Origin of the sequence: Pseudomonas sp. PDM26 (assembly GCF_019219185.1) — a bacterium.
Taxonomy (GTDB): Bacteria; Pseudomonadota; Gammaproteobacteria; order Pseudomonadales; family Pseudomonadaceae; genus Aquipseudomonas.
The window spans coordinates 115,344-230,686 of record NZ_JAHUWC010000003.1; the positions used below are offsets into that span (position 1 = coordinate 115,344).

The 115,343-nt window shown below is 57.5% G+C and carries 103 protein-coding genes, 9 tRNA genes and 2 pseudogenes (2 of these 114 cut by a window edge); 62 read left to right on the forward strand and 52 right to left on the reverse strand.

Annotated elements, in window-relative coordinates:
- The 8 genes from KW849_RS07550 to KW849_RS07585 all read right to left on the reverse strand — a co-directional run.
- Positions 1-636, reverse strand: the 5' portion of a protein-coding gene (locus tag KW849_RS07550) for a DUF6369 family protein (RefSeq protein WP_218428831.1). The gene continues 597 nt to the left of window position 1, outside the view; only the first 636 of its 1,233 coding nucleotides appear in the window; the start codon lies at positions 634-636; its stop codon lies beyond the left edge, outside the window.
- Positions 633-1,763 (reverse strand): glycosyltransferase, encoded by a 1,131-nt coding sequence (locus tag KW849_RS07555; RefSeq protein ID WP_218428832.1) that lies wholly within the window; start codon positions 1,761-1,763, stop codon positions 633-635. Before KW849_RS07555 ends, KW849_RS07550 begins: the two co-directional genes overlap by 4 nt.
- Entirely contained in the window at positions 1,730-2,887 is a 1,158-nt protein-coding gene (locus tag KW849_RS07560; protein ID WP_218428833.1) for a polysaccharide pyruvyl transferase family protein, read from the reverse strand. The genes KW849_RS07555 and KW849_RS07560 overlap by 34 nt, the downstream gene beginning before the upstream one ends.
- Positions 2,877-4,133 (reverse strand): hypothetical protein, encoded by a 1,257-nt coding sequence (locus tag KW849_RS07565; RefSeq protein WP_218428834.1) that lies wholly within the window; start codon positions 4,131-4,133, stop codon positions 2,877-2,879. Before KW849_RS07565 ends, KW849_RS07560 begins: the two co-directional genes overlap by 11 nt.
- A gap of 37 nt (positions 4,134-4,170) precedes the next feature.
- The gene (gene wecC / locus KW849_RS07570; RefSeq protein ID WP_218428835.1) at positions 4,171-5,406 is read right to left on the reverse strand and encodes a UDP-N-acetyl-D-mannosamine dehydrogenase; all 1,236 of its coding nucleotides are present in this window, start codon (positions 5,404-5,406) and stop codon (positions 4,171-4,173) included.
- Positions 5,407-5,494: 88 nt separating this feature from the next.
- Complete coding sequence (wecB, locus tag KW849_RS07575) at positions 5,495-6,613, reverse strand: non-hydrolyzing UDP-N-acetylglucosamine 2-epimerase (RefSeq protein ID WP_218428836.1); 1,119 nt, start codon at positions 6,611-6,613, stop codon at positions 5,495-5,497.
- Positions 6,614-6,952: 339 nt separating this feature from the next.
- The gene (locus KW849_RS07580; protein ID WP_218428837.1) at positions 6,953-9,181 is read right to left on the reverse strand and encodes a polysaccharide biosynthesis tyrosine autokinase; all 2,229 of its coding nucleotides are present in this window, start codon (positions 9,179-9,181) and stop codon (positions 6,953-6,955) included.
- Between the two features lie 37 nt (positions 9,182-9,218).
- Positions 9,219-9,659, reverse strand: coding sequence for a low molecular weight protein-tyrosine-phosphatase (locus tag KW849_RS07585; RefSeq protein ID WP_218428838.1), 441 nt, complete (start codon positions 9,657-9,659; stop codon positions 9,219-9,221).
- A 648-nt stretch (positions 9,660-10,307) separates the two neighbouring features.
- Here KW849_RS07585 and rfaH point away from each other — a divergent pair.
- Positions 10,308-10,838, forward strand: coding sequence for a transcription/translation regulatory transformer protein RfaH (gene rfaH, locus KW849_RS07590; protein ID WP_218429131.1), 531 nt, complete (start codon positions 10,308-10,310; stop codon positions 10,836-10,838).
- 554 nt (positions 10,839-11,392) lie between these two features.
- Positions 11,393-11,584: a hypothetical protein gene (locus KW849_RS07595; RefSeq protein WP_218428839.1), complete on the forward strand. Its 192-nt coding sequence runs from the start codon at positions 11,393-11,395 to the stop codon at positions 11,582-11,584.
- Positions 11,585-11,784: 200 nt separating this feature from the next.
- On the opposite strand, the gene KW849_RS07600 is transcribed toward KW849_RS07595, so the two are convergent.
- From KW849_RS07600 to KW849_RS07615, 4 genes are all read right to left on the reverse strand, one after another.
- Positions 11,785-13,179, reverse strand: a complete 1,395-nt coding sequence (locus KW849_RS07600) for an undecaprenyl-phosphate glucose phosphotransferase (RefSeq protein WP_218428840.1) — start codon at positions 13,177-13,179, stop codon at positions 11,785-11,787.
- 345 nt (positions 13,180-13,524) lie between these two features.
- On the reverse strand, positions 13,525-14,205 hold the full coding sequence (locus KW849_RS07605) for a helix-turn-helix domain-containing protein (RefSeq protein WP_218428841.1): 681 nt from the start codon (positions 14,203-14,205) through the stop codon (positions 13,525-13,527).
- Between the two features lie 33 nt (positions 14,206-14,238).
- Positions 14,239-14,826: an EAL domain-containing protein gene (locus KW849_RS07610; RefSeq protein WP_218428842.1), complete on the reverse strand. Its 588-nt coding sequence runs from the start codon at positions 14,824-14,826 to the stop codon at positions 14,239-14,241.
- A 185-nt stretch (positions 14,827-15,011) separates the two neighbouring features.
- Positions 15,012-15,752, reverse strand: coding sequence for a winged helix-turn-helix domain-containing protein (locus tag KW849_RS07615; protein ID WP_218428843.1), 741 nt, complete (start codon positions 15,750-15,752; stop codon positions 15,012-15,014).
- 535 nt (positions 15,753-16,287) lie between these two features.
- Here KW849_RS07615 and KW849_RS07620 point away from each other — a divergent pair.
- The gene (locus KW849_RS07620) at positions 16,288-17,121 is read left to right on the forward strand and encodes an undecaprenyl-diphosphate phosphatase (RefSeq protein WP_108219281.1); all 834 of its coding nucleotides are present in this window, start codon (positions 16,288-16,290) and stop codon (positions 17,119-17,121) included.
- A gap of 54 nt (positions 17,122-17,175) precedes the next feature.
- Here the strand turns inward: KW849_RS07620 and dusA are convergent, their stop codons facing one another.
- From dusA to KW849_RS07665, 9 genes are all read right to left on the reverse strand, one after another.
- Positions 17,176-18,180, reverse strand: a complete 1,005-nt coding sequence (dusA, locus tag KW849_RS07625) for a tRNA dihydrouridine(20/20a) synthase DusA (protein ID WP_218429132.1) — start codon at positions 18,178-18,180, stop codon at positions 17,176-17,178.
- 426 nt (positions 18,181-18,606) lie between these two features.
- The gene (locus tag KW849_RS07630; RefSeq protein ID WP_256357122.1) at positions 18,607-20,250 is read right to left on the reverse strand and encodes a hypothetical protein; all 1,644 of its coding nucleotides are present in this window, start codon (positions 20,248-20,250) and stop codon (positions 18,607-18,609) included.
- A 240-nt stretch (positions 20,251-20,490) separates the two neighbouring features.
- Entirely contained in the window at positions 20,491-21,630 is a 1,140-nt protein-coding gene (gene rffA / locus KW849_RS07635) for a dTDP-4-amino-4,6-dideoxygalactose transaminase (protein ID WP_218428844.1), read from the reverse strand.
- Positions 21,631-21,644: 14 nt separating this feature from the next.
- Positions 21,645-22,397 carry a trans-aconitate 2-methyltransferase gene (locus KW849_RS07640; protein ID WP_218428845.1) on the reverse strand — a complete coding sequence of 251 codons (753 nt, stop codon included), beginning with the start codon at positions 22,395-22,397 and terminating at the stop codon, positions 21,645-21,647.
- 16 nt (positions 22,398-22,413) lie between these two features.
- Positions 22,414-23,376, reverse strand: a complete 963-nt coding sequence (locus KW849_RS07645; protein WP_218428846.1) for a lysylphosphatidylglycerol synthase transmembrane domain-containing protein — start codon at positions 23,374-23,376, stop codon at positions 22,414-22,416.
- A 133-nt stretch (positions 23,377-23,509) separates the two neighbouring features.
- Complete coding sequence (locus tag KW849_RS07650) at positions 23,510-23,746, reverse strand: acyl carrier protein (protein ID WP_218428847.1); 237 nt, start codon at positions 23,744-23,746, stop codon at positions 23,510-23,512.
- A gap of 235 nt (positions 23,747-23,981) precedes the next feature.
- The gene (locus KW849_RS07655; protein WP_218428848.1) at positions 23,982-24,608 is read right to left on the reverse strand and encodes a hypothetical protein; all 627 of its coding nucleotides are present in this window, start codon (positions 24,606-24,608) and stop codon (positions 23,982-23,984) included.
- Positions 24,608-25,504, reverse strand: coding sequence for a DapH/DapD/GlmU-related protein (locus KW849_RS07660; RefSeq protein ID WP_218428849.1), 897 nt, complete (start codon positions 25,502-25,504; stop codon positions 24,608-24,610). Before KW849_RS07660 ends, KW849_RS07655 begins: the two co-directional genes overlap by 1 nt.
- Before the next feature lie 2 nt (positions 25,505-25,506).
- On the reverse strand, positions 25,507-26,469 hold the full coding sequence (locus tag KW849_RS07665; RefSeq protein ID WP_218428850.1) for a glycosyltransferase family 2 protein: 963 nt from the start codon (positions 26,467-26,469) through the stop codon (positions 25,507-25,509).
- A gap of 590 nt (positions 26,470-27,059) precedes the next feature.
- Between KW849_RS07665 and KW849_RS07670 the strand changes: the two genes are divergently transcribed.
- Positions 27,060-27,281, forward strand: coding sequence for a hypothetical protein (locus tag KW849_RS07670; protein WP_218428851.1), 222 nt, complete (start codon positions 27,060-27,062; stop codon positions 27,279-27,281).
- A gap of 69 nt (positions 27,282-27,350) precedes the next feature.
- Here the strand turns inward: KW849_RS07670 and KW849_RS07675 are convergent, their stop codons facing one another.
- Positions 27,351-28,112, reverse strand: a complete 762-nt coding sequence (locus tag KW849_RS07675) for a transporter substrate-binding domain-containing protein (protein ID WP_218429134.1) — start codon at positions 28,110-28,112, stop codon at positions 27,351-27,353.
- Positions 28,113-28,505: 393 nt separating this feature from the next.
- Here KW849_RS07675 and KW849_RS07680 point away from each other — a divergent pair, with 393 nt between their 5' ends.
- From KW849_RS07680 to KW849_RS07690, 3 genes are read left to right on the forward strand one after another with little or no spacing between them, the layout of a single operon-like run.
- Positions 28,506-29,003 (forward strand): hypothetical protein, encoded by a 498-nt coding sequence (locus KW849_RS07680; protein WP_218428852.1) that lies wholly within the window; start codon positions 28,506-28,508, stop codon positions 29,001-29,003.
- Positions 29,000-30,415, forward strand: coding sequence for a PAAR domain-containing protein (locus tag KW849_RS07685; RefSeq protein ID WP_218428853.1), 1,416 nt, complete (start codon positions 29,000-29,002; stop codon positions 30,413-30,415). The genes KW849_RS07680 and KW849_RS07685 overlap by 4 nt, the downstream gene beginning before the upstream one ends.
- Positions 30,412-30,789 (forward strand): hypothetical protein, encoded by a 378-nt coding sequence (locus KW849_RS07690; protein WP_218428854.1) that lies wholly within the window; start codon positions 30,412-30,414, stop codon positions 30,787-30,789. Before KW849_RS07685 ends, KW849_RS07690 begins: the two co-directional genes overlap by 4 nt.
- Positions 30,790-30,838: 49 nt before the next feature.
- Here KW849_RS07690 and copD read toward each other — a convergent pair whose 3' ends face one another.
- The 5 genes from copD to KW849_RS07715 form a co-directional block, all read right to left on the reverse strand.
- On the reverse strand, positions 30,839-31,774 hold the full coding sequence (gene copD / locus KW849_RS07695; protein ID WP_218428855.1) for a copper homeostasis membrane protein CopD: 936 nt from the start codon (positions 31,772-31,774) through the stop codon (positions 30,839-30,841).
- A 3-nt stretch (positions 31,775-31,777) separates the two neighbouring features.
- Complete coding sequence (gene copC, locus KW849_RS07700) at positions 31,778-32,161, reverse strand: copper homeostasis periplasmic binding protein CopC (RefSeq protein ID WP_115947669.1); 384 nt, start codon at positions 32,159-32,161, stop codon at positions 31,778-31,780.
- A 52-nt stretch (positions 32,162-32,213) separates the two neighbouring features.
- On the reverse strand, positions 32,214-33,101 hold the full coding sequence (locus tag KW849_RS07705) for a copper resistance protein B (RefSeq protein ID WP_218428856.1): 888 nt from the start codon (positions 33,099-33,101) through the stop codon (positions 32,214-32,216).
- Between the two features lie 10 nt (positions 33,102-33,111).
- On the reverse strand, positions 33,112-34,818 hold the full coding sequence (locus KW849_RS07710) for a copper resistance system multicopper oxidase (protein WP_218428857.1): 1,707 nt from the start codon (positions 34,816-34,818) through the stop codon (positions 33,112-33,114).
- 106 nt (positions 34,819-34,924) lie between these two features.
- Entirely contained in the window at positions 34,925-35,626 is a 702-nt protein-coding gene (locus tag KW849_RS07715; protein WP_218428858.1) for a murein L,D-transpeptidase catalytic domain family protein, read from the reverse strand.
- Positions 35,627-35,711: 85 nt separating this feature from the next.
- Here KW849_RS07715 and KW849_RS07720 point away from each other — a divergent pair, with 85 nt between their 5' ends.
- The gene (locus KW849_RS07720) at positions 35,712-37,466 is read left to right on the forward strand and encodes a murein L,D-transpeptidase (protein ID WP_218428859.1); all 1,755 of its coding nucleotides are present in this window, start codon (positions 35,712-35,714) and stop codon (positions 37,464-37,466) included.
- Positions 37,467-37,722: 256 nt separating this feature from the next.
- Here KW849_RS07720 and KW849_RS07725 read toward each other — a convergent pair whose 3' ends face one another.
- Entirely contained in the window at positions 37,723-38,190 is a 468-nt protein-coding gene (locus KW849_RS07725; protein WP_218428860.1) for a hypothetical protein, read from the reverse strand.
- 205 nt (positions 38,191-38,395) lie between these two features.
- Here KW849_RS07725 and KW849_RS07730 point away from each other — a divergent pair, with 205 nt between their 5' ends.
- Positions 38,396-39,967, forward strand: a complete 1,572-nt coding sequence (locus KW849_RS07730) for a GGDEF domain-containing protein (protein ID WP_218428861.1) — start codon at positions 38,396-38,398, stop codon at positions 39,965-39,967.
- Between the two features lie 250 nt (positions 39,968-40,217).
- Here the strand turns inward: KW849_RS07730 and KW849_RS07735 are convergent, their stop codons facing one another.
- Positions 40,218-40,544, reverse strand: a complete 327-nt coding sequence (locus tag KW849_RS07735; RefSeq protein ID WP_218428862.1) for a hypothetical protein — start codon at positions 40,542-40,544, stop codon at positions 40,218-40,220.
- 206 nt (positions 40,545-40,750) lie between these two features.
- Between KW849_RS07735 and xth the strand changes: the two genes are divergently transcribed.
- Positions 40,751-41,545 (forward strand): exodeoxyribonuclease III, encoded by a 795-nt coding sequence (gene xth, locus KW849_RS07740; RefSeq protein ID WP_218428863.1) that lies wholly within the window; start codon positions 40,751-40,753, stop codon positions 41,543-41,545.
- Between the two features lie 114 nt (positions 41,546-41,659).
- Positions 41,660-42,490 (forward strand): arylamine N-acetyltransferase, encoded by an 831-nt coding sequence (locus KW849_RS07745; protein WP_218428864.1) that lies wholly within the window; start codon positions 41,660-41,662, stop codon positions 42,488-42,490.
- A gap of 55 nt (positions 42,491-42,545) precedes the next feature.
- Here the strand turns inward: KW849_RS07745 and KW849_RS07750 are convergent, their stop codons facing one another.
- Entirely contained in the window at positions 42,546-42,851 is a 306-nt protein-coding gene (locus KW849_RS07750; protein WP_218428865.1) for a BrnA antitoxin family protein, read from the reverse strand.
- A gap of 3 nt (positions 42,852-42,854) precedes the next feature.
- Positions 42,855-43,136, reverse strand: a complete 282-nt coding sequence (locus KW849_RS07755) for a BrnT family toxin (protein WP_218428866.1) — start codon at positions 43,134-43,136, stop codon at positions 42,855-42,857.
- A 256-nt stretch (positions 43,137-43,392) separates the two neighbouring features.
- Here KW849_RS07755 and KW849_RS07760 point away from each other — a divergent pair, with 256 nt between their 5' ends.
- The 3 genes from KW849_RS07760 to KW849_RS07770 all read left to right on the forward strand — a co-directional run bounded on the left by KW849_RS07760 (position 43,393) and on the right by KW849_RS07770 (position 47,146).
- A complete protein-coding gene (locus tag KW849_RS07760; protein WP_218428867.1) occupies positions 43,393-44,910 on the forward strand; it encodes a nucleobase:cation symporter-2 family protein in 1,518 nt (505 codons plus the stop codon).
- 138 nt (positions 44,911-45,048) lie between these two features.
- Positions 45,049-45,675 carry a TetR/AcrR family transcriptional regulator gene (locus KW849_RS07765; protein ID WP_218428868.1) on the forward strand — a complete coding sequence of 209 codons (627 nt, stop codon included), beginning with the start codon at positions 45,049-45,051 and terminating at the stop codon, positions 45,673-45,675.
- Between the two features lie 199 nt (positions 45,676-45,874).
- On the forward strand, positions 45,875-47,146 hold the full coding sequence (locus KW849_RS07770) for an OmpP1/FadL family transporter (protein ID WP_218428869.1): 1,272 nt from the start codon (positions 45,875-45,877) through the stop codon (positions 47,144-47,146).
- 412 nt (positions 47,147-47,558) lie between these two features.
- Here the strand turns inward: KW849_RS07770 and KW849_RS07775 are convergent, their stop codons facing one another.
- Complete coding sequence (locus KW849_RS07775; protein WP_218428870.1) at positions 47,559-49,019, reverse strand: efflux transporter outer membrane subunit; 1,461 nt, start codon at positions 49,017-49,019, stop codon at positions 47,559-47,561.
- Positions 49,020-49,238: 219 nt separating this feature from the next.
- On the opposite strand from KW849_RS07775, the gene KW849_RS07780 reads away from it, so the two are divergent.
- The 7 genes from KW849_RS07780 (at position 49,239) to KW849_RS07810 (ending at position 56,705) form a co-directional block, all read left to right on the forward strand.
- Complete coding sequence (locus KW849_RS07780) at positions 49,239-50,348, forward strand: efflux RND transporter periplasmic adaptor subunit (RefSeq protein ID WP_218428871.1); 1,110 nt, start codon at positions 49,239-49,241, stop codon at positions 50,346-50,348.
- Positions 50,345-53,488: an efflux RND transporter permease subunit gene (locus KW849_RS07785; protein ID WP_218428872.1), complete on the forward strand. Its 3,144-nt coding sequence runs from the start codon at positions 50,345-50,347 to the stop codon at positions 53,486-53,488. The genes KW849_RS07780 and KW849_RS07785 overlap by 4 nt, the downstream gene beginning before the upstream one ends.
- A gap of 106 nt (positions 53,489-53,594) precedes the next feature.
- Complete coding sequence (locus KW849_RS07790; RefSeq protein WP_218428873.1) at positions 53,595-54,170, forward strand: TetR/AcrR family transcriptional regulator; 576 nt, start codon at positions 53,595-53,597, stop codon at positions 54,168-54,170.
- Between the two features lie 355 nt (positions 54,171-54,525).
- Entirely contained in the window at positions 54,526-55,080 is a 555-nt protein-coding gene (locus KW849_RS07795; protein WP_218428874.1) for an OsmC family protein, read from the forward strand.
- Positions 55,081-55,178: 98 nt separating this feature from the next.
- The gene (locus tag KW849_RS07800; RefSeq protein WP_218428875.1) at positions 55,179-55,952 is read left to right on the forward strand and encodes an SDR family NAD(P)-dependent oxidoreductase; all 774 of its coding nucleotides are present in this window, start codon (positions 55,179-55,181) and stop codon (positions 55,950-55,952) included.
- A gap of 209 nt (positions 55,953-56,161) precedes the next feature.
- Positions 56,162-56,362 (forward strand): hypothetical protein, encoded by a 201-nt coding sequence (locus KW849_RS07805; protein ID WP_371319119.1) that lies wholly within the window; start codon positions 56,162-56,164, stop codon positions 56,360-56,362.
- 13 nt (positions 56,363-56,375) lie between these two features.
- The gene (locus KW849_RS07810; RefSeq protein WP_218428876.1) at positions 56,376-56,705 is read left to right on the forward strand and encodes a co-chaperone YbbN; all 330 of its coding nucleotides are present in this window, start codon (positions 56,376-56,378) and stop codon (positions 56,703-56,705) included.
- Positions 56,706-56,818: 113 nt separating this feature from the next.
- Here the strand turns inward: KW849_RS07810 and KW849_RS07815 are convergent, their stop codons facing one another.
- On the reverse strand, positions 56,819-57,355 hold the full coding sequence (locus KW849_RS07815; protein WP_218428877.1) for a helix-turn-helix domain-containing protein: 537 nt from the start codon (positions 57,353-57,355) through the stop codon (positions 56,819-56,821).
- 135 nt (positions 57,356-57,490) lie between these two features.
- On the opposite strand from KW849_RS07815, the gene KW849_RS07820 reads away from it, so the two are divergent.
- The 3 genes from KW849_RS07820 to KW849_RS07830 all read left to right on the forward strand — a co-directional run bounded on the left by KW849_RS07820 (position 57,491) and on the right by KW849_RS07830 (position 60,044).
- Complete coding sequence (locus tag KW849_RS07820) at positions 57,491-58,273, forward strand: aldolase (RefSeq protein WP_218428878.1); 783 nt, start codon at positions 57,491-57,493, stop codon at positions 58,271-58,273.
- A 41-nt stretch (positions 58,274-58,314) separates the two neighbouring features.
- Positions 58,315-59,202, forward strand: a complete 888-nt coding sequence (locus KW849_RS07825; protein ID WP_218428879.1) for a dihydrodipicolinate synthase family protein — start codon at positions 58,315-58,317, stop codon at positions 59,200-59,202.
- Positions 59,203-59,270: 68 nt separating this feature from the next.
- Positions 59,271-60,044, forward strand: a complete 774-nt coding sequence (locus KW849_RS07830) for a type 1 glutamine amidotransferase (protein WP_256357123.1) — start codon at positions 59,271-59,273, stop codon at positions 60,042-60,044.
- Between the two features lie 105 nt (positions 60,045-60,149).
- On the opposite strand, the gene KW849_RS07835 is transcribed toward KW849_RS07830, so the two are convergent.
- The 4 genes and pseudogenes from KW849_RS07835 to KW849_RS07850 all read right to left on the reverse strand — a co-directional run bounded on the left by KW849_RS07835 (position 60,150) and on the right by KW849_RS07850 (position 62,224).
- Positions 60,150-61,256 (reverse strand): alkene reductase, encoded by a 1,107-nt coding sequence (locus tag KW849_RS07835; RefSeq protein ID WP_218428880.1) that lies wholly within the window; start codon positions 61,254-61,256, stop codon positions 60,150-60,152.
- Between the two features lie 44 nt (positions 61,257-61,300).
- The gene (locus KW849_RS07840) at positions 61,301-61,633 is read right to left on the reverse strand and encodes a carboxymuconolactone decarboxylase family protein (RefSeq protein WP_108217806.1); all 333 of its coding nucleotides are present in this window, start codon (positions 61,631-61,633) and stop codon (positions 61,301-61,303) included.
- 101 nt (positions 61,634-61,734) lie between these two features.
- A pseudogene (locus KW849_RS07845) lies at positions 61,735-61,983 on the reverse strand (Arm DNA-binding domain-containing protein); the annotation flags it as partial.
- Positions 61,984-62,148: 165 nt separating this feature from the next.
- A tRNA-Asn gene (locus KW849_RS07850) sits at positions 62,149-62,224 on the reverse strand.
- Between the two features lie 227 nt (positions 62,225-62,451).
- Between KW849_RS07850 and KW849_RS07855 the strand changes: the two genes are divergently transcribed.
- The gene (locus KW849_RS07855) at positions 62,452-62,682 is read left to right on the forward strand and encodes a hypothetical protein (protein WP_116582050.1); all 231 of its coding nucleotides are present in this window, start codon (positions 62,452-62,454) and stop codon (positions 62,680-62,682) included.
- On the opposite strand, the gene KW849_RS07860 is transcribed toward KW849_RS07855, so the two are convergent.
- Complete coding sequence (locus tag KW849_RS07860; RefSeq protein ID WP_057396152.1) at positions 62,679-62,888, reverse strand: hypothetical protein; 210 nt, start codon at positions 62,886-62,888, stop codon at positions 62,679-62,681. The two genes, KW849_RS07855 and KW849_RS07860, sit on opposite strands and share 4 nt — an antisense overlap.
- A gap of 232 nt (positions 62,889-63,120) precedes the next feature.
- Positions 63,121-64,317 (reverse strand): amino acid aminotransferase, encoded by a 1,197-nt coding sequence (locus tag KW849_RS07865; protein ID WP_218428881.1) that lies wholly within the window; start codon positions 64,315-64,317, stop codon positions 63,121-63,123.
- Positions 64,318-64,653: 336 nt separating this feature from the next.
- On the opposite strand from KW849_RS07865, the gene uvrB reads away from it, so the two are divergent.
- Positions 64,654-66,669 carry an excinuclease ABC subunit UvrB gene (uvrB, locus tag KW849_RS07870; RefSeq protein WP_218428882.1) on the forward strand — a complete coding sequence of 672 codons (2,016 nt, stop codon included), beginning with the start codon at positions 64,654-64,656 and terminating at the stop codon, positions 66,667-66,669.
- Positions 66,670-66,806: 137 nt separating this feature from the next.
- Here uvrB and KW849_RS07875 read toward each other — a convergent pair whose 3' ends face one another.
- Together KW849_RS07875 and KW849_RS07880 are read right to left on the reverse strand one after the other, a co-directional pair.
- On the reverse strand, positions 66,807-68,297 hold the full coding sequence (locus tag KW849_RS07875; protein ID WP_218429136.1) for an MDR family MFS transporter: 1,491 nt from the start codon (positions 68,295-68,297) through the stop codon (positions 66,807-66,809).
- Positions 68,298-68,346: 49 nt separating this feature from the next.
- Positions 68,347-69,435 carry an HlyD family secretion protein gene (locus KW849_RS07880; RefSeq protein ID WP_218428883.1) on the reverse strand — a complete coding sequence of 363 codons (1,089 nt, stop codon included), beginning with the start codon at positions 69,433-69,435 and terminating at the stop codon, positions 68,347-68,349.
- Positions 69,436-69,653: 218 nt separating this feature from the next.
- On the opposite strand from KW849_RS07880, the gene gltX reads away from it, so the two are divergent.
- The 10 genes from gltX to KW849_RS07930 all read left to right on the forward strand — a co-directional run bounded on the left by gltX (position 69,654) and on the right by KW849_RS07930 (position 75,692).
- Positions 69,654-71,135, forward strand: coding sequence for a glutamate--tRNA ligase (gene gltX, locus KW849_RS07885; RefSeq protein WP_108217797.1), 1,482 nt, complete (start codon positions 69,654-69,656; stop codon positions 71,133-71,135).
- 258 nt (positions 71,136-71,393) lie between these two features.
- Positions 71,394-71,469 (forward strand) — tRNA-Ala (locus KW849_RS07890).
- Positions 71,470-71,548: 79 nt separating this feature from the next.
- Positions 71,549-71,624, forward strand: a tRNA-Glu gene (locus tag KW849_RS07895).
- 53 nt (positions 71,625-71,677) lie between these two features.
- Positions 71,678-71,753: transfer RNA gene (locus KW849_RS07900), tRNA-Ala, on the forward strand.
- An 80-nt stretch (positions 71,754-71,833) separates the two neighbouring features.
- A tRNA-Glu gene (locus KW849_RS07905) sits at positions 71,834-71,909 on the forward strand.
- A 184-nt stretch (positions 71,910-72,093) separates the two neighbouring features.
- On the forward strand, positions 72,094-72,633 hold the full coding sequence (locus tag KW849_RS07910; RefSeq protein WP_218428884.1) for a TetR/AcrR family transcriptional regulator: 540 nt from the start codon (positions 72,094-72,096) through the stop codon (positions 72,631-72,633).
- Between the two features lie 29 nt (positions 72,634-72,662).
- Entirely contained in the window at positions 72,663-73,496 is an 834-nt protein-coding gene (locus KW849_RS07915; RefSeq protein ID WP_108217795.1) for an alpha/beta fold hydrolase, read from the forward strand.
- Between the two features lie 49 nt (positions 73,497-73,545).
- A complete protein-coding gene (locus tag KW849_RS07920; RefSeq protein WP_218428885.1) occupies positions 73,546-73,983 on the forward strand; it encodes a thioesterase family protein in 438 nt (145 codons plus the stop codon).
- Positions 73,984-74,155: 172 nt separating this feature from the next.
- A complete protein-coding gene (locus KW849_RS07925; protein WP_108217793.1) occupies positions 74,156-75,115 on the forward strand; it encodes a tRNA-dihydrouridine synthase in 960 nt (319 codons plus the stop codon).
- Positions 75,116-75,245: 130 nt separating this feature from the next.
- Complete coding sequence (locus KW849_RS07930) at positions 75,246-75,692, forward strand: Hsp20 family protein (protein WP_108217792.1); 447 nt, start codon at positions 75,246-75,248, stop codon at positions 75,690-75,692.
- Between the two features lie 114 nt (positions 75,693-75,806).
- On the opposite strand, the gene KW849_RS07935 is transcribed toward KW849_RS07930, so the two are convergent.
- The 5 genes from KW849_RS07935 to KW849_RS07955 form a co-directional block, all read right to left on the reverse strand.
- Positions 75,807-76,421, reverse strand: a complete 615-nt coding sequence (locus KW849_RS07935) for a hypothetical protein (protein ID WP_218428886.1) — start codon at positions 76,419-76,421, stop codon at positions 75,807-75,809.
- Positions 76,418-77,029, reverse strand: a complete 612-nt coding sequence (locus KW849_RS07940) for a hypothetical protein (protein ID WP_218428887.1) — start codon at positions 77,027-77,029, stop codon at positions 76,418-76,420. Before KW849_RS07940 ends, KW849_RS07935 begins: the two co-directional genes overlap by 4 nt.
- Positions 77,026-78,489: a PAAR domain-containing protein gene (locus tag KW849_RS07945; protein WP_218428888.1), complete on the reverse strand. Its 1,464-nt coding sequence runs from the start codon at positions 78,487-78,489 to the stop codon at positions 77,026-77,028. The genes KW849_RS07940 and KW849_RS07945 overlap by 4 nt, the downstream gene beginning before the upstream one ends.
- A 295-nt stretch (positions 78,490-78,784) precedes the next feature.
- Positions 78,785-82,063, reverse strand: a complete 3,279-nt coding sequence (locus KW849_RS07950) for a PAS domain S-box protein (RefSeq protein WP_218428889.1) — start codon at positions 82,061-82,063, stop codon at positions 78,785-78,787.
- A 67-nt stretch (positions 82,064-82,130) separates the two neighbouring features.
- Positions 82,131-83,021, reverse strand: a complete 891-nt coding sequence (locus tag KW849_RS07955) for a LysR family transcriptional regulator (protein ID WP_046038174.1) — start codon at positions 83,019-83,021, stop codon at positions 82,131-82,133.
- Positions 83,022-83,169: 148 nt separating this feature from the next.
- Here KW849_RS07955 and leuC point away from each other — a divergent pair, with 148 nt between their 5' ends.
- The 23 genes from leuC (at position 83,170) to KW849_RS08070 (ending at position 108,171) form a co-directional block, all read left to right on the forward strand.
- Positions 83,170-84,588 (forward strand): 3-isopropylmalate dehydratase large subunit, encoded by a 1,419-nt coding sequence (gene leuC / locus KW849_RS07960; protein WP_218428890.1) that lies wholly within the window; start codon positions 83,170-83,172, stop codon positions 84,586-84,588.
- Between the two features lie 11 nt (positions 84,589-84,599).
- The gene (gene leuD / locus KW849_RS07965) at positions 84,600-85,244 is read left to right on the forward strand and encodes a 3-isopropylmalate dehydratase small subunit (RefSeq protein ID WP_157711688.1); all 645 of its coding nucleotides are present in this window, start codon (positions 84,600-84,602) and stop codon (positions 85,242-85,244) included.
- A 136-nt stretch (positions 85,245-85,380) separates the two neighbouring features.
- Positions 85,381-86,148 carry a class I SAM-dependent methyltransferase gene (locus tag KW849_RS07970; RefSeq protein WP_218428891.1) on the forward strand — a complete coding sequence of 256 codons (768 nt, stop codon included), beginning with the start codon at positions 85,381-85,383 and terminating at the stop codon, positions 86,146-86,148.
- 65 nt (positions 86,149-86,213) lie between these two features.
- On the forward strand, positions 86,214-87,296 hold the full coding sequence (leuB, locus tag KW849_RS07975; RefSeq protein WP_108217787.1) for a 3-isopropylmalate dehydrogenase: 1,083 nt from the start codon (positions 86,214-86,216) through the stop codon (positions 87,294-87,296).
- A 66-nt stretch (positions 87,297-87,362) separates the two neighbouring features.
- Positions 87,363-88,475 carry an aspartate-semialdehyde dehydrogenase gene (gene asd / locus KW849_RS07980; RefSeq protein WP_008075929.1) on the forward strand — a complete coding sequence of 371 codons (1,113 nt, stop codon included), beginning with the start codon at positions 87,363-87,365 and terminating at the stop codon, positions 88,473-88,475.
- A 179-nt stretch (positions 88,476-88,654) separates the two neighbouring features.
- Positions 88,655-89,665 (forward strand): aspartate-semialdehyde dehydrogenase, encoded by a 1,011-nt coding sequence (locus KW849_RS07985; protein WP_218428892.1) that lies wholly within the window; start codon positions 88,655-88,657, stop codon positions 89,663-89,665.
- 128 nt (positions 89,666-89,793) lie between these two features.
- Positions 89,794-92,397, forward strand: a complete 2,604-nt coding sequence (locus tag KW849_RS07990; RefSeq protein WP_218428893.1) for a FimV/HubP family polar landmark protein — start codon at positions 89,794-89,796, stop codon at positions 92,395-92,397.
- A 295-nt stretch (positions 92,398-92,692) separates the two neighbouring features.
- Positions 92,693-93,517 (forward strand): tRNA pseudouridine(38-40) synthase TruA, encoded by an 825-nt coding sequence (gene truA / locus KW849_RS07995; protein ID WP_218429137.1) that lies wholly within the window; start codon positions 92,693-92,695, stop codon positions 93,515-93,517.
- Positions 93,518-93,580: 63 nt separating this feature from the next.
- Positions 93,581-94,207, forward strand: a complete 627-nt coding sequence (locus tag KW849_RS08000; protein ID WP_218428894.1) for a phosphoribosylanthranilate isomerase — start codon at positions 93,581-93,583, stop codon at positions 94,205-94,207.
- A gap of 217 nt (positions 94,208-94,424) precedes the next feature.
- Complete coding sequence (gene accD, locus KW849_RS08005; RefSeq protein ID WP_218428895.1) at positions 94,425-95,345, forward strand: acetyl-CoA carboxylase, carboxyltransferase subunit beta; 921 nt, start codon at positions 94,425-94,427, stop codon at positions 95,343-95,345.
- Positions 95,342-96,649, forward strand: a complete 1,308-nt coding sequence (gene folC, locus KW849_RS08010) for a bifunctional tetrahydrofolate synthase/dihydrofolate synthase (protein WP_218428896.1) — start codon at positions 95,342-95,344, stop codon at positions 96,647-96,649. Before accD ends, folC begins: the two co-directional genes overlap by 4 nt.
- Positions 96,633-97,295 carry an SPOR domain-containing protein gene (locus KW849_RS08015; RefSeq protein WP_218428897.1) on the forward strand — a complete coding sequence of 221 codons (663 nt, stop codon included), beginning with the start codon at positions 96,633-96,635 and terminating at the stop codon, positions 97,293-97,295. The genes folC and KW849_RS08015 overlap by 17 nt, the downstream gene beginning before the upstream one ends.
- A gap of 98 nt (positions 97,296-97,393) precedes the next feature.
- Complete coding sequence (locus KW849_RS08020) at positions 97,394-97,954, forward strand: CvpA family protein (protein ID WP_218428898.1); 561 nt, start codon at positions 97,394-97,396, stop codon at positions 97,952-97,954.
- A 41-nt stretch (positions 97,955-97,995) separates the two neighbouring features.
- Complete coding sequence (purF, locus tag KW849_RS08025; protein WP_218428899.1) at positions 97,996-99,501, forward strand: amidophosphoribosyltransferase; 1,506 nt, start codon at positions 97,996-97,998, stop codon at positions 99,499-99,501.
- Between the two features lie 81 nt (positions 99,502-99,582).
- A complete protein-coding gene (locus KW849_RS08030; protein ID WP_218428900.1) occupies positions 99,583-100,794 on the forward strand; it encodes an O-succinylhomoserine sulfhydrylase in 1,212 nt (403 codons plus the stop codon).
- Positions 100,791-101,567 (forward strand): SDR family oxidoreductase, encoded by a 777-nt coding sequence (locus KW849_RS08035; RefSeq protein ID WP_218428901.1) that lies wholly within the window; start codon positions 100,791-100,793, stop codon positions 101,565-101,567. Before KW849_RS08030 ends, KW849_RS08035 begins: the two co-directional genes overlap by 4 nt.
- A gap of 190 nt (positions 101,568-101,757) precedes the next feature.
- Positions 101,758-101,833, forward strand: a tRNA-Val gene (locus tag KW849_RS08040).
- A 54-nt stretch (positions 101,834-101,887) separates the two neighbouring features.
- Positions 101,888-101,964, forward strand: a tRNA-Asp gene (locus KW849_RS08045).
- Between the two features lie 92 nt (positions 101,965-102,056).
- Positions 102,057-102,133 (forward strand) — tRNA-Asp (locus KW849_RS08050).
- Positions 102,134-102,593: 460 nt separating this feature from the next.
- Positions 102,594-105,425: a xanthine dehydrogenase family protein molybdopterin-binding subunit gene (locus KW849_RS08055; protein ID WP_218428902.1), complete on the forward strand. Its 2,832-nt coding sequence runs from the start codon at positions 102,594-102,596 to the stop codon at positions 105,423-105,425.
- Entirely contained in the window at positions 105,418-105,957 is a 540-nt protein-coding gene (locus KW849_RS08060; RefSeq protein WP_007982256.1) for a (2Fe-2S)-binding protein, read from the forward strand. Before KW849_RS08055 ends, KW849_RS08060 begins: the two co-directional genes overlap by 8 nt.
- 2 nt (positions 105,958-105,959) lie before the next feature.
- Positions 105,960-107,198 carry a cytochrome c gene (locus KW849_RS08065; protein ID WP_218428903.1) on the forward strand — a complete coding sequence of 413 codons (1,239 nt, stop codon included), beginning with the start codon at positions 105,960-105,962 and terminating at the stop codon, positions 107,196-107,198.
- 1 nt (position 107,199) lies between these two features.
- The gene (locus tag KW849_RS08070; protein ID WP_218428904.1) at positions 107,200-108,171 is read left to right on the forward strand and encodes an XdhC family protein; all 972 of its coding nucleotides are present in this window, start codon (positions 107,200-107,202) and stop codon (positions 108,169-108,171) included.
- A 231-nt stretch (positions 108,172-108,402) separates the two neighbouring features.
- Here KW849_RS08070 and KW849_RS08075 read toward each other — a convergent pair whose 3' ends face one another.
- Positions 108,403-109,686 carry an FAD-binding oxidoreductase gene (locus KW849_RS08075; RefSeq protein ID WP_218428905.1) on the reverse strand — a complete coding sequence of 428 codons (1,284 nt, stop codon included), beginning with the start codon at positions 109,684-109,686 and terminating at the stop codon, positions 108,403-108,405.
- A 184-nt stretch (positions 109,687-109,870) separates the two neighbouring features.
- Between KW849_RS08075 and KW849_RS08080 the strand changes: the two genes are divergently transcribed.
- Positions 109,871-109,947, forward strand: a tRNA-Val gene (locus KW849_RS08080).
- A gap of 113 nt (positions 109,948-110,060) precedes the next feature.
- On the opposite strand, the gene KW849_RS08085 is transcribed toward KW849_RS08080, so the two are convergent.
- The 3 genes from KW849_RS08085 to KW849_RS08095 all read right to left on the reverse strand — a co-directional run bounded on the left by KW849_RS08085 (position 110,061) and on the right by KW849_RS08095 (position 111,437).
- Positions 110,061-110,648, reverse strand: a complete 588-nt coding sequence (locus KW849_RS08085) for a tyrosine-type recombinase/integrase (RefSeq protein ID WP_256357150.1) — start codon at positions 110,646-110,648, stop codon at positions 110,061-110,063.
- Between the two features lie 24 nt (positions 110,649-110,672).
- Entirely contained in the window at positions 110,673-110,900 is a 228-nt protein-coding gene (locus KW849_RS08090) for a hypothetical protein (protein ID WP_218428906.1), read from the reverse strand.
- Positions 110,901-111,128: 228 nt separating this feature from the next.
- A complete protein-coding gene (locus KW849_RS08095) occupies positions 111,129-111,437 on the reverse strand; it encodes a hypothetical protein (protein ID WP_256357125.1) in 309 nt (102 codons plus the stop codon).
- Positions 111,438-111,878: 441 nt separating this feature from the next.
- Here KW849_RS08095 and KW849_RS08100 point away from each other — a divergent pair, with 441 nt between their 5' ends.
- Together KW849_RS08100 and KW849_RS08105 are read left to right on the forward strand one after the other, a co-directional pair.
- Positions 111,879-113,834, forward strand: coding sequence for a hypothetical protein (locus tag KW849_RS08100; protein ID WP_218428907.1), 1,956 nt, complete (start codon positions 111,879-111,881; stop codon positions 113,832-113,834).
- Positions 113,835-113,844: 10 nt separating this feature from the next.
- Positions 113,845-114,000, forward strand: coding sequence for a hypothetical protein (locus tag KW849_RS08105; protein WP_218428908.1), 156 nt, complete (start codon positions 113,845-113,847; stop codon positions 113,998-114,000).
- A 505-nt stretch (positions 114,001-114,505) separates the two neighbouring features.
- Here KW849_RS08105 and KW849_RS08110 read toward each other — a convergent pair.
- Positions 114,506-115,066 (reverse strand): hypothetical protein, encoded by a 561-nt coding sequence (locus tag KW849_RS08110; protein ID WP_256357126.1) that lies wholly within the window; start codon positions 115,064-115,066, stop codon positions 114,506-114,508.
- Between the two features lie 171 nt (positions 115,067-115,237).
- Positions 115,238-115,343: pseudogene (locus KW849_RS31805) on the reverse strand (site-specific integrase); its annotated part runs 131 nt beyond the window's last position; the annotation flags it as partial.

Genomic DNA, 115,343 nt, shown 5'->3' on the forward strand with positions numbered 1-115,343 from the left:
GATGATTGCGAGGGTCTGCCTCGGATTAAAAGCCAGTTTGCGTTCTGGGTGTCTGTGAGTTTTTGTTTTGGAGAAAAAATATATTATGAATAGTGCGGATATATATGTACTTGCATCAAAGTACTTGAAATTGTTTGTCGTGTAATACTCGTCCTCTGATGACATTACTCCTGCGATGGAAAGTGCAAGCCAAACGAGGTTTGTAGCGCCTGCTAGAGTTGCTACGGTGAGGATGTTGCGATTTGATAATTGTAGTTTTTGTGATTTGAGCAGTAACGATGCCGCGATTAACTCAAGAGCAAAAATTGCGGGCCTATAATCCCGCAAAAAATATACATCTAGGGAGGTCCCAGAAAAGACAGGGATGACTGAATAAATTGCTATTATTAAAAACGAAATGGTTGCCCATTTGGGAATCTTTATAGCGTTGGCTTTAGTGGCAATGCCACTGATGCTTGTCGAAATCAATACTCCGAAGAAAAAATAGTCGTAAGAGTAGAGTCCGTATTGATAAAAATATATGGAAAAAGAGTTTGAAAATGGCAAGCAGGCAATTAACATCAGAAAAGATAATAGGCCTTTTTCCCTCAGAAGGCCTAGGCATAAAAATAGGAGAGACAGAACGATGTAAGTCATTGTAAGGCTGATCCAAGTGCTTTTAATATTTTTCTTTCTTCTGTTTCCCAGGAATACTTGTCTATCAGTTCATTGAAATGTGATTGGTTTTCTCGGTTGTTAAGTAGCTCATGACATTTGTTACTGATTTCTGTAGCGCTGGTTTCTTTAATTAATTTTCCTATGTTGTTTAATTGTATAATTTTTCTTGAAAGCGGAGAGTTAGTGGTTAATAAGAGCGTGCGGCAGAAAATTGCGTCAAAGATTTTGTTTGGGCTATTGAACCTGTTGTTGAGTGAGTCTCGCTTGTAAAAAGCGAATGTTATTTTGGATTCACTCATTATTTTCTTAAGCTGGCTATTGGGCATGGATCCTGTAAAGTCAATGGATGAGCTTATTTCTAAGTCGCGACTCAATTGCATTAGTTCTTGGATGTAAAGGGCATTTCCCCCACCCGCGATTATTAATCTGATATTCGGTGTAGATGCTTTTAGCAGGGCAAATGCTCGAATAATCTTATCAATTTCTCTGCCTGGATATACACCACCACAGTAGCTTAAAATGGTCGGCTGACTTTTGGCCTGCTCTGGTGAAATATTCACTTGGCTATTGGTGTTGTAGGTATAGGTGATTTTTTCTTTTTTTACTTTTAGTAATCGTCGAAGAAATTTTACTCTGAACTCATCTGTCGTGAACGATTTTAGGCTGTTGTTGATGGTCTTCTTTTCTAAGAAGTACCAGATGGGGCGATATTTCTTGCTGTAGGGGAAGTAATCTAGTCCGCAAAAAATCTCAAGTGTTTCGTAGATGTACTCAATGGATTTAAATTTTTTAAATACAGTCGCGATCAAACCTGGTATTGGGTTAACTGCATAAATCAATTGTGGAGAAGTTTTGTTAATCCAGTGACAAAGTTTCAATATCCCGGTCACAGAATTAAATATTTTCAATGGCTTGTGTTTAGCGCTTACGGCTATCACTTTGTGTGGTTCAGTTGATGAGTAGTGCTTGGCTGTAATTCCGGCAATTATTACTTTTTCATATTGTTTTTCAAGTGTGCTCTTTATTAAGGCGATTTTTGGGGTTGTTTCAATTCCAACCCCGAAGTATAGAATTACTGCAGTTCCAGAACGCTTTTTGTTATCCATGAGTTTATGTCTTTTAAGAAGGTGTTGGCAACGGTGGTCTGCTTTTTAACATCGCTAAGCAGTTGTTGAGAAAGCTCACTCTGATTATTGAGCCCGATTAAGGTCTTCTCAATAATGTCATCTGGATTCAGCCCGTCACTGAAAAGGGTGCCTTGAGGTAATAAATTATGGATGTTTTTCAGTTTCGGTTCTATACCAACTACTACGCTTGGTAGTCCAACTTGTGCGGGTAGCAAAACCCCGTGGGCCCGAGTGCTGACTAGTATGTCGAACTCTTGTTGTAATTCTTTTATGAAGGTGCCCGGTGTGCACTTCTGAGGGTCCCAGACTAGCCATTCAAAGTCAGGGACTTTATCTATAATGGATCGGTCATGCTCGTGATATAGTGAAATTAGCTTAATTGTATAACCTCGTGAAGCAAGTTGGCGTGCTGCTTCAATCGTATTTTTTAATACATTCTCGCCGTGCTGATTTAATTTCCAATCGCGTAGTATGACTCCAATAGAATTACCTTTTTCTCTAACTGGTTTTGACGTCTCAGTATTCCAGTGGTCAAGTAGAAAGGTCGGATCGGTATAGATAGCAGATGTGTGGAGCAGTTTTTCGAGTATTTCGAGGCTTACACTGTCCCGTACGGATCTGAAATCACAGTTCACAAGTGGGCTTATGGCTTGTTCTATTTGGGCAGGGGAGGAAGTCTCAAACGGACCCACGCCCAAACAGACGGCTGCGCTTCTTTTGTATAAAGGGCGACTTTTCTTTAGCGCTCGCAATGCGAATATCTTCAAGATTTCAAATTGAGATAGGCCTTGTTTTCTAACTTCTAGATATTTTTGGATAAAAGGCTTTTTGGTCTTGTTTCCATTGAATTCAAAAAACTGTCCTCCGCCACCAAAAAAAAGAAAATCTGTCTTGATGGGGGCTGATATCGGCACATAATTGCATTTGTACTTATTCAGATAGCCGACATTATTAGGATGTTTGACTCCTACGGATATATTTTCTTCTTTAAAGTGTCGGCGCAAAATGTTAATGCACACCTCAAGAAGAACGTCGTCACCCAAGTTTCCCGGCCCATAAGCTCCTCGAATATAAGCTTTTAAAGGTTTTCTGTTAAATGGCATAGGTGTATGTTATCCAGGCTATTGGTATTAAGCTGATGTAAAATTTCTTATCAAAAAAACTTTTTGGTACTAAGTTGTGTTTTGCGAGTGCTGGTGTCCAAAGAGCTAGATGTATAACCTGGGATAATAAGAAGGCTTTAGCGACCCCGGTGGCTCCTGCTTCATTGAAAGCTGTAAAGTAAACTAGAGAGAATATTCCCGCCCATATCATGTTGCTTAGAATACTTAGTTTTGCAAGTTCAGCAGCTACCATTTCTCGAGATATTGAGCTCTTGAATGAGGTAAGGATGCTTGCAAGCATAAATAACATTATTGTTTGCTGAAGGTCTCCGTTTCTTACAATCGCATCCGGATAAATCATTGATAGTTTATCTGTCGATAATGCAAGAAAAATTGCAATGATTACGGCTGGGTAGTAGGTGATCGAAAAATTTATGTTTTTATTGTGTTGAGTGTCTTTCGGGCTGTTGACGAGCAACAGAAGTAAGTACCCCCCAAAAATCGTGGGCAATATACCTATGGTCATTCTCCACTGATTTGCGGTCGCAAGCAGAAAAGACTCCTGATCTCCAAATCTACTCTGTACATACCCGAGGAGTAACCAAATTACGGGCATGAAAAATAAACCGGTAAAGATGGCTGGGAGAAATGTTATTTTAACAATATTTAAAATTGTTGCAGAACATTTTTCTGGTTCAGTTCGGGTCGGGCTTACAAATAGCCATAGCATAGAGGTGAGAAGAAATGGAGCAGTGTATAAGTAAGAATTTCCTGAGTATGCTATAAGCGGTAGCAGTGTTAATAATAGTAATAATCCTTGCAGGGTGCCTATCAAAGAGATCAGTTTGAATTTCTTTGATTGGGTTGCTGCGGCTATCTTGAAGCCGCTAGCGCCGTGTGCAATTAGAAGTATTATTGTTAATGCTGCATTGGTGGGTGAGAGAGAGGACGAGTAATATAGGTACATCGAAACAGGTACAGATATCACTCCAATTAAAGTGATTAAAGTTGCTTTGTATTTTTTGTCGCGGGTTATCGCATCTCCATTGTATCTAATGTGGGTGGTGCTGATGGCCTGTTGGAATAGTGTTCCGAAGGCTGAGATGGTCGTGATTATTATTGTCAGGGTCTTAGCGTCTTCAATGGTTGCGTAGTGGGAGGCAAAAGCCCCCGCTACGACCATTGCGCCTTTTGAGAAAAGAAAGTTAATCAGGTTGCTTAAGGCGCTATAGATAATGTTTTTCATTTGTTGACGCAGCCTTTTTTGTCTGCGCGCTCACTCGTCACCATATCCCTTTTGTATCGATTACAAGGGCTCTTTCGAGTCTGTTTTTCTCAATAGCTTTGAATTCTTTGTGGTCCACCAAAAGTAGAATGATGTCTGCTTCGCGGATGGCTTGCTCCTGACTTATTAGTTGTATTTTTTTGCTAAGGGATTCAGGCAGTTTTTCTATGTTTGGCTCTACTGCAAATACAGCGTCCGGATATAGCTCTGATAGATCTTTTGTAATTTCGACAGCTGGACTTTCTCGGAGATCATCAATGTTGGCTTTAAAGGCTAAACCAAAGCACATGATTTTTGGTTGTTTAAAACGGTCGGCTTCGCGTTTTACCTTTTCAATTACGTACTGTGGTTTTGAGTCGTTAACTTCCCTGGCACTTCTTATTAGCTTTGAAGTCTCAGGAGTTTTGCTGACAATGAACCATGGATCAACAGCGATGCAGTGTCCGCCGACTCCTGGACCGGGTTGTAGGATATCGACCCTTGGGTGGCGGTTGGCCAAGCGGATCAGTTCCCAGACGTTGATATCCAGCTTGTCGCAAATCATCGAGAGTTCGTTGGCGAAGGCGATGTTCACGTCGCGAAAACTGTTCTCGGTGAGTTTGCACATTTCCGCAGTGCGGGCGTTGGTGACGATGCATTCACCCTGGACAAAGACCTTGTAAAGGCTGATGGCCAATTCCGAGCACTTTGGCGTCATACCACCGATAACACGGTCGTTCTGCACCAGCTCGCGCAGTACGTGGCCGGGCAGTACCCGTTCCGGGCAGTGAGCAATGCGGATGTCGGAGCTTTCACCGTGGGTTTGCGGAAAGCTCAGGTCTGGACGGGCTTCGGCGAGCCAGGCGGCCATCTGTTCAGTGGCGCCGACCGGGGAGGTCGACTCCAGAATGACCAGGTCGCCTTTCTTCAACACCGGGGCAATGCTTTTACTGGCCGATTCGATGTAGGTCAGGTCCGGTTCATGGTCGCCCTTGAACGGTGTGGGCACGGCAATCAGAAAAGCATCAGCGGGTTCCGGCCGGGTGGTGGCGCGCAGGTAGCCTTCAGTCACGGCCGCATGCACAACCATGTCCAGGTCTGGCTCAACGATATGAATCTGCCCGCGGTTGATGATATCAACCGCGTTTTGATTAACGTCGACACCGATTACTTGTTTTTTGCGCGAAGCGAAGACAGCCGCAGTGGGCAAGCCGATATACCCGAGACCAACGACGGAGATGGTATTGAAAGGCATGGAACGTCCTTGAGTAGTGATGTGTTGATACGTTGTTCAAGCAAGCTAACAGCCGAGCAAAGCCACGGCTGTTAAGTACGGGAGGGGGTTAGCGAGCGAGCAGCGCCTCGATGATGCGCTGGCAGGCGTTACCGTCGCCGTAAGGGTTATGGGCGCGACTCATTGTTTGGTAGGCGGCCGTATCGGTTAGCAAGCGGTTCAACTCGCGGGCGATATCCGCGGTTTCGGTGCCGACCAGTTTCACCGTGCCTGCGGCAACAGCCTCTGGCCGTTCTGTGGTATCGCGCATCACCAGCACGGGTTTGCCCAGTGACGGCGCTTCCTCCTGGATGCCTCCGGAGTCGGTCAAGATGATATGCGCGCGGCTCATCATGTGGACGAAAGGCAGGTAGTCCAGGGGCTCGATCAGGTAGATGTTGTGAATGCCGGTCAGGAGTCGATTGACCGGCTCGCGCACATTGGGATTGAGGTGCACGGGATAGACGATATCCACCTCTGGATGTTGCTGGGCAACCTCCATCAACGCCTGACAGATGCGTTCGAAGCCATCACCGAAACTTTCCCGGCGATGGCCTGTCACGAGGATCAGTTTTCGAGCCGGGTTCAGGAAGGCCGCCGGTGCCGAGGCCTGGGCAAGCAGTGCCTGGTCCTGATCGAGACGCTTGACGACATCCAGCAGGGCGTCGATCACGGTGTTGCCCGTGACGATGATCGTGGCTGGGTCAACGCCCTCGCGCAGCAGATTGGCTTGTGACGTTTCGGTTGGCGCGAAATGCAGGTTGGCCAACGCCCCCGTGAGTTTACGATTGCCTTCTTCCGGCCACGGCGAGTAGAGGTTGCCCGTGCGCAAACCGGCTTCGACGTGCGCAACCGGAATCTGCTGGTAGTAAGCCGCGAGGCTGGCAGCAAAGGTGGTGGCAGTATCTCCGTGAACCAACACGATATCGGGTTTGAATTCTGCCAGGACTTGCTTCAGCCCTTGCAGGATCGCGCTGGTGACATCGGTCAGGTCCTGGCCGGGTTTCATGATGTTCAGGTCGAAGTCCGGCTCAATGGCAAACAACCCCAACACTTGATCGAGCATTTCACGGTGTTGGCCGGTGACGCAGACTTTTGCCTCAAAGCGTTCATCTGCCGCCAGTGCCAACGCAAGTGGAGCCATTTTAATGGCCTCAGGACGGGTACCAAAAATGCATAGGGTCTTCATAGGGCGATCCATTGCTATGTTCGTAGCTGAAGGTGGAGGGATGTTTGGAATGACTAACAAATGTCGTTTCAGATCGATGCTGTATAAAACAACGGTGAGCCAACCTTTGTTGATCCAGGGAAATACGCCGAATTAACGGATAATCATCGACGTGGGGTGCCACTAGTTTGATTTTTGCCACGCTACCGCCCCAGGATTAATTGCCAGTCCCTGAGAGCGTCATTATTTATTAATGTGTCTGCATCTTTTTTTCAGCTGCAGGTAGCAAGGTGGAGTTGATATGGCTACCGCCATGCACTTCTGCTTGACGGTAGCGGGTTACAGATAACAGTTAGTTAACTAAATGTTCTCCGATTTATATTCGTAGTTGTAATAACCATAATCGGCATAGCCATATTTGGCTGAGGCGCGCTTTTCAACGCCATTAAAAATGGCGCCTTTCAAATCAATGCCGTTTTGTGCAAACCGGCGAATGGTTAATTCAATTTCACGAACCGGGTTAAGTGCAAAGCGCGTCACAATCAAGCTGGTGCCCGACTGGCGACCGACAATCGCCGCATCTGTCACCGCCAGCAATGGCGGGGTATCCAGAATCACCAGGTCGTACTCGGCGCTGACTTGATCCAGAAAGGCACTGAAGTTCGCATGCATTAGCAGTTCTGAGGGGTTGGGTGGTATTTGGCCGCGGCCGATAACGTCAAGGTGCTCGAATTCAGTTTTATTGATCGCGGTTGCCAGGTCGCAGCGCTTGACGAGCAAATCTGAAAGCCCGTTTTCAGCGGGTGTTCCGAATACTTTATGCAAATACCCTTTGCGCATGTCCACGTCGATCAGCAATACACGCTGGCCGGTCTGAGCGATGACTGCCGCGAGGTTGGCGGAAACGAAGGTTTTACCTACCTTGGGGCTCGGGCCGGAGATCATCAAGCGATTATTGCTGGCTTCGAGCATGGCGAAGTGCAGACTGGTGCGCAGGCTGCGCAATCCTTCTATAGCCAGGTCGGTGGGGTGACTGCTGGCCAGTATGGGGGCGGCGTTGTTAGCGCGGCCTCGGCCACTTCGCAGGGTTTTGCTTTCCTCGCCTTTTTGCAGTGCGCTGAAAGGAATGGATGCGTACACCGGCAACCCCAGCTGTTCAATTTGATCCGGATTTTCCACGCCGCGGTTAAGGGCCCTGCGAAAAAGCACCACTGCAATTGCCAGGAAAGCCCCGAACAGGGTGGCGATGAGAACGATCAGGGGTTTCTTCGGTTTAACGGGCTTAAGCAGATCCACATCAGCGGTATCGATCAAGCGCACGTTGCCCACGGTACCGGCACGCATTACATCCAGTTCCTGGGATTTGTTCAGGAGCTGGGTATAAATTTCGGTGCTGACTTTTACATCGCGGGTGAGGCTAAGGAGTTCTTGCTGCGTTGAAGGCAGGCCCTCGACTTTTTTGGCCAAACCATTCTGCTTGGCTGTCAGCTCGCCTAATTGGCTGAGCAAGGCCCGATAGGCTGGATGCTGACGGGTAAACTTGCGATCCATTTCCGCTTGCTGCAATTTCAGTTCGGAGATGCTGGTATCCAGCGCCACGATCTGATCGAGAATGGCCTTGGCTTCCAGGCTGATATCGATGGATTTGCTGCGAATTTGATACTTGTTCAGGGCGTTTTCGGCTTTTTCCAGGTCTTTACGGACCTGAGGCAGTTGATCTTTTAGAAACTCAAGGCTTTGAGCGGCTTCGGCCGATGTCCGCTCGACATTTTGCCTTACATAGAGCTTGGCGATTTCATTGAGGATTTGAATGGCTTCGGCCGGTTCCTCGCTTTCAAGAGCCAGTCCGATCATGCCGGATTCTTTACCGCGCTCCGATACATCAAGTACTTTTTGGTACTTCAAGATACTGGTCAGACGTGGGTCACGCACAATGTTGAACGTAGTACCTGGATTCGCCTGCAACACTTCGACCTGCAGTTTAATGCCGTCTTTGTCATAGGCTTGGCCCACTTGGCTTTGGACCAGAGCATTGTTGTCTTCATCCAGCAATGTAAAGTGATCGTTTTCGCCAGTGACTAACGTGAGCGTCTTACTCAGGAGTTCTTGTGGGAGTTCGAGCTGAAATATTTTCAGAGTTTCGCCACCCCAGGCAAAACTGTTCATGCCAAACCAAGGCGTCGCAACTGTATTAACAGCGTCTGGTTTGAACCGACGAGCAATAAAGTCGCCGATCACCGGAAAACGGTTCGGCTCGACAGTGATATCCAGCGATAGATTGTCGACAACCTTGCCGATGATGGCGCGCGACTTGATTAATTCAATTTCTGTGGCTGAAGGCGACTCTTTACCCAACATGCTGTTGATATCGGAAAAACCGAGCATGTCATTTTTTTTGGCCTCCACCTGTATCAAGGCGGTTGCCTGGTAAACAGGATTGGCCAACAGCGCGTACGCTGTGCCAACGGCCATGGAGGCAGCAGTGATCCCGGCAATCAACCATTTATGATCGACCAGTGTTCCGAGTAGGCCCATCAAGTCGATTTCATCATCATCGTCATGTGAGGTTAATGCTGGAGTTTGCTGCATAAGTGGGTTCTTTTTTAACAGATGTTCGAGGAGTGGTTTAGCGTGCGAGACGCTTTGCCCAGGCGGTTACTGCTTCTTCAATCAGCGCGTATGCATGCACAAAAGCAGGTTTGCCTTGACGGTAGGGGTCGCTGATTTCGCGATTGTTCTGCCATTTGCCCAGCAAGAAGACCTTGCCTCGCGCTTCAGGCGCGATCTTGAGAACACGGTCTATGTGGGACTGCTCCATCACCAGGATCAGATCCGATTCGCTGATGGTGGCGGGGGTCAGTTGATTGGCTTTGTGCTCGTTTGGCAGATGGCCATGCTCTTCCAGTACGGCCCGGGCGGTGGACTCGATTGGGTGGTCTTGTAGCGCGCCAAGACCCGCGGATCTGACTTCGATGTCGGACCGGCCCAGTGCATCTCGCAACAAATGTTCTGCAGTGGGGCTTCGGCAAATGTTGCCAATGCAAACGATTAGAATCTTGTTAAACAAGGCAACCTCCCTGGAAATTCCACACTTGCGGTGATGGTGCAATTGGAAAGACTGAAATTCTGTTCTTCTTCAATGGCACTTTTGTGACGGCTTGCAGCTATTGGGTGTGTGCCTCTTTCCGTGAGGAATTGCCGTACTGGATGAAACTTTTCACTGCGAAGACTCTGGTCTGCTGGAATCTCGACTTGGAGCGTGCTTGACAGTTGCTGCGCTAAAAATCATAACTGGCAACCCACGACAAACTCAACCATTAAATGCCACGTGATTATTGAGTGCGCGCGGAAAAAAAATATCAATATATAAAGTCAGATATTAAATAACATCACTAACTCTTAAAATAACATTACTGGGTTTTGGCGGACAAATTTTAACGTTTTCGGCTTTTTTATGTTGTTCGGTACTGGGCTGTGTTAAATAGCGTGAGGTGCGGTTTGATGATAAGTGTGGGGGATTGCTTTGGATAAAGCGTTCTCCAGCATTCGTTCATTGCCAATGAGTTTCGCGTGTTTTTAAAGGACGCAGTTTCCATGTTCGGCCAACTCGGTTTTCCAGCTACGTTTCCATCCTTGGGAGAAATCCGTCGCAAGGTCGAGGAGAAAACCACGGAGCTGCCTGGCCGCATCGGCGTAGAAGGGGTTGATTGTGTCCATCCATAGTGCTTCGGCAGTTCAAACGAACTTGCCTGGGAGTCTCACCGCTAGTGCCTGGTATTTGGTTCAATGCAAGGCGAACCAGGACGAGCGCGCAGAGATCAATCTGGTTAACCAGGGGTATAGCTGTTTTCGCCCTACGCACCGGCGCGAGCGTGATTTACAGGGGCGCAGGAGGATTGTTCGCGAATCGCTGTTTCCGGGTTATTTGTTTATCCAGCTCGGCTCAGGTGAGAGTTGGGCGCCTTTGCGTTCTACCCGCGGTGTATTGCGAATTGTCAGTTTTGGAGGCAAGCCGCTGCCCGTAGGTGATGACTTGATCGCCCGACTTCATGAGCACGATAGCGGAGCCCCTGTGGAGGCTCGGTTTGCCTGTGGAGAGAGGGTGCGTATCAATGAGGGGCCTTTTGCCGATGTGGAAGCGATCTTCCTGGCGATGGAGGGCGAGCAGCGCGTGTTGCTCCTGATGACGTTGCTGCAGCGTGAGCAAAGAATCAGCATCCCTCTGGTTGATATCAGTAAACACTGACACGGCGCATTGCTCCCGGCCAGCCAGTCAACGAGCAGATACCATTCTGGCAACAAGGTCAGTTGCTTTCGTCTTCGCTTCCCCCCCCCCCGTAAGCATTAAGCTTTTTCCGCAGCGCCGGGAAGGTAGCGGTCTCAGTCAGGGCCGCAACTTTTCGGCGTCGCTGACGTTCCAGCTCGCGAACAGGTTTATGTCTTCACGCGATTGCCCGGTATCCATTTTTTTTGGTACTTCACGCAATCCCGGGGGAACACATATAACGAAATATCTGTAGGAGCTGCCGAAGGTTCGGGCCGCGTTCGGACGATCTTTTGATCTTGATCTTCAGCAATCTCCAGATCGCAAAAGCAAGATCAAAAGATCGCAGCCTTCGGCAGCTCCTACAGGGGAACGCGTGCACCACCGAACAACGAGGTCGAGCGTTAGCTCGTCTCGCGGTGCTGTTGCGGTGCATGCCCCCTCACGCCGAACGTCAGGGGCAAGAGCCCTTGGTTACTTGGGGGCGGGCGGCGTTCCGTTCTTCCAGGTGACCCGCCACAAGGGCGGAGCCATAGGTGGCCGTTACCGCGGCAATGAATATCTACACCAGGAAGAAAATGCTCGGCCGTAAGGTCGCCATCGCTGGCAAGCCAGCTTCTACAGGTATCGGTATTCCCCCGGGATTGCGTGAAGAACCTTTTTTTGCGGTCGACTGCTGCCGTTGCGCCTGCCTGAAGGTAAGTTCGGGCATGCCGATATCGCCCTGAATCGGGTCAACAAGCTGTACGGTATCGAGCGGAGATTTAAAAGAAGTTGGCGATGAACATCGCCGCGAAAGTCGACAGCAGAACAACCTGTCGCTGTTGGTGCAGTTGCAGGCGTGGCTGGTAAAGATCCAGCCACGAGTGACGAGGCTAACGCGCTGCGCAAATGGCTTGCGTCTCCTGGTTAGCCTGCAGGTGCACCATCAATAAATGTCTTTTGACAGCAAGGTGAACGGTGTCTTCGCCAGGATTTTCACATCCAGCCACAACGACCAGTTATTGATGTACTTGAGGTCGATCTCGACGCGCTTCTGCATCTTGTCGATGGTGTCGGTCTCGCCGCGGCAACCGTTGATTTGAGCCAGCCCGGTGATCCCCGGTTTGATTCGGTGGCGCGCCATGTAGGCGAGAATCTTGCCGGAGTAGAAGTTATTGTGTGCAACGGCATGAGGACGTGGCCCGACCAGCGCCATATGGCCCTGCAAGACGTTGAACAACTGCGGCAGCTCGTCGAGGGACGTGCGACGGATAAAGCGCCCGATCGGGGTGATCCGCGAGTCGTTACGGCTGGCTTGCTTGACCTCGTGATCGTCGTGTACGCGCATCGAGCGAAACTTCCAGACCTTGATGACCTTCCCGTTCCACCCGTGGCGGTCCTGTTTGAAAAACACCGGGCCATGGGAGGTGAATTTGACGGCCAGGCCAATGATCAGCAGTAACGGGCTTAGAGCGACAATGGCCATCAGCGCCAGGCTTTTATCGAACAGGCTTTTACTCAGCGCGGCAGTGGGTTGGCTGCTCAGCGGGCATTCAATCAAATGGATTGCCGGCATGCCATCCACATCACTGACCGAGTGATTGAGCAGCGTCAGGCTGTTCAAGTCCGGGACCCAGACCACATCGACGTTGGCATCCAGCAAGTCGACATACATTTCTTCGATTTGTGCCGCTTCGCTCAGGGGGAGCGTGATGTACAGGCGGCGGATGTCATGGGTCTTGATCAGTTCGAGAAGTTCCTCTTGCGGGCCTACGACAGGTGGCATACCCGCCTCCAGCAAGGACGTGGTGTCGGAGCTTACCAGGCCGACCAACGGGAAGTGCTCGAGGGCACGAAGCTTGTTAGCCAGGCCCAGTGCCAACTCGCCAGTACCGACAATCAGCGTTCTGCGCTCGATTTGAAGAGCCCGTTGGTAGTACTTCGAAAAACCATGCAGCGGGACATACAAAACCGCCTGCCCGATGTAGCTGCTGAAAGCCCAAATCAGGATGATTTCACGGGAAAACAGTTCGTTGGCCTTGCAGAGAAAGGCGACAATAGCTAACGCTGCCAGTGTCATTGACCAACCCATCAGCAGTCTTATCAACCCTTCCAGGTAATTGTCCTTTTTTGCATAGACGCCGCACCATGTATAGGCCGGAACCGATGCCAGCACAGTAAGCGTTGCGCATACTCGATAGTAGAATTCTACCGTTCCAGTCTGGTAATAAACCAATAGAAGTAACAGGGCGACAACAAAGCCCTGACCCAATGCCCACTGTCCCCAGAAGGTCAGTCCTTTGAGGGTGGTATTTCGATTGATACGAAGATTGTTAACCATACGATATCCCCAAAATACGTCCATTCGTGTTTCGACAAACAAGAGCCAAAATCAATGCGCTAAGAGTTGTTGTTCATATTAGATGGCGATGCATTGATGACCGAAACGCCACGCGGGCGGCGCTGTCATCAGTTCATAGGTTAAATTATTGGTGCGGGCACTGTCTGACGACTTTTAACGAGCGGGTGGTGTATCTGGTTGATATATCTGGGTGACGGCGGCGTTAGAAATAGTCTGGCTTCAGTTTTTTTAACGCTACTGTATAGAGGGGGCGGGGGAGGATAAGTTGGCGTGCTCTATTATTGTTGTATTGCACTGCCGAGGCGAAAATCTGAATTTCTCAGACTAGATTTTTACGCGTACGATTTTTTGTATCACGCAGTACCCACGATTTCTCACCGCACGAAAAAGGCGCTCGCCACTACTGGCTTTTTTAAATTTTTCCTGTAGTCGACTCAAGCACATTTCGAGACCCCGATATTGTTCAGGTTCTCTACCGATGCTGCGGATAAGGTCGTCCTTGCTGACCACGCGATCTTCATGGTGCAGCATTTTTTTAAGCAGCGCGGCCTCCAGGCCAGTCAAGACAATTTCCACGTCATCCTTGATCAGCGCGCCACTGCTGTCGCTCAGTCTCCAGGTTTCAGTCGCTGGAGTGTGCGGTTTGGCTGGCTGGGAGACACATTCCCTGGTGTCTTCTCTGGAGCTGTCTGCGGTTGATGTGAAGTGCGTAAATTTCGTTACGGTATGGGCAGTTTGCCATTCGGACTTGAACGTCGAAAGGATGCGCTGAGTATCGTGCTTGATCACCGGCGGAAGCATTCTGGCCATTTGCGGGGAAATAATTTCCATAAGCTTGGGGGCGGAAGCCGGCGGGGCAACGCCTTCAAAAAACATTCTTGCCTGTGACGTGCCGTAACTGTTGTATCGCTTGCTGGACAGTAATGCCTCAAGCTCCAGTTGCAGTGCGGGGTTGTGAGTCACTACGACAAAGTATTTTCTGGGGAGGTTTGTGCTGCTATCCATGGCTCTCTCCTTAGTTGCACGTCTTGAATTTTTTTAAAGGTTGTCGGCAGGGGAGTAATGACTCCCCTGGAAGTAATCAAAGGGCAGCGCGCGTGCCAGTATATGGCTAGCAGCATGCTCGACCCTGTCCGCGATAAAGGCGACTTTGGTGTTGTGAGTGAGCATGGTCATACGTTCGTGGAGACGATTGAATAGCTCTGGGTTGCCACTGAGCTTGAGGCTCAAATCCAGAGAGGAGGTGGAAATCTTTATATAGTCGAATAGATTCAGGGTGGTAAAGATTTCGATACTTTCATCGTCGATGTTGTAGTCGTCGAGCGCGATTTCTATGCCGTGATCTTTCAATAGATAGACGTTGTGCAGGATTTTCTTTTTTTCTGCAAAGCTGACAGCCGACAGGGGGAGTTCATTGAGCGCGACAACCAGTGTCTGGCCAAATTCGCGCAGGGCTGCGCCGGACTGTATCAGCTCTTCCGTGAGCGCAGAGTTGGCGAGATCTGATTGCCCTACGCAAACAAATCTACGGCTCAGGTATTTATTTCCGTTGGTGGTGTTGTGATCTTTCAGCGAGAAGGCCATCAGCCTGGTCTGCATCAGCACTTCACTGTAGATCCCACTCATCTGGTGCGCCTCAGGCGCGCAGGATGTGGAGGTGGAGTCGTCAAAATGTATTCTGATCTCGCTGCCAAACGGGCAGTCGTCCCGAGTGAGGATCAATTGTCGAGACAGGTAATGCTCTGCGTGACCGTAGAGTCGCACGCTCCCTGTTGCGTTCATAAAACAGAAACTCCCTTCTACATTAAGAATCAGGTTGTCGAGATCAGACCCCTGATTAATCGATATCCATGCCCACGGATACTTTGAATGGCGTTGCTGCCATACATGCCTTTTATTTTGCCGCGAAGGCGACTGATCGACTTTTCCAAGGCTCTTGGGTCATAAAAATTTATATTCAGCCCCATGATCCTGGCGATTTCATCGTGGCTCAATATTTGGTTTTTCGTTTGAGAAAAAGCCTCAAGGATTTTCATTTCCGCAAACGATACATCCAGTTTTTTATAGTCGCCAATCAGGCACATGCGAGTGGGGTCCAAAAGCAGATTTTGCTTTTTTTGCCATTCTGGACTGCTAAAAAATTCGGACAGCGAGTCAGTATTTTCGTCGGCAGAAGTATCGCAATTGATACAGTAATCGGCCCCGGCAAGATAATATTTCATCTTGTTGTAGGTGCCTCTGCCGGTGATGGCGATGAAAATTATTGACGCCAGATTATCAGCGCGAATGTTTTCGACCAGGGTGAGGCTGTCAACAAACGCCTGAGGGCTGTCGATAACGATAAAAATTGCACGGTATGAATTGGAATTCTTGTTTCTTTTGAATGAGTTGCTATAGCACATTGCATCAACGGCAATATCCTTGCCTACGTGGCTTGCGACTAATTCCCTAAAGCCCTCAGCTAGCGTATGGGTTCGCCCAATGGTGAGAACACCTGTCTCCTCCTTCACGTCGCTGTGGCCTGTAGTCGTTAATTTCCCTGTAAGCATCATGCTTTGACTCGGATAGGTGCTGGCATTCGAATGTTAAAGCACCAATTCTCGCTTGTGACTGACAATTGGTAACATTTCACTGTTTTTTCAGACGGCCGTCTCGTTTTTTTAACATTGCTGGTCATTCTGACGTGATGGTTTGCCCGCCGGTGGTTCGAGGTGCCTGATGATCGATGGCAATCTCGTGGGGTTGATGGGGTGTGGCACAGTGCCATCTTTTGGTTCGGTGCCCCGTATTTTCGCAGCCATATGACCGCGCATGTCGTGAAAGTTGCAGTCACCTGACTTTTTTTGATTGGGCGTCAATTCGGCGTCATGAGGCGGTAGGGTTTTGTTGTCTCAAGTGCGATTTTTTGCTCTTGTCTGGCTCGGCACTCTCCAATTTTAACCGTTATCTAACGTGGGTATTGGTGGTGTCGCCCATGGACATTTCATAACATTGAGTTTTATTAATCGGCCTAATGCGCTTTACTTTCATGTTGGCGTTGAGTTAGTGCGAAGTCGACGCATGGGTATTTGTCGTTGAGGGGGATTGATGGATCTTTGGACAACCATAACGGTGTTGATTTTAGGGATGGTCGAAGGTCTGACGGAGTTCTTGCCGATATCAAGTACAGGGCACCAGATTATTGTCGCGGACTTGCTGGGCTTCGGCGGCGAGCGAGCCATGGCCTTCAACATCATCATTCAATTGGGCGCGATCCTGGCGGTTGTCTGGGAGTTCCGCCGCAAGATTCTCGAGATCGTTACCGGCTTGCCAACCCAGCGCAATGCACAACGTTTCACCTTGAATCTGTTAATCGGTTTTCTTCCGGCAGTGGTCCTGGGGGTGTTGTTCGCCGATAAGATCCATGAGTATCTGTTTAATCCAATCACTGTTGCAGTGGCATTGGTGGTGGGCGGCATCATCATGTTGTGGGCCGAGCAGCGCAAACATGTGGTGTCTGTCGACCATGTTGACGACATGCGCTGGACCGACGCCCTCAAGGTCGGTTTCGTGCAATGCCTGGCGATGATTCCGGGCACCTCGCGCTCTGGGTCGACAATTATCGGTGGGTTACTGTTTGGCCTGTCGCGTAAGGCTGCCACGGAGTTTTCGTTCTTTCTGGCGATGCCGACCATGGTCGGTGCCGCCGTGTATTCAGGCTATAAGTATCGGGATCTGTTCCTGGCCAGTGACTTGCCGGTGTTTGCGCTGGGTTTCGTGACAGCGTTCTTTTTCGCCATGATCGCCGTGCGTGGTTTGCTCAAGTTTATCGCCGCCCACAGTTACGCCGTGTTCGCCTGGTACCGGATCGGATTCGGTTTGCTGATTCTGGCAACGTGGGTATTCGGTTGGGTCGACTGGACCGGGGCTGCAGCGCACTGACACTCGCACCAGGCTGCAGGGCATGCAACCTGGTTGCAGGGGAGCGGCTAACCGTTAACGTCCCTCAAGCAGCTCTGCGGCTTGATCCAGCAAGGCCAAAGGCTCTTTGGCCTTGTGAATATCCACTGACAGTAACTGCCGAAACTTGCGCGCCCCCGGGAACCCGGTGCCTAGCCCGAGCACATGCCGGGTGATGTGGTGCATCGAGCCACCTGCAGCGATGTGCGCCGCTATATAAGGACGCAACTGCGCCAGCGCCTCAGCCCGGCTGATCACCGGCGCCGTGCTGGCGAACAGCTGCTGATCCACCTCGGCCATCACATAAGGGTTGTGATACGCCTCACGGCCCAGCATGACGCCGTCGAATGTCTGCAAATGCTCGTGGCAGGCCTCCAGCGTCTTGATCCCGCCGTTCAGGATAATCTCCAGCTCAGGAAAGTCCGCCTTCAACCGCGCCGCCACGTCATAGCGCAGAGGCGGGATGTCGCGGTTTTCCTTCGGCGACAACCCCTCCAGAATCGCAATCCGCGCGTGCACGGTAAAACTGGTGCAGCCGGCTTCGCGAACCGTACCGACGAAATCACACAGTTCTTCGTAACTGTCGCGACCGTTGATCCCGATACGGTGCTTGACCGTCACCGGAATCGACACCGCATCACGCATCGCCTTCACACAATCGGCCACCAACTGCGGATGCCCCATCAGGCACGCGCCGATCATATTGTTCTGCACCCGATCACTCGGGCAGCCGACATTCAGGTTCACCTCGTCGTAACCATGCTCCTGCGCCATTCGCGCGCACGCGGCCAGGTCCAGCGGCACACTGCCGCCGAGTTGCAATGCCAGCGGGTGCTCGGCTTCGTTGTGGCGCAGGAAGCGGTCGTGGTCGCCGTTGAGAAGCGCGCCAGTGGTGACCATTTCGGTGTAGAGCAGGGCGTTTTTCGACAATAGGCGCAGGAAAAAACGGCAGTGGCGGTCAGTCCAGTCCATCATCGGCGCAACAGAAAACCTCCTGGATACCGAATCTGCTGGATAGGCCAGGTTTTCTGTGGGTTTCATCGGCATTTAGCTACTTCTCATTTGCTACGGTTTACTACGGCTTTTGCTTAATATTGAGAGAGCCTTGCTGCAAGGTAGCAACGCAAACCACTCGTGTAGCAAAATCCATGGGGTCGATCACCGTTCGCAAGCTCAAGGATGGCTCTGCAGCGTACACCGCACAGATCCGCATCATGCAAAAGGGTGTGACAGTTTATCAGGAAAGCCAGGCCATCGATCGCAAGACCGTGGTCGGCACAGCCCGCGCCGCACGAGTCAGTCAGAATGCGTGTAAGCGATTGAGGCGTTGATCAGCAGGGCGCGTCCATGTACGTCGTACGTCGTACGTCGTACGTCGGCACGCTTGGTCGCGCGATTGCCTGATGCGTCGAACTCCCTCGGTCTCCCGTTTCCGGGGGCCGAGGATACTAATGCCGGTAACGCTAGTCAGATCTTGCCGAAATTGACACAGCAGTAGCCCATATCGCCCTTTTCCTGCGCCTGCCGGAATTCATTCGGCACCCATTCGCAACGCGTGATCAGGCCTGGGCTATTCAGTCCTTTGAGAAATGGCAGCAGCCGGCCGTTACTCAAGTCGCCACCGTAGCCAAGCTCAGACACATAGAGCACGTGGATCGGTTGCTTGTCGCGCAAAAAGGCAAAATAGGTCATGTGGTCCACGACGACACTTTCTGTCGACTCCGCAGGAATACCGCATGACGCCCCAAGCTTGCTGATTGCATCCAGGTGAAGCTGAGCCCCCAGCACCGGAATCGAAAGCGGTTGCCCGGGCAAGCTCGATTCAGCGAAGGAGGAATTGTGTGTGATGCCAGGGGTCACGAGGGCTAACAGTGTCACCATCGACGCTATAGGCAGCAGCAACAACAGTGAATAGGCTACTCGTGCGGGTATGTTACTCAGCTTCACTGCGCGTCGGGAATGCATCAACAGGGCTGTGATGATGATCGACACAGGCATGAATTGAGTGCCTGCATAAAAATTCTGGATGTTGTAAAAAAACGCATTGATTAAATCTGCGCCGACCAATAACAGCGCCAGCACGACAGGCGCAGACACTTGGCGGCGAACCACTTGCAACAGAAATATCAGGATGCTTACAACGTGAACTCCGATGATGAACGCGTACAGAGAATAATAAATGGCAAGATTGAGGTACGGCAACGCTTCAAAGCTACCGACCATGGGAGGCAGCCAGCCTGATTGAAAAGTTTCATTAAAGGTCAGATGTATCAACACCCGGTCAGGAAAACTTATCAGGTTGTTGTATGCGGCGCTGACAAACTCAGCGGGTGCAGAGAACAGCATACCCGGTAACAATGTGTTGAACGCCAGCATTTTTTGAATGTTCGGCGCATCCTGACAGCCCGCCAGCGCGCTGAAAACGTGAAAGGTCTGAACGCACAGGACCACGACGAACAGCCACAAGCCATAGCGAATCGCCTTGTGGTACGTTGCCGTAGCCAACCACACGGCCGCTAGCGCGAATGGCGCATAGAACATGCTCTTGGGGTGAGCATAGAAAAATAGTGTCAGCAACAATGCCAGCCCGACAGTCATCGCCACCTGCGCGCGCGCAGACTTCTGATCCTTGAAGAAGAGTGCCAGCAAACAAAGCACCAGGATCGGCAGCATCAGAAATTGTTCAGGACGCGACAAGACCCAAAGGTAGGGCAGGACACCCAGTGAAGCCACCGCGACCAATCCAGCGAAACGCTGAAGAGCCCCTCCCAAATCACGTGCCTGCGTCAAACACCAATAAGCGAGCAAGGCAAACCAGATCAGCGATAAGGAAATACCGCTCACTCTCAAGCCAAGAGGACCCAGGTGGGCATAGATCGCCGACAGTAATATACCCGCCGGGTAAAATACCCATGAAACTGTCCGCCCTGCAGTTGTTGTGCATTGTGGAAAAAGGGTAACCGCATTTCCGTCCTCCAGAAACAGCCGCGCAACCCTGAATTTTGTCATGACTTCATCGGAGTAAACCGGAAGAAATACCCCGCTCAGTAATACAGCAAAGAACAATGCCAGAACAATTATTGGAATTTTATTTGTTAAAACATCTCTCATTCTTCAATATCCAGTCGATTTAAAAATCGATTATTCCATCTTCGTCGGTAAAGGCTTATTAATCGGCGCCAATGATAGCCCAATCCCCGCATTGAACCTGCGTTGTATCCATCGAAGCTGATAGCTCTGTGGAAACTCCGGGCAAGTCCTCGGATGTGCTGAAATGCGCCCTGGCTGCCTGAAGCGAGCCCCGCATGGTCATGGGAGCAGCTACGCAGTGTGCAGAGCTGCTTGTTCCCTTCAGGAAACGGCGCGCTGTAGCGAGTCGACGATACCTGCCTGTTGTTCCACTGTAAGCCCCACCCACAGTGGCAAGCGGATCAAGCGGTCCGACAGGGTGTCTGTATTTGTCATCGCGCCATGTTGTCGGCCGTAGCGCAGTCCTGCCGGTGAGGAGTGCAGCGGTACGTAATGGAACACCGGGTGGATATTGTCGTGTTTAAGCTTCTCCAGTGTGCGTTGGCGATCGATGCCGCAAGCAAGCAAGACATAGTACATGTGTGCATTGTGTGTGCAATCTGCCGGAATGATCGGGCGGCGTACAGCGCCTGTCAGTTCAAGCCCTTCGAGCGCTTGGTGATAGTGGTTCCAGCTATCCAGGCGATTTTGTGTAATCGACTGTGCCTCTTCCAGCTGCGCCCAAAGAAAAGCGGCGGTCAATTCACCTGGCAGGTAGGAAGAGCCGACTTCCTGCCAGGTGTACTTGTCCACTTCACCTCTGAAGAAACGGCTTCGGTCCGTACCTTTCTCCCGAATGACCTCGGCGCGTAATGACAGTGCCGGGTCGTTAACCAATAGCGCGCCCCCTTCGCCGGATATCACGTTCTTGGTTTCATGGAAGCTATATGCGCCCAGATCACCAATACTGCCCAAGGCTCTTCCTTTATAGGAGGCCATGACCCCCTGCGCGGCATCCTCAACCACGCGGAGACCGTGCCGGCGGGCGATCTCCATGATCGTGTCCATTTCGCATGCGACGCCAGCGTAGTGAACCGGAACGATGGCCTTGGTGCGAGGTGTAATCGCAGCCTCAATCAAGCGTTCGTCCAGGTTCAGTGTGTCTTCTCTGATATCGACAAACACCGGTATTCCACCGCGCAATACAAAAGCGTTGGCAGTGGAGACGAAGGTGTAAGAGGGCATGATGATCTCATCCCCGGGTTGAATATCCAGCAATAGGGCTGACATTTCCAGAGCAGCAGTGCATGAGTGCGTCAACAGTACCTTTTCGCTGGCAGTGTACTGTTCAAGCCACTGATGGCAACGTCGAGTGAAGGGGCCGTCACCAGCGAGCTTATTAAGGAACTTTGCTTCTGCAATATAGTAAAGTTCCTTTCCCGTCATGAAAGGGCGATTGAAGGGAATTTTAAATTCGCTCACTGTAGGTCTCCAGATTATTGTTTTTTGGCTAACAGCAAGAGCGAGCCGCCGAGAGGAAAGGTGATACCTGCCTTCAAAAGGCCAAGCTCTATCTTCATGATGAATTCAAGGAGCCGATTGGTCCGGTCGGAAATATCGAACTCGCTGTTCACTTTCGCATTTTTTTGACCGGGGCGCTGTCGTGCCAGCCACATCAAGGGGACGAGCAGGGTGACAAAGGATGTGACGTATTGAACCTCAAGGCCGGCGCGGCCTACCTTGTCGACAAGCTCGCGTCGCGTGTAGCGGCGCACATGGCAGGCACGTTCATCCGCAGCGGACCACAGCCAGCGGTGCTGGGGAACGGTCAGCAATAGATGACCATCCTTATGCAGTGCGCGGGAAAGATTCGCCAGTACCTGTTCATCTTCATTGATATGTTCGATGACATCAAAAGCGCCAATCACATCAAATCGCTCTGCATCGTTCATGGCACGCGCGTCCAGCTTTTCAAAGCTTGCGCCGGGCACGCGTCGACGTGCATGTATCAGGCCTTCATCGAAAAACTCGGTGCCGGAGAGTGTCGTTTCGGGATACTCCTGGTGAATCCCTTCCAGCACAAAGCCGGTACCGCAACCAATCTCCAGGAAATTCCGGATTTTGCCGATGCGAGATTTCAGCACCCAAATGATCACGCGGTTACGGGCGCGAAACCACCAGTGGCGTGCCTCTGCCAGGGCAAGCGCCTCAAAGGCGGACTTGGGGAACGGGGTGCGATCTGGGGGCATCAATCTGGCTCTCTGTTTAGTTTTTATCTTTCAGGCGATTTTCCTGAATAGTATCCCACAAGTAAATCAAGCCACCGCAAGTGGCCGGGATCAGGACCATTAGAATGTAGTTTGCCAGGGAGGCGCCTACGGCTATATTGGCTGGTACGTCAAGTAGACCATAAAAATAAACAAAAAAACCTTCGCGTACTCCAAGTCCACCCACTGTTATTGGAACCATGGTCAGGATGGCAATGACCGGATAGAGAGCAAAGTGCTGAATGAAGGGGATGTCATAGCCATAGGCACGAAATACCAAATACACTACCGATATCAGCGATATTTGATAGCAGCAGATAAAGAGCAGGGATGAAGTGAGCGCCTGTCGGTAGGGGAAGTTAATCGTGCTGGCATGAAGTTTTTGAATATATCCCAACAATAGGGAGAGTAACGGGTTTTTAACGGTGCGGCAGCTATAGAGTGTATGGATTTTTTTGCTGGTCAATATAATCTGGATCACTACCGCTATGCTGCTGACGGTGCCGATGGCCATGATGAGCAGCGCGTAGTTGTCTGATGAAGGTAAGAAGGGCAGGGCAAAAAGGGTAAAGGTACATAACACCAACAGTCCAATCATGCGCTCAATGATGACCGTACTGCCTGCAGTACCCCGCTTTTTCGGGTGGCGTCGTTCGATGTGAAACATACGAAAGGCATCCGCGCCCTGTGATGAGGGTAAAATCAAACCTTGAAATTGAGAAACCAGGTTTATTTTCCAGAGGTTTGCCAACGCCTCGTCAATCGAATTGAGCCGCAGGAACACTTGCCAGCGGTTGACGGAAAAAAAAGAACTCAAAGTGATTGGGATAACGGCAGCCAGCGCAAGGTAGTGCCATGCTGTAATGTCGCTGATTAATGCTGTTAGTTTAATGTCAAATGTGTGTATGAGAAATGCACAAATAAAAATCGCGATCAATAATTTCAAAAGCGTTAAAGGCATGCAGGGTGCTCAACGTAGGAGGGTGAGGCTAACGCTGTGTAGATAATAGGTTGGCGAACCCTGTCACGGTCGAGAGCGGCATGAGGGAGGGTGAACATATTATCTGCCTCCCTTACATGACAAGGGGTGTCGGTTATTGCAGTTTTGATTTTATGTAGCTGGCCAGGTCATTGATGGTTTTAAGGCCTTCAATATCCTCGTCAGGTATCTCGATGGCGTAGTGATCCTGGATAGACAGAATGATATTGAACATGCCGAGAGAGTCAACACCCTGGTCGCTCAGGTTGATGTTGTCGCGCAGCGTCGAGGCATCTGCTACAACATCAGCCTGGGAAATAATGTTGATAAGTTGTTCTTTTGTCTGGGGCATAGTTAATTTCATCGTGTAGGTGTTGAGGTTGTCCCGGCCGGTACGTTTGTACTGCGGGGGAAGCCTGGTGGCGTTGCAGGTTGTTGACGAGGTCGCCTGCAGGCCGCTGAGCTGAACGGTGGTTATGTTGCCACACTCCATGCAACAGAGGGGGGCTGTTGTGTTTGCCGTCGAGCCATGAGCCTCGCTGAATTGGCGCCTCGCCTTACAGCAAGGCTCGTATGCTGGCGGCAGGCTACTCGGCTTTGAGGGCGCTGAAGTAGAGCATGCCGATATGTTCTGCATTGAGCTCAATGCGACTACGAGTCAATCGAGTGCCCAGCGTCTGCTCAAGTGTCAGCCCTACCCCGCTCAAGTCAAAACACGGCGGCCACTTCGGGCTTTCCCAGCGACAGAAAACCCACTGGCTGCCACTGGGTATGCTCAATTCCTTGAGAAGCAGTGCCTTGTTCATGGATACCAGCACTTCGATCGGAGTGAAGTCACCTGGCATGGTCGTCAGGCTCACTGACCGATGGGCGGGTGTGAAAACACATTGTTTTTCAACCAGCGACTCGTCGTAAGCACGTCGCGTATCGGCGCAACCTTCGACTTGAATCAATTTGCCTTCATGATCGATGCCATCGAGTTGAAAGGTGAAGGTAGCGACAGCCTCACCCGACAATGGTCGAGGGGTTGGTCTCGGCCACCAGTGACAGGTGAGTCGGTGGTTGGTCATCCTGCTGATTCTGAAGTCGAGCTTTTCGATCCGTGCGTGCGGCGCATGGCGAGTGATGGCCTGCATCGTGGCATTGAGCATGTCGGACCCGTGTATGTAGGTTCGTTCGCCTTTGAATCCCAGTGATAGCTCGGTGAAGTGCATCACTTTTGTTTCCTGAGGTGGGCTGTCATGTTAGCCCTGTGATTGATTGCGAAGTTTCCAGAAACGACGCTGTTTGGCGCGATGTCGCTGATGACAACCGAGCCCATTTTTATTTGTACCGCGTCGCCAATCACAAGGCCCTGTGCGATGGAGCAAGAGGCGCCCACCCATGCGCCGGCCCCCAGGCGTGTGCGTCCGGCAATAACGGTGTTGCCAGAAATCACAGAGTTCTTGCCAATCACGGCGCCATGACCAATGTTGGTCATGATGCCGATCTGGCAATTTTCTCCGATGGTTGTCGGCTGCTGGAACAAGGACCTCGCGATTACTGCGCCAGCAAGTATCTGGCAACCCGATTCAATGCGTACACCGCCCTGATGTTTGACCACCATCAGCGTGCCGTTGTCGTTGCGTAGTGTGATCAAGCCCTCGGCGCCTACAACGGCATTTGAACCGATATAGACATTGTCTCCGATCTCGACAGGGCCTTCGATCACCACGTTTGCTGAAATTTCGACATTGTTACCCAATGTGGCCAGTGGCGAGATAACGGCGCTGGGGTGCAGCGTGCAATTTTCGCCAACGCTCGGTGACTGCGCAGTTGCGCACTTTGTCTCTTCACTCAAGCGGTTGTAGAGGCGGAAAAAAGCGGTGCGTGGGTCGGCACAGAATACAATTGATTTATCAGTCGCTATTTCTTCATTTTTTAAACTTTCGGGGCACAGCGCACACGCGACGTTGGGCGTAGCCAAGGCTTTTTGCAAATAGTGCAAGTTCTGACAGTACACCAGTGCGCCTGGTGTTTGCGCATCGATTTCGTCGAGGTGTGCAAAGACCCCATTGTTTAAAATGTGTTCAGCAGGGAAGTAATCCATGACGCGGTAAGCGGATGTCATCATTACTCCACATGCTCTTCAATAATGGGGAATTGGCTAAGGTGGGTTGCATTTTCGACCAGTCTTCCGAGGTACTCGCCTTGCACACCGAGTGCCAGAAGGATGTTACCGGCGAGGAATGACAGCAAGATCGCCAGCGACGCCCAGCCTGGCACTACATGATCGGTCAGGAGGGTGCGCAGCAGAACATACATGGCGAAAAAAATGCTCGACGCGCTGACCAAAAAGCCCCAGATCGACACGTAGCGAAGTGGCAACAGGGAGTAATTGACGATAAGGAACGAAAGCGTTTTGAACATCTTGCCAAGGGTATAAGTACTCGGGCCGCCATCGGCGCGCGGCGCGTGGCGAATGCTCACGTTCGCCATCATGCTGACGGGCACCGAATTAAAAAGCATCGCGGCGATATGTGGGTGTGAACCCTGATATCTGACGAGCTGTCTTGCCACCTGTTGACTCATGGCCCTGTAGCTCGAGAGGCTGAAACCGGTCGGTTTGCCCATGACCTTGCTAACCAGTTTCTGGTTGATGCGCGAAGCCATGTTGCGCCAGGCGCTGTGTTGTTTTTCAGCCATCGGGATCTTTCCGATGACGACATGCTTGCCGGCTTGAAGTTGATCAATAAACAGTGGGAGGTCTTCCGGGAAGCACTGCAGGTCATCGTCGATTGTCACGACGAAGCGTTTGCAGGCATAGCCGATGCCGCACAACGTAGCATGCTGTTGCCCCTTGTTCTTCGCGAAGCGAACGACTTTGACTCTGCGGTCCTGTTCGTGCAGTGCCAGTGCGGCAAGCCACGTCTGGTCCGGGCTCGCGTCATCGACAAGAATAATCTCCCAGTCGTCGCAAATCTGACCAAGAGTCGCGCGCGCGCGCTCGTAAAATTGCGGGAGCGTACTTGCGCTTTTATAAACGGGTACCACCAAGCTTACCGAGACGGTTTTATTTATCACCTTGAGCCTCATCCTGACCATTCGGTTGTGCGATGACGCATGCTGCTAACGCGTCCTGCCTGGATATTACAGGCTTGTAGCGTTGTTGTTTGCTGCCTGGCATCACGTGCAGAGGGGGGGTATGCCATATGCCAACCGATTGGTAATCCTCAGGAAACCGGCCACCGGACACATGAACTACATTACTGCTCATGTAACGTGGGCCATCAGGCTCTACCAGCAGCCAGGCGTCGGACAACTGTGTACAGGGCGCCGAACGAAGCATGTCGATAGGTCGGTTAAAGGCGCGGATTTTAAGCCATGGGGGGGAAGGTGTCACGGTGCTGGACACTTTACCTCTCGTTTTCAATCTGTTCGGGGGGGTAGTGGTCTTCAGTCTGGCGTTGTCGATTCAGCAATTGGCTGTGGTGGGGGAGTTGTTGGTGAATCGAGCCTTGGACAATGTCGATCCGCAAGGCATTGGGGTGAGATATCTCCAGGTGCACACGGTTCCTGAACCAACGCTGTCGCCCCACAAAATTTCATGATCCCCGGCGCAGACGAGGCGTAGGATGATGGCCATATGTCATTTCTCCCGCGCCTCAACTCACAGGAATAAAAAAATGATCGCAAACCTCGTCAAAGTCTCGCTGATCGCCGGTGCTTTGCTGTTGAGCGCCTGTTCCGGTGTGAGCTCCCATAGCGATTATTCGGCCGACTCGGTGCAGCCGGCCGGTTTTGGCCCGGGGCCGACCAACAGCAATGCCGCCAAGATGAATTTCCATGGCAGTGCGCTCGGCAATAGCTTCGGCGAATACAGTTCAGGATTGCTGCACGACGATTGATACGCGGTCCGCAACGAAAAAAGGGCGCTCCCACGGGAGCGCCCTTTTTTGTGCGATAAATACGGTCCATTACTTCGCGCGAGGTACCGCCAGCCACTGCCGCAGAATCTTCTGGTAATTGCCCGTCGCCTTGGCCAGGTGTAGCCATTGATCGACGTACAGCTTCCAGGGGATGTCGTCACGGGGCAGCAGGTAGGCTTTTTCGCCGTATTGCAGGTAGTGCGTGGGGTTGACGGCGCACAGGCCCGGTTTGAGCTTCTGCTGATACAGCGCCTCCGACGCATCGGTGATCATCACGTCTGCCTTTTTATCCAGCAGTTCCTGAAAAATGCTGATGTTGTCGCGCAGCTGCAATTGCGCCTGGGGCAGGTAGGCGTGGACGAACGCTTCGTTGGTGCCGCCGGCGGGTTCGACCAGGCGAACCGAGGGCTGGTTGATCTGTTCGACGGTCTGGTACAGCGCCTGGTCTTCGCAGCGCACCAAGGGGATTTTGCCGTCGACGTCCAGGGTGGTGCTGAAGAAGGCTTTTTTCTGCCGCTCCAGGGTGACCGAGATGCCGCCCATGGCGATGTCGCACTTGCCGGCGAGCATGTCGGGCATCAGGGTTTTCCAGGTGGTGGGCACCCACTCGACCTTGACGCCCAGGCTGTCGGCCAGGGCGCGGGCCATGGCGATGTCGATGCCGGAATACTCGCCGTCCCCGGCTTTGAGGGTGTAGGGCTTGTAGTCGCCGGTGGTGCAGACGCGCAGTTGTCCCTGTTGCATGACGCTGTCCAGATGCGAAGGTTCTGCCTGAGCGCCAAGGGAGAGTGCGAGCAAGCCGCCGAGCATCATTGCTCTGTTGATTTTCTTCATTGTTATCGGGCTTTTGTGCTGGAGTGGTTTTGAAGGGGAGTGTAGTGAAACTTTCACCGGTGTGAAAAATCCCGTCCGGGAAGATGTCGTTTTTTAGCTAACCCATCGGACTACGCTCGCACGTGAAATAACCACACACACAGCGGGCTTCCACTGCGCAAAAAATACTTCTTGTAACTCCTGTTGTAGGAAATGGGTTGTTTGTTATTGCGAAGATTCCTATTCGTTCATTTTGGCTGTGCCATTGGATTGCGTTCAGCACGCGTCCCACCGTCTTATTCGTCGTCGCCCAATATTCTCTCTGCTCAGCGCTTCTGCCGAGATGAGAAGGAAAGGCAACTCAAACCGATGACGATAAGGACGTTGCAAATGAATGCACCATTGCCCCCCTCGTATACCAACGAAGTCTCCGCTGAATTTCTTCGCAGTCTTGACGCCCCCCATTTCACTGAAGAACGACTTGCGCACTTTTGCGACGAAGCTCTGGCAGTTGTTCGCCAGGGGCAGGCATACATGGAAGCTCATCCTGCTCACGCCATTTACCGAATCGCAACCGAGGGCAGTCAAACCCGCGATGGCGGGGTGATCAAGCAGGGAGTTGCTCCCTTGGAGTTCACATTAGAGAGCGGCCAGAAAGTACGTGCGGCACAGAAAGGCGATTACGTCGTGTACGCCGATGGGTGTACGGCGCAGATCGTCACGGGCGCGGGACAAGAAAATAGCGATGTGGCGCTGGTCGGCAGCCGTCTCTGCAATGGCGACGAGGTCATCAACACCTTACAAGGCGGTTGTTTGTTGGTGGGGCGTGAAGGTGTGCCGATGGCCGAGGACTTTCTGCCTTCCATCAAGGAGGAAGAACATCAATGAACGAAGGACATTTCATTGGCCTGCATGACAAGACCACCTGTGGCGGCAAGGTCCTGGATGGCGACACCCGGATCATGATGTACGGCATTGCCCATGCCCGCGAGGGTGATCGAGTCACCTGTGGCAAGGACGGCAAGACTTACAAAATTGTCGGTGGTATTTCGCACATGATCAGTCATGGCAAAGCCATGGCGGGCACGCTGGACAGCCACAGCGATTGTCCCTGCAAGGCCCGGCTGATCCCCTCGGTGGTCACGGCCACCTATCGCAACGCTGACTCTGCACCGCGAACGGGCAGGAGCGTTGTGCAGCCGGCTTCCAGTGCTGCAACCAGTCAACCGGCCGCGCCACGCCAGCCTGGTTTCGCCCCTTCGTACCCTCCAGCGCCTGTCATATTCGCCCGCGCAGACCCTCAAGAACCGGGCTTCTATGTGGTGCCCAAAAGCATGACCCGGGAGGCATTGGAGGCCACGTTGTTCGCCACGCCCGATGCTGCCGTGATGCACAAGTTTCGGGCACTCAATCCTGAGCAAGGCGATATCAAGGCCGGTTCGTTGATCGTACTGAGCGACCCGAACAACACCTCCTGCACCTACCATGAAGCGCAGCTGATGCAGGCCGCGCAGCAGGTCAAATCGGCACTCGATCCCCTGACGCCGGAGGAAGCCGAATTCATGTTCCGCCACGCGGCTGAAATCGCCAGTTTTACCGGCGAGACTTCGACCTGGCTCGGCGTCAGCGCGGTGGTGATGGAAAAACACCTGACCCGACTGCGTGACACCCTGCAAGCCATGGAGCGCCTGCATCAGGACAGCTATCGCCAGTACGGTAACCTGCGATCGCCGCAGTTCTTCGCCGAACGCCAGCGCCTGCTCGCCCAGCTGGATGCCCACTTGCTGAACTCCACTCGCCTGCGTGGCCAGACGACATTGGGTGATCATCCCAAGCTAAAAACGGCGCTCGGCATTTCCAGTCGCAGCCTGGTGCACCACTGGGGCAAGGCTGGTGCGCCGGGGCAGATACCGGGTTACGCCACTCATGTGAATGCAATCAGTCGGGCGGCCAAGTACATGAGCACCGGCGGTTACATCGGCATTGGCATTGGTGGGGTTTCTTCGTTGCTGGCGGTTCAGGAGGTATGTAGCGGTGGTGGTTCTGAGGCCGCTTGCGAGAGGGTCAGGTTTACTGAAGGGGGGAAATTTGTCGGTTCTACTTTGGGCGGTATTGCAGGTGGGTGGGGAGCGTCTTCGGCAGCTGGCCCTATTTGTCTAGCGCTTGGAGTTTCTACTGGCATTTGGGGAGTTGTCTGCGCCGCGACCATCGTAGGAGTTGGTGCCTGGGAGGGAACCACCATTGGTGGCGAAAAGGGAGAGGCCTATGGCGAAACTTTATATAGGGCTATACAGCCGTGATCAGCAATTGGCCGGTCTGGTCGGTAATTATTGTGGATGGAGGGCCAATTCTGCTGGCGATGATCGCCATTGCATACTCTCTATACCTGGGCCGCCACCTGGACGCCATGATGGAAGCTCTGAAGAACAGTCGTTACATCTGTATTTGGGGGCCTGCATTGCGAAATCAGGGTTGGTTTGGGTGCATTGCTCTGGTTTCAAAAATCGCAGGGATGGTGGTTTGGTCTACAGCATATATCCGCATCGGTGACGTGGACCCTGTCGATATTAAAAACTTCCCTCCCCATTTGAGATGGATGCTGACTATCAATCTTTTATTGATATTCGTGAGTCTGATTTGGATGGCAATTGACGTTGCATTGATGAGGATCTAAAGATTTTTGAGGCGAAATTCGAACGGCACCGGAAGGTGCCGTTTCGCCTCTAAACATTGCTCATTTCCACTTCCGGACTCAACGTCCCCAGCCACGCCACCAACCCCACAATCAACACCGCCGCGGCCATTTCCACCACCACACTGCGCCGAAGTGCATGGGCCGCCGCGCGATATTGGCCCTCTCGTAACGACTGCTCCAGCAAGGGGCCAAGATGAAAGCGGTTCAACGCCGCCAACACCAGCATCCCGGCAAACAGCAACACCTTGATCGCTAGCAGAACTCCGTAGTGGCTGCGTAAAACCTCATCGAGCTTCGGCCCGACGATGAACAGGTAGTTCACTACGCCCGTCAGGGTGATGATCACGACGATCAGCGCGCCGGCAAGTTCGAATCGCTTGACCGCGCGAGCGAGTAAGCGAATGTGTGCTTCGGTTTGCAGGGCCCGGGTTTGCGCCATCAGGGCAAACGCCAGCAGCGCACCGAACCAGGCGCCCGCTATTAGCAGGTGCAGGATGTCCGCGGTGAAGTGCCAGTAGCGGCGACTGTCTTCGTCCATGGCGCCGTGCCCGCTCCAGGCCAGGCTGGCGAGGGCGATGCCGCCGGCCGTGGCGGCGATCGCCAGGCTGATGCCGGGGACGCGTGAGTTGAGCACCAACGCCAGCCCCACGACCGCTAACGCAATCATCCGCACGGCCCAGGCCAACCCGACGTCGGTCTCGAACAGCATCATCTCGATGTGAGGGCGCAACTCGGCAACGTCTGATTCGCCGCTCATGGTGCTGGCCATCAGCACCATGCCGGCGCTCGACAACAATGCCCCGAGTCCGGCAAAACCCGCCAACAATCCGCGAAAGGGCAGCACGGTCCCCGAACGTCGTTCCCGTCCTTTAAGGCTATACAGCCCGAACAGCGCCACGCCAAACAACAGCATCAAATCCACATACAACACAAACCGCAGCACGACGTTGGCCGAGTCGTTCATCGATCATTTCACTTTGAACGTGACGTTGCCGGTGATCGGGTGGGTGTCAGACGACACCGCGCGCCATTCGACTTTGTAAGTGCCGGCAGTCAAGGGCGCTACCGGGGTGATGAGCATGGTCTTCGGATCACTGCCGCCGCTGACTTTGGCCTTGATTGGCATCGGGTCATGGGCCATGCCGGCCATTTCGGTCATCAGCAGTTTGGCGCCGGAAAACTGGGTGACGAGATTTTCGGAAAAATGCAGTTCGATCTTGTCGGGCGGCGCACCTGCCGCGCCTTCCGCAGGGCTGGAGGAGAGTAGTTTGGGATGGGCTTGAGCAAGGGTGCTCATGAGCAGGCCGCTGAGCAACGCGATAACGGCGGCGGTGGGTTTTATGAGGCGCATGCAAGGTCCTTTACCGCTTGAAGCGGTTGTTGTTGGTTTGAGGTGAGTCTGTTCAGAACCACAGCCGAACACCGAGCACCAGGCGTGTTTCGCTGCGGTCCTCGCCTTCGCCACTGGCGAAGTCGGTGGTGTTGCCGTAGGTGCGGTTCCAGGTCACGCCGACGTAGGGCGCGAATTCTCGACGGATTTCGTAGCGCAGGCGCAGGCCGGCTTCGGTGTTGGACAGCCCCGCGCCGATGCCCCGTTGCGGGTCGTTTTTGCCGTAGGCGTTGAGTTCGACGGTTGGCTGCAGGATCAGCCGATTGGTCAGCAGGATGTCGTAGTCGCCTTCCAGCCGCACGGCGCTCTGGCCGCCTTCGCCGATGAAGGCCGTGGCTTCGGCCTCGAAGTTGTACAGCGCCATGCCTTGCACGCCGAACGCGGCCCAGGTTTGCGGGGCGCCGGGTTTGAAGTCCTGGCGCACGCCACTGACGACGTCCCACCACGGGGAAATGGCGTGGCCCCACAGGGCCTGGACTTCTGCGTCCTCGGTCACGCCGTTGGTGCGTTCGCCTTCGGAGCGCAGCCACAGACGATCGATGTCACCGCCAATCCAGCCCGATAAATCCCAGGCCAGGGTGCTGCCGTCATCGGCGTCCTGCCATTCCAGTTTGTCGGCGAGGAAGAATGAATTGAGCGTGCTGTCATGTACGTGGTGACCGGCGGGATCGGCATACACGGCAGCGCGATCGGCATCGGTGAGCACCGGGATCGGTGTGCGACTTTCGCTGGGCGCGGCGGGCTGCATCTGGCCCTCATCCATGCTTTGCATCTGACTGTCGTCCATGCCCTGCATCTGACTGTGGTCCATCTGGCTGTGATCCATGCCTTGCATGTCATCGCTGGCGGCCATCGCCGTCGAGGTCACGAGTGCGAAAAAAACCGGGGTGAATCGAATCATGGGGTGCGCCTCATTCTTCCACGCGAACTTCACGGAACATGCCCATTTCCATGTGGTACAGGAGATGGCAGTGATAGGCCCAGCGGCCGAGCGCATCGGCGGTGACCCGATAGCTGCGCCGGGAGCCCGGTGGCATGTCGATGGTGTGTTTGCGCACCATGAACTGGCCGTTCTCGTCTTCGAGGTCACTCCACATGCCATGCAGGTGGATGGGGTGCATCATCATCGTGTCGTTGACCAGCACGATCCGCAACCGCTCGCCGTACTTGAGGTGTATGGGTGCGGCGTCGGAAAACTTCACGCCGTTGAACGACCAGGCAAATTTTTCCATGTGGCCGGTCAGGTGCAGCTCAAGGGTGCGGCCAGGTTCGCGGCCGTCCGGGTCTTCGAAGGTGCTGCGCAGGTCGGAATAGGTGAGCACGCGGCGACCGTTGTTGCGCAGGCCCATGCCGGGGTCGTCGAGTTTCGGTGAGGTGGACATGGCTTGCATGTCCACCAGCGGGTTGTCGGTTTCCGAGGCTGGGTGGGATTGCATGCCAGGCATGCCGCCCATGGCCATGTTGCCGTGATCCATGCCCGCCATGCTGCCGTGGTCCATGTCGCCCATGCCCATGTCATCCATGGTCACCAGCGGGCGCGGGTCCAGTGGTGGCAGCGGCGCAATCAGTCCCGCTTTTACCGCGAGGGTGCCGCGTGCGTATCCGGTGCGATCCATCGCCTGAGCGAACAGGGTGTAGGCCGCTTCGGTCGGTTCGACGATGACGTCGAAGGTTTCCGCCACGGCAATGCGAAACTCGTCGACGCTCACCGGTTTGACGTGCAGGCCATCGGCAGCGACCACGGTCATTTTCAGCCCGGGGATGCGCACGTCGAAGTAGGTCATGGACGAGCCGTTGATGAAGCGCAGCCGCAGCTTTTCCCCCGGGCGGAACACCCCGGTCCAGTTCGAATCCGGCGCCTGGCCGTTCAGCAGGTAGGTGTAAGTGGCGCCGCCGACGTCCGCCAGGTCAGTGGGGTTCATCTTCATCTCGGCCCACATCTTGCGATCGGCGACGGTCGGCCCCCAGCCTTTTTCGCTGACGTCGTGGATGAAGTCGCCCACGGTGCGTTTGTTGAAGTTGTAGTAGTCGGACTGTTTTTTCAGGGTCTTCATCAGGCCGACCGGGTCTTCGTCGGTCCAGTCGCTGAGCATCACCACGTAGTCGCGGTCGTACTGGAACGGCTCCGGGTCTTTGGCGTCGATTACCAGCGGGCCGTAGACGCCGGATTGTTCCTGAAAACCCGAATGGCTGTGATACCAGTAGGTGCCGTTCTGCCGCACGGTGAACTGGTAGACGTACAGGCCGCCCGGTTCGATGCCCTTGAAGCTCAGCCCCGGCACGCCGTCCATGTTGGTCGGCAGCAAGATGCCGTGCCAGTGAATGGAGGTGCTGTCCTTGAGTTTGTTGCGCACCCGCAGCGTTACCGTATCGCCTTCACGCCAGCGCAGCAGCGGGCCGGGAATGCCGCCGTTGATGGTCGTCGCGGTGCGCGGGTGACCGGTGAAGTTGACTGGGGATTCGCCGATGTACAAGTCGAAATCGTGGCCGGCCAACACCTGCGGTTCGCCGGGGCTGCTGATCGCCCAGACCGGCGTGCGCCATAACCCGAGGCCGCCGAAGAGCCCGCCGATGGCCAGGCCTTTGACGAAGGTGCGTCTTGAAGTGTGGGAGTGCATGCCGTTTGTTCCGCCCGTCAACCTGTTGAACTTATCGAAAGGCTAGCAGGCGGTGCCTTTCGGCAGGCTGAGGCGCAGATTACAGTTTTGACAGGTTGGGCGTCGCTTATTGGCGTGAAGTGGACTTTTCCCTTGAGGCCACTGTGTCGCCGCCGCAGTTGATGTAGGAAGACGACTTCAACCAGCGTTGGTCCGGGTAATAGGAAAACAGCAGCTGCCCGTCCTTCATCGAGTCGATCAGCCGATGGGCAATCGCCGGTCTGACGGCCGGGCAACCCAGACTGCGGCCGATCCGGCCATTGGCGCGGGCCAGCACCGGGCTGACATAGGGCGCGCCGTGGATGACGATGGCCCGGTCAAAGGCATTATCGTTGAAGCCGGGCTCCAGGCCTTCCATGCGCAGCGAGTAACCGTTCTGGCCGCGGTAGCTCCCTTGCGTGCGGAACAGGCCGAGGCTGGTGGCGTGGCTTTCGTTGAGGTTGGAGAATAGCGTGGCCATGTTTTCACCGCTGTTGCGGCCATGGGCGACCAGTTCGTGAAACAGCAACTTGCGCCGTTTAAGATCGAAGACCCACAGGCGTTGTTCGGTCGAAGGCAGGGAATAATCGATCACCGCCAGCCTTTGGGCGGGGGCGATACCTTGGGCGAGGCTGCATTGGGTGGCGCGAACCGCCAGGGCAATCACTTTGGCGTTGGCGCCGGGTGCGGCTTTGACCAGCGCGTTTTCAAGCGAATCGGCGTAGGCTGACGTTACTGAAAGGCATGTCAGTAAAATGGCAAATAAAGGGCCAAAGCGGTTTAGCGCCATAGTCGGGTCTCATCATGATAATTTCGAGTCTAGCTAGCGGCGAGCGGAAAGCTAGCCGTTTGAAACGGGGGATTAAGGATTATCCATGGTGCAATTAACAAGGTCATTCGTCATAAGCCGCATGTTTTTTATGGGCTTTCTGATCAGCGGTGCGGCGTGTGGGCAAACTTCGCCGATTGAGCCGGTATCTGCGGCGAGCAGCACAATCGATGCCGCAGCGCCCGACGATGCGGTCGGCCAGGTGATTCAGGCGACGCTGGAACCGCTGCGTTCGGCTTTTCCGCCGTTGCTCACTTCCAGGCGCCATCAGCGCGTGGATGTCGGCCGGGTGGTGCTGGATTTCTATATGCATCGCAACTATCGCGCGGCGTGGACAGACGATCGTGATGTCGCCCAGTTACTCAAGAGTCTTGAAGACACCCGGATCGATGGCCTGAATCCGGCGGATTTTCGCATCAGCGAGCTGGCCATGGCCCATGAGTCGCTGGCAGCGGCCGTGCCTTCCGCGGCGCAACGGGCGATGTTCGACATGGCCGCGACCCGCACGTTCATCACTGCACTGCTGCAATTGCGGCGGGGCAAGGTCGATCCGTCGCGGCTGGACATTCACTGGAATTTCGAGCCTGCCGGCGGCGCTGCCCGCGGGGACATGAACAACCTGTTCGCCGCCCTCGATGCCCATGACGTGGCGCGCGCCTTTGCCCAGGCGCCTCCTCAAGAAGAGATTTACCGCAACTTGCGTGAGGGCCTGGCCCGGTTGCGCCAGGTCCGTGATGCGGGCGGCTGGCCGAAAGTCACCGAAGGGCAATCGCTCAAGCCCGGCATGGACGGGGTGGCTGTCGCACAATTGCGTGCGCGTCTGGTGGCGGGCGGGTACCTGGACTCGCACCTGTCGAAAAAGGCCGGTTACGACGACAAGGTCATTGCCGCGGTGAAGAAGTATCAGACCGAGCAATACCTGGGGGCTGATGGCGTGGCGGGGGCGGCGACGCTGGCGGCACTGAACGTGCCGGTCGAGGCGCGGATCGATCAGGTGCGGGTCAACATGGAGCGCGCCCGGTGGCTGCTGTACAAGCTTCAGGGCACGTTCGTGATCGTCGATATCGCCGGATACAAGGTGGCGATGTACCGCGACGGTCTGCCGATCTGGCGTTCGCGGGTGCAGGTCGGTAAACCGGTGCGCAGCACGCCGGTGTTCCAGGCCGAAATCACCTACATCACGTTCAACCCGACCTGGACTGTGCCGCCGACCATCCTCAAGCAGGACGTGATTCCAAAAGTCCAGAACGATCCGGGCTATCTGGAGGCCAACCGGATTCGCGTGCTTGATCGCGAAGGCAATGTGCTCGATCCGTCGAGCGTTGACTGGAGCAACCCGCGAGGCATCCACCTGCGTCAGGATGCCGGGCCCGACAGTTCGCTGGGGCAGGTGGTGATCCGCTTCCCCAACGACTATTCGATTTACCTGCATGACACGCCGCACCGCGAACTGTTTGCCAAAACGGTTCGGGCCACCAGTTCAGGCTGCATCCGCGTGGAAAACCCGTTGCAACTGGTCGAGTTGTTGTTCAACGACCCGGTGCGCTGGAACAGCGCCGGCATTCAGAAGCAGTTGGCCAATGGCAGGACCGAGAACATCCAGCTACCGGTGAAAGTGCCGGTGCTGTTGGCCTACTGGACCGTGGACCTGAGCAAGGACGGGCGGGTGACGTTCAAGCCCGACATTTATGATTACGACGCCAGGGTGCTGCAGGGCTTGAGCCAGCCAACGAAGTTGCCGGCGCTGGACTTGCGTCGTGCAGAGATGCCGCTGGTGGTGAAGGGGCAGGGCAAACAGTAACCAAAGACCGGAAAAGGGCGCCTCTGGAGCGTAATGCCGATCAGTCAAGGGATCGACCAGCGCTGATTAACCTGTGGCGAGGGAGCTTGTCGGATCGCCGCACCGTCCCGCTGGACTGCGCAGCAGGCCCATTTGTTGGGGCCGCTTCGCTGCCCAGCGGGAGCAAGCTCCCTCGCCACAGGTTCAGTGTCTCGGTTTAACTGATCGGCATTAGCCTATGGAGCGCCCTTTTTTATGTGAGTGCTTCGGCAACCCCCTAAAGCGCCAACCCTTGTTGCACCACTGCCAGCAGATCGCTTTCCGTCAGCGCCACCGCGTCCAGCTGCGCTGTGGCTTGCTCGATCGTTTGTAGCCACCAGTGTGCTTCACCGTGTTCGTCCACGGTGCGTAACAGCGCGAATTCGTTGCCTTGCGAGTGAATCTCGACCCGCCCCTCGCCATCGGCAGTGAAGCGTGCAACCGGGTCAAAGGTGAGGCTGTGTCCGTTGCCGGCAATCACCAACTGGTCGATGGCGTAGTTGTAAGAGTCGCCATTGGGGTGACTCTCGAACACGTGGGTGGGGTTGCGCCGCAGGACCAGGCCCGCTTCGGTCAAGGGCAGCAGCCAGGTCTCTATCCGTTGATACAGTTCGTAGACCTGGCCCGGCCAGGCATCGATCGCCTGATCCGCGCTGGTAAGCCGTGTCTGTTTCAATTTTGCCGCGAGCTCGTCTGCCTTGCTCATGTCGATTCCCTGTGTGGAGTTCAGACTAATCGTAGCTCGTAGATGCGGAGGCGCGCTTGCCTTGGGTCATGTTTGCGGCACCGGGCAGGTGTGGTACCACTGGGCAAATGGCCGCCATTTGTCCTGGATAACCCCGTAAACTACGGCCCACAACGATTGAGGGCTTTGGGGCGTTGCCCATGCCTTGCCCCGACAGGATGACCTTTTGCCCACACGCTTCAACAATCAGGACCGCGCCCCTGGCGTCGCATTGAAACGCATACCGCTGCGCAAGGCCGCGGTGTTGTTCATTGCCACGGTGTGTCTGTGCCTGTGCGGTTTGCTCTACCTGCAACTGGACCAGTCCCGTCGCCATGATCTGAGCCTGGCGCAAGTGGCGTCTTCGAACCTGACGCGGGCCATGGCGCAGCAAGCCGAAGACACCTTCATGAAGGCCGACCTGGTGCTGACCAGTCTGGTGGACTGGATTCAGGTCGACGGTTTCGGCCCGGACCAACGACCACGCTTGCAGCAGACGTTCGCCCGGCGAATGCTGGCGCTGGATCAGTTGCACGGCATCCTGCTGTTCGACCAGAAGGGCCAGTGGGTGGTGACCTCGTTTGAAAACCTGCCCCGGGGTGCCGGGGTCGCGGACCGTGAATACTTCAAGTATCACCAGCAGAATGTATCGACGTTGGCGCACATCGGCCCGGCCATCCGCAGTCGGGAAAACGGCGAGTGGATCATTCCGGTTTCCAAGCGGGTCAACGACAGGAACGGGCATTTCCAGGGCGTGTTGCTGGCCGGCATCAAGATGTCGTACTTCGACCAGTTCTTCAAAAGCTTCAGCCTAGACGACAACGGCTCGATGTTTCTCGGCTTGAGCGATGGCACGTTATTGGCCCGTCGACCTTTTGTAGAGGCGCAGATCGGTGCATCGCTGGCCCAGAGCGAGATTTTCCAGAAGTTCCTGCCGCTGACCACCTCCGGCAATGCGCTGTTCACCTCCATCATCGATGGTGTGACACGCATGTACAGTTACCGACAGCTGGAGGCCTATCCGTTGGTCGTTGCCGTTGCGTCGTCCACGGAATCCATTCTCGCGGACTGGTACGACACGGCGTTTCGCTCCAGTCTCATCGTGGCCCTGGTGTTGCTGGGCGTAGGGTTGTTCGGTTGGGTGTTCCTGCATCAGGTGCGCGTTGGCGAGCGGGTCGAGGCGGATTTGCGCAGGGCCCAGCAAGCGCTGGAGCTGATCGCCACCCACGACAGCCTGACCGGGCTGGCCAACCGCCGATTGTTCGAGCGGGCGCTGGGCATCGAGTTCGGGCGCGGCGCCCGGCAGGCCAGCCCCTTGAGCCTGATCATGCTCGATATCGATTACTTCAAGCGCTACAACGACACCTACGGCCACGTGGTGGGGGATCACTGCCTGGCCGAAGTGGCACGCGCGTTGAAGAGTTGTTGCCACCGCAAGGCCGATCTGGCGGTGCGTTACGGCGGTGAGGAGTTTGCGGTGCTGCTGCCGGACACCGACATCCACGGCGCCATGACGATTGCCGAGCAGATCCGCCGCAGCGTCATCGACAAGCACATCAATCACACCGGTTCGCCCAACGGTTACGTGACGGTCAGTCTGGGTTGCTATTCGTTTGTGCCGTCGGGACGTGACAGCATGGACGTGTTTGTCGAGCGGGCGGATGCGGCGTTGTATCAGGCCAAGCATTCGGGGCGAAACCGCGTGGCAACGTTGTCGATGGCCGGTGGGGTCGAGGCGTTGATGCGTTCCGACCGTTGATGTGCTTTGCCTGCCGGTGGTCAAGCCGATGTAAACCTCAGGTGACAAAAAGCAGCCAATGACTGTAATGCCAGACAGTTAAGACGCAGAACCTGTGGGAGCGAGCTTGCTCCGGGCGGCGCTCCGACGATAGCGGACTGCCAGGCAACGCAGGTGTCGACTATGCGATCGTCATCGCGAGCAAGCTCGCTCTCACAGGGATTGCGGTGTTCGAAGCGTTAACTGATCGGCATTAGCCAATGACTGCACGTCATCGGCTGCTTTTGCCTGTCCAGCTGCCCGTCCCGCCGCCAGCACCGCCGGTTCCACCTCCGGGGGCGCCGGTGCCACCACCCGCGCCGCTACCCGGACCATTGACGCCGGTGCTGCCGATTGACGAGCCGGGGCCATGACTGCGGCTGTAGTCACCCGAGGGTTCACTGGGTCTGTTGTTGCCTGGCAGCATGGTTGAGTTGCGGGTTGCACTGGGTGCCGTGCCGGTCGCGCCAGCGCCATCGCCGGACGCCGCAAAGGTGGCCAGGGACGTTGCCGACAACAATCCCGCCAAGAGCAGCGAAGTCATTTTGATGTTCATCATGGTCGTCTCCCGGGATGAGTCGTTACCAGATGTTGGTGTGAAGAGGCACGCGGTTGGTGCCAACCGGATGACGAATGGCTGTCTCAGCGCCGGCCATCATCATCCAGTTTACGCTCAAGGTACTACCACCCCCGAGATTGCTGACGCAACCTGCGAAACGTGCTGGTGTCACACGTCAGGTACCTCGTCCTCAGGAGTGTCCGTTCATGAAGAAATTGCGGATAGCCACGTTCAATGTCAATGGCCTGCGCGCACGGCTGCCGAATCTGCTGGCCTGGCTTGAGCGGGAAAAACCGGACATCGCCTGCTTGCAGGAATTGAAGGCGGTGGACAGCGCATTCCCGGTTGCCGAGCTTGAAGCGGCCGGCTACGGCGCCATCTGGCAGGGGCAAGCGTCGTGGAACGGCGTGGCGATCCTGGCGCGGGATGCGCAGCCGCTGGAAAGGCGACGCGGATTGCCCGGCGATGACAGCGACAATCACAGTCGTTATCTGGAAGCCGCTGTCCACGGGGTTCTGGTGGGCTGCCTGTATTTGCCCAACGGCAATCCACAACCGGGGCCGAAATTCGAGTACAAGCTGGCGTGGTTCGAACGGCTGATTCGTCACGCGCAGACACTTCAAGGCAGCGAACATCCGGTGGTGCTGGCGGGGGACTTCAACGTGGTGCCCACCGACCTGGACATCTACAACCCACGCTCCTGGCTCAAGGACGCTTTGCTGCAACCGGAAAGTCGCGAGTGCTACCAGCGGTTGCTGGACCAGGGCTGGACCGATGCATTGCGGCACTTGCATCCGCAGGATCGGGTCTACACGTTCTGGGATTATTTCCGTCAGCACTGGCAGAAGAACTCGGGGCTGCGCATCGATCATCTGCTGCTCAACCCGGCCCTGAGTCCGTATCTGCAAGATGCCGGGGTGGATACGTGGGTGCGCAACGAGCCCCATGCCAGCGACCACGCGCCGACCTGGATTGAATTGGGTTCGCACAAGCGGCGTTGAGTTTTTTCATGCCGGGCGATTGGCTAAATCAATTGTCGGCGGCAGTGCTTGATCCCTTATACATAGCGGCCACTGGCGGAGTAATCCGCCGCTTGCGTGGAAAAGGATTGAGCGATGAGCGAGCCATGCCTGACTGACCGTGTTTTGTATCTGCGACGCCTGGGCTTCGACGCACCTCCGGCACCGACCCTGGAAACCTTGCGCCAACTGCAACTGCGCCATACCGGCGTTTTCCCGTTTGAAAACCTCACCACATTATCCGGCGAACCGGTGCTGATCGACTTGCCGTCCATCGAGCAGAAGGTCTTGCATGACGGTCGTGGCGGTTACTGCTACGAACTCAATAACCTGTTCCTGGCCTTGCTTCAGGATTTGGGTTTCGACGCCCGTGCCATCAGCGGCCGGGTGGTGATGGGCCAGCCGGAGGGCGCCTGGACGGCCCGGACCCACCGCCTGAGCCTGGTCATCATCGATGACGTGCGCTATATCACCGACGTCGGCTTCGGCGGCATGGTGCCGACTGCGCCCCTGTTGCTCGATTCCCGCGCCGAACAACTCACCCCTCACGAGCCGTATCGCATCGACCTGCACGTCGACGGCTTTACCCTGCGCGCCAACGTTGCGGGGGAATGGCGAGCGATGTACATCTTCGACCTGCAACGCCAGGAAGATATCGATTTTGCGGTGGGCAACTGGTACGTCTCGACCCACCCCGAGTCGTCTTTCGTCAAGCAGTTGATGGTGGCGCGCACCGGGGAGGGGTGGCGGCGTACGCTCAACAACGGCAACTTCGCGATTCACCGGATTGGTCAGGACAGCGAGCGGCGGGAGGTGACGGATGTGCAGGAACTGATTGGCCTGCTGGGTAGCGAGTTCGGCATTCGCGTACCGGAACAGGCGCAATTGGTGCGGACGCTGGAACGATTGATCGCAGCGCCGCAATAGCGGGCTGATCGTAGACATCACCAAGGGCTGATCCGATTGATCGGCCCTTTGCGTTTCAGAGCCGAACACTCGGCTCCATCACCCGTTGAATTTCGCGCAAGGCCTCTGCCAGTTTTTGCTCCAGGCCCTTGAGTTCGGCAGGGGTGAGGGTTTGTTTCAGGTGTGTGGTCTTGCCTTCGTTGAGCAGGGCCCGGCGCAACGTATTGTTGATCGCCGTCTGGTAGCCGTAACCCTCTTTTTCTGCCAGGGCCCGGGCGGCTTCGATGACAGCGTCATCGAGCATGATGGTAATGCGGGTCTTGCCTTTGGCGGGCACCACGGCCCCGCGCCTGGCGTTGCTGAAATCGTATTCGTCTTTCATCGGTCATGCCTCCAGGTACTGACGGCGCTCGCTTTTGGTGGCGATGCGCGCGGAAATGATTCGAACGAAATTCGGGTCGCGGTGGGTGTACGCGACGACCAGCAACCGGCCTTTGGCATCCAGCCCCAGGGTGATCCAGCGTTGTTCATCATGGTGGTTGTCCTCGATGGTCAGCGCTCGTTCGTCATGGAATACCGGTTCAGTCTCTGCGAGGCTGATGCCTTGGTGCTTGAGTTTGTTGGCTGCGTTCTTTGCCTTGTGGAACTGAATTTCGAATGACTTCATTATGCATACTTTATATGTATATAGAAGGGGCGGGCCTTACCGATGGTCGCCAGGAATTCGAAAGACTAGTCAGCACCCGCGTTTGGACAGGGTGGGATGTATTTCAAGGTTTTTTGGCGGGGCCTGGAGGGTGGGTAGCAGGTGGAAATGGACAGGTATCCATTTTGTGACTGATAAGTTGTATACAACTCTATAGACATTTGTCCTGACTATTGCATACAGTGTGCGAATAACAAAAACCAGGGAACCCCCTACCATGAAAACGCCCCATGTTTCACACCAACGGCCCGAGGACGAAAATCTTGGGATCGGCGCGAATATGGCTTATGGCCTGCAACATGTTCTAACCATGTATGGCGGTATTGTCGCGGTGCCATTGATCATCGGCCAGGCGGCCGGGCTCTCGCCGGCGGACATCGGTTTGTTGATTGCTGCTTCACTGTTTGCAGGGGGGCTGGCAACGTTGCTGCAAACCCTGGGTTTACCGTTTTTTGGTTGTCAATTGCCGCTGGTACAGGGCGTGTCCTTCTCCGGCGTCGCGACCATGGTGGCGATTGTCAGCAGTGGCGGGGAGGGCGGCTTTCAGTCGGTGTTGGGTGCGGTGATAGCGGCGTCCCTGATCGGATTGCTGATAACCCCGGTGTTCTCGCGTATCACCAGGTTCTTCCCGCCGCTGGTGACCGGCATCGTGATTACCACCATCGGCCTGACGCTGATGCCGGTAGCCGCGCGCTGGGCCATGGGCGGCAACAGCCATGCACCGGAATTCGGCAGTATGGCGAACATCGGCCTGGCGGCGGTAACGCTGGTGCTGGTGCTGCTGCTGAGCAAAATCGGCAGTGCGACCATTTCCCGCCTGTCGATTCTGCTGGCGATGGTGATCGGCACGATCATCGCGGTGTTCCTCGGCATGGCGGATTTCTCGTCCGTGACCCAGGGCCCGATGTTCGGCTTCCCTACGCCGTTCCACTTCGGCATGCCGACCTTCCACTTTGCTGCGATCCTGTCGATGTGCATCGTGGTGATGGTGACGCTGGTGGAGACCTCGGCGGACATTCTGGCCGTCGGTGAGATCATCGGCACCAAGGTCGATTCCAAGCGCCTGGGCAACGGTCTGCGCGCCGACATGCTGTCGAGCATGTTCGCGCCGATCTTCGGTTCCTTCACCCAGAGCGCCTTCGCCCAGAACGTCGGTCTGGTGGCGGTCACTGGCATCAAGAGCCGCTACGTGGTGGCCACTGGCGGTCTGTTCCTGGTGATCCTCGGCCTGCTGCCGTTCATGGGCCGGGTTATCGCCGCCGTGCCGACCTCGGTACTGGGTGGCGCCGGCATCGTGCTGTTCGGCACTGTTGCGGCCAGCGGCATTCGGACCTTGTCCAAGGTCGACTATCGCAACAACGTCAACCTGATCATTGTCGCCACCTCCATCGGCTTCGGCATGATCCCGATCGCGGCGCCGAACTTCTACGATCACTTCCCGAGCTGGTTCGCGACCATTTTCCATTCGGGCATCAGTTCTTCGGCGATCATGGCCATCGTGCTGAACCTGACCTTCAATCATCTCACCGCCGGTAACTCTGACCAGCAATCGGTGTTTGCGGCCGGTACCGAGCGGGTGCTGCGTTATCAGGACCTGGCGGCGTTGCGCGAAGGGGACTACTTCAGCGACGGTAAACTGCATGATTGCGACGGGAATGAGGTTGCTGTGGTGGACACAGAGCATGGACATGCAGAGCCGCGGTCGGTGCACGCGAAAAGCAGTGAACATGTCTAAAGGCTGGTAGATCAAAAGATCGCAGCCTGCAGCAGCTCCTACATGGAGCTGCTGCAGGCTGCGATATGGTCGATTTGTGACTATAAAACTAATCGGTCACAAGTTGTCAGTCTTCGATAGGGTGAGTAAGCTGTACTCATGAATCAGCCATCGATATCTCCATCTTCGCCCAGCCCCCGTGGCCCTGCCGATCACGACATTCGAGACCAGATTGTCGCGGCGGCCAATGAGCATTTCAGTCAGTACGGCTACGGCAAAACCACGGTTTCCGACCTGGCCAAGGCCATCGGGTTTTCAAAGGCCTACATCTACAAGTTTTTTGATTCCAAGCAGGCGATCGGTGAAGCCATCTGCGCAAATTGTCTGGCAGAAATCGTCGCGACTGTGGAGCAGGCTATCAATGTGGAAGACCTGTCGCCGACGGAGCGCTTTCGACGCTTGGTCAAGACGGTGATCGCCACAGGTGTGAATCTGTTCTTCAACGACCGAAAACTCTATGACATTGCAGCGTTCGCGGCGTCGGAAAGCTGGCCCAGTACGCAGGCTTATGACGCACAGATCAAACGTTTCGTGTCGCAAATAGTGCGAGAGGGGCGAGAGATTGGTGAATTTGAACGCAAGACTCCACTGGACGAGACAGTAGAAGCGATACATCTCGCGCTACGGCCATTCGTCAATCCTTTGCTGCTGCAATACAACCTCGATTTCGTCGAGGAAGCGCCCACGCTCACCTCCAACCTCATCTTGCGTAGCCTCATGCCTTGATCTTCGGCTAAAGGTTTACGGCATACCCGGGTCAGCACCAGATCATCAAAACGGCTTCTCACTTTGCCCTTCTTCCCATCCGTCGAAGGGCATTTTATTTATCTGCTTTGTGACTATTGACTGAATTGGTCACATGAATAAGTATGGGGGTCCGTCGCTTCTACTGCTTCATCTCAGTGATACCCATAGAGTTCAAACAATGAAAACAATATTGCTCAAGAGCCCATTGGGCCTTGCTGTCGTGCTCGCTTCCTCAAACGTTTTTGCCAGCGGCTTCGCTCTCAATGAACAAAGCATCAGTGGGATGGGATCCGGGTTTGCCGGTCGCTCCTCCTCCGCTGAAGATGCGAGCACGGTCTTCGGTAATCCCGCGGGAATGTCTCGCTTGAAAAGAGAGCAGGTCAGCGTGGGGGCGGCGACTCTGTTCGCCAAGTCCGACATAAGCCAAACCCGCAGTACCTTCGGAGGCCAGGAAGACGGCGACATGGTTCCGACCACCACGGTACCTATGGGGTACTACGTCAAACCTGTCGATGAGCATTGGGCGTTTGGTGTGGGTTTTTATGTACCTTTCGGTCTGATGACTGACTATGGCAGCGGTTATGCCGGGCGTTACTACGCCAATAAAAGCGAGGTCACGACACTTACGTTCCAGCCCACCATCAGCTATGCCTTTAACGACAAAGTTTCGATCGGGTTCGGTCCCACCATCAACCGTATCAGCGGTGAGATATCCGGGATGGTGCCCAACCCACTCAGCCCTGGTCGCAACGACGGAAAACTCAAAAGCACTGGCGACGACACGGCCCTCGGTTTCAACGCCGGTATCCTGGTGCAGGCTACAGACCGAACCCGTTTGGGCATGACCTACCATTCCAAAGTCAGTTATCAACTGGATGCCAAGACCAAGGTCACTGACGGCATCTTCAGCGTGTTGGGGGTCAGCGGCCGGAGTTATGACGCTTCGCTGGACGTGAATACACCAGAGTCAGTGGATTTCTCGGTGACTCATCAGCTTGATAACGACTGGACCCTCTACTTGGGGAGCACCTGGACTCGCTGGAGTCGCTTCAAGGAGTTAACCATCGAAAACACAGGTTTACCCCCTGTGTTGAGCGGCGCGCTGGGCACCATTACCGAAGAACAGAATTGGCACGATACATGGGCACACGCTATTGGTACGACGTACCAACTGAACAACCAATGGGTACTTCGCGCAGGTTTTTCGGTTGATCAGTCGCCCACCAACAACACCAACCGGGGACCACGCATTCCTACAGGCGACCGGAAGGTTATCAGCTTCGGTGCTGGCTGGACTCCGGCGGACAACGTCACGATCGATGTTGCTTATTCCTACCTGTGGGAGGAGAGCGTGCAGGTCAACGAAGCCTCGCCGACCAGAGGTGCATACAGTGCCAAATACAAGAACAGTGCGAGCGGGCTCGGTACATCTGTCAGCTACCGTTTCTAGTTGAGTGCTGTTACGCGATGACTGTCCGGTCGGGAGCACGCGTTGCCTCCCGACTTTTAAGAGGTTCTTCACGGAATTCCGGGGGAACACATATAACGAAATATCTGTAGGGGCTGCCGAAGGTTCGGGCCGCGTTCGGACGATCTTTTTGATCTTGATCAACAATCTCCAGATCGCAAAAGCAAGATCAAAAGATCGCAGCCTGCGGCAGCTCCTACAGGGAGCCGCTGCGACCGTCATTTTGCGCGTGTACGCAAAACCCGTAGGAGCTGCCGCAGGCTGCGATCTTTTGACTTTCAATGCCTGCGCAACCACTCGATAAACAGCGCAAGTGCTCGCGATAGCGCTGGGGATATGGTTGCTTTTGCCCTGGCGCACGCAAAACCTTTTAAGAGCACGTCACCTTATCAGCTCATCGTGTCGCAACAGGCCGGGCTTCAGGCGGTTGCCAGCCACCACCCAGCGACTTGAATGCCACAACCGCCGCTCGTGCCGATTCCGTTCGTGCTTGAGCCCGGGCATCAGAAGCCTGCAGCATCGTCTCGTCAGCGTGCAGGACATCGATCAGGCTGGCCGTGCCTTGCTCATAGGCAATGAACGACGATTGGCGAGCCTGTGTCAGAGACGCCTCTCCAGCGGTGAGAATGGTTGCTTGAGCTTCCCGATTCACCAGTGAGGACAACGCGTTCTCGACATCCTCGGTGGCGCGCAGCACTGACTGACGGTAAGCGGCCAGGGTTTCGGCTTCCTGTCCCTTGGCCTGGTCGATTTGGGCGTTTATGCGACCGAAGTCGAAGAGTCTCCAGCGCAGTCCCAATACGCCCGCCGACTGGCTGGCGCCGCCGGTAAAAAGGTTGCCGGCGGATACGGCCGTGGCACTGCCCAGCAATGCGCTAAGGGAGAATTTCGGGTAGTACTCGGCAATCGCCTCCCCGATGCGTGCGTTTGAGGCCGCAAGACGGCGCTCAGCCACAATGAGATCTGGTCTGCGACGCAGCAAATCGGCCGGCGTTCCCATCCCCCTTATCTGCGGCGCTACAGGAATGCTCCCCGCACTTGCCAGTTGCGTGCGGTGAGTGCCTGGCGGCGTGCCGAGCATTACATCCAGCGCATTCATGGCAGCATCCAGACCGGTCTGCAGGACCGGCACTGTCGCTTGGACCTGCGATAGCTCCCCCTCGGTCTGGCGAACCTGATAATTGGCGGCGAGCCCCTTGCTGTAGAGCAATTGGACTTTCTCTAACAAATCCTGCTGCGTTTTGACTTGCCGATTCGCAATGTCCAGCCGGGTCTGCAGTCCGCGGACAGTGATGTAGATATCAGCGGTCTGCGCGGCGATGGCCAACCGTGTGGCAGCGACGCCCGCCCGGGAAGCCTGGTACTCGGCCAGAGCAGCCTCGCGTGCGCGGCGCAATCCGCCAAAGACATCGGCCTCCCAGCTGGCATCGAGGTTGGCCTCGTAGGAACTTGCGTACCGATCATTGCCTGGCGTTGAGTTCAACACCTGGCCGAGCGGCGTTTCGATTGACTGGTAGGAGCGCGCGGCCTGTGCGCTGATGTTCCCTGAGGGGAGTAAAGCGGCATTTGTAGCACCTAGTCCGGCCCGCGCCTGCGTGACTCGCGCCGACGCCTGCGCCAGGTCCAGGTTCTGCTCAAGCGCCTTGGAGATGAAGTCGGTCAGCACTGGATCACCAAAGCCTTCCCACCAGGCGACAAGGCTGGTCGGCGTCGCTCCACGCCGCTGTTCGACAGAAGGCTGACCCAAGTAACGATCCGAAAGCGGAGCGTCTGGACGATGGTAGTCCGGACCGACCGCGCAACCTGCCAATAAGCCGGTGCAGACCAAAAGAGCGATGGGGCGGAGGGGAGGCATTGAGAGTCCTTCAATAGAGGATGTTTGTGACCATATTACGCAATAGTCACACTCTGTCAATTGAGGTGCTTTGAGCGAATTTTTGGTTTTGCTTAGTAAAAGCGGCGGTTTATGTGTCGAACTTGAGACGCTGGATGTTTCATGGGTTGTGACCATTGACATATATGGTCACTAGACTGAGAATGTGGCGATCGTCCTATTTTCAAGTGAAGGGAACCTATGCGCCGGCTTCGACCTTTCCCCATTGCCGCTTGCTTGTTGCCTCTCGTACTGACGGCATGTGGCGACTCATCCACCGTTGACGATCCACGCACGCATGCCCCTTTGGTGAGGTCCGCTGCTGTTCAGGCTTCGTCCGACGTCTCGCGCTCTTTCACAGGTGTTGTGGTGGCCCGCGTCCAGGGCGACCTTGGCTTTCGGGTATCAGGCAAGGTACTCGAGCGTCTGGTTGACACCGGTCAGACCGTTAAACGTGGTCAGCCACTCATGCGCCTCGACCCAATCGACCTGGGGTTGCAGGCGCGAGCACAGCAAGAGTCGGTCATGGCCGCTCGGGCCCGAGCCAGGCAGACAGCAGATGACGAGGCTCGATATCGCAACCTGGTCGCCGCAGGTGCTATTTCCGCATCGGCCTATGACCAGATCAAAGCCGCAGCGGATACCGCAAAGGCGCAGCTTGGCGCCGCTGAAGCGCAAGCTGATGTAGCCCGCAATGCTTCTGGTTATGCGGTGCTGTTGGCGGATTCCGACGGTGTTGTGGTGGAGACGCTCGCCGAGCCCGGACAAGTCGTCAGCCCGGGACAGCCCGTGGTTCGGTTGGCGCGGGCAGGGCAGCGCGAAGCGATCGTGCACCTGCCCGAGACGTTGCGCCCCGCAGCAGGATCCACCGCGCAGGCGACGCTTTATGGCAATGCCGCGGATGCTGTTACAGCGAAGCTGAGGCTGCTTTCTGACTCGGCCGACCGAATGACACGTACCTTCGAGGCGCGGTATGTGCTTGAGGGCGCGCTGGCCAATGCACCGATAGGTTCGACCGTCACGCTTCGGATCGCTGAAGGCACCACGCAAGGGCAGGGGCTGCAAGTACCGATCGCTGCCGTTTATGACCCAGGCCAAGGCGCTGGCGTGTGGGTCATCGCCGGTACACCGGCGAAGGTGGCCTGGCGACCTGTACAAGTCCTGGGCTTGAGCGACGACACCGTGCGAGTCGCGGGCGACCTCAAGGTCGGCGAGCAGATTGTAGCGTTAGGCGCACATCTGTTGCGCGAAGGTGAAGAGGTGAGATTGCCTCAACAGGATGACGTCAAAGTTGCCGGGGGTCGTCCATGAGCGAGGGGCGCTTCAATCTTTCCGCGATCGCCGTTCGTGAGCGCTCGATCACGGTGTTTCTGATCTTCCTGATTGCCGTTGCGGGCATCTTGTCGTTCTTTCAGCTGGGGCGTGCGGAAGATCCTCCGTTTACGGTCAAGCAGTTGACGGTCATTACCGCGTGGCCGGGCGCCACGGCGCAGGAGATGCAGGATCAGGTAGCAGAGCCACTTGAAAAACGCCTGCAAGAACTGAAATGGTACGACCGCACGGAAACCTATACCCGTCCTGGCCTTGCTTTCACGATGGTGTCACTGCTCGATAGTACGCCGCCCTCGCAAGTGCAGGAGGAGTTCTATCAGGCGCGGAAAAAACTCGACGACGAGGCCAGGAAGCTGCCGGCGGGTGTCATCGGGCCAATGGTCAACGACGAGTTTTCGGACGTGACATTTGCGCTTTTCGCCCTGAAAGCCAAAGGCGAGCCGCAGCGACTGTTGGTGCGTGATGCAGAGTCGTTGCGCCAACAACTGCTGCATGTGCCGGGCGTGAAGAAGGTCAACATCATTGGGGAGCAGCCCGAACGTATCTTTGTTTCCTTTTCGCATGATCGGTTGGCCACCTTGGGTGTATCTCCTCAGGACATCTTTGCCGCGCTGAATAATCAAAACGTGCTCACGCCCGCCGGTTCGATCGAAACCAATGGGCCGCAGGTCTTTCTCCGGCTGGATGGCGCCTTCGATAAGGTGCAGAAGATTCGTGACACGCCCATTGCGGTTCAGGGGCGCACGCTCAAGCTCGCCGACGTGGCGACGATCGAGCGTGGGTATGAAGATCCGGCAACCTTTCTCGTGCGCAATAACGGTGAAGAAGCCTTGTTGCTGGGGATCGTGATGCGTGAGGGTTGGAACGGCCTTGACCTCGGCAAGGCGTTGGACGCGGAGACGGTCAAGATAAATGAAGGCATGCCGTTAGGCATGACGCTCTCCAAGGTCACCGATCAATCTGTGAATATCGGTTCGGCGGTCGGCGAGTTCATGGTCAAATTCTTCGTCGCGCTGCTTGTGGTGATGCTTGTCTGCTTTCTCAGTATGGGCTGGCGGGTAGGCGTTGTCGTCGCTGCGGCTGTGCCGTTGACGTTGGCCGTGGTGTTTGTGGTGATGGCGGCCACTGGAAAGAACTTTGACCGTATTACCCTCGGCTCGTTGATCCTGGCGCTCGGCCTGCTGGTGGACGACGCCATCATCGCTATCGAAATGATGGTGGTGAAAATGGAGGAGGGCTACGACCGCATCAAAGCCTCCGCGTACGCCTGGAGTCATACGGCCGCGCCGATGCTTTCCGGTACGCTGGTGACGGCTATCGGCTTTATGCCCAACGGCTTCGCGCAATCGACAGCCGGCGAGTACACCAGCAACATGTTCTGGATCGTGGGCATCGCCCTGATTGCCTCCTGGGTGGTTGCGGTCGCTTTTACCCCGTACCTGGGGGTGAAGCTGTTGCCGAACATCAAGAAGGTAGAGGGTGGTCACGCGGCCATCTACAACACCCCTGGCTACAACCGCTTCCGCCAGGTTTTGACGCGGGTCATCGCTCGCAAATGGCTGGTGGCCGGCACTGTCATCGCTGCGTTTGTCGTGGCGATCCTCGGCATGAGCCTGGTCAAGAAGCAGTTCTTTCCGACCTCGGACCGTCCCGAGGTATTGATTGAAGTGCAAATGCCTTATGGAGCCTCCATTGCGCAGACCAGCGCGACCACCGCCAAGATAGAGGCCTGGCTGCAAAAGCAGGCTGAGGCAAAGATCGTCACGGCCTATATCGGGCAAGGCGCGCCGCGCTTCTATCTGGCAATGGCGCCGGAACTCCCTGATCCGTCGTTCGCGAAGATTGTGGTGCTGACGGACAGCCAGGAGGCGCGCGAGGCCCTCAAGTTCCGTATCCGCGAAGCGACGGCCGAGGGGCTTGCGCCAGAGGCGCGTGTCAGGGTGACTCAGCTTGTGTTTGGTCCGTACTCGCCATTCCCTGTTGCCTACCGGGTGATGGGACCTGATCCGTCAAAGTTGCGCGAGATCGCGGGCCAGGTACAGGACGTGTTGCAGTCGAGCCCGATGATGAGAACCGTCAACACCGATTGGGGACCGCTGACGCCGACGCTGCATTTCGCTCTGGATCAGGATCGCCTGGAGGCGGTGGGGTTGACGTCGAATTCAGTCGCGCAGCAATTGCAGTTCCTGCTGGCCGGAGTACCGATCACCGCGGTTCGTGAGGACATTCGTTCGGTGCAGGTGGTTGGTCGCGCAGCGGGTGATATCCGGCTCGATCCCGCCAGGATAGAAGGCTTTACGCTGGTAGGTGCGGCGGGTCAGCGGATTCCGTTGTCTCAGGTGGGCGCGGTCGATGTGCGTATGGAAGATCCGATCCTGCGGCGTCGCGACCGCACGCCGACCATCACCGTGCGTGGCGACATTGCCGAAGGTTTGCAGCCTCCGGACGTATCGAGCGTGATCATGAAGGAGCTGCAACCAGTCATCGACAAGCTGCCTGGTGGATACCGGATCGAGCAGGCGGGTGCAATCGAGGAGTCGGGCAAGGCCGGTAAAGCGATGTTGCCGTTATTCCCGATCATGATTGCCCTGACGCTGCTGGTCATCATTGTGCAGGTCCGTTCGATCTCGGCGATGATCATGGTGTTCCTCACCTCGCCACTGGGATTGATTGGCGTGGTGCCGACACTGCTCATCTTCCAGCAGCCGTTTGGTATCAACGCTCTGGTCGGTCTGATCGCGCTGTCGGGCATTTTGATGCGCAATACGCTGATTCTGATTGGGCAAATTCATCACAACGCGCAAGAAGGGCTGGACCCGTTTCACGCAGTAGTCGAAGCCACGGTACAACGTGCTCGCCCGGTACTGCTGACAGCGCTGGCGGCCATCCTGGCATTCATTCCGCTGACACACTCCGTCTTCTGGGGGACGCTGGCCTACACGCTGATCGGAGGCACCTTCGTCGGAACCATCATGACGCTGGTGTTCCTGCCAGCGATGTACGCCATCTGGTTCAAGATCCGTCCTGACAATACGGGTCAAACTGAAGCAGCAAATAAGCAGGCAAGCCTGGTGGACAGGGCGCCACCCCGTCCTCTCGCCGCTCACCAGACTCTGTAGGAGCGAGCTTGTTCCGGGAGGGGGGGTATAGGTGCGCAACCCGAGCGCTGTCTTATGAAGAAGTACTAATTTATGATGCCGCATTGATAAATCTGGAAACGGCATCATGAGTACACGTTCCGACCTCCTGGCCAGCGCTGAGGTTCTGTTGCGTACCAAGGGCTACGCAGCTTTCAGTTATGCCGATCTGGCGGAAGACATCGGTATCAAGAAGGCGAGTATTCACCACCACTTTCCCACTAAGGAAGGTCTGGCGGTTGCCATCGTTGAGAGTTATCTGTTCCGGTTCAAGATTCAGCTGGAATGCATCAATGATGAAAATACCGGCATTATCGATCGGCTCAATGCCTTCGCCTTGATGTTCGCACAAAGCAGTAAAAACGCGATGCTTCCACTCTGCGGCGCTCTGGCGGCGGAGTTGCTGGCTTTGCCTGAAAGCCTGAAGGAATTGACGCGGGACTTTTTCGAAATCCATCTCAATTGGCTTCAGGCCAATATCGCACTGGGCCAAGCGGCAGGGGAACTCAAAGCCGAGCTGGACGGCGTGAAGGTTGCCAGGTTCATCTTGAATACGTTGGAAGGCGGCAGCTTTGTATCTTGGGCGCTGAACGACAATTACGAACAGTCTTCTGGATTTGATTTCATTTTAGATGGACTTCGGGTTACCGAAACGCATCACTGAGGTTCGATCAGCCTTTTTCTGCGTCATAAAACGACCGATTCGGCCCCTGCTGGCTCGGTCCGCTTTCCCGCCCTGTAAGTGGTTTCAGCCACTTGGCTCACACTCTCTGAGTTCTTTTTGCGCGCACTCAATCTGACGAGCGGACGCCTGGTCTCGCATTTGGGTTGCGGATACCTGGCCATGTCTAAACTTGCGGTGTGTGACCCGCAGATATCCCTGTTCAGAAACTATTTCGAAGCTGTTTTTTGGGCGATTGGTTATAAGAAGAATAATCTGTTGATTGGCAACCTACTAGTTGGTAGGCTTGTTTCTCTTTCGGGTCAAACGCCCGGTCCATCCGAAGAGGAACGAACGCATGAGCAACAACCTGAATGGTATCGATGTCGCCGCACTCCAGCAGTTTGCCCAAGGCGTTGCTGAGGATGCGACCAAGCGCCACGCGAGCTTCAACGTCAAGACTCAGTGGAAAGGCCAGACTCGCTCTGTGGCCAAAGTCAATCGCTACAGTCTGGCCGGTGAAACCTATTCGCGGGATTTCGAGATCGTCGCCGATGAGCCTGATGAATTGCTGGGCCAAAACACTGCGCCTAATCCTCAAGAGCTGCTGATGGCCGCTCTCAACGCCTGCATGTCGGTCGGTTATGCCGCCAACGCCGCGATGATGGGTATCAAGATTCATAGCCTGGAAATCGAAACGGACGGCACCCTCGACCTGCGAGGCTTTCTGGGCCTCGACGAGAGCGTCAACCCAGGTTACGACGAAGTGAGTGTGGTGATTCGACTGCACACCGACGCCTCCCGTGAGCGCGTTGAAGAGCTGCACAAAGTGGTGCTCAAAACCTCGGTCAACTACGCCAACTTCTCGAAAGCCATCCGCATGGTGCCAACCCTCGAAGTGCGTGAGGGCTGATTCGCTCGTTTCAAAGAGATTCAAACCTTGCGTGCACCAGCAGGCAGCCAGCCGCCTTGGTGCCGACCCTGATCAGTTCTGGATAACCGGAGTCTGCAATGAACGATTTTTTCAAAGGTAAAAAACTGCTGGTTGTCGGTGGCACCAGTGGCATGGGCCTGGAAACGGCCCGCATGGTGCTCAAGGCAGGCGGCAGCGTAGTGCTCACCGGCAGCAGGCAAGACAAGGCCGATGCGGTGCGTAACGAGCTGAGCCCGCTGGGCCCAGTGTCGGTGATTGTCGCCAACCTGATGACTGAAGAGGGCATGAATTTCGTTCGTAAGGAAATCAATGCCAACCATAGCGATATCAGCCTGATGGTGAACTCCGCCGGGATCTTTATTCCCAAGCCGTTCACCGAGCACGATGAGGTCGAGTACGACATGTACCTGTCTCTCAATCGTGCAACCTTTTTCATCACTCAGGCCGTGGTCAAGAACATGCTGGCCGCGAAGCTTGAAGGGGCAATTGTCAACGTCGGCTCCATCGGTGCACAGGCCGCATTGGCAGGTTCGCCGGCCTCTGCCTACTCCATGGCAAAGGCAGGTTTGCATGCGCTGACACGCAACCTGGCAATTGAGTTGGCTCACTCGGGTATTCGGGTCAACGCTGTCTCGCCAGGGATCGTTCACACCTCGATCTATGAAGGGTTCATGGACAAAGAGGCGATCCCGGAAGCGATGAAGTCGCTGAACGATTTCCACCCGTTGGGACGAGTCGGCGTTCCCGAAGATGTCGCCAACACCATCCTGTTCCTGCTGTCGGACAAGACGTCCTGGGTGACCGGCGCAATCTGGGACGTGGATGCCGGAATTATGGCTGTTCGGGCCTGACCACAGTGGCGAGCGCGGCCTGATGAAAGCTCCCATCGCGGGCAATGCTGTTCACTTAAGGAAATTGTAGGAGCGAGCTCGCTCGCGATGGACTCAAGAGCGCCGCGTTTAGCCAGTAAATACGCGTTATCGTTAACGACCATCGTCGGAACGCCGCCCGGAGCAAGCTCGCTCCTACAGAGAACCACATTCGCGTAACTGAACAACATTTGATCACTGCCCTTGAACGCGAGCTCGGCAATCCGGATTCCGCTGTCGCGATGATGAACACCGTCAGTAAATATGGCCGGGCCGATGGGCTTGATTACCGCTTTGACAGCATGCTGTTTGGCGATACTGCAGATGCCCATGTACTGGTCAGTCGCTGTTTGATCACGGCACTGGGTTGCGCCGCCCTTCATCCACATTGAGAGCGAGATCCAGATGAGCCGTATCGTTGAGTTGAGTGCTCGGCAGTTCGCCCGCTTTGTGGCCAAAGGCGGCAGCGTCGTGCTGTTTTCAGCGTCCTGGTGCAAGCCTTGTCAGGAGATGAAGCCAGTCTTTCATGCTTTGGAAGAAAAGCTTCACTCCCTGGCGGCTTTTGCAAAGATTGATGTGGCGGTGTCTCCGACGATCGCGCAAATGTACGGTATCCGGGCGGTGCCATCCTTGGCGGTGTTCCATGAGGGGCGGTTGCTGCGGGTCATGCCCGGATCCCGTTCAGTTGGAGCCATGAAAAAAGCCATTCTTGCGGAGTTGGAAGAGGCGATTTAACCGGACCTCTTATCTGCGGTGCTGGCAGACCAGGACGCTCTACGATGAAACCACTTATTTGAATGCCTTGCTACGCCGCCGCGTGACACCCGGATCTGATCGAACCCTGGCGCCTAATCCGAGCTATGTACGACTACGAGCAACTCTGCTTGCTCGTCAGACACTGTGCGCAAACGGTGAGATTTCTGCGCATTGAAATGCAGGGCGTCGCCTTCATCCAGGGTCTGCCGTTCGTTACCGAAATCGACTTCGACACGGCCACGAACCACGTAGATGAACTCCTCTCCCAGGTGTTCCTTGAAGGCGGACTGGCCAAACGAGCGTGGCGGGTAGACCAGAAATGGCAACAATGCCCGATGACCGATATGGCGCGCCAGCGGTACGTGAGCCGTTGGTACACCGCCTTCATTGGCCTCGCGCTGCTGGCGTCGAACCAGGCTGTAGCCTTCGGCGGGCACCGCTTCGGTGCTGAACAACTCTTCGGCCTGGGCATTCAATGCCTTGGCCAGTTTGAGCGCCACCGCAATGGAGGGCGAGCTCACACCTCGCTCCACCTTCGACAGGTAGCTCTTGGTCAATCCGGTTTGCCCGGCCAGCTGCTCCAGGGTTATCCCCATCTTCTTGCGCAAAATTCTCAGCTGTACCGCCATCCAACGCTGTTCCTTGAAAAATAATGACACTTGGCTTGATTATGACACAAGGTGTCATTAGGATCACTCTGTGTCCTTGAGAGTCGTTGCAGCGACTCCTTGGCAATTTGAGCTGTTTTCGACCAGGTACTGACCGTGACCACGACCATGCAGACCCCGAAGGATCAACTCGTCACCCTCGCTGAGAAGCAAATGGTGACTGCGCTGATCGATAACGAATATACCCCGAGACAGAAGCTTGCACTCACCTGCCGAATTCTTTTTGACGGCGGCCATGATTCAGGGCTGGCCGGGCAGATCACCGCCCGTGCCGAAACGCCGGGCACCTATTATACCCAGCGCCTGGGCCTGGGCTTTGACGAGATTTGCGGGTCGAACCTGCTGGTGGTCGATGAAGACCTCAAGGTGCTTAAGGGTCAAGGCATGGCGAACCCTGCCAATCGCTTTCACAGCTGGCTCTACCGGGCCCGCCCGGACGTGAATTGCATCATCCATACGCATCCACTGCACAGCGCCACTCTGTCGATGCTGGAAGTTCCGCTCGCGGTTTCTCATATGGACATCTGCCCGCTTTTCGACGACTGCGCCTTTCTCAAGGATTGGCCAGGTGTCCCGGTGGGCAATGAAGAAGGCGAGATTATTTCCAAGGCTATCGGTGACAAGCGCGCCATCTTGCTCTCCCACCATGGCTTGCTGATTGCGGGTGGTTCGATTGAAGAGGCCTGTGTGCTGGCGCTGTTGTTCGAACGTGCGGCCAGGATGCAATTGTTGGCCATGAGCGCAGGGGAAATTCGCCCCATTCCCGAAGCGTTAGGCAAAGAAGCTCACGACTGGATCTCCACCCCGAAACGTCACGGTGCTGCATTCAGCTACTACGCACGGCGCGCACTGCGTGCTCATGGCGACTGCCTGGCCTGACCGTACCTCCACTCATTCATAGAAACGGCAAAGGTGCCTGTATGTCTACTTCTGTAATTCGCGGCGTTATCGGCTACACCATCACTCCATTCGCAGTCGACGGCTCACTGGATCTGGTCGCTTTGGGGCAATCTATCGATAGACTGATCGCTTCCGGCGTGCATGCCATCGCCCCTCTGGGGAGTACCGGAGAGGGAGCTTATCTTTCGGATAGCGAATGGGAGTCGGTTGTCCGCTTCAGCCAGGAACAGATTGCGGGTCGAGTTCCGACTGTAGTCAGCGTTTCAGACCTGACCACTGCCCGTACCGTACAGCGTGCCCAACTGGCTGAATCTTGTGGTGCCACGGCTGTGATGGTGCTTGCGGTCTCTTACTGGAAGCTGACTGATGCGGAAATCGTCGATCATTTCAAGGCTGTAGGTGCAGCCATCAACATCCCGATCATGCTCTACAACAACCCAGGCACCAGCGGCACTGACCTGTCGGTCGATCTGATCCTGCGCATTCTGAGCGAAGTGAAGAATGTCACCATGGTCAAGGAAAGCACTGGCGACATTCAACGCATGCACCGCCTGTTCAAGGCCACAGATGGCAAGGTGGCCTTCTACAACGGCTGCAACCCGTTGGCCCTGGAGGCATTGATTGCCGGCGCTACGGGCTGGTGTACCGCCGCCCCCAACCTCATTCCCGAGCTGAACCTGGCGCTGTGGGATGCCGTGCAGCGTGGAAAGCTGGAAGAAGCCCGTACGCTGTTTTATCGCCAGTACGAAATGCTGGAATACATCACTCGTCGTGGCCTGCCGACCACTATCAAGGCAGGTTTGAAGATGCAGGGGCTTGACGTCGGCGGCCCCCGCCTTCCACTTCAACCGCTCGATACTCAAGGTTGCATCTTCCTGAAAGGGCTGCTGGACGAGTTGGCATCGTAGTCGCTGGTTCGACGCAGCGTATGAGGCGTTCGCTGCCTACAGGGCAGCGAGCGTTGTTATTTTCGTGATTGCGCAAGCGCGATCACCATAGACCTGAATATCTGGAAGCCGAGGGTAAAACGTTGAAAGTCCATTTCGTGATGCACGAGTCCTTCGAAGCACCCGGTGCATTTGAGGACTGGGTAAAAGCTCGCGGTTATCAAGCCACCTATTCCCGCGTCTACCAACATGATGTCCTGCCAGATACCGCAGAATCGTTCGACCTTCTGGTGGTGTTGGGTGGCCCGCAAGATCCGGCGACTACGCTGGAGCAATGCCCACATTTCAATGCCTTGGCCGAGCGGGAACTCATTAGCAAAGCCATCTCGGCCCGGCGGGCTGTGGTTGGAGTTTGCCTGGGGTCGCAATTGATCGGGGAAGCACTGGGTGCCACGTTCAACCACAGCCCCGAAAAGGAAATTGGCAAATTCCCGATTTGTTTAACCCAAGAGGGTTTGGCTAATCCGAAGTTTTCGCACTTCGGGGAAACCCTGGAAGTCGGCCATTGGCACAATGACATGCCAGGGCTCACCCTGGACGCCAGGATCATTGCGTACAGCAAGGGCTGCCCGCGTCAAATCGTTGAATACAACCATCTGGTGTACGGCTTTCAATGCCATATGGAACTCACCAAAGACGTCGTGGAACTGCTGATCCAGGCATCGGAGGCGGAACTGATAACGCTCACTGACCGGCGTTTTGTTCAGCAACCAGCCGCGTTGCGGGCTAACGATTACGATGATATGAACCAGAAGCTATTCGTATTTCTGGACAAGCTCGTTGCCGATTACCAGGCCGAGTAACGACTCAAGACAACGTCGCTGTTTGGGAGGCAGTGGCGTTTGTGTGCCAGCTACGACAGGCCGCTGTATTGAGTCGTTCTCTGCCGGTCATGGCCGTGCAAATAATCAGGCTTTGGCTGCAACGTATTCCGGGTAGTCGGTGTAACCCTTGGCAATGCGATCACTGACACCGTAGTAAGTCGCGCGGTCACCCTCTGCCAGTGGCCAGCCGTTCTGCATGCGCTCCACCAGATCGGGGTTGGCGATGTAGGCCGTACCGAAGGCGATCAAGTCGAGTTCACCTTTAACCAGTTCCGACTCAGCGAGGGCTTGGTTAAACCCACCGGCGGCCATCAAGGTGCCCTTGTAGGCTTCACGGAACGCGGCGCCGAACCCCGGCGGCGTTTCAGCGGCGACGATGGTCGGTTGGTAGTTCAGGTGGACGTAGGCCAGTTCGCGTTCATTCAGCGCTGCCGCCATGCTCATCCAGGTTTCTGCTTCACCTTCGTACACACCAAAGTCATACAGGCGGCCAAACGGCGAGAACCGTACGCCAATCTTCGAGCCGCCGATTTCGGCAGAAATCGCGTCAATGGTTTCCAGCAGAAAGCGCTGGCGATTGGCGATCGAGCCACCGTACTGGTCGGTACGGGTGTTCAAGGCGCTGCTGAGGAACTGATCGAACAGGAACCCGTTGGCGGCCATGATTTCGACACCGTCAAAACCGGCCTCCATCGCCATGCGCGCAGACTTCACAAAGTCAGCGATGACACGTTTCACTTCATCCGTTTCCAGCGCACGGGGCACGCTGGGTTGCACTGGACCGGATTCGCCAGGCTCGATCCAGGCATATACCGTGGTATCGACCGCCGGCTGAGTACCCGAAGAAACCGGAACCATGCCATGCACCGAAATATGGGACATACGGCCAACGTGCCATAACTGCGCGAAGATCTTCCCGCCCTTGGCATGCACCGCGTCGGTGACCTGACGCCAGCCTGGCAAGTGTTCGTCGGCATAAATACCCGGGGTGTACAGGTAGCCACGGGCTTCGTCGGAAATCGGCAGGCCTTCGGTGATCAGCAGACCAGCAGAAGCACGCTGTGCGTAATACAGCGCGGTGAACTCGTCAGGGATGTTGTCCAGGGTCCGGGTGCGGGTCATGGGGGCCATGACGACCCGGTTTTTCAGCGCAGTACCGGAAAGATCGTAAGGGGAGAGCAGCTTATTCATGATGAGTCTCGAAGTCGTTGACAGGTTGAAATTCAGCGTTTGATTTACGACTTATCGAATGCGTCCAGCACATGTGTGCTGTACACCAACGCGGCACCGGCGTTCATGTTGATGGCCACGCCCAGTGCTTCGGCGACTTCTTCACTGGTGACGCCAAGTTTCCTGGCTTCGGCGGCGTGGAAGGCGATGCAACCGTCGCAGCGGGTGGTCACGGCCACGGCGAGGGAGATCAGTTCCCGGGTCTTCGCGTCCAGGTGATTGGTCTTGCCGCCGGCAGCGCCGAGCGCCGCCATGCCTTTCATTGTTTCCGGAGACAGGCCGTTTAGTTCTACCAGGCGAGTATTGATGTCTTTGCGGGTTTGCTTCCAGTCTTGCATGGGATTCTCACAGGGATGGTGTTAATTGCAGTTATCTAAAACTTGCTAATAAACTACCATCCAGTTGGTAGGCAAACAATTCGAGTGGGCTGATGTTCACTATCAATGCAATTTCGCTTGACCTGCAAGCGCTTGCGGCGCGCATCGGCGAGGCCAACGATGGGGTAGTTGCTGAATGAGGTCAGTCCTTCCCGGCCATCAGGTTTGACGTATCCGAGACGCCAGCCTTTGCGGCCATTGGGTTGGACTGGAAGGTAAAGGCCGTCGCCGTCGAAAAGCTTGTAGGCGCGGTCGGTGGCCTTGGCTGAGCGGCAAGTGGCGTTGGAGAATGGGGCAGTAGTGTGCGACATAGGGGGGCTCCCTTTTGTCGAACTGACCTTTATCCCAGGCTCTACCCTTGAAACGGCTGGTACCCACCGGGATTCCACGGAACGCCAAAACGAAAAAACCCGCCTGAGAAGGCGGGTTTTTTCGGTGGTTTCAGAGATTTTGAAAGCCTTCTCTGGAACCTTGTATGGCTCCACGACCTGGACTCGAACCAGGGACCCAGTGATTAACAGTCACTTGCTCTACCAACTGAGCTATCGCGGAATGGCGCGTATCTTACTGATTCAAAAAGGGAAGTCAAGCATCGAATAACAATTGGAGCGAATCAGCGGGACGGGCGGTGGTTTAGCGGCGATTGGCGGTTACCAGGATCGCCCCAGAGGTCTACCATGGCCGCCCGGAAGTGGTGACACGCGCTGCCGGCCATTCGCCGAAAAGGTATGCGCCATGAATCATTTGACCCTCACACCTCGACACCACGGGGTGCACCCATGAGCATCTCTCAGATCAGCCTGCCCAAAGGTGTCGGCCCCCACGCCGAAAAGTTGTTCGACGCCATCACCCAGGCCGGCACCGCTGAAGCATTGAACCGCGCTGGCGGCAAGGCCGAAGGTTTCGTCCTGGGACTGGAAAGCACCAAGGCGATCAAGAGTCAGATCGCCGAATCGCTGTATGTCGCCTATGACGACGCTGCCAGCCAGCGTGCGAGCGAACTGGCTTAACCGCCGAAGGTAATCGTGGCAACCATCAGTTTGGCGTAGAGCGCCGTGGCACCCAATTGCACCAGCCACAGGGCCAGGCCGCCGAGAAACACACCGGCGGCCACTTGCATCACCAGGTTGTTGCCGCGTTTTGTCGGGGCGCGGGGGATGAAGTGATCCAGGTCATCCAGGTCATCGCGGTCAGCGCGAAGGTCATCGTTTTTCATGTGGGTTCTCGAAACATCTGGGTGAAGACAACCTGTAGGAGTTGGCTTGCCTGCGAAGAGGCCATAACGGTCAACATTGATGCTGGTGGATCGACCGCCATCGCCGGCAAGCCGGCTCCTACAGGGTAGATGTGTGCAGTTTAGAGGGGTGGGACAAGGCTTTGAGATTTATCTGCGACAAATAAAAAACGGGAAGCCCCATGGCTTCCCGTTTTTTGTATCACGACGCGATTCAGATCACCTGAACGATGGCATCCGTAACGGCCTTGATGTTGCTCTGGTTCAACGCGGCCACGCAGATGCGGCCGGTGTCCAGGGCGTAGATGCCGAACTCGTTGCGCAAGCGGTGAACCTGCTCAACGCTCAAGCCGGAGTACGAGAACATGCCGCACTGACGACCGACGAAGCTGAAATCGCGCTGAGGCGCTTTTTGTGCCAGCAGGTCGACCATCTGGGTGCGCATGCCGCGAATGCGCAGGCGCATTTCGGCCAGTTCGGCTTCCCACTGGGCGCGCAGTTCCGGGCTGTTCAGTACCGCAGCGACAACGCTGGCACCGTGGGTCGGCGGGTTGGAGTAGTTGGTGCGGATCACGCGTTTGACTTGCGACAGCACGCGCGCGCTTTCTTCTTTCGATTCGCTGACGATCGACAGGGCACCTACGCGCTCGCCGTACAGCGAGAACGACTTGGAGAACGAGCTGGAAGCGAAGAAGGTCAAGCCCGACTCGGCGAACAGACGCACGGCAGCGGCGTCCTCGTCGATGCCATCGCCGAATCCTTGGTACGCCATGTCGAGGAATGGCACGTGGCCTTTGGCTTTAACGACTTCCAGGACGTTTTTCCAGTCGGCCGGGCTCAGGTCCACGCCAGTCGGGTTATGGCAGCAGGCGTGCAGCACGATGATCGAGCCGTTTGGCAGCGCCTTCAGGTCTTCCAGCATGCCGGTGCGATTCACGTCGTGGGTCGCGGCGTCGTAGTAGCGGTAGTTCTGCACCGGGAAACCCGCGGTTTCGAACAACGCGCGGTGGTTTTCCCAGCTCGGATCGCTGATTGCCACAACGGCGTTCGGCAGCAGTTGCTTGAGGAAATCGGCACCGATTTTCAGAGCACCGGTACCGCCAACGGCCTGGGTAGTGATGACGCGGCCAGCGGTGATCAGCGGCGAGTCATTGCCAAACAGCAATTTCTGCACGGCCTGGTCGTAGGCGGCGATACCGTCGATTGGCAGGTAGCCACGGGAAACGTGTTGAGCGGCGCGAATGGTTTCGGCTTCGACAACGGCGCGCAGGAGTGGAATTCGCCCCTCCTCGTTGCAGTAAACACCGACCCCCAGGTTGACCTTGTTGGTACGGGTATCGGCGTTGAATGCTTCGTTGAGGCCCAGGATTGGATCGCGTGGTGCCATTTCGACAGCGGAGAACAGGCTCATTATTGCGGCGGCTCTGAATGGAGAGTGGAGGGACGTGTCGCGCTCCAGCCGAATGCACTAGAGCGGTGCACAAACGGGGAGCTAGTATAGAGGCCATCGGCGATGGCTGGCGACAGGCGATTCGGCTTTTCGGTTAAGTTTTTCCGATTATTTTTCGACCGTTAGTCGATTGGCCGTGTCGCAGACTTTACCGGATGTAGGACGTTTGCCTTGAAAGCGCTGGCAATCGGCTCCACATTGAGCACAATCCAGTTTTTTCCTCGGGCGACATCGGTCGTTTGCGGTCTTTCTCGTTCGTGCCGGTTTTGCCGGCAAGCGTGATTCCAGAGGTATTTCATGTCTGAATTCCAGCTAGTCACCCGTTTCGAGCCCGCCGGCGATCAGCCGGAAGCCATCCGCCTGATGGTCGAGGGCATCGAAGCCGGGCTGGCGCACCAGACGCTGCTCGGTGTGACCGGCTCGGGCAAGACCTTCAGCATCGCCAACGTGATCGCCCAGGTGCAGCGCCCGACCCTGGTGCTGGCGCCGAACAAGACCCTGGCGGCGCAGTTGTACGGTGAGTTCAAGGCGTTCTTCCCGAACAACGCGGTGGAGTATTTCGTTTCCTACTACGACTACTACCAGCCGGAAGCCTACGTGCCGTCCTCGGACACCTTCATCGAGAAAGACGCCTCGATCAACGACCACATCGAACAGATGCGTCTGTCGGCGACCAAGGCATTGCTGGAGCGCAAGGACGCGATCATCGTCACCACGGTGTCTTGCATCTACGGTCTGGGCAGCCCGGAAACCTATTTGAAGATGGTGTTGCACGTGGATCGCGGCGACCGGCTCGATCAGCGTGAATTGCTGCGACGCCTGGCCGACCTGCAATACACCCGCAACGACATGGACTTTGCCCGCGCAACCTTCCGAGTGCGTGGCGATGTGATCGATATCCACCCGGCGGAATCCGATTTCGAAGCGATCCGCATCGAGCTGTTCGACGATGAAGTGGAAAGCCTGTCGGCGTTCGATCCGCTGACCGGAGAAGTCATTCGCAAACTGCCGCGCTTCACCTTCTACCCCAAGAGCCACTACGTGACGCCACGGGAAACCCTGATGGGCGCGGTCGAAGGGATCAAGGTCGAGTTGCAGGAGCGCCTGGAATACTTGCGCTCCAATAACAAACTGGTGGAAGCCCAGCGCCTGGAGCAGCGCACCCGTTTCGACCTGGAGATGATCCTCGAACTGGGTTACTGCAACGGCATCGAAAACTACTCGCGCTATCTGTCCGGTCGCGAAGCCGGCGCGCCGCCGCCGACGCTGTATGACTATCTGCCGCCGGATGCCTTGCTGGTGATCGACGAGTCCCACGTCAGCGTGCCGCAGGTTGGCGCGATGTACAAAGGTGACCGCTCGCGCAAGGAAACCCTGGTCGAATACGGTTTCCGTCTGCCTTCGGCGCTGGACAACCGGCCGATGCGTTTTGACGAATGGGAAAGCATCAGCCCGCAGACGATTTTCGTCTCGGCGACGCCGGGGAACTACGAAGCCGAACACGCCGGGCGCGTCATTGACATGGTGGTGCGCCCGACCGGGTTGGTGGACCCACAAATCGAGATCCGCCCGGCACTGACCCAGGTCGATGACTTGCTGTCGGAAATCACCAAGCGCGTCGCAGTCGAGGAACGGGTGCTGGTCACCACGCTGACCAAGCGCATGGCCGAAGACTTGACCGATTACCTGGCCGACCACGGCGTGCGCGTGCGTTATCTGCACTCGGACATCGACACCGTGGAGCGGGTCGAGATCATCCGCGACCTGCGTCTCGGCACCTTCGATGTGCTGGTGGGCATCAACCTGCTGCGCGAAGGTCTGGACATGCCGGAAGTCTCACTGGTAGCGATCCTCGATGCCGACAAGGAAGGCTTCCTGCGGTCCGAGCGCTCGCTGATCCAGACCATTGGCCGGGCGGCACGTAACCTCAATGGCCGGGCGATTCTCTATGCCGACCGCATTACCGGTTCCATGGAGCGGGCGATCGGTGAAACCGAGCGTCGTCGCGACAAGCAGATCGCCTTCAACCTGGCCAATGGCATCACGCCCAAAGGCGTGTTCAAGGACGTTGCCGACATCATGGAAGGCGCCACCGTACCCGGTTCGCGCAGCAAGAAGCGCAAAGGCATGGCCAAGGCCGCCGAGGAAAACGCCAGGTACGAAGCGGAATTGCGCTCGCCGGGCGAGATCGCCAAGCGCATCAAAGCCCTGGAAGAGAAGATGTATGCGTTGGCGCGTGATCTGGAGTTTGAAGCGGCGGCGCAGATGCGCGACGAGATTACCAAGTTGCGCGAAAGACTTCTGACGGTCTAACACAAACCCTGTAGGAGCGAGCTTGCTCCGGGCGGCGTTCCGACGATGATCGTCAACGATAACGCTAAAAACCTGACACGCTGCGGCGTTCTCGGGTTTTTCGCGAGCGAGCTCGCTCCTACAGGTAGAGCGGTGGCTCAATGCGCTTCGCCAGCCTTCAACCCCTCCGGCAACTTCCTGGTCAGCAACACCGCCAGCATGCTGATCCCCAGCGCAATCCCGACAAAATGAAACGCATCGTTATAGGCCATGATCGACGCCTGTTGATGCGCAATTTCGCTGAGTTTGCCCAGTGCCGCCGTTTCGCTGCCCAGTCGGTCGGTCAACGAGGCGATCCGTTCAGCCACCTGCGGATTGCTCGGCACGATCGACTCACGCAGGTAGTCAAAGTAAACCTTGGTCCGCGCATCCAGCAGGGTGGCGAGCAGGGCGATGCCGATGGCGCCGCCGAGGTTGCGCAGGATGTTGAACAGGCTCGATGCCGATCCTGCATCCTGGGGCAGGATGTAGGCGGTAGCGATCAGCGAGATGGTGACCATGATCAGCGGCTGGCCCAGGGCGCGGATGATCTGGATCTGATTGAACTGCGGCCCGGCAAAGTCCGGGTTCAGCACGCCCGACGAGAAACTCGCCAACCCGAACAGCCCGAAGCCCAGCGTGCACAGCCATTTCGGCGAGACGAACTTCATCAGCTTGGGTACCAGCGGGATCAGAAACAGCTGCGGCACGCCCATCCACATGATCACTTCACCGATCTGCAGGGCGTTGTAGTTCTGGATCTGCGCCAGGTACAGCGGCAGCAGGTAGATCGAACCGTACAACCCGACCCCCATTCCGACGCTGGAAATGCTGGATAACCCGAAGTTGCGGTTGCCGAGGATGCCAAGGTTGATCAGCGGATTGGGTTTGGAAAACTGCACGATCACAAAGGTGATCAGGCTGACCAGCGCGATGCTGCCCAGGGTCACGATCAGGTTCGACTCCAGCCAGTCCTTGCGATGGCCTTCCTCCAGAAACACTTGCAAGCAACCAAGCCCGACGCCGAGGGTGAGAATGCCGGCGTAGTCGGTGCTTTTCAGTAACTCCCAGTGCGCTTCTTTCTTCTCCAGGCCGTACATCAGGCCGGCGATCATGATCAGGCCGGGCGGGATGTTGATGTAGAAGATGTATTCCCAGCCCCAGTTTTCCGTCAGCCAGCCGCCGAGGGTCGGGCCGATGGAGGGGGCGAAGGTGGCGGTCATGGCGAACATGGCCATGCCCTTGGCGCGGTGGTGTTCCGGGAGTTTGATCAGGGTCAGGGTGAACGCCAGCGGAATCAGCGCGCCGCCGGTAAAGCCCTGCAAGGCGCGAAACATGATCATGCTTTCCAGGCTCCAGGCCATGGAGCAGAGCAGGGAGGCCGCTAGAAACCCGAGGGACACCCACACGGCCAGGCGTCGCGCCGACAGCAACTGCACGAGCCAGGCAGTGAGCGGAATCATGATGATTTCCGCCACCAGGTACGAGGTGGAAATCCACGAGCCTTCTTCCAGGGTCGCCGACAGTGCGCCCTGGATGTCCTTGAGCGAGGAGTTGGTGATCTGGATGTCGAGCACCGCCATAAAGGCGCCGAGCATCACGCTCATCACCGCGATCCAGTCGCGCCGGGTCGGTTCGCCGACCGGGCGAATCAGTTGATCACCGGCCATTGGCAGCGGCGTCTTTGCTGCTCACTTTGGTGGTGGCGTCTTCAGGGGCGTCCTTGATGTTCACCTTGGCGGTCACTGACATGCCGGGACGGATCTTGCCGCGCAGCGGGTTGTCCGCGGCGAAGGTCAGTTTGACCGGAATCCGCTGCACGACCTTGGTGAAGTTGCCGGTGGCATTGTCCGGCGGTAACAGGCTGAACTGCGCGCCCGAGGCGGCGAACAGGCTGTCGACCCGGGCTTGGATCGGGGTGTCGCTGTAGGCGTCGAAGGTCAGCTCGGCTTTCTGGCCGGGCTGCATGTGGCCGATCTGGGTTTCCTTGAAATTGGCCTGAATCCAGATGTCTTCGTCCGGCACGATCGACAACAGGTAAGCGCCGGCCTGCACGTATTGGCCGTTGCGTGCAGCGCGCTGGCCGATCAGGCCGCTGATGGGCGCATGGATTTCGCTGCGGGTGAGGTTCAGCTCGGCCTGGGCCCGATCGGTTTCGGCGTTGGCAATCTGTGCGTCGAGGCGTTTGATCTCGGCGGTCAGTGCATTGACCTGCTGGCGCTGACTTTGCGCGTCGGCCTGGGCCTTGGCCAGCTGGGAGCGGGCGATGTGGGATTCGGCGGAGAGGGTGGTCACCCGCTCTTCCGAGACATAGCCGGGTTTGCGCAAGGTCTCGGCGCGGGTCAGGTCGATCTGCGAACGGCCCAGGCTGGCCTGGCTGGACGCGACTTGTGCTTCGCTGGCGGCAATCAGGCTGGCCTGCTGGGTCAGTTTGCTCTGGGCTTGCAGGCGCTCGGCCTGGCGGGTGGCCAGCACGGCATTGGCGCGGTCGACAGCGAGGCGGAAGTCGTCGCCCTCGAGTTTGATCAGCAACTGGCCTTTCTCGACATGCTGGTTGTCCTGCACCAGCACTTGGTCGATGCGCGCGCCCAATTGGCTCGACACACGGGTGATCTCGCCCTGGACATAAGCGTTGTCGGTGCTTTCATAAAAGCGCCCCTTGAAGAACCAGTGGGCAAACAGGCCCCCCGCAATCAACAGGACCATCAGCAGGAAGGTGAAGAGGCGACGCTTGAGTTGGGCAGGCATGAGGAAAACTGTAGTCGAGAAATTGTAAGAGAAGTTATCGGCAGGTGAATCTGGCATACAGCCGATAAACGGTAAATGCCGTCGGCCGATATCCGCGGCATACGGGCGTTACAGCCGCAACCTTGGCTTAAATGCCCTGTTCGCTGGAGCCGGGTGGGTGTCGCCTGTTACCATTCGCGCCTTGTTTGAACTTTGCTTTTTTCTTTTCGAGACATGCCATGACCACCGTCCGCACTCGCATCGCGCCATCGCCTACCGGGGATCCCCACGTAGGTACCGCTTACATCGCCTTGTTCAACTACTGCTTTGCCAAGCAGCACGGCGGTGAGTTCATCCTGCGGATCGAAGACACCGACCAACTGCGTTCGACCCGCGAGTCCGAACAGCAGATTTTCGACGCCTTGCGCTGGCTCGGCATCGAATGGAGCGAAGGCCCTGACGTCGGTGGCCCGCATGGTCCATACCGTCAAAGCGAGCGCGGCGATATTTATCAGAAGTATTGCCAGCAACTGGTCGACCTGGGCCATGCGTTCCCGTGCTTCTGCACCGCCGAAGAACTGGACCAGATGCGCGCCGAGCAGATGGCCCGTGGCGAAACCCCGCGCTACGACGGCCGCGCGCTGCTGCTGTCCAAGGAAGAAGTCGCCCGTCGCCTGGCGGCTGGTGAGCCCCACGTTATCCGCATGAAAGTACCGAGCGAAGGCGTCTGCGTAGTGCCGGACATGCTGCGCGGCGACGTTGAAATCCCGTGGGACCGCATGGACATGCAAGTCCTGATGAAGACCGACGGCCTGCCGACGTACTTCCTGGCCAACGTGGTCGACGATCACCTGATGGGCATCACCCATGTATTGCGCGGCGAAGAGTGGCTGCCATCGGCACCGAAGCTGATTCTGCTTTACGAGTACTTCGGCTGGGAACAACCGGAGCTGTGCTACATGCCGCTGCTGCGTAACCCGGACAAGAGCAAGCTGTCCAAGCGCAAGAACCCGACTTCGGTGACGTTCTACGAGCGCATGGGCTTCATGCCCGAAGCGATGCTTAACTACCTGGGGCGCATGGGCTGGTCGATGCCGGACGAGCGCGAGAAGTTCTCGCTGCAGGAAATGGTCGACAACTTCGACCTCAAGCGTGTGTCCCTCGGCGGGCCGATCTTCGATATCGAGAAACTGTCCTGGCTCAACGGTCAGTGGTTGCGTGACCTGCCGGTGGAAGAGTTCGCCGCGCGTGTGCAGAAGTGGGCGTTCAATTCCGAATACATGATGAAGATCGCACCGCACGTGCAGGGCCGCGTCGAAACCTTCAGCCAGGTGGCACCGCTGGCGGGGTTCTTCTTTGCCGGTGGCGTGAATCCGGATGTCAAACTGTTCGAATCGAAGAAGCTGTCGGGCGATCAGGTCCGCCAGTTGATGCAGTTGATCCTGTGGAAACTCGAAAGCCTGCGTCAGTGGGAGAAGGACAGCATCACCGCGACCATTCAGGCGGTGGTCGAGTCCCTGGAGTTGAAGCTGCGTGACGCCATGCCGCTGATGTTCGCCGCGATCACAGGGCAAGCCAGCTCGGTGTCGGTGCTCGATGCGATGGAAATCCTCGGGCCGGACCTGACCCGTTTCCGTCTGCGCCAGGCGATCGATCTGCTGGGCGGCGTGTCGAAGAAAGAAAACAAGGAGTGGGAAAAGCTGTTGGGCGCTATCGCCTAAGAGCATTTGACCTTGTGTAGGAGCTGCCGCAGGCTGAGATCTTTTGATCTTGCTTCTGAAAGCCAACGTCAAAAGATCGCAGTCTGCGGCAGCTCCTACAGGTCCGCGTTCTGTGAAAACCTCCCGATTTTTCGGGGCGAGGGCGGTAAGTGATTGTTATGTCGGCAAAAAACTTTAAATTTTTTGAAAAATAAGTTTGACAGACTTTCGATACGCCCTTAAGATTCGCCCCGTCCTCAGCGATGACATCAACGATGAGGGGCTATAGCTCAGCTGGGAGAGCGCTTGCATGGCATGCAAGAGGTCGACGGTTCGATCCCGTCTAGCTCCACCAATTTACACTTCAAGGCCTGGCCACACCGGCCTTGAAGCGATCAACACTCAGCGTTGATCAGTTGTACAGAAGGGTTTGCGTCCCCTTCGTCTAGTGGCCTAGGACACCGCCCTTTCACGGCGGTAACAGGGGTTCGAGTCCCCTAGGGGACGCCAGTTTTACAGAAGCGATGTTGCAAGATGTCGCTCCGCCGCGAGGCGAAAAATCCGGGGCTATAGCTCAGCTGGGAGAGCGCCTGCATGGCATGCAGGAGGTCAGCGGTTCGATCCCGCTTAGCTCCACCAATTTTACAGTTCAAGGTCTGGCCACACCGGCCTTGAATCGATCAGCTCTCAGCACTGATCAGTTGTATAGAAGGGTTTGTGTCCCCTTCGTCTAGTGGCCTAGGACACCGCCCTTTCACGGCGGTAACAGGGGTTCGAGTCCCCTAGGGGACGCCACGATTACCCGCTCTGCGGGATTTATAAGGGTCATTCAATTATTGAATGGCCCTTTTGTTTGTCTGGCGTTTGGCCAAATTCCTCCATTTCCAAAAAAACAGTTCTTCAGACCAGCGGTCACACCCATGACTTGCTAAAATTTATTATGAGAATAATATTTCAATCGTAATATTCGGAGGCGACGATGAACGATAAAAAAGCTCAAACCCGCGAACGCATCCTCAAGGCTGCCAGCGCAGCGCTGATTCAGCGCGGCCCGGCCGAGCCAAGCGTGGGCGAAGTGATGGGTGCGGCGGGCCTGACGGTCGGCGGCTTCTACGCACACTTCGAAAGCAAGGACGCGATGATGCTGGAGGCGTTCAAGCAACTGCTCGGTCACCGCCGCGACCTGATTGCCGACATGGACAAGGAATTGACCGGCGAAGAGCGCCGCACTCTGGTGGCAGCGTTTTACCTGTCGCGCAAGCACCGTGATTCCTCTGAATCGGCGTGCCCGATCCCGGCATCGGTCGGTGAGCTGGGGCGGCTGCCGGAAGCGTTTCGTATCGCATTGAATGAACACGTCGAAATGATGGTCGCGCAGTTGGCGGCCAGTCCTGAAGAAACCGAAAAAGCCCTGGCCGACATGGCCTTGATGGTGGGTGGGCTGGCTCTGGCGCGGGCGCTGGGGCCGGGAGAGTTGTCCGATCGATTACTGCGTGCCGCCAAATCGGCAGTGCGTTGACCTGAGGGCTGCGGCCTGAGGAGAATGCGATGAGCGCGTTAAAGTGGGTTCGTGGCGTTAATGGCACCTTGGGCTGGTTTGCCCCGAAACTGGTCGCTAGCAAAATGCGACTGGCCTTCATGACACCGCGGGATCTGCCGCCCCGTGACTGGGAGCTGCCGCTGTTGGCGAAGTCCGAGCGGATCACCTTGCGTTTCGGCCTCTCGGCGTTGCGTTGGGGGCAAGGCCCGGCCGTGTTGCTGATGCACGGTTGGGAAGGGCGGCCAACGCAGTTCGCCAGTCTGATCACGGCGTTGGTCGATGCCGGTTACTCCGTGGTCGCGCTGGATGGTCCGGCTCACGGCCGCTCGCCGGGCAGCGAGGCGAATGTGGTGCTCTTTGCGCGTGCCATGCTCGAAGCCGCCGCCGAATTGCCGCCACTGCAAGCAGTCATCGGCCACTCCATGGGGGGCGCCAGCGCCATGCTGGCGGTGCAGTTGGGCCTGCGCACGGAAACCCTGGTCAGCATCGCCGCCCCGGCGCGGATTCTGGGTGTGTTGCGTGGATTCGCCCGCTACGTCGGACTGCCACCGAAAGCCCGTTCGGCGTTCATTCGCCAGGTCGAGCAAGACGTCGGCATGCGCGCTGCGACGCTGGATGTCGCTCACTATCAGCTGGATATGCCTGGCCTGATCGTCCACGCCGAAGATGACAGCATGGTCTCGGTCAAGGAGTCTCAGCTGATCCACGAAGCCTGGTTCGACAGCCGTTTGCTGCGCCTGCAAGAGGGTGGGCATCAGCGGGTGCTGGCTGACCCTCGGGTGATTGATGGCGTGTTATCACTGCTGGCCGGTCGCCGTCTGCAATCGCGCCAATCCGCTTGAGCATCCGTTACACTGCCCTGGTCGAAATTATCTGACCAGGGAGTCGGGCATGGGCTGGGATCGGGAAACGCCATTTATCATTGATCTGCAAGTGGACGCCGAGGACATTGACGGGTTAGGGCACGCGAACAACGCGGTCTACGTGACCTGGCTCGAACGCTGTGCCTGGCGCCACTCCCAACGCCTTGGCCTGGACCTGGTCGAATACCGGCGGCTGGATCGGGCAATGGCAGTGGTGCGCCACGAGATCGATTACCTGGCGGCAGCCTATGAAGGCGATGAGCTGCAATTGGCGACCTGGATTGTCGATTGGGATCAGCGCCTGAGAATGATCCGGCATTTCCAGTTGAAGCGACCCGCCGACAATTCGACCTTGCTGCGCGCGCAAACCACCTTCGTCTGTATCGAGCTGTCGAGCGGAAAACCCAAGCGCATGCCGGCGGAGTTCATCGAGGGCTATGGCCCGGCATTGCAAATCCCGGCCTGACACGATCCTTGTAGGAGCTGCCGCAGGCTGCGATCTTTTGATCTTGATTTTCAGCAAGCCCAGAAAAAGCAAAATCAAAAGATCGCAGCCTTCGGCAGCTCCTACGGGGGTTTACCTTTTCATTGCTGAAACCCAGTAAACTGCCGCACGTTTTTCCTCGAGTGTGTTTTTCATGCAAATTGCCTTGGCGCCCATGGAGGGGTTGGTCGACGACATCCTGCGCGATGTGCTGACCCGCGTGGGTGGTATTGACTGGTGCGTGACCGAGTTCATTCGGGTCAACGACCAGTTGCTGACACCTGCCTATTTCCACAAGTTCGGCCCGGAGTTGCTCAACGGTGCCCGGACGGCCTCCGGTGTGCCGCTGCGTGTGCAACTGCTCGGTTCCGATCCGGTGTGCCTGGCGGAAAATGCCGCGCTGGCCTGCGAGCTGGGTTCTGAAGTGATCGACCTGAACTTCGGCTGCCCGGCCAAGACCGTCAACAAGTCCCGTGGCGGCGCGGTACTGCTCAAGGAACCCGAGCTGCTCAACCAGATCGTCGAACACGTCCGCCGCGCCGTCCCCGCGCACATTCCGGTCACCGCCAAGATGCGCCTGGGTTTCGACAGCCCGGACGGTTCGCTGGTGTGCGCCACGGCCCTGGCCGAAGGCGGCGCCGAACACATCGTGGTGCACGCGCGGACCAAGGTCGACGGCTACAAGCCGCCTGCGCACTGGGAGTGGATCCCTCGCGTGCAGGACGTGGTCAAGGTGCCGGTGTTCGCCAACGGCGACATCTGGAGCGTCGAAGACTGGCGGCGTTGCCGCGAGATCAGTGGCGTGGAAGACATCATGCTCGGTCGTGGCCTGGTTTCGCGCCCGGATCTCGCCCGGCAGATCGCCGCGGCGCGGGCCGGGGAGGAGGTGGTCGAGATGACCTGGGCCGAGTTGCTGCCACTGATCCAGGACTTCTGGCTGCAAGCCAAGGCGCAGATGACGCCACGCCAGTCGCCGGGTCGCCTGAAGCAATGGCTGGCGATGCTGACCCGCAATTATCCCGAGGCAGTAGAGCTTTTCACCGTGCTGCGCCGTGAGACCGAGCTGGATAATGTCTCGCATTTGCTGGGTCTGCCCGTGGCGGAAGCGGCCTGAAATTTTTTAAAAAAAGCTGAAAAAAATCTCTTGAAATGCAATCAGCGGTCCCTATTTAAGGATTACGCGATGCCGAATTCGGGTCGCGGAGACAAAAAACCTTGCTGATTGTTTTCAGGAGATTTGAATCATGGCTACTACATTTTCCCTGGCCCCACTGTTCCGTTCCTCGGTAGGTTTCGACCGTTTCAACGATCTGTTCGAGACCGCCCTGCGCAACGAGCCAGGCAGCAGCTATCCACCCTATAACGTGGAGAAACACGGCGACGATCTATACCGCATCGTCATTGCCGCGGCAGGTTTCCAGGAAGAAGATCTGGAACTCGAAGTCGAGAAGGGTGTGCTGACGATCAGTGGCGGTAAACGCGATGCGAACGAAGACGTCACTTATCTGTATCAGGGCATTGCGCAACGTGCCTTCAAACTGTCCTTCCGGCTGGCGGACCACATCGAGATCAAGGCTGCCGGCCTGAGCAACGGTCTGTTGAGCATCGACCTGCTGCGAGTGGTACCGGAAGAGGCGAAAGCCAAGCGCATCCCGATCAACGGCACGCAGAAGAAGGCTCTGCAACACTGAGTCGAGCCCGAAGCCGGGTCGTGTGATTGATCAGGTAGCCGGCCGAAATTAAAAGACCCCGACTTGTCGGGGTCTTTTTTTGACTCAAGTCCAGCCCCATGCACTGAAAAATAATCATTGCACGCCCCGTGATCGGTGGATTCCCAATGCGATGAGGTAGCGTTCCTCGATGGGACGCTTTTTGTCCCTGAAGCGACTGACCACCAGCATCAGTTGGTACTTGTCACCCGCTCGCCAGTAGGCTGTACCGCCTTTGTTGACATCGCGCAGTTGGGCTCGCCATTGCGGGGTGTCGGCGAACGATGGGAAGTCCTTGACCCGGATGGGTACCCAGCCGGCTTTACGCCATTGCTCTTGCAGATCCAGTATGACCTTGAAGGTGTCGTCGAGTAGTAGTGGCTCGATTTGCGGGGACATGCGGACACTGATGATCTTCTCTTTGTTATAAATAATCGTAAAAAATGTGGCTAGCGGGGTTACAAACCCGTACTCGGGATCCAGGAAAAGCAGACGGGCATCAGTCTTTGGAATGTTGAACGACACCTGTCCGGGAATAGCCGGACCGATGACAGCACTAGAGCGCTGGCGCATAAGCTCGTAAGGCTCGCCAATGAGTAGGGCGATTTCCGGCTCATCCGACAGGACTTGAATCGCCGCTGCTGTCAGGAGAGCCGCGACTGCGAGCACCACGACACCACGTCGCCACCCCACGCGATGCATCAAACTCATCGCACGCCCCGTGACTTACTAAGCTCCAGCGTGATGAGATAACGCTCTTCTGTGGGGCGTTTTTTATCCTTAAAGCGATTAACCACCAGCATCACTTGATACTTGTCGCTTGCAAGCCAGTAGGCAGTGCCGCCTTTGTTGACGTCCCGCAGTTGGGCGCGCCATTGGGGCGTATCGGCGAACGATGGAAACTCCCTGACCCGATTCGGCGTCCAGCCACCCTTGCGCCATTGCTCCTGTAGGTCCAGCACGACCTTGAGCGTATCGTCTAGCAGCAGGGGCTCGACTTGCGGAGACATATGGACAACATTGACTGACTCATCACCTTTGAAGCTAATGGTGAAGTAGCGCGCTAGTGGAGTTATAAAGCCATATTGAGGGTCAGCAAGACGAAGGCGAGCATCCGACTTTGGCAATCTACCCCAGAAATGCCCAGGGATGGCTGGATCAATGGCCGCACTGGAGCGTTCTCTCATGGTTTCCCAAGGCTCACCAATCACCAGTGCGATTTCCGGTTCACTTGCGCAAGCACGGAGAACTACGACTGCCAGGAGCGTGACAATAATCGACCAGGCTCGTTGCCAGCCTGTACGTCGAAGCAGGCTCATCTCACGCCTAGTCCAGCGGCGATATCCTTAATCGCTTGCTCCATTTGATGGCGATTGCTGCCCTTTAAAAGCTTGTCAAACTGCGCCGCAGCCCTGAGTACGAATGGCATGCGCTGACGAATGTCGGACAGATCCGCAACGGGGTTGTTGCCAAACCCAATAGTGCGTCCGTCATCAATGCGGCGGCACTGACTGGCCAGGGTTAGTTCAACGGCCTCAGCAGCACCGGACGGGATACCGATGACGTAAGAAAAATGGTTGCCGAGCAGCAACGAATTGAGCCGCCAGTCGCTATACATCGCGGGTTGCAAGATATTTTTCTGTTCGTGCCAAGCCAGGTGCTCAACGCTTTCGGCGATGTTGTCAGTCTCTATGGCCTCGAAGGCTTGCAGGATTTCATCGTGTTCAGTCCCGAACTTCAGCGTTTCCTGCCCCACCGGCCACAGCACCGGATGCTCACCAGTGCCATAGATGTTCTTCCGTGATTCCAGGCAAACCTTCAACGCCTCCAACCCCCGCTCCGCATAGAACACATGCAACGGGTACACATCCAGGAACAGCGTGGTATTGCCCATCGCCAGCATCTCGTGCACGAACCGGTACATCCGTTGCGCTAGGGGCAGCGCACTGTCGACCCCCCAATGGGTGAAGCCCCACACCGGGTTGTCACGGTTGGCCTGTTCGTAGTCGCGTTGGCGCTGTTCATACTCCTTTATCGTCGCCCGCTTTTCCCGCTCACTCGGGCTGAGCAAACCCACCAGTCCTTGCCTGGCGCTGTCCCTCAACTGCTGCATCGCCTCTTTTTCAGCCTGCATCTTGTCGATCGACTCGGCCGCGTGCAGCAGGCCGCAGCCGACCTGTTTCGAGGCAAAGGCCGCAAGCCCCGCCCACTGGAAACGCGGATCGTGGCGCCACAGCTGGGCGTAGGCGGCATTGATCGCCTTGTTGCGTGCCTTGGGGTCGGTGATCAGCTGGCCGCCCGGCGCCACGACGTTTTCGACCCGTTGCTGGTAGCCGCGCCAGAGGTTCTCGCAGGCCGTTCCCGGCCGTTCGCTGAAGGTCGGCGTGGCAGTCTTCGCTGTCGCAGCAGACCCGGACCGGCGAGCCGTGACCGGATGGCCGGGGGCAGGAGCTGTCGCGGGTTGCGGGACGGCCCTGGCGGCGGGGGGCGCTGAAGCAACCTTCGAGATATAACTGGTGATGAAAATCGAAGGCTCCAGCGTGGCTTTGCAGGGACAACTGCTAGCACTGTCCAATGAGCCGGCCACGAGCCTGCCGTGACTGTCCATGAATGAAACGCCACCCTCGATTTCGTAGGTTTTGTTGTCCTTGCCGCAGGACACCGGGTCCCCTGCACGAGCATGGGCGAAGCCAAACACCGTGATGCGGGTATCGCCGTCCAGCACCTCGCCGCCGCAGCTGGTCTTGTCACCCTTGCGAATGAAATATCCCTTTGCCATTGCACTAACTCCTGTCTTTTCGCGACTTGAGCGAGCCGCTCCAGTGCGCCCGCCTACGAGCAATTTGCGCCTGCCCCGAGTGAAAATGGAGGCATGACAAAGTGCGACGCACAGGGTTAACGCGGGGGAAATAAACGTAAATGGGATGTTTCCGAGATGGGTGTAGGAAATGGAGAATCAGTGGCTTTCTGCTACGGTCTTCCGGCGATAAGTTTGAAGGAAACCGTATTTTTCCAACTCGCACGCGTAATCGTTCGCGTGCATCGCGAGCAGGCTCACTCCTACAGGGGTAGTGTTATTTCAAGAGTTTTTGAAACTCTTCCACCGGCAACGGTTGACTGTGCAAATACCCTTGGTAGAAGTGACAGTCCAACCCCCGCAAGAACTCCAGCTGCTCTGCTGTTTCGACCCCTTCGGCAATCACTTTCAAGTCCAGGCTGTGGGCCATGGCGACGATGGCGCGGATGATCTCGGCGTCGTTCGGGTCGCTGGTGGCGTCGCGGATGAAGGACTGGTCGATTTTCAGGGTGTCGACCGGCAAGCGCTTGAGGTAGGTCAGCGAGGAATAGCCGGTGCCGAAGTCGTCCATGGCGAAGCTCACACCGAGTTTTTTCAGGCGGCGCATTTTGCTGATGGTGTCTTCCAGGTTCTGGATGACGATGCCTTCGGTGATTTCCAGCTTCAACAGGGAGCAGGGCAGGCCATAGCTGGACAGGCTGTTTTCGATGCGCTCGACGAAGTCGTTCTGGCGGAACTGGCGCGGGCTGATGTTCACGCACAAGCTGAATTTGTACGGGTCCACCAAGCCTTTGTCGATCAGTTGTTTGAAGGCCTGGCAGGCTTCGTCGAGGATCCAGGTACCGACCTCCAGGATCAGTCCGCTGTCTTCCAGCACCTTGATGAACTCGGTGGGCGACTGCCTGCCGAGCTCCGGATGATTCCAGCGCACCAGGGCCTCGGCACCGACGATGCGGTCGCCCCGGGCGTCGACCTGGGGTTGGTAATGCACGCGAAACTCACCCCGGGAAAGCGCCAGGCGCAAGTCGGTTTCCATGCGCAGGCGTTCGCTCGCGGCCTTTTGCATGGTGTTGTGGTACATCTGCGCGGTATTGCGCCCCGAGTCCTTGGCGCGATAGAGCGCGATGTCGGCGCGCTTGAGCAGGTCGGTCGGGGTCGAACCGTGATCGGGGATCAGCGCAATGCCGATGCTTGGCGTCACTTGCAGGCGCTGGCCGTCGAGGAACATCGGTTCGGACAGCAGTTCGCGGATGGTGTCGGCCAGTTCGCGAACCTGATCGCTGACCTCGCTGCGCGAGCCTTCGAGGCCGCTGAGCAGTATTACGAATTCGTCACCGCCCAGACGCGCAACGGTGTCTTCCATGCGCACGCTGGCCTCCAGGCGCGCGGTGATGATTTTCAGCACGGTATCGCCCACCGGATGCCCGAGGGAGTCGTTGATGTGCTTGAAATGGTCGAGGTCGAGGAACATCAGCGCGCCGCGCAGGTTATGCCGTTTGAGCAGGGCGATCTGCTGGCTCAGGCGGTCCATCAGTAATGCCCGATTGGGCAGGTTGGTCAGTGAGTCGTGGTAGGCCAGGTGGCGAATCTGCGCTTCGGCGTTTTTCAGCAGGCTGACGTCTCTCGCGGTCAACAGCAGGCAGGCGGTTTCATTGAGGGTGATCGGCTCCACCGAGACTTCGACGGTGAGCAGTTCGCCGCGCTTGTTGCGTCCGAGCATTTCCTGGTGATGAACCCGGCCCTTGATCTGCAGTTCCGCCAGCAGCGCCGAGCGTTGTTTTTCTTCAGCCCAAATCCCCACCTGATACACCGTGCGACCCACCACTTCTTCGGCGCGGTAGCCGGTCAGGCGGCAGAAGCCGTCGTTGACCTCCAGATAGCGCCCGGTGTCGCGCTCGGTGATGGTGATGGCGTCGGGGCTGGAGTGGAACGCCTTGGCGAATTTCTCTTCACTGGCCTTGAGCGCCGCTTCCGAGCGCTGTTGCTGGGTGATATCGCGCAGCGTGGTGACGATGCAGGGCTGGTCGCCGACGCTGATCTGGCGGCTGGAAATCACGCAAGTCAGGACCTGTCCGTCCTTGTGCTGGACGAGAATGGCGACGTTGTTCAGGCCTTGTTCGCGGATCACTTGTTCGATCCGTCGCAGACTTTTCGCTGAAGCGTCCCACAGGCCTATTTCGTCGGCGCTGCGGCCGATCACATCGGCGGTGCTCCAGCCGAAGGTCTGGGTGAAGCTGGAGTTGATTTCAATGAACTGGCCGCTGTCCTGGTGGGTGACGCAGATCGGATCGGGGCTGACCTGGAACAGCGTGGCGAATTTCTCTTCGGAGGCCACCAGCCGTTGTTCGCGCTCCACCTGGTCGGTGATGTCGAGCAATGTGCCGGCCATGCGCACCGGCACTCCGTTGTCATCGCGGTAGAGGCGGGCGCGGCTTTCCAGGTAGCGCGAGCTGCCGTCAGGCATTTGCACGCGGTAGGTCAATTGATAGTTGCCGGCCGGGCCTTCACGCAGGCTGCGGTAAGCGTCGCGCATGGTGTCGCGTTCTTCGCCGGGCACGCCTTCGAAAAACTCGTCGAAGGACTCGTGAAAGGGTTTGGCGTCCAGGCCGTGCAGTTGGGCGGCCCTTGCCGATCCGTAGAGCATGCCGCTGGGGATGTGCCAGTCCCAGGTACCGAGCTGAGCGGAGTCCAGGGCCAGGTCGAGGCGTTCCTGGCTGTCCTTGAGGGCATGTTCGGCGACTTTGCGTTCGGTGGTGTCCAGGAACGTGCTCAGTAGATAGGGCTGGCCTTCGAGCTCGACTTTTTGCGCGCTGAGGATACCGTCATGGATCTGGCCATTGCTGGCGCGAAACTGCACTTCCATGCTCACCAGGTCGCCTTTGGCCTTGGTGGCCCTGACCAGGTCGGCCCGTTGCTCGGGATACACCCACAGCCCCAGCTCCAGCGTGGTGCGGCCGATCGCGTTTTGCACCGGCCAACCGAACAGGCTTTCGAAATGCTGGTTGGCTTCGGAGATCAGGCCGTCCTCCTGGCGGGTCAGCAGGACCATGTTCGGGCACAGGTGGAACAGGGTGGCGAAGCGTTTTTCCGAGCTGCTCAACGCCTGTTCGCGCTGGCGCTGGTGGGTAATCTCGCGGATCACGCCGATCATCCGTGGCCTGCCGTGCTTGTCCGGCAACAGGCTGCCGTTGATTTCCAGCCAGTGCAGGCTGCCATCGGGCCAGCGGATGCGGTGATGCATCGCTTGCTCCAGGGGCGCGCCAGCGATGACCGCGTGGAAGGCGCGAAGGGTTTTCGCGCGATCTTCCGGGGGCAGCAGGTCGAGGTATTCCAGATCCCGTGGCAGCGGTTGCCGGGGATCGAAGCCGAACAGCGCCTGCGTGCCCCGGGACCAGCTGATCTGCCCGCGCTCGATGTCCCAATACCAGGCGCCCAGGCGCGCACCGTTGAGCGCGGCCAGTAATTGCGAGGCACTTTCCCAGCTCTGCTCGGAGCTTTTCGGATCAAGTGCCTGAATTCGCGGCATCGGCGGAATACGGTCTACAGATTTCGGCATTGGCAAGCCTTGGGCTGAGTTTGGGCGTTTGTTGCAGGAATTCTCGGCTCTATAGGAGTAGCACAAGTTAGCCTTGAGTCCCTGGCGGATCGAGTTGAGCGTCCAGCAAGGCCATGAAGGCCCGTGCAGCATTCGACAGCGTCCTTTCCGTGTGCAGGATATAGCCTAGCTGGCGAGTGAGCTGTATGCCCGGCAAAGGTATGCGTGCTACCTGGTCATCGAGCATGGTGCGCGGCAAAACGCTCCAGGCGAGGCCAATCGAGACCATCATCTTGATGGTTTCCAGATAGTTGGTGCTCATGGCGATGTTTGGCGTCAGGCCCTGGGCTTCGAACAGCCGTTGCACAATGTGGTGGGTAAAGGTATTGCCGCCGGGGAAGACCGCCGGGTGCCGGGCGATGTCCGCCAGGCTGACCTTGCCGTTATTGAGCAGTGAATGCTCCGGGGCGACCACGAAATCCAGCGGGTCGTCCCACACCGGGGTGGCCTTGACCAGCGCATGGGGTTCCGGTGCCAGGGTGATGACCGCCAGTTCGGCGCGGCCATGGAGAATTTCCTCGTAGGCCACTTCCGAATCGAGGAACTGAATATCCAGCGCCACCTGTGGGTAGCGTCGGGTGAACTCCCTTAATAAGGGCGGCAAACGGTGCAGGCCGATATGGTGACTGGTGGCCAGGGTCAGACGGCCGGTCACCTCGCCCGTGAGGTTGGTCAAGGCGCGGCGCGTATCATCGAGGACATTGAGAATCTGGTAGGCCCGCGGCAGCAGGGCGCGCCCGGCCTCGGTCAGGCTCACCTCACGACCCAGGCGATCGAACAGCCGCACCTTCAATTGCTGCTCCAGCCCGGCGATGCGTTTGCTGATGGCCGGTTGGGTCAGGTGCAGCCGTTCGCCGGCACCGGAGAAACTTCCGGTCTCGGCGATGGCAATAAAGGCATTGAGGTTGGCCAGGTCCATGGTTGTATTCCAGTTGGTTATCCAAAGCATAAAAAATATGAATTTGAGTTATTTAATGTAACCCCATAGGATCAGCCTCACAAGCCAGAGGGTTATTGAAAACTTTCAAGATCCGGGGCATAGAAACAAGCTGATGAGGAACCGTCTGATGGCCGGCAAAACGCTCTACGACAAGCTCTGGGATTCGCATTTGGTCAAGCAGCGCGACGATGGCTCTGCGCTGATCTACATCGACCGTCACATCATCCACGAAGTGACCTCGCCGCAAGCCTTCGAAGGCCTGCGTCTGGCCGGGCGCAAGCCATGGCGCATCGATGCCAATATCGCGACCCCGGACCACAACGTACCGACCACGCCGGAGCGCAAGGGCGGCATCGACGCCATCGTTGACCAGGTCTCGCGTCTGCAAGTGCAGACCCTCGACGACAACTGCGATGAATACGGCATCGTCGAGTTCAAGATGAACGACGTTCGCCAGGGCATCGTCCACGTCATCGGCCCAGAGCAGGGCGCAACCTTGCCGGGCATGACCGTGGTCTGCGGTGACTCCCACACCTCGACCCACGGCGCATTCGGCGCATTGGCTCACGGTATCGGTACGTCCGAGGTCGAGCATGTGCTCGCCACCCAGTGCCTGGTCGCCAAGAAAATGAAAAATATGCGGGTAACGGTCGAAGGCCAGTTGCCGTTCGGCGTCACCGCCAAGGACATCGTGCTTGCCGTGATCGGCAAGATCGGCACCGCCGGCGGTAACGGCCACGCTATCGAATTCGCCGGCAGCGCGATTCGCGACCTGTCCGTCGAAGGCCGCATGACCATCTGCAACATGTCCATCGAGGCCGGCGCTCGCGTAGGCCTGGTGGCTGCGGACGAAAAAACCGTGGCTTACGTCAAGGGCCGTCCTTTCGCCCCGAAAGGCGCGGAATGGGACCTGGCCGTTGAAGCCTGGAAAGACCTGGTTTCCGATGTCGACGCTGTCTTCGACACTGTTGTCGAACTCGATGCAGCCGATATCAAGCCACAAGTCAGTTGGGGCACCTCGCCGGAAATGGTATTGGCGGTTGATCAGAACGTGCCGGATCCTGCCAAGGAAATGGACCTGGTCAAGCGCGACTCCATCGTCCGTGCCTTGAAATACATGGGTTTGACCGCCAACCAGGCGATCACCGACATTCAACTCGACCGCGTGTTCATCGGTTCCTGCACCAACTCGCGGATCGAAGACTTGCGTGCGGCGGCCGTGATCGCCAAGGGCCGCAAAGTGGCCTCGACCATCAAGCAGGCCATCGTCGTGCCGGGCTCGGGTCTGGTGAAGGCCCAGGCCGAAGCGGAAGGCCTGGACAAGATTTTCCTCGAGGCCGGTTTCGAATGGCGCGAGCCGGGTTGCTCGATGTGCCTGGCGATGAACCCGGACCGTTTGGAGTCCGGCGAGCATTGCGCTTCGACCTCCAACCGTAACTTCGAAGGCCGTCAGGGCGCCGGTGGCCGTACTCACCTCGTCAGCCCGGCCATGGCCGCCGCAGCCGCGGTGAACGGTCGTTTCATCGACGTCCGTGAATTGATCTGAAGGAGCACAGCATGAAAGCTTTTACCCAGCACACTGGACTTGTCGCGCCTTTGGATCGTGCCAACGTCGACACCGACCAGATCATCCCGAAGCAGTTCTTGAAGTCGATCAAGCGCACGGGTTTTGGCCCGAACCTGTTCGATGAATGGCGTTACCTGGATGTGGGCCAGCCTTATCAGGACAACTCCAAGCGCCCGCTGAACAAGGACTTCGTCCTCAACGCCGAGCGCTACCAGGGCGCCAGCGTGTTGCTGGCCCGAGAGAACTTCGGTTGCGGCTCCAGCCGCGAGCACGCGCCGTGGGCGCTGGAAGAGTACGGTTTCCGCAGCATCATCGCGCCGAGCTATGCCGACATCTTCTTCAACAACAGCTTCAAGAACGGCTTGCTGCCGATCATCTTGAGCGATGCCGAAGTCGATGAGCTGTTCCAGCAGGTCGAGGCCAATCCGGGCTATCAGTTGCAGGTCGATCTGCAAGCCCAGACCGTGACCCGCCCTGACGGTAAGGTGCTGAGCTTCGAAATCGATGCCTTCCGCAAGCATTGCCTGCTCAACGGCCTGGACGATATCGGCCTGACCTTGCAGGACCATGAGGCAATTGCGACGTTTGAGGCCAAGCACCGGGCGAGTCAGCCGTGGTTGTTTCGCGACGCGTGATTTTGCGTAAGGCGTAATGACGCCATCGCGAGCAGGCTCGCTCCTACATTTGAAATGCGATCCCCTGTAGGAGCGAGCCTGCTGGCGATGAGGTCCGAATGAACACCACAAGACTCATCCCCAAAAGGAAGTCCCCATGACCAGCACCGCCCAGCACACCCAGGTAGTCCAAAAGCAATTCGGTGAACAGGCTTCGGCCTACCTGAGCAGCGCCGTCCACGCTCAAGGCACTGAATTCGCGCTGCTACAGGCCGAACTGGCCGGGCAGGGCGATGCCCGGGTCCTGGATCTGGGCTGCGGTGCCGGCCACGTGAGTTTTCACGTAGCCTCATTGGTGAAAGAAGTGGTGGCCTACGACCTGTCGCAGCAGATGCTCGACGTGGTGACCGCTGCCGCTGTCGATCGTGGCTTGAGCAACGTGTCCACGGTCAACGGTGCCGCCGAGCGGCTGCCGTTCGCCGATGGCGAATTCGATTTCGTCTTCAGCCGTTATTCGGCGCACCATTGGAGCGATCTGGGCGTGGCGTTGCGGGAAGTGCGCCGGGTGTTGAAACCGGGCGGTGTGGCGGCGTTCGTCGACGTGTTGTCACCGGGTAGCCCGCTGTTCGACACTTACCTGCAAAGCGTCGAAGTGCTGCGCGACACCAGTCATGTGCGCGATTATTCCGCCGGCGAGTGGTTGCGCCAGGTCAGCGAGGCGGGGCTGCACACCCGCAGTACCACTCGTCAGCGCCTGCGTCTGGAGTACAACAGCTGGGTCGAGCGCATGCGCACACCTGAAGTGATGCGCGCGGCGATCCGCGAGTTGCAGCAGTCGATGGGCAATGAAGTACGCGAATATTTCGAGATTGAGACCGATGGTTCGTTCAGTACGGATGTGCTGGTACTGATGGCAGAACGATAGGCGCTGAGCGATAGAATTTTTCCGGGAGCGCCCCAGGGCGCACCGACTGATGACATGAGGAAAGCATGAGCAAGCAGATTCTGATTCTCCCAGGTGACGGTATTGGCCCGGAAATCATGGCCGAAGCGGTCAAGGTTCTGGAGCTGGCCAGTGACAAGTTCGCCCTGGGCTTCGAACTGAGCCACGACGTGATCGGCGGCGCTGCCATCGACAAGCACGGCGTGCCCCTGGCCGACGAAACCCTGGAACGTGCCCGTGCGGCCGACGCCGTGTTGCTGGGTGCCGTTGGCGGCCCGAAATGGGATGCCATCGAACGTGACATCCGCCCTGAGCGCGGTCTGCTGAAAATCCGTGCGCAACTGGGCCTGTTCGGCAACCTGCGCCCGGCGATCCTGTACCCACAACTGGCCGAGGCTTCCAGCCTGAAGCCGGAGATCGTTTCCGGGCTGGACATCCTGATCGTGCGCGAGCTGACCGGCGGTATCTACTTCGGCGCGCCTCGTGGCACCCGCACTCTGGAAAACGGCGAGCGTCAGTCCTACGACACCCTGCCGTACAGCGAAAGCGAAATCCGTCGTATCGCCCGTGTCGGTTTCGACATGGCCATGGTCCGCGGCAAGAAGCTGTGCTCGGTAGACAAGGCCAACGTACTGGCCTCCAGCCAGCTGTGGCGTGAAGTGGTCGAGCAAGTGGCCAAGGATTATCCTGAAGTCGAACTGAGCCACATGTACGTCGACAACGCCGCCATGCAGCTGGTGCGCGCGCCGAAGCAGTTCGACGTGATCGTCACCGATAACATGTTCGGCGACATCCTGTCCGACCAGGCCTCGATGCTCACCGGTTCCATCGGCATGCTGCCGTCGGCGTCCCTGGACACCCACAACAAAGGCATGTACGAACCGTGCCACGGTTCGGCGCCGGACATCGCGGGCAAAGGCATTGCCAACCCGCTGGCGACCATTTTGTCGGTGTCGATGATGCTGCGTTACAGCTTCAACCAGCAGGCTGCAGCCGATGCCATCGAGAAAGCGGTGAGCCTGGTGCTGGATCAGGGCTTGCGCACGGGCGACATCTGGTCGGCCGGTTGCACTAAAGTCGGTACGCAGGAAATGGGTGACGCAGTAGTCGCCGCGCTGCGGAATCTGTAATCTCTCGGGCCCGCTGCCAAATTCAAGACAGGGCAGCGGTCCACATTTCAAGAAGGTGTAGTTGCGATGAAACGTGTAGGTCTGATCGGTTGGCGCGGTATGGTCGGTTCCGTGCTCATGCAGCGGATGCTGGAAGAGCAGGATTTCGATCTTATCGAGCCGGTGTTTTTCACCACTTCCAATGTCGGTGGCCAAGGCCCGTCCGTGGGCAAGGACATTGCTCCGCTCAAGGACGCTTACAGCATTGAAGAGCTGAAAACCCTCGACGTGATTCTGACCTGCCAGGGTGGCGACTACACCAGCGAAGTCTTCCCCAAGCTGCGTGAAGCCGGCTGGCAGGGTTACTGGATCGACGCCGCTTCCAGCCTGCGCATGCAGGATGACGCGGTGATCGTTCTGGACCCGGTCAACCGCAAGGTGATCGACCAGCAGCTGGACGCGGGCACCAAGAACTACATCGGCGGCAACTGCACCGTCAGCCTGATGCTGATGGGTCTGGGTGGCCTGTTCGAAGCCGGTCTGGTGGAGTGGATGAGCGCCATGACCTATCAGGCGGCCTCCGGTGGCGGGGCGCAGCACATGCGTGAGCTGATCAAGCAAATGGGGGTGACCCACGCCGCTGTCGCCGATCAACTGGCCGATCCGGCCAGCGCGATCCTCGACATCGACCGTCGTGTTGCCGAAGCCATGCGCAGTGACGCGTACCCGACCGAAAACTTCGGCGTACCGCTGGCCGGCAGCCTGATCCCGTGGATCGACAAGGAACTGCCGAACGGCCAGAGCCGCGAAGAGTGGAAGGCCCAGGCCGAGACCAACAAGATCCTCGGTCGCTTCAAGAGCCCGATCCCGGTCGATGGCATCTGCGTGCGCATCGGCGCCATGCGCTGCCACAGCCAGGCGCTGACCATCAAGCTGAACAAAGACGTGCCGATCGCTGATATCGAAGGGTTGATCAGCCAGCACAACCCTTGGGTCAAGCTGGTGCCGAACAACCGCGAAATCAGCATGCAGGAGCTGAGCCCGACGAAAGTCACCGGTACCCTGAACGTGCCGGTTGGCCGTCTGCGCAAGCTGAACATGGGTTCGCAGTTCGTCGGCGCGTTCACCGTTGGCGACCAGTTGCTGTGGGGCGCGGCCGAACCGCTGCGCCGCATGCTGCGGATCCTGCTCGAGCGTTGATCGGTTGATGCAATGAAAGAACCCGTGCCTTGAGAGAGGTGCGGGTTTTTTTATCCTTGTAGGAGCGAGCTTGCTCGCGATGAGGCCGGCACGAACACCACAAATCTCCCGCCGAATTGCCTGCATCCCCCCCCACCCGGTAAAGTGCCGCTCCCCCCGTTTCGCCAGAGGTCAAACCCATGAGCCAGTCCATTGATATTGCCGTGATCGGCGCCACCGGTACTGTCGGCGAAACGCTCGTGCAGATTCTCGAAGAGCGCGATTTCCCGATCGGCACCCTTCATTTGTTGGCCAGCAGCGAATCGGCTGGCAGTTCCGTACCGTTTCGCGGCAAGAACGTGCGGGTGCGGGAAGTCGATGAGTTCGACTTCAGCAAGGTGCAATTGGCTTTCTTTGCGGCCGGCCCGGCCGTTTCGTTGAGTTTTGCTTCCCGCGCGACCGATGCCGGATGCTCGGTGATCGATCTCTCCGGTGCCTTGCCGGCCGAAAAGGCGCCGCAGGTCGTGCCTGAGGCCAACGCTCAGGTGTTGGGCGGCTTGAAAAAACCGTTTCAGGTCAGCAGTCCAAGTCCGTCAGCCACCACGCTGGCGGTAGTGCTCGCGCCGCTCATGGATTTGCTCGATTTACAGCGCATCAGCCTGACCGCCAGCCTGGCGGTATCGGCCCAGGGCCGCGAAGCCGTGAGCGAGCTGGCGCGGCAGACCGCCGAGCTGCTGAATGTGCGGCCGCTGGAGCCGAAATTCTTTGATCGGCAGATGGCCTTCAACCTGTTGGCCCAGGTCGGCAAACCGGATGAGCAAGGTCATACGTTGCTGGAAAAGCGCCTGGTGCGTGAGCTGCGCCAGGTCATGGCGCGGCCGTCATTGAAGATTTCCGTCACATGCATTCAAGCCCCGGTGTTTTTTGGCGATAGCTATAGCGTGACCCTGCAGTCCGCGAGTGAAATCGACCTGGCGAAAGTCAATGCGGCCTTGGAAGACGCACCCGGCATCGAGCTGGTGGAGGCCGGTGATTACCCGACCCCGGTGGGCGATGCGGTAGGGCAGGATGTGGTCTACGTCGGTCGGGTTCGCCAGGGTATCGACGACCCGTCGGAACTTAATGTGTGGCTGACGTCAGATAACGTACGCAAAGGCGCCGCGCTCAACGCGGTGCAGCTGGCCGAGTTGTTGCTTAAAGACCTGCTGTAAAAGATACTTTGCAACAATTTGTCGAATGATTACGCGCGACGACCCTCGCCGTTGCGCGCAATGCCTTACGGCAGCGACTATCAATATCTTCTCGCTGGCCGAGGAATGTTCAAACTAAGGAAGAGCTAATGGTTCAAGTTCGCAAACTGGTGTTAGCAATAGCGGCCGCCTCGGCGCTGTCCTCCGGTATGGCGCATGCCCTCGGGCTCGGGGAGTTGACCCTGAAATCGACGCTCAACCAGCCATTGGTAGCGGAAATCGAGCTGCTCGATGTCAAGGATCTCACCGCTGCCGAAGTGGTGCCGAGCCTGGCTTCACCAGACGACTTCGCCAAGGCCGGTGTCGACCGCCAAGCGTTTCTGAACGACTTGACCTTCACCCCGGTGCTAAACGCCAGCGGCAAAAGCATCCTGCGCGTGACCTCCAGCAAGCCACTCTCCGAACCCATGGTGAAATTCCTGGTTCAGGTCATGTGGCCGAACGGTCGTTTGCTGCGCGACTACAGTGTGCTGCTCGATCCGTCCAAATTCTCGCCGCAGACCGCTGAAGCGGCGGCGCAACCAACGTCAACGGTTGCCGCGCCCGTCACCGGTGCGACCAAAGCGTCCCAATACACCACCACACCGCGCGATACCCTGTGGGAAATCGCCGCGAAGGCGCGTAATGGCGGATCGATCCAGCAAACCATGCTCGCCATCCAGGCGCTGAACCCGGACGCCTTCATTGACGGCAATATCAACCGCTTGAAAACCGGCCTGGTGCTGCGCCTGCCGGACCAGGCGCAAAGCGCCGGCCTGCCGCAACCCAAGGCCATTGCCGAAGTGGCCGCGCAAAACAAGGCCTGGCGTCAGGGTCGTCGTTATGTGGCGAAACCCGGGGCAGGAGAGCAACAGCTCGACGCCACCAACCGCGCACGCACCGATGGTGCTCCGGCTCAAGCCGCCACCGACAAACTGAGCCTGGTTTCTGCCGAGTCCGGCAAGAACCGTGGCAAAGGACCTGCCGGCGATGCCCGGGCCCTCAGCAACAAGCTGGCGGTGACCCAGGAAAGCCTCGACACCAGTCGTCGTGATAACGCCGAACTGAAAAGCCGCATGGCCGACCTGCAAAGCCAGGTGGACAAGCTGCAGCGCCTGATCGAGCTGAAGAACAACCAATTGGCCAAGTTGCAGGTCGAGGGCGCAAATGGCGCCCCAGCTGCTGCGACGGCTCCGGCAATGTCGGCCGAACTGGCTGCCAACCCGGGGGCAGCGCCTGCTCCGGCTGACACTGCGCCAGCGCCCGAGGCAGCTCCAGCGCCGGCCGGGCAGCCCCTTGAGGCGACACCAGCGACGTCCGACGATCAGAAGTTCAATGAGTTGCTGACCAATCCGGTGCTGCTGGGCCTGGTGGGTGGCGGTGCGGTGATTCTGCTGCTCTTGCTGCTGTTGCTGGCGCGCCGCCGCAAAGCCCGGCAAGAAGCCGAAAAGCATATGCGCATGGCCCGTGCCTTGGCTGAAGAACAGCCGTTCTCGGCCGATTTCGACTTGCCGGAAAGCAGCTTCGAAGGCCTGGAAGTTCCACTGCCGAGCGCGAAGCTGGCGACTGCTCCGACGCCTGCTCCCGCGCCAGCGCCGGTAGTCGCTCCGGTCGTGATGACCACGCCGATTGCCGCGCCATTGGTGGCGCCGGCTGCCGAGCGTTCCGATGATGTGTTGAGCCAGGCTCAGTCGCACATCAATGCCGGTCGCTTGAACCAGGCTGCCGCGTTGCTGGAGGATGGCGTCAAGCAAGAGCCTCAGCGCAGCGATTTGCGCTTGAAACTGATGGAGGTCTACGGACAGCAAGGCGATCGCGATGCGTTCGTCGGCCAGGAGCGTCAGTTGGTGGCCAATGGCGACAACTTCGCCAAGGTTGAAAAACTCAAAAGCCGTTTCCCGGCCATGGCGCTGGTGGCTGCCGGTGGCATCGCCGCAGCCGCCGTTGCCGCCGAGCTGGATGCGCAATACGTCAAGGATCTGTTGCTCGATGAGCCGCAAGCGCCGGCGCCAGAGCCAGAACCAGCGACGTTCGGGGATGATCTCGACAGCGCCTTCGACCTGAGCCTGGATGATCTGGACGCGATCACGCCTGTGGCGCCTGCACCTGCGCCGGAGCCTGAAGTGGCGGCGCTGGCAGACCTGGACGAATTCCCGCTGGATGACGATCTGAGTTTTGAGTCGGTGTTGCAGCAGCAGACTGAAATCAAGGAAAACCTCGACGATCTGTCGGACTTCGACCTGGACCTGGATCTCGGCGCAGAACCGTTGCCGGCGATACTGGCTGAAGACGATTTCCTGCTGGATCTGGACGAAGGCGTGAAGGATTTTCCGGTCGCCGAAACCCCGGCTGTTCCTGAGGTCGCGCTGGATGATCTGGATTTGCCGGCCGATTTCGATCTGTCACTGGCCGATGAAATGAACGCACCGGACGCGTTCGCGGCAGAGCTGGATGATGTCAACGCCGAACTGGAGAGCTTGTCCAGCAGCATCGGCGAGCCGACCTTCACCGAAGCGGATGCCGCACTGGGTGACGATGATGACTTCGACTTCCTCTCGGGCACTGACGAAGCCGCCACCAAGCTCGATCTGGCTCAGGCCTATATCGACATGGGCGACAGCGATGGCGCTCGCGACATCCTCAATGAGGTGGTGAGCGAAGGCAGTGCCGAGCAGAAGAGCGAAGCCGAGGAAATGCTTTCGCGCCTGGCTTGAGTGATTGGTAGGTTGTAAAAAGAGCGGCAGCCCATTGAGGCTGCCGTTTTTGTTTGGCTGGTGTGCGTTGGTGACTGTGAAATTGCTTTCGTCGGATCGCCGCCCGGACCAAGCCCGCTCCTACAGGGTTCTGTGGGCGACATAAATCACTGTAGGAGCGGGCTTGCCCGCGAAAGGGCCGGTGCAGTCAATGGAGATCCCTCTGGCATCCCCGCCCGGCGGCCTTATAATGCCCGCCTTTGGTACATCAGCAGGCTGTCCCTCCTTGGCAAATATAGATAACCCGGCCGCCGAAATGGCTGCCGACGGCTTTTTCCGCATCGCGCTGGGCGTCGAATACAAGGGCTCGCGCTACCGCGGCTGGCAGCGCCAGGCGTCCGGGGTGCTCACCGTGCAGGAAACCCTCGAAAACGCCTTGTCCAAAGTCGCCGATTCACCCGTTTCGCTGATGTGCGCCGGGCGTACCGATGCCGGGGTGCATGCCTGCGGACAGGTGGTGCATTTCGACACCCGGGTCGAGCGTTCGATGAAGGCCTGGACCATGGGCGCGAACATCAACTTGCCCCACGACGTCAGTGTCAGTTGGGCCAAGGTCATGCCGGCGCATTTCCATGCACGGTTCAAGGCCATCGCCCGGCGTTATCGCTATGTGATCTACAACGATCAGATCCGCCCGGCGCACCTGAACGAAGAAGTGACCTGGAATCACCGTCCGCTGGACGTCGAGCGCATGGCCGAGGCCGCCCAGTACCTGCTCGGCACCCATGATTTCAGCGCTTTTCGCGCCGGTCAGTGCCAGGCCAAGTCGCCGATCAAGGAGCTGCACCACCTGCGCGTCACCCGTCACGGCAAGATGATCGTGCTGGATATTCGCGCCAGCGCCTTCCTGCATCACATGGTGCGCAACATTGCCGGCGTGCTGATGACCATTGGTGCCGGTGAGCGTCCGGTGGAGTGGATGAAAGAGGTGCTGGAGAGCCGGATTCGCCGGACCGGTGGCGTGACGGCGCATCCGTTCGGGTTGTATCTGGTGCAGGTCGAATACCGTGACGAGTTCCAATTGCCCGAGCGTTACATCGGTCCACACTTCCTGACCGGTTTCTCGGAACTTGGCGGCTGACGCCCTCGAATGCTTTTGTTACCATCCGGGACTTTCCCGGATTTGTCTTGGAGTTGTGTCGACATGTCAGCCGTTCGCAGCAAGATCTGTGGGATTACCCGCATAGAGGATGCGTTGGCAGCCGTCGAGGCCGGGGCGGATGCCATCGGATTCGTGTTCTACGCCAAAAGCCCCCGTGCGGTGACGTTCCAGCAGGCGCGCTCGATCATCAAGGCGCTGCCGCCGTTCGTGACCACCGTGGGCTTGTTCGTCAATGCGAGCCGTTGCGAACTGGGTGAGATTCTCGACGCGGTGCCCCTGGACCTGCTGCAATTTCACGGCGATGAAAGCGCGGCCGAGTGCGAAGGTTGGCATCGCCCGTACATCAAGGCGCTGCGGGTCAAGGCGGGTGATGACATCGCCGCGGCCTGTGATGCCTATGCCAGTGCCAGCGGGATCTTGCTCGATACCTATGTCGAAGGCGTTCCCGGAGGAACCGGCGAGGCATTTGACTGGTCACTGATACCGCAAGGCCTGAGCAAGCCGATCATTCTGGCGGGCGGTCTGACGCCGGATAACGTCGCCGAAGCGGTTGCGCGCGTCCGGCCTTATGCCGTGGATGTCAGCGGCGGGGTAGAGGCGAGCAAGGGCATCAAGGATCACGCAAAGATTCAGGCATTTATCAAAGCGGTACGTGGTAGCACCTGTTGATGTGACGGCTGGCAGACTGCCGCCGTCCACTGCACTGTACAAAGCGGATGCACTGCACACAGCAGGCAGTTCCGAGGGTTTGTGGTTGCACGCAGGTCATGTTTCGCGCTGACCGTGGCAGTCCATCACCCCTCTTCGCACACATGAATTTAGCGCTAGGGCATACACGGGGCCGCGAACCAGAGCGTTCGGGCCGCCGGTACTGGAGAAAGAAAGCATGAGCAACTGGTTAGTAGACAAACTGATCCCTTCGATCATGCGTTCCGAGGTCAAGAAGAGCTCGGTGCCTGAAGGTCTTTGGCACAAATGCCCGTCTTGCGAGGCTGTGCTTTATCGTCCGGAGCTGGAAAAGACCCTGGACGTTTGCCCCAAGTGCAACCATCACATGCGTATCGGCGCCCGCGCCCGTATCGACATCTTCCTCGACGTTGAAGGTCGTAACGAGCTGGGTGCAGACCTGGAGCCGGTTGACCGTCTGAAATTCCGCGACGGCAAGAAGTACAAGGACCGCCTGACCGCTGCACAAAAGCAGACCGGTGAGAAAGATGCGCTGATTTCCATGAGCGGTACCTTGCTGGGAATGCCGGTCGTGGTTTCGGCGTTCGAGTTTTCCTTCATGGGCGGTTCGATGGGCGCCATCGTCGGCGAGCGTTTCGTTCGCGCTGCCAACTACGCCCTGGAAAAACGTTGCCCGATGATCTGCTTCGCGGCTTCCGGCGGTGCGCGGATGCAGGAAGCGCTGATTTCCCTGATGCAAATGGCCAAGACCTCCGCGGTGCTGGCGCGTTTGCGTGAAGAAGGCATCCCGTTCATCTCCGTGCTGACCGATCCGGTCTACGGCGGCGTTTCCGCCAGTCTGGCGATGCTGGGCGACGTGATTGTCGGTGAGCCGAAGGCGTTGATCGGTTTTGCCGGTCCGCGTGTAATCGAGCAAACCGTGCGTGAAAAACTGCCGGAAGGCTTCCAGCGCAGCGAGTTCCTGCTGGAGCACGGTGCCATCGACATGATCATCGATCGTCAGGAGCTGCGTCCGCGTCTGGGCAACCTGCTGGCGCAAATGATGGGTCTGCCAACGCCGCAGTTCGTGGCTGCCCCTATCGAGCCGATCGTGGTTCCACCGGTACCCGCCAGCCTATGACCCAACGTACCCTTGGCGAATGGCTCGCCTACCTCGAGCAGTTGCACCCTTCGGCCATCGACATGGGCCTGGAGCGGTCGCAGCAGGTAGCGTCCCGCATGGGATTGGGCAAGCCGGCGCCGCGGGTGATTACGGTCACCGGGACCAACGGCAAGGGTTCCACCTGTGCGTTCGTGGCGTCCTTGCTGCGGGCCCAGGGCTTGAAAGTGGGGGTTTACAACTCCCCACACCTGCTGCGTTACAACGAGCGGGTACAGCTCAATGGCGTCGAAGCCACGGATGCCGAGCTGTGCGAGGCCTTTGCTGCGGTAGAGGCCGGGCGCGGTGATACTTCCCTGACTTACTTCGAAATGGGCACCCTGGCGGCGTTCTGGCTGTTCCAGCGCTCGGGGCTCGATGCTGTGGTGCTGGAAGTCGGTCTGGGCGGTCGCCTGGATACGGTCAACGTGGTGGACGCCGACGTGGCGCTGGTCACCAGTATTGGCGTCGATCATGCGGATTACCTCGGTGATACCCGAGAGTCCGTGGCCTTCGAGAAGGCCGGTATTTTCCGTCAGGGCGCGCCTGCGCTCTGCGGCGATCTGAATCCTCCACAACCGTTGCTGGACAAGGCGCGCGAGCTCAAGTGCCCGTTTTTCCTGCGTGGGCGCGATTTTGATCTCGGCATGACCGATCACAATTGGCAGTGGCGCGGTGTCGATGCGCAAGGGCGCGCGGTTGAACTGCGCGACCTGCCACTGCTCGATCTGCCGATGGAAAACGCTGCGCTGGCGTTGCAGGCGTACCTGCTGCTTGGCTTGCCTTGGGTGGATGCGCAGATAATCGAGGCGCTGCGGGCAACGAAGGTGGTCGGTCGTCTGGATCGCCGTGAGTTCGAGTGGCAAGGCAAGCGCTTGAATCTATTGCTGGATGTGGGGCATAACCCGCATGCGGCGGAGTATCTGGCGCGTCGTCTGGCCAGTCGCCCGCCGGTCGGCAAGCGTCTGGCGGTGTTCGGTCTGTTGGCGGACAAGGATCTGGATGGTGTTGTCGGCGAATTGAATGCTAGTGTCCAGCACTGGGCCGTTGCACCTCTGGATTCGCCTCGGGCGCGTTCGGTCGCGGATCTGCACGATGCGTTGCAAGGTCTTGGTGCGTCGGTCACGTCATACGGCAGTGTCGCGGCCGCCCTGGAAGGGCAGTGCGCGCAGGCCACGAGCAACGACGAAATCCTGTTGTTCGGATCATTTTATTGTGTCGCCGAGGCCCTTGAATGGCTGGCCCGGCGCTCCACGGAGGACGCGGCGAATGGCATTGCTGGATAAGGCATACAAGCAGCGCATGGTTGGCGCCCTGGTGTTGGTCGCGCTGGCGGTGATTTTTCTGCCGATGCTGTTTTCCCGCCAGGACGAACAGCGCCAGGTGACGGTCCAGGCGCCCGCGGCTCCGCAGGCGCCTGCGATGCCCCAGGTACAGGTCGAGCCCGTGGTGGTGCCCGAGCCGCAAGCATTGCCTCAGGAACCCGTGCCGAGCGATGAGGAAATCGCCCAACAGGAATCGGCGGTGCCAACTGCGCCGGTAGCGCCTGCGGCTCCAGCGCCAGCAGCCAAGCCGGCTGCGCCTGCGCTGATCCCGGCTTTGGCGGCCAAACCTGCGACAGCGCCTGCCCAGCCGATCACCGCGGCACCGGGCAAGCCGGACACCACGCAAAGCCGTGTCGATGCCAATGGCTTGTCTGTCAGTTGGTCGGTGCAACTGGCCAGCCTGTCGAGTCGTGAAAGCGCGGAAAAACTTCAGAAAACCCTGCGCAGCCAGGGTTACAACGCCTATATCCGTACCGCCGATGGCAAAAACCGGGTGTTTGTCGGGCCGCTGATCGAGCGCGCCGAAGCCGACCGGCTGCGTGACTTGCTGAACCGCCAGCAGAATCTCAAGGGGTTTGTGGTGCGCTTTCAGCCGGAACGTGGCTAAAACTATCGCCCCGATATGAAATGCACTGGCAATAGCAGCTTACCGATAAGCACGGGCTCTGCTAAAATGCGCCGCCTTATCCGTCTGTAGGCTGCACTGTGCCATTTACCTGGGTTGACTGGGCGATCGTAGCGATCGTCGCCATCTCCGCATTGATCAGTCTGAGCCGCGGCTTCGTCAAAGAAGCATTGTCGCTGCTGACCTGGATCATCGCAGGAGTCGTTGCCTGGATGTTCGGTGGCTCACTGTCCGAGTACCTCGGCGGGTACATTCAAACGCCATCGGCTCGTATAATCACGGGCTGTGCCATCATGTTTGTCGCCACTTTAATCGTAGGCGCAATGATCAATTATCTTATCGGCGAACTGGTACGTGTCACCGGGCTCTCCGGGACCGACCGATTCCTCGGCATGGCCTTTGGCGCCGCGCGTGGCGGGTTGCTGGTGGTCATCGCCGTCGGGCTGTTGAGCCTGGGGCCGGTACAGCAGGACGGGTGGTGGATAGAATCACAGCTCGTGCCAAAATTTTTATTGGTCGCCGACTGGTCCAAAAACCTGATCCTCGGGTGGAGCAGTCAGTGGCTTGCCAGCGGAATCAGCGTACCCGCTGATATACCGTTCAAGGAGCACCTCTTGCCGATGGCCAAAACGCCTCAGTGAGTTGTGTTCAGTTCAGATCCATTAAGTAGGGGTTGCGTCGCATGTGTGGCATCGTCGGTATCGTCGGTAAGTCGAACGTCAATCAGGCGCTGTATGACGCGCTAACCGTCCTCCAGCACCGCGGCCAGGACGCTGCCGGTATCGTGACCAGCCATGATGGCCGGTTATTCCTGCGCAAGGACAACGGCCTGGTGCGTGACGTGTTCCATCAGCGTCACATGCAGCGCCTGGTCGGTCACATGGGTATTGGCCATGTGCGCTACCCGACCGCGGGCAGCTCGACCTCGGCCGAAGCTCAACCGTTTTACGTCAACTCGCCTTACGGCATCACCCTGGCGCACAACGGTAACCTGACCAACGTTGAACAACTGGCCAAGGAGATTTACGAATCTGACCTGCGCCACGTCAACACCAGTTCCGATTCGGAAGTGCTGCTCAACGTGTTCGCGCACGAACTGGCTCAGCGCGGCAAGTTGCAGCCAACCGAAGAAGACGTGTTCGCCGCCGTGACTGACGTGCACAACCGTTGTGTCGGTGGCTACGCCGTCGTGGCGATGGTGACCGGCTACGGCATCGTCGGTTTCCGCGACCCGCACGGCATCCGTCCGATCGTGTTCGGCCAGCGTCACACTGACGAAGGCGTCGAGTACATGATCGCCTCCGAAAGCGTTTCCCTGGACGTGCTCGGCTTCACCCTGATTCGCGACCTGGCGCCGGGCGAAGCGGTCTACATCACTGAAGACGGCAAGCTGCACACCCGTCAATGCGCAACCAACCCGTCGTTGACGCCGTGCATTTTCGAACATGTTTACCTGGCGCGTCCGGATTCGATCATCGACGGCGTGTCGGTCTACAAGGCCCGCCTGCGCATGGGTGAGAAACTGGCCGAGAAGATCCTGCGCGAGCGTCCGGATCATGATATCGACGTGGTCATCCCGATCCCGGACACCAGCCGCACTGCGGCCCTGGAGCTGGCGAACCATTTGGGCGTGAAGTTCCGCGAAGGCTTCGTGAAGAACCGCTACATCGGCCGGACCTTCATCATGCCGGGCCAGGCCGCGCGGAAAAAATCCGTACGCCAGAAGCTCAATGCCATCGAACTGGAATTCCGCGGCAAGAACGTGATGCTGGTGGACGACTCCATCGTTCGCGGCACCACCTGCAAGCAGATCATCCAGATGGCTCGCGAAGCTGGCGCCAAGAACGTCTACTTCTGCTCTGCGGCCCCAGCAGTTCGCTACCCGAACGTTTACGGCATCGACATGCCGAGCGCTCACGAACTGATCGCCCACAACCGTTCGACCCAGGACGTGGCAGACCTGATCGGCGCCGACTGGCTGATCTATCAGGACCTGCCTGACTTGATCGAAGCGGTCGGTGGCGGCAAGATCAAGATCGACAAGTTCGATTGCGCGGTGTTCGATGGCCAGTACGTCACCGGCGACATCGACGAGGCTTACCTGAACAAGATCGAGCAGGCACGCAACGATGCCTCCAAGGTCAAGACGCAGGCAGTCAGTGCGATCATCGATCTGTACAACAACTGAGTTTCTACCGGCCCTGAGGGGCCGGTTTTGTATCTGGCAAAAAGACTTTTATCTATCAAGAGCACGGCAAGGAGTGACAGCATGAGTCAGGAATGGGATGCCGGTCGGCTGGACAGCGACCTCGAAGGTGTAGCGTTCGATACCCTGGCCGTACGCGCCGGTCAGCACCGCACGCCGGAAGGCGAACACGGTGATCCGATGTTCTTCACCTCCAGCTATGTGTTCCGTACCGCCGCCGATGCCGCTGCGCGCTTCGCTGGTGAAGTGCCGGGCAACGTTTATTCGCGTTACACCAACCCCACCGTACGCGCGTTCGAAGAGCGCATCGCCGCGCTGGAAAGCGCCGAGCAGGCCGTGGCCACCGCCACCGGCATGGCGGCCATCATGGCCGTGGTGATGAGCCTGTGCAGCGCCGGTGATCACGTGCTGGTGTCGCGCAGCGTATTCGGCTCGACCATCAGCCTGTTCGAAAAGTACTTCAAGCGCTTCGGCATCGAAGTCGATTACGTGGCCCTGGCGGATTTGTCCGGCTGGGACGCGGCGATCAAGCCCAACACCAAACTGCTGTTCGTCGAATCACCGTCCAACCCGTTGGCTGAATTGGTCGACATCGCCGAACTGGCGAAAATCGCACACGCCAAAGGCGCGATGCTGGTGGTCGACAACTGCTTCTGCACCCCGGCCTTGCAGCAGCCGCTGAAATTGGGCGCGGACATTGTCGTGCACTCGGCCACCAAGTTCATCGATGGCCAGGGCCGTTGCATGGGTGGCGTGGTCGCCGGTCGCAGCGAGCAGATGAAGGAAGTGGTGGGTTTCCTGCGTACCGCCGGGCCGACCTTGAGTCCGTTCAACGCCTGGATTTTCCTCAAGGGCCTGGAAACCCTGAGCCTGCGGATGAAGGCCCATTGCGCCAACGCCCAGCAACTGGCCGAGTGGCTGGAGCAGCAGGAAGGCATCGAGAAAGTCCATTACGCCGGCCTCAAGAGCCATCCGCAGCACGAACTGGCGCTGCGCCAGCAGAAGGGCTTCGGTGCGGTCGTCAGTTTTGAGGTCAAGGGCGGCAAAGAGGGCGCCTGGCGCTTTATCGATGCGACGCGCCTGATTTCGATCACCGCCAACCTGGGCGATAGCAAGACCACCATCACCCATCCGAGCACCACCTCCCACGGTCGCCTCGCGCCGCAAGAGCGTGAAGCGGCGGGCATTCGTGACAGCCTGATCCGCGTTGCGGTCGGTCTGGAAGACGTGGCGGACCTGCAAGCCGATCTGGCGCGCGGTCTGGCTGCGTTGTGATCGACTTGTCTGCACCGGCCACCGGCTCGAATGGTCGCGTAGCGCTGGTGACCGGTGCTGCGCGAGGCATTGGCCTGGGGATCTCGGCCTGGCTGATCAGCGAAGGCTGGCAAGTCGTGTTGACGGACCTGGACCGCGAGCGCGGTTCGAAAGTGGCGAAAGTGCTGGGCGACAGCGCCTGGTTCATCACCATGGATGTCTCGAATGAAGGGCAAGTCGCACTTGGCGTGGCCGAGGTACTCGGCCAGTTCGGGCGCCTGGATGCGCTGGTCTGTAATGCCGCGGTTGCCGATCCGCATAACATCACCCTGGAAAGCCTCGATCTGGCTCACTGGAATCGGGTGTTGGCGGTGAACCTCAGCGGGCCGATGTTGCTGGCCAAACACTGTGCACCGTACCTGCGCGCTCACAGCGGTGCCATCGTCAATCTGGCCTCGACCCGCGCCGGGCAGTCGGAACCCGACACAGAGGCCTATGCGGCGAGCAAGGGCGGTTTGTTGGCCCTGACCCATGCACTTGCGATCAGTCTTGGCCCGGAGATCCGGGTCAATGCCGTCAGCCCTGGCTGGATCGATGCACGCGACCCCTCGGTGCGGCGTGCCGAACCCTTGACCGAAGCCGATCATGCCCAGCATCCGGCGGGCAGGGTAGGGACGGTCGAGGATGTCGCGGCGATGGTGGCCTGGCTGCTGTCGAGGAATGCCGGGTTTGTCACCGGCCAGGAATTCGTGGTCGATGGCGGCATGAGCAAGAAGATGATTTACAGCGAGTGACAGGCCTGGGGTCGTCTTCAACATTGATGTTGTATGTTCCGCCGTCTTCGCGAGCCTGCTCGCGAAGCGGTCTGATGGTTGCCAGCCTCATGCGGAATGACACAATTTTGTCTTTTTCAGAAAAACTTCAATCCTGCTATTGACTTAGGTTCGCTACCTGCGTAAATTTCGCGGCCTCGGAGATGCAAACGGGTGATTAGCTCAGCTGGGAGAGCGTCTGCCTTACAAGCAGAATGTCGGCGGTTCGATCCCGTCATCACCCACCACTCCCCGAGATACTTGCGAAAGCAAGAGGTAGGCTGAAATGCCTCCACCGACGCGCAGCGGTAGTTCAGTCGGTTAGAATACCGGCCTGTCACGCCGGGGGTCGCGGGTTCGAGTCCCGTCCGCTGCGCCATATTTTCCGAGTCAGGTACGCTTGATTCGAGATTGAAAAGCTACTGAGTTTTCAATCAGACGAGTTACTTGGACGCAAGTCCAAAGCGATACGCAGCGGTAGTTCAGTCGGTTAGAATACCGGCCTGTCACGCCGGGGGTCGCGGGTTCGAGTCCCGTCCGCTGCGCCATATCTGCCCCGAGGCCCGCTGAACGCCTTGGAGCTACGAAGAAACCACTGGTTACTTCGAGTCGATAGCAAAGACCCTGGTCGAAAGACCGGGGTTTTTTGTGTCTGAAATTCAGGTTTTTCTCCTCTCGCCTTTTTCCAGGCGGACCTCCCTGCATGCCTCCTTGCCGGAATGGCCTGTCGGGCGCTAGCGACGCTGTCGTTCAGCGCTGCCCCTCCAGCCTCGCGCTACCGAGATTCACGGCTACTGTTAACGTGCTGCGTCGAATAGTCGCGTTTTTTTGATTTGTCGGTCAGTTTTCGGTTTTCCGTGAGGTCATAAGCCTATAAACTTAACCTTTCGGTCAGCTTTGCACTGTCAACAACAGCCCTTTGCATCGTCGAAAAGGTCTTCTGCAAGACTCGAGATTTCCAGTACATAACCAGAAGGGCGGACCCCATAACCGCCCAGAGGATGATCCATGTCCAACCGTGATATATCCCGGCGCTCGTTCCTTCAGGGCGGGCTGGTAGCGGGTGTGAGCGTGACGCTCACGCCATTGAGCAGCCAGGCGCTGGCCGCCTTGATGGAAAACAGCGTGACCGTGCCGTCCGAGCAATGGCTCGGCAACAACGGCAAGGCGCGCGCCCGTAACGATGCCTTGTCCAAGGTCTGCGGCAGCAAGGTCTTTGCCCGCGACATCCGCGCCAAGGACATGCCGGGCTGGCCGCAGCAGCAGGGTCACGCCATGCTGCTCAAAACCATCAAGGCGGACCACATCTTTGCAGGCATCGACCTGTCGTGGCTCGGTGCCGAGTTGCAACCGGACCGCATCGTCACCGCCGAAGACCTGGTCAAGGACGGCATCGTGTTTCCTGAGGAGCACGCCCCGGATCCGCTGTTGCCGGCCGGCAAGGTGCCGATGTTCATCGGTCACCCGGTGGCGATCCTGATCTGGAACGACTTCGAGCGTTTCCGTCAGGCCAAGAACCAACTCAAATTCAATGACAAGGCGATTCGTTACGGTGCGCAGGTGCCGTTCTACGAAGGCGATCCTTACGGCAGCTTCCGCTACGTGCGCGTTGGCGGCGCGACCTCGGCGGACGAAGACGAGTTCGCCAGCCTCAAGGATTCGATCCTGTTCCCGATGTTGAAAAACCGCCGTCCGGTGTGGAATGCCCAGCCGAACCTGCACGGCAACCTGACCGAGCGCGGGCTGTTCTACGCCGACCGCATGAAGCAGCAGATCGATACGCCGCCGGACAACTGGCTGGTGTTCGACGAGCGCTACAAGACCCCGTCGATCGAGCCGGCCGCCCTGGAGCCGGACAACGGCAATGGCTGGTACGACCCGGCGACCAAGACCCTGCATTTCGTGGTGGCGACGCAGTGCCCGCTGGAGACCGCGACCGAGACCGCGAAGATGATCGCGCCGTCGCGTTTCGGCCTGGCCAACCTGAACATGCACCCGGGTTACACCGTCGGTTATGGCTCGAAAGACCACAACATTTTCGTCTACTACGCAGCGTTGGCCGCGCTGTACGGCGCCGGTGTGCCGGTACGCCTGGCCAACGACCGCTACGAGCAGTTCCAGAGCGGCATCAAGCGTCACCCGTTCGACATTCGCTACCAATTGGCGGTGGACAAGAACGACCACAGCTTCAAGATTTTCCGCTCCGAGATGAGCGTCGACGGCGGCGGGCGAATCAACTACAGCCCGTCCGTGGCGGCGGTGGGCGCCACGGCGGCACAGTCGATCTACTACATGCCGCAGAACGATCTGCAGGTCACGGCCTATCATTCCCGCGCCGTTGAAGCCGGGTCGATGCGTGGCTACGGCACCCTGCAGAGCATGGCGGCGACCGAGATGATGGTCGACGAAATCGCCGGCCGCCTCGGTGTCGATGCCATCGAACTGCGCCGCAAGAACGCCCTGCGCTCGGGCATGAAAAACACCCAGGGCGCGATCCCGGCCGGTGCCTTGCGCCTGCACGAGATTCTCGACAAGGCGGCCGTCCACGACACTTGGAAAAACCGCGAAGCGATCAAGAAACAACGCGAAGCCGCCGATCCGGACAACTGGTACGGGGTGGGTTTCGCCATCTGCCAGAAAGACTTCGGCACCGGTTCCGAAGCGCCGATGGCCAGCATTGAATTCACGGCCGAAGGCCGCATCAGCCTGCGCCACATCGGTATCGAAATCGGCACCGGCATGTCCACTTCGCAGGCCATGGTCGTGGCCGATTTCCTGGGTATCCCGGCGCACGAAGTGAAGACCGGCGAAACCGAGTGGAAAGAGCTGCAGCTGGTCAGTGGCGGCAACCCGTACATCATGAGCCAGGCCGAGCAGGACAATTTCCTGCGCAATCCGCGCTGGGTCGGCAAGGTCGCTTCGGCTTCGTCGGCGACCAACTCGGCGTACTACTTCAGCCATGCCACCCGTGAAGCGGCGCGCGTGCTGTTCAACCACGGCCTGTGGCCGGCGGCGCTGGAGATCTGGCACCAAGGCCCTTACGGCGGCCAGGCCAACCCTTACGTGGTGCGCCGCGAAGACGCCCATTGGGTCGATGGCAAGCTCACGGCCAACGGCATGGAGCCACTGCCATTCGCCATGCTCGCCAAGCGCGTTCATGAGCGTGGCCTGGTGAGCGGCGCCACCGTGCACGGTTTCAACCGCTGGAGCTGGGCCGAGGCCGAGTTCAGCATCGACGGCGTGCGTGAGCGTTTGCCGCTCGATGGCCTGGCGGTCAAGTACGGCGATGGTGCGCCGAAAGCGAAGAAGGCGCAGATGAACAGCGCCGGTTTCCATCTGCTGGATCGGCAGGGCATCGCCTACCCGGCGACTCAGCTGAACAACGCGGCGGTGACTTACTACAGCCCGGTGGCGACGCTGGTGGAAGTGAAGGTCAACAAGGGTTCGAACGAAGTGTCGGTGCTCAATCATCACTCGTGGGTCGAGTGCGGTCGGGTGCTGGTGGAAGAACTGGTCAGGGGCCAGCTCGAGGGCGGTATCGCCATGGGCATCGGCCATGCGCTGATGGAAGAGATGCCGTTGTACGAAGGCGGGCCGGGGGAGGGTGACTGGAACTTCAACCGTTACCGCCTGCCGATGGCGCGTCACGTTGCGGTGTGGAAACAGACGGCGGACATCCTGCCGCCACTGTCGCCGAGCGACCCGTCCAAGGGCATCGCCGAGGTGGTGATGATCCCGGTGGTTGGTGCCATCGGCAACGCCGTGGCCCATGCCATCGGTAAACGTGTCCGCGACCTGCCTATCACTTCTGCACGCATCAAGGAGGCCCTCAATGGCTAACCGCCCGCTTCAACTGACCCTCAACGGTCAATCCGTCGGCCCGGTGGACATCCCTGATGACCTGCCGATGATCGACTACCTGCACGAATACAAGAACCTCACCGGTTCGCGCCTGGGCTGCGGCCAGGGCATCTGCCACGCCTGCGTGGTGATCGTCGACAACCCGGACGGCACCAGCGAAGAAGTGCGCACCTGCATCACCGGCGCACACTATTTCGAAGGCAAGAAGGTTCGGACCATCGAAGGCCATGCGACGCGCGACGAGCAGGGCAAGGTCACCGAGCTGAACCCGATCCAGCAGCGCTTCGTCGACGAGTTCGCCTTCCAGTGCAGCTACTGCGCGCCGGGCTTCGTCAATGCCGCGACCGTGTTGGTGGAAAAGCTGCAGCGTCAGCCGATCGTCAAAAGCCAGCTGGAAAAAGTCATCGAGGACAGCCTCGGTCATCACATCTGCCGTTGCACCGGGTATGTGCGCTACTACAGCGCCACCCGCAACGTGCTGACCGATCTCGGCCTGGTCAAGGAGGGTTAAGCATGAAGCTTCTACTTAGCCGCCTGGCGTTGGCGGTTGGTCTGGCTGCGCCTGTACTGGCGGCTCACGCCGATGATGTGCAGGTCAAGCAAGGCGAGTACCTTGCCCGCGCCGCCGACTGTATGGCGTGCCACACCGCACCGGGTGGTGCGCCGTACGCAGGCGGCCTGCCGATCGTTTCGCCGTTCGGCACGATCTACGGCACCAACATCACCCCGAGCAAAGAGCACGGCATTGGCCTGTACAACGATGACGAGTTCTTCGCCGCGTTGACCGAAGGCAAGCGCCGCGACGGGGCGAACCTGTATCCGGCGATGCCCTACACCTCGTATCACCTGATGCCGCGAGCAGATTCCGACGCGATTCATGCCTACCTGAAAACCGTCGAGCCGATCGAGCGCGCCGCACCGGTCACCAGCCTGAGCTTCCCGTTCAATGTGCGCCTGGGCCTGATGGGCTGGAACATGATGTACGGCAAGGACGTGAAGCTGGAGCCGGCCGAGGGCAAGAGCGAAGCCTGGAAGCGCGGCCAGTACATGGTCGACGTGCTGGGGCACTGTGGCGAGTGCCACACCCCGCGCGGCCTGCCCGGTGCGATGCAGCAGGACAAGCGCATGACCGGAGGCATTCTCAATGGCTATCTGGCGCCGAGCCTGCTGGCCACTGACCTGGCGGCCCGTGGCTGGAATCATCAGGACCTGAGCTCGTTTCTCAAGCACGGCATGAGCGCCCAGGGCACGATGTTCAACGAGATGTTCCCGGTGTTCCACAACAGCACCCAGGGCCTCAGCGATCCGGATCTGGCGGCGATGGCGACTTTCCTGCTCGGCGATCAGCCGCCTGCGGCGAAAGTGCTCACCGAAGTGCCATTGGACAAACTGAGCCCGAGCGCCCAGCGCGGCCGTCAGGAATATTTGAATGTCTGCGCCGGTTGCCATGCGCCGGGCGGTGAGGGCAAGCCGCACATCGCCGTGGCCATGCGCGGCAACACCACGTTGCGCCTGGAAGATCCGCGCAACCTGGTACGGGTGATCGACGACGGTATCGGTGAGCAGAAGTTCTCCGGTTTCGAACACATGCAACCGATGCCAGGGTTTGCCGGGAAGTTGAGCGACGAGCAACTCACGGATCTGCTGAACTACCTGCGTCAGGGCTGGGGCGGTCAGCCGAATGATCTGGCGGTGAACGACGTGCAGAAGCTGCGGGCCGATGCGCCGCCGCTCGAGCACAAGGCGCACTGATATGCAGCATCTCGATCTGCAGGTGGTGCGTCGGGCGCTGGAGTGGTCGGCGGCCGGTCAGCGCATCTGGTTGTGTACGGTGCTGGCCACTTACGGCTCGGCACCGCGCGCACCGGGTTCGCTGCTGGCGGTGAACGCGCAGGGGCACTGGATTGGCTCGCTGTCCGGTGGCTGTGTCGAGGACGACTTTCTCGAACGAGTCGCCGAGGGCGCGTTTGTGCAGCCGGTCAGCGTTGTTCGTTACGGCGAAGGCGACGACCCACGCTCGCGCGTCAGCCTGCCGTGTGGCGGGGTGCTCGATGTGCTGGTCGAGAAGCTGGATGCCGAATGTGCCGTGCAAGCGCATCTGCGGGAGCTGGAGTCGGCGCTGTCGGGCCGGCGTCGGTTAATCCGTGAAGTTGATTTGCAGAGCGGTGCGCGCAGTCTGTTCGATGATCGTGAGCAGGGTGTGCGTATCGAGCGAGAAATCGACCGGGTGCGAGTGCGCGTCGGCGCGGCTCAGCGTTTGCTGCTGGCCGGGTATTCCAGTGTGGCCCAGGCCTGTGCAGAGTTTGCCGTGGGTCTGGGGTTCGAGGTGATTCTGTGTGATCCGCGAGACGAAGTGCTGGAAGGCGTCGTGCTGGAAAACGTGGAGATTCGCCGCCAACTGCCGTCGCTATTCATCGCCGATGGAGGCTGTCACAGCGACACCGCTGTGGTGGCATTGACCCACGATCCACGTATCGATGACCTGGCGATGATGGAGGCTGTTCGCACCGAGGCGTTTTACATCGGGGTGATGGGCTCCCTGCAGACCTCGCAAAAGCGCTTCGAGCGCTTGCGGCGTATTGGCGGGCTGGGGGATGCCGAGTTGGCGCGGATTCATGCGCCGATCGGGCTGAACCTGGGCAGCAAGACGCCGGCGGAGATTGCGCTGGCGGTGCTGGCGGACATTTTGCGGATTCGCAGCGGTATCGCGCGGGATCGTCTTTAAGATCAAAAGATCGCAGCCTGCGGCAGCTCCTACGCCGAACGCATTCCCATGTAGGAGCGAGCTTGCTCCGGGCGGCGTTCCGACGATGGACTCGAGAGCGCCGCGTTTAGCCAGTAAATACGCGTTATCGTTAACGACCATCGCGAGCAGGCTCGCTCCTACCTCCTACAGAGACCACATTCGCTTAACTGAACAGCATTACGCATCGCAGCGGGCCTTTTGATTTAGCAGTCAGTACCCGAACCTGTCCCGCAATCCGTAATACCACGCACCCAATGCCGCAAACGGGGTACGCAGCATTTGTCCGCCGGGGAACGGGTAGTGGGGCAGGTCGGCAAAGGCGTCAAAACGTTCTGCCTGGCCGCGTAAAGCTTCGGCCAGTACCTTGCCCGCCAAATGCGTGTAAGTCACGCCATGGCCGCTACAGCCCTGGGAGTAGTAGATGTTGTCGCCCAGGCGTCCGACCTGGGGCAGGCGCGACAGGGTCAGCAGGAAGTTGCCCGTCCACGCGTAATCGATTTTCACGTCCTTGAGTTGCGGGAATGCCTTGAGCATCTTCGGCCGAATGATCGCTTCGATGTTCGCCGGATCCCGCGCGCCGTACACCACGCCGCCACCGAAGATCAGACGCTTGTCGCCGCTGAGGCGGTAGTAGTCGAGCAAGTAGTTGCAGTCTTCGACGCAGTAATCCTGAGGCAGCAGGGTCTTCGCCAGTTCTTCGCCCAGCGGCTCGGTGGTAATCACCTGCGTGCCGCAAGGCATCGACTTGGCGGCCAGCTCCGGCACCAGATTGCCCAGATAGGCGTTGCCGGCGACGATGATGAATCTGGCCCGGACCTTACCCTGCGGCGTGTGCACAACCGGATTCGCGCCGCGCACGATGCGCACAGCGGGCGACTGCTCGTAAATCGTGCCACCCAGGGACTCGACCGCCGCCGCTTCACCCAGCGCCAGGTTAAGCGGATGGATATGGCCGCCACTCATGTCGAGCATCCCGCCGATGTATTGATCGCAGGCCACCACTTCGCGAATGCGGCGTTGATCCATCAACTCAAGCTGGGTATGGCCGAATCGTTCCCACAGGCGCTTCTGGGATTCGAGATGCCCCATCTGCCTGGCGGTCATCGCGGCGAACACGCCACCGTCCTTCAAGTCGCACTGAATGTTGTATTTGGCGACGCGCTCACGAATGATTCGCCCACCCTCGAACGCCATCTGCCCCAGCAACTGGGCCTGCTTGGGACCGACTGTGCGCTCGATGACATCGATATCGCGGCTATAGCTGTTAACGATCTGCCCACCATTACGCCCGGACGCCCCGAAACCCACCCTGGCGGCTTCGAGCACCGTGACCTTGAAGCCGCTCTCCAGCAGAAACAGGGCAGAGGACAGTCCCGTATAACCGGCGCCAATCACACAGACATCGGTCTCGACATCATCCTGCAACGCCGGACGCGGTGGAGCCGCATTGGCCGATGCGGCGTAGTAGGACTCTGGGTAGGGGGTGTTAGCCATCCTGCAGCCTCTGTTTAATATATTTTACGAGTGCGTTGATCGTACCCGAGTTGAAAATCGCCCGCCAGCCACCCGGAAAATCTTCTTTGGACCGGCAAAATTAAATATTTTGCATATTCATAGGGTTAGCTCGAAAAAAGGTGTTGACACCCTTCCGGAATTCCGTAGAATGCCGCCTCACAGCAGGCACGTAGCTCAGTTGGTTAGAGCACCACCTTGACATGGTGGGGGTCGTTGGTTCGAGTCCAATCGCGCCTACCAAACAAAATCCGCTCTGCTGGGCGGTCTGGAAGGGCTCACCGAAAGGTGAGCCCTTTTTTGTTGGCTGGTGTTTGGGCAAACTTTGGGAATATTTTGGGCAAACGACCACCGCGTTACACCTTCAGGTCGGCTTTCACCTTCATGTAAACCACCGCTTCATCACCGTGCCCTGCTTGGTAGTGCTCCGTCATCTTCACGTCAGCGTGCCCCATCAGACCCTGAATATATTCCTGCTCGAAACCCCGTTGCTCATACAGCCAGGCGCCGAGGGCACGAATCTCGTGGAAGGTTGGGTGCTCACCGGCCGGCATTTCCTCATAAGCCTTCGAATCGTCCCGCGCCTGGGCGAAAGACTTGGTCAGATAGTCCGCCGTCACTGCGTTCCAGTGTAGCTTGGCGTCCAACTGGGTCCGCTTGCGCGCCTTTGGCGAGTAGTGAATCAGGTACGGGCAGACGACCGGCGATCTCACGCACTCCAGCACCGCCTCTCGCAGGGCTTGCCCCATGAAAATCTCCAGGTGCTCGGGCTTCCCATAGTTCTGCGTCTTCCCGGGCGACACCTTGATGGTGTTCTGTTCGAGGTCCACGGCCGACTTCGGCCACATCACGATATCCTCCCGCCGCTGAAGACTCAGCAACCCCAGCTGGATGGCGCGTTTCAGCCTGATCGGCGTCCCCACATGCTCCAGAATCGTTTTCAGCCCCTCGACGGTGTGCCGCTGGCGCTATTTCTCGGCTTCCTTGACCAGAGTCAGCTCGGCGGAGTTGCGCTCGCACAGGCCCTTGGCCACGGCGAACGCGAACACCTTGACCAACAGCCCGCGGTGCTTCGTGTAGGCGTTGTGCTCGAAACCATCCAGGTATTCCGCCACCGTCAGCATGTCCAGTTGGCCCATCATCAGGTCGCCCAGGTCCTCGCGGTACCGGGCTAGCTTGAATTTGATTTCCTTCAAAGTGCTCGCGGCGTAGGTTGAGGTCCGGCATGAACACGCCGGCAACCTCAACCTTGAAGACGCAGGCACCTTTCCTCTCGTCATCTGCCTCTTTCTTGGCTCGCTTTTTCTTCTGCTTTAGCGACTCCGCCGTCGGCAACCGTTGTTTCTCGGCCGTTACCTGCCTCTTCTATTCCGTGGACCGGTAGATCCGGCTATGTCTGTCGTCGGCACTGGCGTACCTGATTGTTAATGCGTCTCACAGTGGCCTCGTGAACTTGATGTTGTTCTCGCGGACGATGAGCCGGCGCGCTTGGTTTCCATGCCCATCTCTTTCGCTGCTTCGATCACAGTCTTTCCGGCGTAGGCCAGTTCCTTCAATCGCGGTGCGAGCTTGTCGCGCTCGATCTTCAGTTTGTTGTTGTGGGAGCTGCCGAACATCAACTCCCGTTCACCGCTGACACCCGGGTCGATCTCCTGCACCGACTTACCAGCACCGAAGAGCTGATCCAACTGCTGGTTCAGGTTCGCGAGGATCGAGTCTCGTGGGTTGGGCATTCCAATGCCCACTTAAGACGCCGCTAGGCTTAGATGATCACCGAGCCCGCTTCATTGATATTTATGACGGGCCGAATCTGGTGGGTGTGAGTCATTGGCGCTTTACCGCCAAAGTCGAATTGTTCAAGCGCCCCATTCTGGGCGCGGGCTGGATTATCACTGTGCCCGATTACGTTGCTATGGCGGACATCTTCGACCGCGCCATAAACCACGAGTGGCCAGCAGGGTAGGTCTGCAGGGTGTTTGGCTGCGTCTGCGTCAGTCTGTTGCAACGATTCGCACATTCTTCATTCGGCCTACAACGCCTGCGCCGGTACACTGCCAACCGATTCTGTTTTGAGGTTGGTCGTTATGGTAAATCGCCGGCAATTGATAAAAATCAGCGCACTAGGCACCGCGTCATTTGCGGCGCCGGCGGCGTACTCTGTGAGCGAAACGACCATGAGCTACAACACCGGAAACCCGATCGGCAGTACCGATCCGCGAGACTTGTCTGACAACGCAAAAATTCTCGACAAGTTCGTGAATGGCCCCGGATCAATGTATGCGGATCGTTTCGGTACGAACCGAAAGACCATTCCCGCCATGGGTATCGAGTTTGAGGCGGATCAGGCCGGACGTAACTCGGCGTTCACATCTGCTCAAGCAGAGCGTGTAACCGAGTTTGTCGACTTTCTTGAAAGTAGCGGTTTCGAAACGCCTGTCGATTATGTCGTCGGCTTGAGTATTACCCGGCCCACGCAAACTGTTCGCTATTTAGGTGAGCTGTATCGCGCCAAGAACGCCAGCTTGCCTTTTGTCACGTCAGGATGGGCAATCGATGTGCCGAAGCTCTTGGCGGCGGGTGACGCGTCATTGCGCCAGGAACTGGCCGACCCGAGTAGAAACGACAAGATGCTGGCCTTCATGAGAGGTCCGTTCGGCAAGTCAGCCTACACGGTGGCGGGCATGTTGAGCGCCCAGTCCTTGAACGTATGGGAGTACATCAATCGTATTCCCGCGGGGGACAGGATTGATGAAGCGGAACCCGCTACCTGGTACTGGGATACGGCGATCAATGCCGCGCTGCAAGAGGGTAAGAAGGTCCTGATTCCTCACTTGCTCAGGGTGAAACGCAAGATCACGACCAAAGTGACCGGCGCGCAGCTCGTTGGTGACGGCATCGATTCTGCCGGCCTTGTCTTGGACCTGCAGGGGGGGCCAGGCGCCGGGTTCATCGGAGACTGTGTGATTGAGTTGGGCGACTCAACTGCTGCTGCAGATGTCTCCACTCATCTGGGTATTTCATCGCTCACGATCGATGTCGGCGGCCGCGATATTCCTGGTGTAGCCATGTTCGGCGCCCGAGATGGGAGCTATGTGCAGCGTGTCTACATCAAAAACTTTTCCAGTACCGCCTTTAAAACCAACAAGGCCGGTGGTGGTACGGGCTTTGCGACCGGCAAGATGTGCCAGGGCGTCAAAATCGAGCAGGTGGTCGCGCTCCCCCAGCATGGCATCAAAACCGACGTGTTCTTGCTCGACGGCATCTTTGAAAGCGAAATCAATCTATGCAAAGCCTTCGGTTTCACCTTGGCAGAGAACAGCGCTGTGGGCTTTGCGGTAGGCAGGAACACCGAGTCCCGAGGGGTCAAGCTCAACACCTGCTCGGCAGCGAACATGGTCAAGTTTGGCAATGCCGCCAATTTCAACGCCGTGATCCAATATGGAGAGTGGGCGCGCGACAACTGGGATTACAACATCACCTTCGAGAATGTCGAAGGGGCCGGGGTTGTTTTTCATGGCGGCACTGCCAGCGGGCAACTGCTTCCGCTCAATTGCCGATCGGTTGACCCAAGACCCTATTTCTCCGCAGTGGCTGCTGTTCTCAATCCGCTATACCTCTTCCGCAAGGCGAATGCCTGCTTCGCTGAAGGCGTTAATTATTACTCGACGGTCAAGGCTATTTTCGAGTTTACAGGTGAGGGCGGTTTGAATAATTACGGGGTGCTCACAGGTGGCGTTAACCCTGAAGCGCTTGTGAGTTCCGGGGTGGTAGTGTTCGGCGCAGGGGCTCTTTCCAGTAACTTTGTGGCGGGCTACTCAAGCGAAGTGTCCACGCGTAAAGAGTTCGTGGTTACTGTCGATCAGCAGTTTTATCGAGTATTGCCGAATGGCGCGAGCGAACAAACGGATCAGTTTTACACGACCTTCAACCTGGGGGCTTCCGGAAAATACCGCTGGCGCAACAGCTCGTTGGAGACTGTCGCATCGATTGATGATTCGGGCCTTTCCTCCGGGAAGACAGCGCTGTCGGTCAAGCTGATCAAGAACGGTGTTACCTCATTTGATCGAATCGAGGTCGGCACTATTGATTCTGCAGGTGCGGGCTATCGAACTCTCCGGATTCCTAACTAAGGAATTGAACATGTCCATCAAGAAGACCATCGAATTCAAAGGCACCACCGTTATAAACGCTCACATCACTGCTGTCATGCCAGCCATTGCTATGGGCAACAGGATAAAGGTATCGACCAAGTGGATAGACCGACCTCTGCCTGGCCATTCAAAGTGGAGGGCGTGATATTTAGTGTGCACTGAGGAAAAGGTGGAGACACCTAGGTGGTAATGCCAAAGGTGATCCGCGTGCGTGTAGATTTAGTCCGCCGAGCCCCTGATGAGGTCTCTCCATGATGGAGAAACCTTTCCAGGGTACCTTTGGAAGTCAGTTAACCCATGCGCCAGAAGTGTCGCAACAAAACTTATAACAGCAGTCTGTTGGTCGACGGGGTAATTTTTGAATTCCAGAGCAAACTACTTCCTTTGCCTCGGAACGCATAAGTCAGGCGACAAGGCTTTTAGACGGCAGATCGACTTGATCTGTGTTCCAGAGTTTCCGTTTCTCAAGGAAATTCTTTCTCCGGTCGACTGATGTGAGGGTACAGCTTCACCCTGCCGGGTGATCGGCTTTGCCACTTTAAGTGGTAATGATCGACTGGAGACAAATGCTCTAAACCCTGGCTACCAGGGCGCAAGAATCCTTTGTAGCGCAGGGTTTAGGCAGGAGAGGGGGGGTGTTGGAAAGGTCCTCAGTTCTTTAACGAAACTTGTTTGGCTTCGATTTTGAGAGCGCTGAGACGCTTGAGCATGGCAATGATGTTTACCCGAGCGGATCCCTCATTGGCCAAGCGTAGACGCTTGATCGCTATAACCGAATCGCCCATGCCGGCAGTGAAAGGGGTCCGGATAATTTCGCGCAAAACGACCTTGTTAGTGCTTGACTCTATTAAGGTATATTCAACTTCGCTGGTCACTTCAAAATCCAGTCCAAATATAGGCTGGTCAACGCGCAGCAGGTTGGCACCTAGAGCATAAGGGGCTGACTCGTCGCCAAGCAAATTGGCATTGGCGAGCGATTGCTTGAGTGCAGCGCTGAAGTCAGGGGCGTCGATTTCCGAAGTCCACAGAGGGTTGGTTTTATCTCCACCATTCACCTCAGAAAGCCGGACATTATTTCGCAGCTGGGAGTCATAGGTGTTTGCCTTGGCTTGATCGGCAGGCACTGACATGCCGGTAATTTGGGCGGGCGAGGCACAGCCAGTGCAAAGAGCAATTAGGGCTGAAGCTAAAAGCAAGCGAAGGTACGTCATTCGACAAGTCCTTTTGATTGTAAAAGTACCGAAGGGATCGCGGATAGTAGCACTATGCCATTTGTCCGTCCAGTTATCGCGACGCCTGATACGGCGTATCGAAATTTTCTGGCTTAGTCCTTCGGAGTGCGATTTTCAATTCACCCACACCTGATTTTTCAAAATCGACACTTCCACGATTTTCAGTGCGAGGTCATAGCTGCCTTTTTCCCTTGAACATGGTTTCGCAGTAAGTCATGCCGAGCGTATATATAGTGTGATGTTTGTGATCTATCGT

Coding starts and splice junctions, on each gene's coding strand:
- KW849_RS07555 (WP_218428832.1), bottom strand. CDS start 1,763: ATGGATAACAAAAAGCGTTCTGGAACTGCAGTAATTCTATACTTCGGG.
- KW849_RS07560 (WP_218428833.1), bottom strand. CDS start 2,887: ATGCCATTTAACAGAAAACCTTTAAAAGCTTATATTCGAGGAGCTTAT.
- KW849_RS07565 (WP_218428834.1), bottom strand. CDS start 4,133: ATGAAAAACATTATCTATAGCGCCTTAAGCAACCTGATTAACTTTCTT.
- wecC (WP_218428835.1), bottom strand. CDS start 5,406: ATGCCTTTCAATACCATCTCCGTCGTTGGTCTCGGGTATATCGGCTTG.
- wecB (WP_218428836.1), bottom strand. CDS start 6,613: ATGAAGACCCTATGCATTTTTGGTACCCGTCCTGAGGCCATTAAAATG.
- KW849_RS07580 (WP_218428837.1), bottom strand. CDS start 9,181: ATGCAGCAAACTCCAGCATTAACCTCACATGACGATGATGATGAAATC.
- KW849_RS07600 (WP_218428840.1), bottom strand. CDS start 13,179: ATGGTTAACAATCTTCGTATCAATCGAAATACCACCCTCAAAGGACTG.
- KW849_RS07605 (WP_218428841.1), bottom strand. CDS start 14,205: ATGGATAGCAGCACAAACCTCCCCAGAAAATACTTTGTCGTAGTGACT.
- KW849_RS07610 (WP_218428842.1), bottom strand. CDS start 14,826: ATGAGTGGGATCTACAGTGAAGTGCTGATGCAGACCAGGCTGATGGCC.
- KW849_RS07615 (WP_218428843.1), bottom strand. CDS start 15,752: ATGATGCTTACAGGGAAATTAACGACTACAGGCCACAGCGACGTGAAG.
- KW849_RS07620 (WP_108219281.1), top strand. CDS start 16,288: ATGGATCTTTGGACAACCATAACGGTGTTGATTTTAGGGATGGTCGAA.
- dusA (WP_218429132.1), bottom strand. CDS start 18,180: ATGAAACCCACAGAAAACCTGGCCTATCCAGCAGATTCGGTATCCAGG.
- KW849_RS07630 (WP_256357122.1), bottom strand. CDS start 20,250: ATGAGAGATGTTTTAACAAATAAAATTCCAATAATTGTTCTGGCATTG.
- KW849_RS07640 (WP_218428845.1), bottom strand. CDS start 22,397: ATGCCCCCAGATCGCACCCCGTTCCCCAAGTCCGCCTTTGAGGCGCTT.
- KW849_RS07645 (WP_218428846.1), bottom strand. CDS start 23,376: ATGCCTTTAACGCTTTTGAAATTATTGATCGCGATTTTTATTTGTGCA.
- KW849_RS07650 (WP_218428847.1), bottom strand. CDS start 23,746: ATGCCCCAGACAAAAGAACAACTTATCAACATTATTTCCCAGGCTGAT.
- KW849_RS07655 (WP_218428848.1), bottom strand. CDS start 24,608: ATGCACTTCACCGAGCTATCACTGGGATTCAAAGGCGAACGAACCTAC.
- KW849_RS07660 (WP_218428849.1), bottom strand. CDS start 25,504: ATGACATCCGCTTACCGCGTCATGGATTACTTCCCTGCTGAACACATT.
- KW849_RS07665 (WP_218428850.1), bottom strand. CDS start 26,469: ATGAGGCTCAAGGTGATAAATAAAACCGTCTCGGTAAGCTTGGTGGTA.
- KW849_RS07670 (WP_218428851.1), top strand. CDS start 27,060: ATGATCGCAAACCTCGTCAAAGTCTCGCTGATCGCCGGTGCTTTGCTG.
- KW849_RS07675 (WP_218429134.1), bottom strand. CDS start 28,112: ATGCTCGGCGGCTTGCTCGCACTCTCCCTTGGCGCTCAGGCAGAACCT.
- KW849_RS07680 (WP_218428852.1), top strand. CDS start 28,506: ATGAATGCACCATTGCCCCCCTCGTATACCAACGAAGTCTCCGCTGAA.
- KW849_RS07685 (WP_218428853.1), top strand. CDS start 29,000: ATGAACGAAGGACATTTCATTGGCCTGCATGACAAGACCACCTGTGGC.
- copD (WP_218428855.1), bottom strand. CDS start 31,774: ATGAACGACTCGGCCAACGTCGTGCTGCGGTTTGTGTTGTATGTGGAT.
- copC (WP_115947669.1), bottom strand. CDS start 32,161: ATGCGCCTCATAAAACCCACCGCCGCCGTTATCGCGTTGCTCAGCGGC.
- KW849_RS07705 (WP_218428856.1), bottom strand. CDS start 33,101: ATGATTCGATTCACCCCGGTTTTTTTCGCACTCGTGACCTCGACGGCG.
- KW849_RS07710 (WP_218428857.1), bottom strand. CDS start 34,818: ATGCACTCCCACACTTCAAGACGCACCTTCGTCAAAGGCCTGGCCATC.
- KW849_RS07715 (WP_218428858.1), bottom strand. CDS start 35,626: ATGGCGCTAAACCGCTTTGGCCCTTTATTTGCCATTTTACTGACATGC.
- KW849_RS07720 (WP_218428859.1), top strand. CDS start 35,712: ATGGTGCAATTAACAAGGTCATTCGTCATAAGCCGCATGTTTTTTATG.
- KW849_RS07725 (WP_218428860.1), bottom strand. CDS start 38,190: ATGAGCAAGGCAGACGAGCTCGCGGCAAAATTGAAACAGACACGGCTT.
- KW849_RS07735 (WP_218428862.1), bottom strand. CDS start 40,544: ATGATGAACATCAAAATGACTTCGCTGCTCTTGGCGGGATTGTTGTCG.
- xth (WP_218428863.1), top strand. CDS start 40,751: ATGAAGAAATTGCGGATAGCCACGTTCAATGTCAATGGCCTGCGCGCA.
- KW849_RS07745 (WP_218428864.1), top strand. CDS start 41,660: ATGAGCGAGCCATGCCTGACTGACCGTGTTTTGTATCTGCGACGCCTG.
- KW849_RS07750 (WP_218428865.1), bottom strand. CDS start 42,851: ATGAAAGACGAATACGATTTCAGCAACGCCAGGCGCGGGGCCGTGGTG.
- KW849_RS07755 (WP_218428866.1), bottom strand. CDS start 43,136: ATGAAGTCATTCGAAATTCAGTTCCACAAGGCAAAGAACGCAGCCAAC.
- KW849_RS07760 (WP_218428867.1), top strand. CDS start 43,393: ATGAAAACGCCCCATGTTTCACACCAACGGCCCGAGGACGAAAATCTT.
- KW849_RS07765 (WP_218428868.1), top strand. CDS start 45,049: ATGAATCAGCCATCGATATCTCCATCTTCGCCCAGCCCCCGTGGCCCT.
- KW849_RS07770 (WP_218428869.1), top strand. CDS start 45,875: ATGAAAACAATATTGCTCAAGAGCCCATTGGGCCTTGCTGTCGTGCTC.
- KW849_RS07775 (WP_218428870.1), bottom strand. CDS start 49,019: ATGCCTCCCCTCCGCCCCATCGCTCTTTTGGTCTGCACCGGCTTATTG.
- KW849_RS07780 (WP_218428871.1), top strand. CDS start 49,239: ATGCGCCGGCTTCGACCTTTCCCCATTGCCGCTTGCTTGTTGCCTCTC.
- KW849_RS07785 (WP_218428872.1), top strand. CDS start 50,345: ATGAGCGAGGGGCGCTTCAATCTTTCCGCGATCGCCGTTCGTGAGCGC.
- KW849_RS07790 (WP_218428873.1), top strand. CDS start 53,595: ATGAGTACACGTTCCGACCTCCTGGCCAGCGCTGAGGTTCTGTTGCGT.
- KW849_RS07795 (WP_218428874.1), top strand. CDS start 54,526: ATGAGCAACAACCTGAATGGTATCGATGTCGCCGCACTCCAGCAGTTT.
- KW849_RS07800 (WP_218428875.1), top strand. CDS start 55,179: ATGAACGATTTTTTCAAAGGTAAAAAACTGCTGGTTGTCGGTGGCACC.
- KW849_RS07810 (WP_218428876.1), top strand. CDS start 56,376: ATGAGCCGTATCGTTGAGTTGAGTGCTCGGCAGTTCGCCCGCTTTGTG.
- KW849_RS07815 (WP_218428877.1), bottom strand. CDS start 57,355: ATGGCGGTACAGCTGAGAATTTTGCGCAAGAAGATGGGGATAACCCTG.
- KW849_RS07825 (WP_218428879.1), top strand. CDS start 58,315: ATGTCTACTTCTGTAATTCGCGGCGTTATCGGCTACACCATCACTCCA.
- KW849_RS07835 (WP_218428880.1), bottom strand. CDS start 61,256: ATGAATAAGCTGCTCTCCCCTTACGATCTTTCCGGTACTGCGCTGAAA.
- KW849_RS07840 (WP_108217806.1), bottom strand. CDS start 61,633: ATGCAAGACTGGAAGCAAACCCGCAAAGACATCAATACTCGCCTGGTA.
- KW849_RS07855 (WP_116582050.1), top strand. CDS start 62,452: ATGAGCATCTCTCAGATCAGCCTGCCCAAAGGTGTCGGCCCCCACGCC.
- KW849_RS07860 (WP_057396152.1), bottom strand. CDS start 62,888: ATGAAAAACGATGACCTTCGCGCTGACCGCGATGACCTGGATGACCTG.
- KW849_RS07865 (WP_218428881.1), bottom strand. CDS start 64,317: ATGAGCCTGTTCTCCGCTGTCGAAATGGCACCACGCGATCCAATCCTG.
- uvrB (WP_218428882.1), top strand. CDS start 64,654: ATGTCTGAATTCCAGCTAGTCACCCGTTTCGAGCCCGCCGGCGATCAG.
- KW849_RS07880 (WP_218428883.1), bottom strand. CDS start 69,435: ATGCCTGCCCAACTCAAGCGTCGCCTCTTCACCTTCCTGCTGATGGTC.
- gltX (WP_108217797.1), top strand. CDS start 69,654: ATGACCACCGTCCGCACTCGCATCGCGCCATCGCCTACCGGGGATCCC.
- KW849_RS07910 (WP_218428884.1), top strand. CDS start 72,094: ATGAACGATAAAAAAGCTCAAACCCGCGAACGCATCCTCAAGGCTGCC.
- KW849_RS07915 (WP_108217795.1), top strand. CDS start 72,663: ATGAGCGCGTTAAAGTGGGTTCGTGGCGTTAATGGCACCTTGGGCTGG.
- KW849_RS07920 (WP_218428885.1), top strand. CDS start 73,546: ATGGGCTGGGATCGGGAAACGCCATTTATCATTGATCTGCAAGTGGAC.
- KW849_RS07925 (WP_108217793.1), top strand. CDS start 74,156: ATGCAAATTGCCTTGGCGCCCATGGAGGGGTTGGTCGACGACATCCTG.
- KW849_RS07930 (WP_108217792.1), top strand. CDS start 75,246: ATGGCTACTACATTTTCCCTGGCCCCACTGTTCCGTTCCTCGGTAGGT.
- KW849_RS07935 (WP_218428886.1), bottom strand. CDS start 76,421: ATGAGTTTGATGCATCGCGTGGGGTGGCGACGTGGTGTCGTGGTGCTC.
- KW849_RS07940 (WP_218428887.1), bottom strand. CDS start 77,029: ATGAGCCTGCTTCGACGTACAGGCTGGCAACGAGCCTGGTCGATTATT.
- KW849_RS07945 (WP_218428888.1), bottom strand. CDS start 78,489: ATGGCAAAGGGATATTTCATTCGCAAGGGTGACAAGACCAGCTGCGGC.
- KW849_RS07950 (WP_218428889.1), bottom strand. CDS start 82,063: ATGCCGAAATCTGTAGACCGTATTCCGCCGATGCCGCGAATTCAGGCA.
- KW849_RS07955 (WP_046038174.1), bottom strand. CDS start 83,021: ATGGACCTGGCCAACCTCAATGCCTTTATTGCCATCGCCGAGACCGGA.
- leuC (WP_218428890.1), top strand. CDS start 83,170: ATGGCCGGCAAAACGCTCTACGACAAGCTCTGGGATTCGCATTTGGTC.
- leuD (WP_157711688.1), top strand. CDS start 84,600: ATGAAAGCTTTTACCCAGCACACTGGACTTGTCGCGCCTTTGGATCGT.
- KW849_RS07970 (WP_218428891.1), top strand. CDS start 85,381: ATGACCAGCACCGCCCAGCACACCCAGGTAGTCCAAAAGCAATTCGGT.
- leuB (WP_108217787.1), top strand. CDS start 86,214: ATGAGCAAGCAGATTCTGATTCTCCCAGGTGACGGTATTGGCCCGGAA.
- asd (WP_008075929.1), top strand. CDS start 87,363: ATGAAACGTGTAGGTCTGATCGGTTGGCGCGGTATGGTCGGTTCCGTG.
- KW849_RS07985 (WP_218428892.1), top strand. CDS start 88,655: ATGAGCCAGTCCATTGATATTGCCGTGATCGGCGCCACCGGTACTGTC.
- KW849_RS07990 (WP_218428893.1), top strand. CDS start 89,794: ATGGTTCAAGTTCGCAAACTGGTGTTAGCAATAGCGGCCGCCTCGGCG.
- truA (WP_218429137.1), top strand. CDS start 92,693: ATGGCTGCCGACGGCTTTTTCCGCATCGCGCTGGGCGTCGAATACAAG.
- KW849_RS08000 (WP_218428894.1), top strand. CDS start 93,581: ATGTCAGCCGTTCGCAGCAAGATCTGTGGGATTACCCGCATAGAGGAT.
- accD (WP_218428895.1), top strand. CDS start 94,425: ATGAGCAACTGGTTAGTAGACAAACTGATCCCTTCGATCATGCGTTCC.
- folC (WP_218428896.1), top strand. CDS start 95,342: ATGACCCAACGTACCCTTGGCGAATGGCTCGCCTACCTCGAGCAGTTG.
- KW849_RS08015 (WP_218428897.1), top strand. CDS start 96,633: ATGGCATTGCTGGATAAGGCATACAAGCAGCGCATGGTTGGCGCCCTG.
- purF (WP_218428899.1), top strand. CDS start 97,996: ATGTGTGGCATCGTCGGTATCGTCGGTAAGTCGAACGTCAATCAGGCG.
- KW849_RS08030 (WP_218428900.1), top strand. CDS start 99,583: ATGAGTCAGGAATGGGATGCCGGTCGGCTGGACAGCGACCTCGAAGGT.
- KW849_RS08055 (WP_218428902.1), top strand. CDS start 102,594: ATGTCCAACCGTGATATATCCCGGCGCTCGTTCCTTCAGGGCGGGCTG.
- KW849_RS08060 (WP_007982256.1), top strand. CDS start 105,418: ATGGCTAACCGCCCGCTTCAACTGACCCTCAACGGTCAATCCGTCGGC.
- KW849_RS08065 (WP_218428903.1), top strand. CDS start 105,960: ATGAAGCTTCTACTTAGCCGCCTGGCGTTGGCGGTTGGTCTGGCTGCG.
- KW849_RS08070 (WP_218428904.1), top strand. CDS start 107,200: ATGCAGCATCTCGATCTGCAGGTGGTGCGTCGGGCGCTGGAGTGGTCG.
- KW849_RS08075 (WP_218428905.1), bottom strand. CDS start 109,686: ATGGCTAACACCCCCTACCCAGAGTCCTACTACGCCGCATCGGCCAAT.
- KW849_RS08095 (WP_256357125.1), bottom strand. CDS start 111,437: ATGCCCAACCCACGAGACTCGATCCTCGCGAACCTGAACCAGCAGTTG.
- KW849_RS08100 (WP_218428907.1), top strand. CDS start 111,879: ATGAGCTACAACACCGGAAACCCGATCGGCAGTACCGATCCGCGAGAC.
- KW849_RS08105 (WP_218428908.1), top strand. CDS start 113,845: ATGTCCATCAAGAAGACCATCGAATTCAAAGGCACCACCGTTATAAAC.
- KW849_RS08110 (WP_256357126.1), bottom strand. CDS start 115,066: ATGACGTACCTTCGCTTGCTTTTAGCTTCAGCCCTAATTGCTCTTTGC.